Here is a 115,343-nt window from a genome sequence, read left to right as displayed (position 1 = left end):
CAGGGCGGGCTGCCGCCTTCACGGTCGCGTTCGCCACCAGCGCGCTGCTCTGGCGGATCTACTTCTACCGCGCCGGTCTGCTGTTGACGGAGGCGTTCGGCCGGGCGGGTATGCCCGGCCGGCTGGGCGCGTTATCGGAGCGGACGCATCTGTTGATCGTGCTCAGCGTGCTCGTCACGGCGGTCGGCTACGAACTGGTGATCGATCATCCGTTCGGGCAGCCGCGGCCCAGCTGGCTGCTGTTCGTGGTGGGCGGCCCGATGCTCTTCCTCGTCGCCCGTATGCGGCTGGAGTACGAGATCTTCGGTAAGGCCTCCCGACCCCAGATCATCGGCTTGGCCGCCCTGGTGCTGGTCACGCCGGTGTTGACACGTTGGGCGCCGATGGTCGGGCTGAGCGTGGTGGCCGCCGTGCTGGCAGTGGTCGCGCTCCTCGGCGCGCTGCGAAGGCGGGGCCAGTCGCAGGAGGTTCCCGCCTCGCCGATCGGACAAGAGGCGTCCGGAGATCGCGACTCCGAGGCGTGACGCAGCGGGACTCCCGCGTCCCGTCCCGGTGCGACCGAAGCGGACTCGGACCGGTCGATCGCCGCGATCAACCCGTTTCGCCGCGTAACCGCCCAACGAGGCACGCGGCGCGCCGGCTGATGTCCAGCCGGTGCTTCTCACCCGCGTATCGGACCACGATCGCTTGTCGGTAGATAGAACGGTCGGTCTTGACGCTGGGGGTCTGAGCCAGTACGGTTCTCACAGACAGAACGTTCGTTCCACCTGGCACTGGTCAGGTGTGTGGTTGTGCCTGAAGGAGAGCGCCGTGCCCACCAAGATCACCCTTGTCATCGGTAGTCCCGCGAACCCCGACGAGTTCGAGAAGGTCTACGCCGACGTACGCCGGGCCGCGGAGACGTTCCCGAAGCTTCAGCGGGTCGAGTCGGCCAAGGTGTGGCCGAAGGAGGACGGCACGCCCACCCCGGCGTATCGGACGCTCGACCTGTACTTCGCCAGCTACGAGGACGCCTCTGCCGCAGTGGCGACGCCCGCTGCCGGTGCCGTCTTCGGTGGGCTCCAGGGCGCTCAAGTGGAGATCACGGGGCTGTTCTCGAACATCGAGTAGCACCGCCGTCCCGTCCCGGCGGCGGCCCGTATCCCCGCTGGGCGTCCCTTCGCTCCGGAAACACCGAGAGGATGACCATGACCACCGTTGCCGTTCCCGGCATCTCGACGACGGCCGCCGCCCTGCGGCGGCTGTACTTCGGTCGCTTCGCCTTCGCGATCGTCTGGGCTGCCGTGACGTTCCCCCTGGCCAAGCACCTCAACCCCCTCACCGCCGCCCTGCTCGTGATCTACCCCCTGTTCGACGTGGCCGCCGCCATCGTCGATGTCCGCGCGTCGCGGGCCACCGGATCGCCCACCCTGCTGTATGTGAACGTCGCGATCAGCCTGCTCGCCGCGGTGGGCCTGGGCATCGCCGGCGCTTCCGGCATCCCGGCGGTCCTGCGCGTCTGGGGCGCCTGGGCGGTCGTGGCCGGGCTGGTTCAGCTGATCGTGGGCGTCACCCGCCGCAGGATGGGTGGCCAGTGGCCGATGATCATTAGCGGCGGCATCTCCGTCATCGCCGGTGGATCGTTCTTCGCGGCCGCCTCCGCGGACAACCCTGCGCTGACCAACGCGATCGGCTACGCCATCCCCGGCGCCATCTTCTTCCTCATCGCGGCCATCCGCCTCGGCCGCGCAGCGAAGGGAAACTGACGTGCAGAACGCCATGTACGACGTCATCGTCATCGGCGCGGGGCCGGTGGGGGAGAACGTCGCCGACCGCGTCGTGCAGGGCGGCCTGACCGCCGCGATCGTCGAGCGGGAACTGGTGGGTGGTGAGTGCTCGTACTGGGCCTGCATGCCGACCAAGGCGTTGCTGCGCAGCCAGAGCGCGCTCCGGGCGGCTCGTCAGCTGCCCGGAGCCCGCGAGGCGGTGACCGGCGAGTTGGACGCGGCGGCCGTGCTGCGTCGCCGGGACTCCTTCGCTTCGCACTGGAAGGACGACGGGCAGGTGTCCTGGCTGAACTCTGCGGGGATCGCCCTGTATCGGGGCCAGGGGCGGATCGGCTCCGACCGGGTCGTCGAGGTGACCGGCGCGGACGGCGCCACCACCTCGCTCACCGCCCGACACGCGGTGGTCATCGCGACCGGAAGTAGCGCACTGGTGCCGGACGTCGCGGGTCTGCGCGAGGCGGCACCGTGGACCAGCCGTGAGGCAGCCGCCGCGAGCGAGGTGCCCGGCCGGCTCGCCATCATCGGCGGTGGCGTGGTGGCCACAGAGATGGCGACCACGTACGCCGGCCTCGGATCGGCGGTGACGGTGCTCGTGCGCGACGGAGTGCTCACCCAGGCGGAGCCGTTCGTCGGCGAGCGGGTCACGCAGTCTCTGCGGGAAGCTGGTGTGTCGGTCCACCTCGGTGCCGAGGCCGCGTCGGTGAGCCGCGACGGCGACGGCCCTGTGCACGTCACGCTTACCGACGGCGGACAGGTCGAGGCCGACGAGATCCTCGTCGCGATCGGCCGTACGCCGAACACGCACGACGTCGGCCTCGACCGGATCGGCCTGAAGCCGGGCGCCTGGCTCACTGTCGACGACACCCTGCGGGTCATCGACGGTGCCGGTGCGTTGATCGGCGACGGATGGCTGTACGCGGCCGGGGACGTCAACCGGCGTGTGCTCCTGACCCATCAGGGCAAGTACCAGGCTCGCGCGGTGGGCGACGTGATCGTGGCGAGGGCCAGGGGCGAAGCGGCAGACGACCGCCCGTGGGGTCGGCACGTCGCCACCGCTGACGAGCGCGCGGTGCCGCAGGTCGTCTTCACCGATCCGGAGGTCGCGTCGGTGGGGCTGACCGCGGCCGCCGCCGAGGCCGCCGGACTGCGCATCCGGGTCGTCGACTACGACCTGGCCGCCGTCGCCGGGTCCGCGCTGCACGCCGACGGCTACCAGGGGCATGCCCGGATGGTCGTGGACGAGGACCGTCGGGTAATCGTCGGCCTCACCCTCGTCGGCCCGGACGTCGCGGAACTGATCCATGCCGCGACGATCGCCATCGTCGGGGAGGTCCCACTGGAGCGGTTGTGGCACGCCGTGCCCGCGTACCCGACAGTCAGCGAGGTCTGGCTGCGCCTGCTGGAGGCGTACGGCCGCTGACCCGAGCCGTGCGGCCGTCCGCCCCACCCCCGGTCGAGTCCGCTCGTCCGGGGGTGGCCCGGCACGAGGCCCTGCGGGGCGGTCGCGCTGCGGCTAACGGGCCGCCTCAGTCGACTGACGTTCCGAGTTGATCCTGAGAAGTCCTTCGATACCGCGCAGGAAGGTCTCGGACACCAATGTGGGGTCGGAGAGGCATCCGGCCGCCATGGCGCCGTCTCGGAGCATGACGAAGTGGCGCGCCGCGGGATCTGCCGTTCCTTCGTGGACCTGCGCCATGAGCGTGGTGATGGTGTCCAGGAACCATTGTCGGTGGGCCGTGAGTTCCTGGTGCACGGGATGGTTCGTGTCGGGATATTCCGCCGCTGCGTTCAGGAACGCGCATCCGCGGAACCCGGGGGACTGGATGTTCTGAGCGATGGAATTGGCGATGGCCAGGAGCGGATCGACCGGCGAGCGGTTGGCGGCGAGTGCCTCGTCGACCATGCCGCGCTCCAGCCGATGGACCTCACGCAGGTAGGCCAGGATGAGGTCGTCCTTGCTGGGGAAGTGGCGGTAGAAGGTAGCCCTGGTCACCTTCGCCTCGGCGATGATCCGGTCGACGCCGACGGCGTGAATACCCTCCGCATAGAAGATCCTGGTCGCCGTGCGCAGAAGCTTGAGGCGTGCCTCAGAGGGCCGGGCACTACGTTCGTCGCTCGCCATCCCACCATCTTAGCGATAGAACGTTCGGTCTGATTGGTTCCTGTCAGGCATTTCGCTCCGACGTTCGGCGCGGCGCTTCATTCTCGATCTCGCAGACAGTGGCCTGATCAATGCTGGATTCTGGGTGCTGCAAGGTACCGGAGCCGGGATCGCCGGCGGAGCCTCTTGAAAGGACTCCAGATGAGCGCTGCTCCTGACATGTCTGCCCAGGAGGCAGGGATGCCGACAGTTGTGCTGATTCACGGCGCATTCGCCGGCTCGTCGAGTTGGAATGGGGTGATTGCCAACCTCAAGCGTCGGGGTTATCCGGTCATTGCGGTCGCCAACCCGCTGCGCGGTGTGCAGAAGGACGCCGCGTACGTTCGGGCTCTTTTGGACAGCCTGCCCGGACCGGTCGTGATGGCCGCCCATTCCTACGGCGGGCTGGTCATGACCGAGGCCGCGGACGGTGCCAGCAACGTCAAGGCCCTGGTGTACGTCGCCAGCGTGAGCCCGGACGTAGGCGAGAGTGTGATCGAGTTGGTCGGCAGGTACCCCGGAAGTCAGCTCCCCTCCAGCATCAGCATGGTGCCGATCCCCTCCGATGACGGTGGCACGACGATGGATCAGTACCTCCTGCAGGACAAGTTCCCCGAGGTGTTCGCCGCCGATGTCGACCCCGAAACCGCCACAATCATGGCGGCGACGCAGCGACCCGCCTCGGCGAGCGCCCAAGAGGAGGGCGTGACCAAGGCCGCCTGGAAGACGATCCCCTCCTGGACCCTGATCACCACCCAGGACCAGGGCATTCCTCCAGACCTGCAGCGCTTCCTGGCCGACCGGGCGGGGTCCACGGCGGTTGAGATCGCCGCCTCCCACGCTGTGGCGGTCTCGCAACCCGGCCCGGTCGCAGACCTCATCGACACCGCCGCCCGCGCCACCACACGCTCGATGCAGATGTCCAAGAGCCGTCACGCTTGACGAGGGCTTGAGCGTCCGAAGCCTGCGGTGATCCTTCGGTGAGTCGGACAGCCGCCGTCTAATCGAGTGACACCGCGCCGTGTGCTGGCCGGATATGCGCGGTGCCGGATCAGTGCGGGAAGGCGCGGGGGATGCGCGAGCGCAGTTGCTCGTCGCGGAACGCTTGGATGCGTGTGATGACCTGCCGTCTACCGATGGTGTTCTCTATGCGGTCGAGGTAGAGGCATCGGGCCGCGAGTTTGTCGAGATCGACTGTGAAGTAGATCGCCATCAGCGGGTTGACGAACAGATCGCCACTGCCGGTGCGTCGGCTGAATCGGACGTCCCCGAACTCGCCGTTGGTGGCGGCGGCGATCTGTCCCTGAACGATGCTCGGCCGCTGCGGGGTAGCGGCCTGGGCGTCAGCGACGGCAGCGCGGTAGAGCTTCGCCTCCCGGCTGGAACCGGGGATGGACAGGGCGCCGAGGTAACCACCGTCGCGGTCGAGCGCGGCCAGGTTCTCCAGCACCTCGACATGGTTGACGCCGTCGTAGGCGTCGATGCCGAAGCCCAGGCTGGTCACCAGCTTGACCGGTACGTCCAGCGCGGCCACGGCGGCCAGGCTGGTCATGTCCTCCACCGGAGTGCCGAGGTTGCTCTCGTCGCCACGCAGCAGCACATCGGTGCCGCCGTCGACCAGCACCACCGCGTCGATGTCGAGGTCTTCCACCAGATGCCGGTACGCGGTCCGCAACGGCTGGACACCGAGCGGCGGAAACGCGTACACCGTCGACGGCAGTTGCTGAGCCGCCAGCCATCGGGCGAGCGTCCGCTCGGGGAAGTACCAGTCGGGGCTGGTGGTGTCCGGCTGAACCGCTGCGAGGTTCTCCACCACCCACGCGTCCCGGTCGATCAACTCGAGTTCCGAAAAGGAGAGGCTGGCCAGGTGCACCTGCGCGCCGGCGTGCCACAGGGCGATCGCCAGGGGCAGGCCCGCGTAGACGTCGAAACCGCCGCCCGCGCCGGCGATGAGGATGCTCCGCGCCGGAGCCAAGGCGGCGAACAGTGGCGGAACGGCCAACGAGAACGCACCGGAGTCGGCCGGCGCCGCCGCAGGGGTCATCACCGGTCAATGATCACTGAGGCGGGATGACACCGGCGACCGGCGGTGACGTCGTCGTACGGGGGTTCCTGGACGGATCGCACTGACCTCGTCCCAACCTGCGAGGCTGAGCGGGCCTGTCCGGGTCTCACGGGCGCGGCGAATGCTGCGTGAGTGTCAGCTGTCCGAGTTCCTGGGTGCATCGGGTGAGCGCGACATAGAGGCCGTTCCAGCCGCGCGGTTCGGCGGCGATGCCCTGAGGGTCGACGAGGAGCGTCGCGTCCCATTCCAGTCCCTTGGACTGGGTTGCGGTGAGCACTGGCACGTCACTCAGCACGGCTTGGAGTGTGGCGACGCGGTCCGCGGGGGCGATGATGCCGACAGTGCCGCCGTGCCACCGCTGCTGCAACTGCCGCACCGCTTCCACGGCGGCGCCCGCGAGCTCAGCGGGTGTGATCGCGAGCTCCCAGGGGGCGATGCCGGAGGCGCGTACTGCTCGTGGCGGCGTGTTGTGGCTGCCAGCCTTCTTCAGGACCGGCTCGGTGAGGTCCATGACCTCGCGCGGGGTCCGGTAGCAGATGGTGAGTTCCGCGCCGGTCCAGCGGTCTCCGAAGGCAGACTCCACCGCTTGTGCCCACGTCGTGTGCCGGTGGGCTGCCTCGGCCTGGTCGATGTCGCCGACTGCGGTGATGGAGCGACTGGGACAACGTCGGAGAACCATCTGCCACTGCATATCGGACAGTTCCTGCGCCTCATCGACGACCACGTGGCCGTACACCCAGCCGCGCTGACGACGTGCGCGTTCGGCGAGGAACTCGCCCTGCGGTTGCGGGGTGTCGACCTCGCCGAGCAGGTCGGCGAGGGCATCGAGCAGCGGGATGTCGCTTGATGCCCACGGGGTGGGCTCGGCCGCGACGGCGGCGATCTCCTCGGGGGACAGCTGCGGGGCGAACCGGGCCAGCAGGGTGCTGTCGGTCAGGAAGTCACCCAACAGGGTTTCGGGGTCGAGGGTGGGCCACCACGCCTCGATGAACCGGGCGATGGTGGCGTTCTCGGCGATACGACTACGAAGCTGCTCGACTTCCTCCTCGGAGAGCAGACCGTCGATGTCGCTGCCGGTGGACGTCCGGGTGGAGGGGTGGTCCTGCCCCATGCCCCTGTCGACGCGGGCGAGGATGTCCTCGAAGCCCTCCTCCATCTCCTCCATCAGCGCCTCGCGCTGCTCGGCGACGACATCGGCCAGGAGGTGGTGCAGTTGCTCGGCGAACGCCGCCCGGGCGCGGTGGTACGGGCGTCCCTGCACCGCCGAGGCGAGCGCCTGCGCCACAGTTGCGGCCGGGATGACGTAGAAATCGCCCTCCCAGCGCAGCTTCAGCTCGCGCGGCCGGGGGAGCAGCGACGCGACGTAGCCTTCGAGCGCGGGCTGCCAGAGGGCGCGGCCCTTGATCTCGGCGAGAAGCCGGCTCTCGTCGCGGCCCACGTGGGCGTCGGCCAGCAGGGTGTCGCAGGTCGCCGAGACGACGGCGGTCTCACCGAGCGCGGGCAGCACCTGGGCGATGTACTGGAGGAACCGCGGCGAGGGGCCCAGAACCAGGACCGCCTGGTCGGCCAGCTTTCGGTGGGTGAACAGCAGGTACGCGACGCGATGCAGGGCAACCACGGTCTTGCCCGTGCCGGGACCGCCCTGGACGACCAGCGGACCGGTCGCCTCAGCCCGAATGATGTCGTCCTGCTCGCGTTGCAGGGTGGAGATCGCCGTCGACATGTGACCGGTGCGCCGCTGGTCGAGGGCGGCCAGTAGAGCGCCTTCCCCGACGAGTTCCGCAGTTGTGGACCCGTCCAGAGGTTCGTCGTCCACGCCGACGACGGCCGATCCCGTCGTACGGATGTGCCGGCGCCGTGCCTGGCCCTGTGGGTCGACAGCCGTCGCGGTGTAGAAGGGCCGCGCTGCGGGCGCGCGCCAGTCCACCAGCAGTGGCTCAGCGCCCTCGCCCTCGTTACGGAGACCGATACGGCCCACGTGGCGCACTGTGCCATCAAGGCCGTCGAGGCGGCCGAAGACCAACCCTTCCTCTGCTCGCCGCAGCTCGTCGTACTGCTGCCGGAGCATGCGCTGCCGGGCCCGTTCCAACGCGTCCACTGCCTCTGTCGAAAGCTCGACCTGCAGGTGATCGGCCAGCCTGCCGCGCCGGGCCGTGGCCAAATCCAGAAATGCCTGTTCCTCGGCGACCGCGGATCGGCGCGCGGCACCCTCTGCGGTAGCGGCCGGCAGGTGGCCGTCAGGTGCCCCTTCGCCGACGTCAGCAGTGCCGTTGCTCAGAGCAGACTTCCGGTGCATTCGCAAATCCTTGTATCGGGGTAACCCTCGGCTCGGACGAGCCGCAGCGCATTCGGCGGCAAGCATAGAGTTCGTTTCCCTCACCGGCCATAAGATTCGCCGGCAGAGATCGGAATCTCAATGCCTTGCAGTTCCGGGGTTGCTTGTGACCTCGCAATCCCGATTCGCATATTGACAGTTCAGTCTTTCTCTGTTCTGCGGGGGCGTTCCGAGCAGTGCGGGTGCCCTGATGGCTCGGGGCCCGGGTGCGGCACGATGACGGCGTGGCGATGAAACGCGTTGAGGCTCCGGCGGCGCTGCTGACCTGGCTTGCAGACCGTCCTGTTCGGGAGGCGACCACCGGCTACGACGCCGTTGGTTGGCAATCGTCGACCTGGGTTCTTCATGCCATGTACGAGAATCCCGGCCTTGCGGGTCTGGGTACTCACGACGAGCTGCATCGCCACCGGCTCGAATCCGGCGACCTCGCGCCGGAGATCATCGGAGGCATAAACCTCGACGAGGACACCACCGACACCGGTATTCCCCTGGGTTTCGTTGTCCGGCCGGGAAGCCCTTGGCGACGGGCGCTCTGGTCGCAGCATCTCACCGAGGGGCAGGCGTCGAATCGGAGTTACCCGCCATGCCACCGCTGGTTCCCGCACCGCAGTTGGCCGGTCGCCGTCCAGCCACCGCCCGAAGGGTCCCTCGACGAGGAGAGCCTTGACGCCCTACTGGAGACCGTGAGCCGTTTGTCGGTCGACGGCCCCGGGACCGACTGCGTCGCCTTCTACGCGTCCTTGCCGGCCGGTGACTTCGACGACCAGCACGTGTGGCGGGGACCGTTGTCGGCAGTCCCCGAACTGATCGAAGAACGTGGAGGGCCCTACCCGTTCTCACCGACGAATCTGTGGCCCACGGACCGGTCCTGGTTCATCTGGACGGACTGGGACCTGTTCGGCACCAAGGTCAGCGGGTCCGAGCAACTGGTCGAGGCGGTCAAGAGTCACAGCGCTCTCGAGACGGTGGACTGGTCCCCTGCCCAGGTCAGCTCAACGTGAAGGACGTGTCGTCGACGTCGAAGGTCGTGGCGCCGTTGCCGGCCGTCTCGCTGGCGAGGAAGCTGACCGTCGCGGTGCGTTCGGTCGTCGCGGTGCCGCTCGACATGACGTACTGCCGCCACGGCGCCCCGCCGTCGAAGGCCAGCGAGAACCTCGTCTTCGGGGGTATTCCGGTGACCGCCAGTCCGACGTTCAGGTAGTCGCCGCGGCTGGTTTCCGTGGTGGTGGTCCGCACCCAGAAGCGGACCGTCAGGTCGCAGTTGGCCGGCACTGTGACTGTGGTGCGCAGCAGATCGGCGCGGGTCACGTCCAGCCCGGCGAAGGTGGCGTACGCGTGGCCGGTGTGCGCGGCCCGGGTCGCGTCACCGAACACGACGATGCGAGGGCCGGCCGTCCAGCCGGTGGTGCCGCGCTCGAACCCCGGGTTCGGGTGGACCTGCCCGGAGCAGGGCGGGTCGGCCGCCGGCTGCCCGTGGGATGCGCCGCCCGTGGCCAGGAGCAGTAGGGCCGCAGCCGAGACGGTGGTGATGAAGGCCTTCATCGGTTCTCCCCGCGTTCATACATTCGAGATGGTCGATGTCTATCGACCATGCGCGATGGACGCAGGCACGTCAAGCTCTTCCCGCCGTCGGCTCTGCGCCGGCGGCGGTTGACCCGAACCTGCTGGCGCTACCGGCGCCGGCGGGCATCGGCCTCGGTGTCGAGCAGGTCGTTGAGCGTCAGCGCAGAGTTGATCAGTGAGAGATGGCTGAACGCCTGGGGATAGTTGCCGATCTGCTCCCCGGTCGCGGCGATCTCCTCGGCATAGAGGCCGAGGTGGTTGCTGAAGGTGAACATCTTCTCGAACGTGAGTCGGGCGTCGTCGAGACGGCCGGCACGGGCCAGCGCCTCCACGTACCAGAAGGTGCACATGTTGAAGGTGCCCTCGTGGCCGGGGAGACCGTCGGGGGAGTGGACCGGGTCGTACCTGTGGACCAGGCTGTCGGAGACCAGTTCGCGCTCGATCGCCTGCAAGGTGGACTGCCACAGTGGGTCGCTCGGCGTGACGAAGCCGACCGCCGGCATGGCGAGCAGCGCCGCGTCCAGCACGTTCTCGTCGTACGCCTGCACGAAGGTGCCGCGGGCCCGGTCGTATCCGCGCTCCATGACCTGGTTGTAGATGCGGTTGCGTTGCTCGGTCCAGCAGGTCATGTCTCCGGGGCGGCCGGTGCGGGTGGCCAGCCGGATGGCCCGGTCCAGCGCGACCCAGGACATCACCCGACCGAAGGTGTAGTTGCGGGGGTGGTGGCGGCTCTCCCAGATGCCGGCGTCGGGTTGGTCCCAGTTGTGGCAGAGCCAGTCGACGAGGCGGACGGTGCTCTTCCACACCTGGTGCGAGACGCGGATGCCCTGCTCGTCGGCGAGGTGCATGGCGTAGAGCGCCTCGCCGTGGATGTCGAGCTGGAGCTGGTCGGCGGCACCGTTGCCGATCCGTACCGGACGGGAGCCGCGGTAGCCCTCCAGGTGGTCCAGCACCTCCTCGTGCAGGTCGGAGGAGCCGTCCACCCGGTACATGATCTTCAGTGGGTCCTGGTGGTCGCCGGCCTCGCGGATCCGCTCGTCCAGCCAGTTCATGTACCGGCTGACCTCCTCGGTGAAGCCGAGGCCGAGCAGCGCGTGCACCGAGAACGACGTGTCGCGTACCCAGGTGTAGCGGTAGTCCCAGTTGCGCGTCCCGCCGACCAGTTCGGGCAGCGCGGCGGTGGGCGCGGCGATCATCGCGCCGGTCGGCGCGTACGTCATGAGTTTGAGCGTGATGGCCGAGCGCTCGACCATCTCCCGCCAGCGGCCGGTGTAGCGGGAACGTTCGAGCCAGCGCCGCCAGTAGTCCCGGGTCCACTCGAACATGCCCTGGATCTCTTCCGGCGCGAAGATGCGCGGCTCGGTCCCACCCGTCTCCAGGACCACCCCGCCGGTGTCGCCCTCGTTCAGCGTGCCGTACGCGACCAGGTCGCCGCCCTCGAGGTGGACGTCACCCTGTTCGGAGATCAACCGCCGCACCGGGTCGACCGGGTTGAACGTCAGCGCCGCCGACCGGCTACGGAAGACGTAACCGTTGGGGTGGCGCTCCAGCTGATGCTCGTCGCGGGCGTAGTTGAAGCGCGGCCGGCACTCCACCCGGAAGCGCATGCTGCCGCGGACCATGGTGACGGTGCGGACCAGTCGATGCGCGTCGGTGGCCCGCTCGCCGGTGACCGGCATGAAGTCCATCACCTCGGCCACCCCGTCGGCGCTGATGAACCGGGTGATCAGGATGGGTGTGCCGGGGAGGTAGAGCTGCTTGGTCACGTACCGCACGTCGTGCGGTGCGATCTGGAAGTAGCCGCCCTTCTCCTTGTCCAGCAGGGCGGCGAAGATGCTCGGCGAGTCGAACCGCGGCGCGCAGAACCAGTCGACCGTCCCGTCACACGTCACCAGCGCGGCGGTCTGCAGGTCGCCGATGAGCCCGTGATCCTCGATCGCCGGATAGCTGTCCACGTCTCTCCCCGGTTCGGCTGCGTCCTGCGCATCGAACCTAGGGGGAGAATCGCCGACTTAGGTGAGATTCACGTTCCGCCACCCTGTCGCGTGCGCCCACGTGCCACGGCAACAGCCGCGTCCGCGTCGGAGCCGTGGTCGGCACCGGAGGTCAGTGGGGCGGGCGGCAGGAGGATCGGATGACCAGCTCGGTGGGGAGCCGGATGTGGGTGTCGCGCTCGACACCGGCGATCAGGTCGATGAGCAGGCGCAACGCCTCGGCGCCCATCCGTTGCAGCGGCTGCATGATGGTCGTCAGCGGCGGGTTGACCAGCGCCGACTCCGGCACGTTGTCGAAGCCGATCACCGACAGGTCGTCGGGCACCGACAGCCCCATGTCGCGGGCGACTGTCATCGTGGAGATCGCGGAGAGGTCGTTACCCGCGAAGATCGCGCTCGGCCGGTCGGTGAGGGCGAGGAGCTCCGCGGCCGTGCCGGCGGCGCTCTCGATCCGGAACCCACCGACGCGCACGAGCCGCTCGTCCACGGGCACGCCGGCGTCGGCCATCGCACTGCGGAAGCCGGCCTCGCGCAGCTGCGCAGACTTCAGGTCGGTGCGTCCACTGATGTGCCCGATCCGCTTGTGGCCGAGGGACAGCAGGTAGTTGGTCGCCAGCACGGCGCCGGCGAAGTTGTCCGAGTCGACTGTGGGAAGGTCGGACGGCCCGGTGTGTGGGTCGACGGCCACGACGTGGAAGCTGTGTTCGGTCTCGACCACTGTCGGCGTGACGATCACGGCGCCGTCGATGAGAGTGCCGGAGAGCCGGGCGAGTGAGCGCCGCTCCCACCCCACGGCGGCGCCCTCGCCGTCACCGCTGGAGTAGGCCAGCAGCTGGTAACCGCTCCCGGCGACCTCCTGCGACGCGCCCTTGAGCAGTTCGGTCGAGAACGGCTCGAACTCGGCGACCAGGATGCCGAGCACGTTGGTGCGGTGGCTGCGCAGGCTCTGCGCCCCCAGGCTCGCCTCGTAGCCGAGCTCGTGGATGACCTGCTGGACGCGCTCCACGGTTGCCTGGGCCACGCCGTAGCGGCCGTTGACAACCTTCGACACGGTCGCGACCGAGACGCCGGCGGTACGTGCCACATCCGACATCTTGACGCGCTGCTGAAACACCACGTCGATGATGATAGGGCCCCGCCGAGGGTGCGTCGTCGGCGACTCGAAAACGTTATCGATACCGATTGACATCAAGTTACATGACTGTAAAACTTCGCCGCAGGCCGAGTACCGCGACTGACTAGTCGAGGAGACATCGATGGCAACGAAGCGGCGTGCGAGTGCCGTCCTGGCACTGTTAATGACAAGTGTTGTCGTCCTCGCCGGGTGTTCCGGCGGCGGCGAAGAGGCGGCCCCTCAGAGCGAGCTGTACAAGGACCCGGTGACCCTGAGCTGGTGGCACAACGCCTCACAGGACGGGCCCGGCAAGACCTACTGGGAGAAGGTCGCCAAGGACTTCTCCGCACTTCACCCCACTGTCAAGATCGAGATCGAGGCGATCGAGACAAACCAGCTCCAGCGCACCCGGCTCCCTGCCGCGCTGCTGAGCAGCGACCCGCCGGACATCTTCCAGGCCTGGGGCGGCGGCGAGATGAGCGAGCAGGTGGAGGCCGACTACCTCAAGGAGATCACCGACCAGACCAAGGCCGAGGTCGCCGACATCGGCAGCGCCGCGGAGATCTGGCAGGTCAAGGGCAAGCAGTACGGCCTGCCGTTCCGGATGGGCATCGAGGGCATCTGGTACAACAAGGAGATGTTCGCCGCGGCGGGCATCGCGGCTCCGCCGACCACCTTCGAGGAGCTCAACACCGCGGTCACCAAGCTCAAGGCGACCAACGTCATTCCGATCGCCGTGGGCGCCGGTGACAAGTGGCCGGCCGCGCACTGGTGGTACAACATGGCGCTGCGCGCCTGCTCGGTCGACGCCCTCAAGAAGGCGTCGGCGGAGAAGAGCTTCGACGACCCGTGCTTCGTGAAGGCCGGCCAGGACCTGAAGACGTTCATCGACACCAAGCCGTTCCAGCCCAACTTCATCGCCACGCCGGGCCAGAACGACCCGACCAGCGCCAACGGCATGCTCGCCAACGGCAAGGCCGCGATGGAGCTCATGGGTGACTGGAACCGCGGCACGCTGGACACCGTCACCACGGACAAGGCGAAGCTCGCGTCGTTCCTCGGCTGGTTCCCGGTGCCGGCGATCTCCGGCTCCCCGGGCGACCCGAAGGCGGCTCTCGGCGGTGGCGACGGGTTCTCCTGCGCCAAGAACGCCCCGGCCGAGTGCGTCGAGTTCCTCAAGTACATCGTGAGCCCCGAGGTGCAGAAGGGCTACGCCGAGACCGGCACCGGCCTGCCTGTGGCCAAGGGCGCGGCGGACGCCGTGAAGGACCCCGCGCTGAAGTCCATCCTGGAGGCCACCTCCGGGGCGAGCTACGTCCAGCTCTGGCTGGACACGGCGTACGGCAGCACGGTCGGCAACGCGATGAACGACGCGATCGTCGCCATCTTCGCCGGCAACGGGACGCCTGAGAAGGTCGTCTCGGCAATGAAGGCGGCCGCAAGCAAGTGACCTCCGCCAACCAGATCCGTATGCCCGCCGGCGGCGCTTCCGCGTCGCCGGCGGGCCCCCACAGGGCCGGGCGCGATTCCGCCCGCCGAGCCGACAACCGCCGCAAGTGGTACGAGATCATCGGGCTCACCACGCCGGCCGTTCTGATCTACGTGATGTTCGTGCTGGTCCCGATGGGCTTCGCGGTCTACTACAGCCTGTTCCGGTGGCGCGGCGTCGGGCCTCCCACCGAGTTCGTCGGCCTGCGGAACTACACCCTCGCCTTCCAGGACCCGATCTTCCTCGACGCGTTGCGAAACAACGCCATCATCGTGTTCGGGTCGCTGCTGATCCAGGGCCCGATCGCCCTGGGCGTCGCCCTGCTGCTCAACCGTCGCTTCCGTGGGCGGGCCGTGTTCCGCCTGCTGGTGTTCGTGCCGTACGTGCTGGCCGAGGTCACCGTCGGCATCATGTGGAAGCTGCTGCTGACCGGCGACGGCACTGTCGACGCGCTGCTGCGTTCCCTCGGAATGGGCGGCCTGGTGCAGGCCTGGCTGGCGGACCTGGATGTGGTCATCTGGACCCTGCTGGCCGTCCTGACCTGGAAGTACGTCGGCTTCGCCATCATCCTGCTCCTCGCCGGACTGTCCAATGTGCCGGACGAGCTGACCGAGGCGGCCGCCATCGACGGCGCGAGCTGGTGGCAGATCCAACGGCACGTCACGATCCCGCTGCTCGGGCCGACGATCCGGATCTGGATGTTCCTTTCCATGATCGGCTCGCTGCAGATCTTCGACATGATCTGGGTGACCTCGGTGCCCGCGGTGCGGTCTCTCGGCGCATCGGCGACCATGGCGACGTACATGGTCGACAACGGGTTCTTCGCCCGGCTGTGGGGCTACGGCAACGCCGTGGCGGTAATCCTGTTCGTCATCTCCTTCGTGGCGGCGCTGCTGTTCCAGCGGTTCCTGCTCCGCCGCGACATCGAGGGCGCCATCACCGGAAGGGCGAAGTGACGATGGCCGTGAACTCGGTTCTCCCCCCGTCCACCGGGCGCCGTCAGGTTTCCTATGGCACGCCGCTCACCTACGCGCTCGCCCTCGCGATCGCGGCGGTGTCGATCGCCCCGGTCCTCTACGTGGTCATCGGCGGTTTCCGCACCACACCGCAGATCGTCGCGGACCCGGCCGGCCTGCCCGACCCGTTCGTCTGGGACAACTACGCCAGGGTGCTGACCCAGAGCAACTTCTGGCAACAGGCGTTCAACAGCGCGGTCATCGCCCTGGGCACCACGCTGGCAGTGGTCGTGCTCGGACTGGCCGCCGCGTTCGTGCTCGCCCGCTACAGCTTCCGAGGGCGGGAAGGGCTCTACACCTTCTTCACCCTCGGCCTGCTGTTTCCGGCCGGAGCGGCGATCCTGCCGCTCTACCTCATGCTGCGTGACCTGAACCTGATCAACTCCTACTACGCGGTGATCCTGCCGCAGGTCGCCTTCTCACTGCCACTGACGATCGTGATCCTGCGTCCCTTCCTCTCGGCCATCCCGAGAGAGTTGGAGGACGCCGCCGCCATCGACGGTGCCAGTCGGCTCGGCTTCCTCTGGCGCGTCGCGATGCCGCTGTCGCGGCCCGCGCTCGTCACCGTTGGCGTCCTGGCGTTCGTGGCGAGCTGGAACTCGTTCCTGCTGCCGCTGCTCGTGCTCAGCGACGTCAACCTGCACACCCTGCCGCTGGGCGTGCAGAACTTCTCCAGCCAGTACACCACCGACACGGCAGGCGTACTCGCCTTCACCTCGCTGGCGATGCTGCCGGCACTGCTCTTCTTCACGCTCGCGGAGAAGCAGATCGTCGGTGGCCTGCAGGGTGCGGTCAAGGGCTGAGCGGCAGCGGTACGAGCACAACCACAGGAAGGCACAGCATGACTCAGGTCCACACGACAGTGGGCGGGCCGGCGCCGGCTCAGTCAGGTCCGGAGCACGGCCGACCGGACGGGCGCGAAGGCGAGGCCCGCCTGCGCGATCTCCTCGGCCGAATGACGATCGAGGAGAAGATCGCCCAGCTCGTCGGCTTCTGGGAGAAGGAAGACGGCGAGGCGGTCGCACCGCTGCAGGGAGAGTTCGGCGGGAACGCCAAGCTCGAGGAGTTCTCCCGGCACGGGCTCGGTCACCTCACCCGCACCTACGGCACCCGCCCCGTGGACGCGGCCGAACACGCGGCCTGGTTGTGGAAGTTCCAACGGGACCTGATCACCGGGACCCGGCTCGGCATCCCGGCGATCGTCCACGAGGAGTGCCTCACCGGGCTGTCGGCGTGGAAGGCGGCCACCTTCCCCACCCCGCTGGCCTGGGGCGCCGCGTTCGACCCCGACCTGGTTACCGAGATGGCCGCGGCGATCGGCGCCTCGATGCGGGCCCTGGGCGTGCACCAGGGGCTCTCTCCGGTGCTCGACGTGATCCGTGACCCCCGCTGGGGCCGGGTGGACGAGTGCATCGCCGAGGACCCGTACCTGGTCGGCACCATCGGCACGTCGTACGTGCGCGGCCTCCAGTCGCAGGGGGTGCACGCCACCCTCAAGCACTTCGCCGGCTACTCCGCCTCGCGCGCCGGGCGCAACTTCGGTCCGGTGCACATCGGCCGCCGGGAACTGGCCGACGTACTGCTCCCGCCGTTCGAGATGGCGGTCATCGACGGTGACGCTCGCAGTGTCATGCACTCGTACACCGAGATCGACGGGATGCCCGTCGCCGCTGACCCGACCATGCTGACCGGCATCCTGCGGGACCGGTGGGGCTTCGACGGCACTGTGGTGGCCGACTACTACGGGGTGGCGTTCCTGAACCTGCTGCACCACGTGGCGAGCGATCACGCGGACGCGGCCGGGCAGGCGTTGACCGCCGGCCTCGACGTCGAACTGCCGACCGGCGACGCCTATCTGACCCTGGGGGAGTCGGTGCGGGCGGGCAAGCTCGACGAGGCGCTCATCGACCGCGCGGTGCTGCGGGTGCTGCGCCAAAAGCAGGACCTGGGTCTGCTCGACGCGACCTTCAGCGGCGAGCCGCCCCAGACGATCGACCTCGACTCGCCCGAGCACCGCGCGATCGCCCGCCGGCTCGCCGAGGAATCGCTCGTCCTGGTGGCCAACCGGGACGTACTGCCGCTGCCGGCGGAGCGACGGGTGGCCCTCATCGGCCCGAACGCTGACCGGCAGAGTGCGCTCTTCGGGTGCTACTCGTTCCTCAACCACGTCCTCGTCCAGCACCCCGGCGTGGAGACCGGCATCGAGGTGCCGACCGTGCTTGACGCCGTGCGCGCCGAGTTCGGCGGCGATCTCGTCAGCTGGGCACGCGGCTGCGACGTGGACACCGACGACCGTTCCGGCTTCGACGAGGCTGTCGCCACGGCCTCCGACGCGGACGTCGCCGTCCTGGTCGTGGGCGACCACGCCGGCCTCTTCGGACGCGGCACGGTCGGCGAAGGCTGCGACCGGGACGACCTGGAACTGCCCGGCGTCCAGCGCGAACTGGTCGAGGCGGTGCTGGCGACCGGCACCCCTGTCGTCCTCGTGCTGCTCACCGGCCGGCCGTACGCGATCGGCTGGGCGCTCCCACGCTGCGCGGCGGTGGTGCAGGCGTTCTTCCCGGGTGAGGAGGGCGCCGGGGCGATCGCGGGAGTGCTCTCCGGGCGGGTCAACCCGTCGGGTCGGCTGCCGGTCACCCTGCCCGGGTCGGCCGGCGCGCAGCCGTACTCCTACCTGCACCCCACCCTCGGCGCGGGGAACGCGGGGACCAATCTGCTGGCGACGCCCGTGGCGCCGTTCGGGCACGGCCTGTCCTACACGACGTTCGCGTACGGCGATCTCACCGTGCCGACCACGGTGCCCGTCGACGGGTCGGTAGGGGTGACCGTGCGGGTGACGAACACCGGTACGGTCGCTGGCGACGACGTGGTCCAGCTCTACGGTCGCGACGTGGTCGCCTCGGTGACCCGGCCGGTGGCGCAGCTGCTCGGCTACCGGCGAGTCCACCTCGAACCGGGCCAGTCCGTCACTGTCGAGCTGACGGTGCCCACCACCCGCCTGGCCTTCTCCGACCGCACGTTCACCCGCGTCGTGGAGCCCGGCGACGTCGAACTCTGGGTCGGCACCAGCGCGCGGCGGGACGCCCAGGCGGTGACCACGCTGGTCGGTGACACCGTTCCGGTCACCAACGCCTCCCCACGCTGGACCACCACCGACGTGCGCTGAGAGCCGGTCCGCCGACTGTCCCGAACGGACGGTCGGCGGGCCGGCCCCACTCGCGTGCCGCTTCATCGCGGTGCTGCCGATCTCGCCGGGCTGAGGCGATCGGAGCGGTCACGAGCCGACGACGCCAGCGCTACCGAGGTGCTACTCGCGCCCGCGGTCCTGGTGTGGGCCGAGCTGGCTGATCTCGTACCCGTCGGGGTAGCTCTTCGCCGTGATCCCGTCGGCGAACAACGCGGTCGTCCGGGGCGCCCCGAACCACCGCTGCGACCACGAGCGCGTCCGCAGGGCCAGGTGCAACCCCGCCCGGACCGGCCAGGCCGGCGTGCCGACCCGCGTTGCGCGCCGCAGCGGCGCGTCGTACAGGGCGCTGACCAGTGCGTTTCCCAGTGGCGCGAGGACCCGGGGGATCCGGGTGAGCATCAGCATGCGGGTGGCGCGTTCGATGGCCGCCGCGTCGTCGTTGGGCTGAAGGTGAGCTGCGTCGTGCGCGTCGAACCAGGTCTCGAACTCGTGGTACGACCCGGGGATGTCGGTGATGCCCATCCGTCGACCCAGTTCCCGGTAGAACAGGTACGTGGCGTGACGTTCGTGGCAGCAGGGTTGGCGCCAGCCGTACTCCTGCAACCAGCGGGTGGGGATCACGACCAGGCAGCCGAGGACGTAGCGGAAGTCGTCGTTGCTGATGTCGTACGGGCGGTGGATCTGGTTGACGCGCCGCAACGCGTCGCGGCCCCGGGGCTGTTCGAAGCCGTTGAGCACCATCTCGTACATCAGCAGGCCGGTGTCGTCGATCCGTTTCTGGGTGCGTTCGGTCAGCTCGCCCGTGGCGGTGTGCACCGCGGCGATGGCGGGGATGGAGAACGACCTGTTGAAGGCGAGGTTGAGCCCGAGCTTCATGTCCCACGGAAACTCGTAGCGCAGCATCGTCTGGTAGATGTGCAGGTAGTCGCGCTCGGGGTCGAGAGCACGGGTACGGGTCAGGTTGTCGTAGCGGCCTCTCATCGGCGGGCGTCTCCAGCGCTGTGATGTGGGGTGCCCGGGGCGGTGAGTTCTCCGGTCGCGGCGATCGTCCGCGCCACCACCGGCGAGCGGGCGTAGACCTCGGTGACGAGCGTCAGCCAGGCCACCTCACCGGCATAGCCGCCGTCCGGGCGGTGCAGTTGGTCGGCCGGTTGCGGGGCTGTGGCCACCAGGCCGGCGTCGCGGCGACGAAGGGCACAGGCCAGGTGGGCGGCCTCAATGGACGCCTGTCGCTCCTCGGCGGTCAGCCCGGCCTGCTCGGCGAACTGTGCTGCCAGGGCCGTCACACCGATCTCCAGGTACGGGCGCAGCGCCAGCCGGCCGTCCCGGATCTCGGCCACCCGGCGGGTCAGCGCGTAGTCGGTGTCGCGGACGGCCGTGCGGCGTCGGCGCAGGGCGGGTTCGAGTTCGAGTTCGGGGAATGCCGCGACGAGGTCACGCCAGAGTGGTTCGAGCCGCCGGTAGGAGTGGTAGTCCTCCCACCGTCGCGTGATCTTCAGGGTGGGCCCCCACGCCGGCATGGTGAGGCCGATCGTGATGAGCAGAGCGCCGATGGTCACCAGCACCGCGGCGATCTGTCGTTCCCCGGCCGGTTGGTAGCCGGCCCAGTAGGCGACGAGATAGCCGATCTTGTTGGTGCTGTAGAGCAGCGCGAAGGCGGCGCCGACCGCTGTGATGCGCAGGCCACGGCGTAACCAGGGTCGCCCGCAGATCTTCGCGAAGCCCCAGCACAGCCGGGCGATGTCGAAGCAGTAGGCGAAGAAGCCGAGCGACAGGAAGATCAGCAGGTAGGCGGTGACGACGGGGTCCGTCGCGTACTCGACAGTCAGGAGCACCGGGTCGTCGTAGGTGAGGGTGTAGGCGAACAGGCCGACCATGACGAGGAACGCGCAGGCCGTGACCCAGATCCACTTGCGGGCCCGGGCGGTGGCTGTCGCCGGGGGAAGCGCGAAGTGCAGGAGCATGATCTCGGCGTTCGCCGAGATGGTCAGCGCGCCGGCGTGGGCCAGGACCTTGGCCAGGTTGGGTAGCCCCGACATCTGGTCGATCGCGGTCGCGATGGGTGGGATGGCGACCGTGATCCCGGCCGCGAACGCGCCGAGACCGAAGCAGATCGCACGGCGGGCGTGGCTGGGGTGCCGGCGCTGGAGTCGCACCATGTATCCGAGGGCGATCCAGCCGGCCACGGCGCAGACGGCGTAGAGGACGGTGTCCATCGCGCCGCTACCAGTGGGGATGTTCGAGTGAGTGCCGCAGCCGGCCGTACAGCTCGACGTCCTGGCCGGTCAGCGGCGCGTCGTCCCCGTCGCTGCGGCTGCCGCGGACCGGCCGCAGGAGCAGGGAACCGATCATCTCAGCTTCGCGTTCCTCGGCTGCGGCGTAGTTGCTGCGACCGAGACTGCGCTGGACCAGCTGCGGGTCGAGATCCGGTAGCAGCAGCCGGGAGGCGTCCGCGTCCAGCACCTCGGTGGCCTGGTGGCCGGCGAGCAGGTGACCCAACTCGTGGCCGATGATCAGCATCTGGTGCAGCGGCGAGGTGTCCTGCTCGAAGAAGATGGCGTCGAAGTCGCCGGTCGGCACGCACATCCCGCACACGGTGTGGGCCGGCAGCTTGATCGGCACCAGGTGGATGGGTCGGCCGCGCCGCTCGCCGAGGGCGTCGCAGAGCTTCTGGATGTCGAAGGGTTCGGGCACCTCAAGCTCGGCAACCATTTGCTCGCAGCGCCTGCGTAGTCGGTGCATCTTCACGTCAGCGGTCTCCTGCTCGTCGGTGTACTGCCACCGAAGGATCTGCACGGCTAACCGCGATCGACCGACGCGGAACTGGTCGTGCCAGTGCCGGCCGCCACGGCTCGCAATCGGGCCACCATCTGCTCGATGAGCTGCGTGTCCGTCGCGGAGAGCCCGTTGTCGGCGAGCACCTGGCGCAACGCCACCTGCTTGACATCCATCTGGCGTAGCTCGTTGAGCAGCGTGAGCTGGTCCGCTGTTCGTCGTGCTGCCGCGTCGTCGACGAAGTAGCCCGAGTTGACCCCGAAGGCGGCAGCCAGGGCGCGGACGTGTGAGGTACGGGGATCGCTGGCCACACCGCGGCGCAACTCTCCGATGTAGGCGGCGCTGATCGTCACGCCCGTCTCGGCGGCCGCCTCGTTGATCTTGTCGGCGATCTCCCTGTTGGTGTACCTGCGCCCGGGCTCGTCGGAGACGCTGAGTTCGTCGGGCGTCGGGCGGATCTTGTCGAACAGGTACTCCAGCCTCGCGGCCAGCGTGTCGAGGGGTGGCAGCTCCTGCTCTGCGTGCCAATCGTCAACCATGACTCTTCACCCTCCAGCCGCTAAACGACAGTGTCGCAGATGTGCGGTGCGGCAAAACAGATGTTGACATGTGCACGGAACGTGAGCGTATGCTCGCTCCTGTTTGGAGCAACGGGCGTTGAGTGCGACCGCAATCGGCTCAACACCCGTTACGCGCCGGATGAGCCTGTGGTCCGGCCGGCCGAACCCGGGGGGCCATCGGTGGGAGGGGTCAGCTCCGTGGGGAGCACAACGGGGGCTCCTTCCGCGGTTTGGCTCGCGTGTTGGGTCGGTGGCGGCAGACCGCCCCTGCCCGGCCGTCGCTTGTTGGTGGGGGGTCGCTGGGCCGTTCTGGCAGATGACGTTGTCTGCCAGCGGCCCAGCGACAGTGACGGCTCACGGTGTCAGATGTCCCCCGGGCCCCGGCCACCCGTCCAGGTGACGGTGGTCAGCCCGACGCCCAGTAGCCGGCGCGCCCGGGCGACCTGACGCGCGTTCCCATTGACCAGCACGGGCTGCTCGGCGGCGCGAAGGATGGGCAGATCCGACAGCGAGTCGCTGTAGGCCACCCGCCACGGCGGCCTCACCCCCTGGGCGGCGAGCTGCGCCATCTTGGTCACCCCGTGGTTGTGCACGATCAGCCTCGGCCCGCGAATGCGCGAGGCCACGAGCTCGACCCCGGCGAGGCCGATCGCGTCGAGCGCCGCACGGGCCAGGGTGTGCTCGCACGCGGTCACCACGATGACCCGATCGCCCTCGGCAAGGTGGGTACGGATCATCCGCAGACCGGGCGCGATGATCCGCCCCGGCTCTCCACCGAGGTCGGCACCGAAGCGTTCCAGCTCCGCCCGCAACTCGTCCGCGTTCCGGCCCAGCAAGCCGATCCGGCTCACCCACCGCGCCGCCCACGCCCGGCAGGCGGGGATGGTGGCGGCGGGCGCGAGGAGTACGAGCGCGGCGACCGCCAGCGGCAGCCGAGCACCAGTGAAAGCGGTGCGTCGCAGGAACAGCCCGAATGCGTCCCCGCGCAGCAGTACACCGTCGAAATCGAAGATCACGGTGCCTGCGCTCGACGCCCTCATCGGTCTGTCAACCCCGGTGCCACGGGCGGTCCGCCATCAGCCGAGTGTACGGGTGGCCGTGAGTGTCGCGCGGAGTTGATGCGGGGTCGCTGGCAGGCCCCGAACACTCTCATCACGCCGGCAAAAGCGAATACAAATCACATAGGCAAAGGCTTCCTGCGTGAGCGCCATTAATTTGACACATCTACGCGGCGGATTGCGGCGCGATAATCACTACGGTGGCTGGCGGGGGAAGAATGGCGTGACGCCGATGTCGTGACGCCCGGACGGAATGAGGAACCGGTGCGGTCTGCCGAGAACGAAAAAGCCGTGACCGATCTCGCCCGGCTGATGGTGGACCGCGCCACTATGGTCGAGCCGTCTGTCGACGCCGAAAAGGCACTGTTCCCGGTGCTGGCGTCCGCCTTCTTCCGTGACCGACGCCGAGCACTCGCCGGCGCGCGTCCGGGTGGTCCATTGGAGTTCGGGGCGGCCGAGGCGGTGCTGTTGTTGACCCCCCTCATGCTGGAGACGGCGCGGGTGGTGTGGGCGTACCTCGTCGAAGATGCCACTCGCCGGGGGATCAGCTGGTCGGGTGAGGCGGCGCGGCAGATATTCGGCGACCAGGCGGCGTCGCCGAATATGGAGCAGCCAGGCGACTCGACTCCGCTGACACTGACTGTCGGGCAATGGAATCACGTGCATCAGCTCGTCACGCAGGTGCTGACCGGCCCCGGCAAGCTCCCGGCCAGCCGGGCAGTTCTGCTGGCGGACGCGGTAGTGGGTCGGGGCAGACTCGGCGAGGGCCCGCAGGCATGACCACCATCCTCGATCCACCCCAGCGTCGCCACGACGACACCGAACGCGTCCTCGCCGCGCCGTCCGGGACGCACCTGCGGTTCCTGCTGCTCATTACTGCCGCGTTGGCGACCAGCGCGGTCATCCTCGCGATCGTCTACCTGGCGATCCCACCGCACTCGCAATCGCACCGCACCGTGTTGGAGCAGTGCGGGCCGGTCCTCCGCGGCCCGGCCGGCTCGGCGCCCACGACGCTCGTCGACAACCTGGCCCGGGACGAAGCGACCGTCGACGCGTTCGTGGACTGCACCGCGCCGGCCACGCTGGCCCAGGCCACCTGGGTGGGCTGGGCCCTCACGGCGCAGGTCGGGCTCGTCCTGCTGGTCTACGGGCTGCACCCCTGGTGGATACGACGCCGGGGCCGGCTGGAGAGGCTCGACGCGGATGCCGATCCGGTGCTGCGGGACGAACTCGCCGACCTCCTCGACCGGTTTCCGCTGCGGCGACGGCCACAGTGGCTGCTGGCCCCCTACTCGTACGGGCAGAGCGGGCAGGCGTACGGCCTGCCGTGGAGCCCTCGGATCCGGCTCGATGTCGGCCTGCGGGTGCTCCTGGCGACCGACCGGCCACGCTTCCGCGCCGTCGTCCTGCACGAACTGGCGCACCTGCGCAACCGCGACGTCGGCATCACCTACCTGACCATCGCCGTGTGGTGGGTCTTCGTCGGCACGGCTCTGCCGCTGCTCCTGCTGTCCCTGCTCGCGCCCGTGCTGCCGCTGACGATGATCGGTGCGGGGTTGAACAGCGGGTGGCAGTTGGCCGCCGTGCTCGGGTCCGTCGCCCTGCTCACCGCGATGGTCTACCTGGCCCGTAACTCGGTGTTACGCACCCGGGAGCACTACGCCGACGTCGCTGCCGCTGCGGCCGGGAGCCGTTCGGCCGTGCTGGCGGCGATCGACGTGCTACCGCTGCGGCCCCGTCACCGGCTCCTCTGGCACGGCACGCACCCCGCTCCGGGTCTGCGGCGGGCCGCTGTCGTCGATCCGTTGCTGTTGTTGCGGACCGGCGCCACTGACGTCGTGGTCTTCGGTCTCGCCGTGGGCCTCGCGCTGACAAACCTCCTGTACTCGGTGCCCGCCGCTGTGGGCGCGACAGTGGGCTCCGTACTCGTGTGTGCTCTGGTGGCCGCCGCTCTGGCCCTGTTTCTCGCGGCATGCGCGCGGCGTGCCGTCGCACGGGCGCACTCGGCGGTTCCCACCATCGGACACTACTGGGGTGTGCCGGCCCTGCTCGGGCTCAGCGTGAGTGCCGGATCCGCGGTCTCCGCCCTGTCCGCCTTCACCGGCGGCGAGGGAATGGCCGGCGCGGACGGCTCCTTCGCCGCCGCCGCCCTGTTGTGCCTGGGCGCCTGCCTGCTGCACGTCTGGTTCACCTCGGCCCACCGAGCCTCGTGGCGGCCGGACCGGGCCACCCTGTCCACACAGGTCCTGACCGTGCTGTTCGTGCTGATCGGTGCGGTGTTTCTCTTCTTCTGGCTGGTGGGCAGCGAGCAGCTGACAGCCGTCCGGCTCGGCCCTGCGCCCACCTACGGGTCGGACATCGCCTGGTACCGCGACCTGGCCCGGGTGATCTCGACGACCTACCTGCCCGTGGTCTCCCTCAGCAACCTGCCCCTCGGTCTCGCCCTCGTCGCCCTCGCGTGTGCACCACTGCTGGCCGCGCGGGTCGCCCTCGGGTGGCTGCGCCCCACCCTCGTCACCGGAATCGTCGCGGGGGCCGGAGCACTTCTGGTCGCCGTGGCGCTTCCGTTCGCCGCGCAGTGGTCGCTGCCCGATGCCGTCCGGCATCCCACCGAAGACTTCCATCTCGGCGGGTCGGCCTCGTTCACCCTTGTCCTGATCTACAGCTATGGGCTGGCCACCGCCGCGGCGGTGCTGCTGGCGACAGCGACTGTGGCCTTCCGCAGTGAACGCATGCGGCCCGCGCTCGTCACGCTGGCCGCGCTGGTCACGGTGACCACCGCGGCACCCGGTCTCTATCTCCTCAAGACCGAGGCCCGCTGCCTGGACATCTACGCCGACGGGCTCACGTGCGGCGTGAGTGGCGCCCCCATCGAGGACCACACCCTGTACCTGGACACCGTGCTGGCCTGGGCCGGGATCGTGGCGGTGCCGGTCGTGCTGATCGCCGCCGGCGCCGGCGCGGTGTGGCGGGCACGGCGGCCACGACGACCCGCACCGGACGAGGCTGCGCCGCCCGCCGACGGGCCGTCGACCGCCGGGGCACGCGCCCGCAGGCTCGTGGCGGTGCTGGCCGTGCTGATCGTCGGCGCCGTGTTCGCCGTGACTGAGCTACCCCGGCTGAAGGTTCTGCTCCTCCCGGCGGAAACCGACGGCGCGACGTCCGCCGCCGTCGACGGATGCCTGCCCGGCTACTGGGTCGAGCGGTCCAGGCGGCAGCTACAGGCGATCAGCACCACCGACGCTGCCATCTTCGCCAGCTCCGGCGCGGTCTGGTCGTTCACCCGACAGGGCACCGCGACGCTGCATCTCGGCGACAGCACGGCCCGGTCCGAGACCGCGCCGCAGGAGCACATCGCCTATCTCAGCGCCGGCATCATCCGGTGGCGCTTCACCGCAACAAACGGTCAGCTCACCTTCGCTGCCGACAGCGTCTCCGCCACCCTCACCGGCAGCGTCGGCGGCGCGCGGCGCGGCACCATCACGCTGGGCACCGACAACGTCGACGACTACGCCCTGCCCGCGGCCTACAGCTGCACCGGGGACACCCTGACCGCCGCAGCGCCCGGACACGTCGTCACCCTGCATCGGATCGGCCTGACCGACTAGCCGACCGCCGCGTCGACGTAACGGCCGGGTGGGTTCAGGTCGGCTCGGCAGTGGTCGGTAGCACCGCGATCAGGTCGAGCACCTCGACGGCGCGGGCCGGGCCGAAGGCGTCGGTGAGGATGGCCGTGAACGCCTCGTCGCCGAGCCCGGCCCGCAGTTCGCGCAGCGCGTTGAGGTCGAGCGCCGCGTTCGTCGACCCGATCTGCCGGTCGATGCTCAGTGCCTCGACGATCAGCGGGATGCCCTCCGCCGGATGGCCCTGCTCGACGCGCAGCTGCCCGAGCGCCACCTGGTCCAGTGCCACCTCCTCCCAGTTGCCCTGCTCGCGGTCGATCCGCAGGCAGGTCCGGTAGCACCGCTCGGCCAGGGACCGGTCGCCGCGCAGGCCGGCGACCCGGCCCAGGTGGAAGGTGCTGTTGGAGACGCCCGACAGGTTCCCGAGCCGCTTCTTGATCGCGATGGAGCGACGGTAGAACCCGTCCGCGCCGGCGAGATCCTCCTGCTCCTCGCAGACCCGACCGAGCTGGTGCAGGACGATGGCCTGGTTGGTTTCGTGGCGCAGCACGCGGTAGACCTCCAGCGCCTGCTCGTAGCGAGACCGGGCCTCGGCCAACCGGCGGGTCTCCAGGGCCACCCGGCCGAGGTCCTCGTGGCACTTGGCGACCCCCGCCCGGTAGCCGGCGGCGGCGCAGATCGGCAACGCCCGCAGCAGGCACATCCGGGCGGTGCCGTACTCACCCGCCTGGGCGGCGGCGATGGCGAGCAGGACGTACCCACTGCCGAGCGGCGTCGGGTGGGAACCGTCGAACCGGAACCGCAGGTACGCCTCGACCCACTGGGCCCGCTGCGCCGCCTGCCGCCGGTCGAGGTGCCGGGCCAGCAGGGCGGCGAAGGCTTGCGCGCCCAGTTCCAGGCGCTGCACGGCCAGCCACTCCAGGGCCGACTGGAGCGGCGGCTGGTCGTCCCCGCCGATCGCGCTCAGGGTGTGCGGCACCGCCTCGGCGGCCCGGCCGAGGACGGTCCGGACACCGCCGAGCAGTTCGTCGCAGCGGCGCAGCAGCGGGTCCTCGCCGAGGGCCGCGACGATCGTCCGGGCGCGGGCGAAGCAGCTCTCGGCGAATTCGAGGTCGTCGAGGTCGCGGGCAAGGTGACCGAGCAGCAACGTGCACTCGGCGATGTGACCGTTGCTGCCGACCTCCTCGAAGATCTTCAGGGCGGCACGGACCCAGGCCTCGGCGGTCTCGTACGCGAACTGTGCGAGGGCGATCCGAGCGAGCATCACCAGCCCGCTGCCCTGTTGGACCCGGACACCCAACCGTCCGTAGGTGGTGATCGACACCTGGATGCACTGCTCCGCCTTCACGAGGTCCCGGGCCTCGAAGGCGAGTACGCCGATCTGGTGGTGACTCGCCGCGATCCCGTCCAGGTCGTCGAGGTCGCGGGCGATCGCCAGCTCCTCCAGGTAACGCGACATGGCCAGCTCCGCGTCGCCGTTGCCGCGGGCGATGCCGGCGAGCTGGTGCAGCGTTCGGGAGACCGCCGAGCGGTCGTCGAGCCGGCTCAAAATCGTCAACGCCTCCTGGAACAGCCGGTCCGCGGTCGACTGGTCACCGCGGTTGTCGGCGACCAGGCCCAACTGGTGCAGGAGTTTGCCGACCCCGCTGTCGTCGCCGAGATCCCGGTAGACGGCCAGCGCCGCCTCGTAGCGCTGCGTCGCCTGCGGGTACTCGCCCCGGCTCAGGTGCACGTCGCCGAGCCCCTTCAGGAAGCTCGCCGAGCGCGCGGAGCCCGGAGATGCCATCGGCAGCAGCTCCCGCCAGATCTTCTCCTCCCAGGCCCAGTGCCCGGCCGCGTGCAACTCCTGGCAGGCCAGCTCGGAATAGGCGACGACCTCGTCGGTGTCACCGGCGGCCAGGTGGTGGTACCGCGCCTCGACCGCCCGGCGGATGAAGTCGTGCTGGTCGCTGCTGGACCGGGCCCGCCAGCCCCAGTAACGACCCGCCCGGCGATGCGCGTCCACCACCGCGTCACGGCCGGCGATCCGCAGCAGGCTCGCCGCCGTCCACCGGTGCACCAGGTGGCCCCCGGTCACCGGGGCGAGCAGCCCCAGCTGGGACAGCGTCTCGACCGACTCGTCCAGCCCCGTGGGCTCCAGTGGTGGGTCGCCGCCGTCCGCCGGATCGGCGAGCTGCCAGGCGAGACCGGTCCGGTCTACCGGGGTGCGGTACACCGCCACGCCGAGCAGCAACCGACGGGCCGCCGGAACGGCCTCCAGGCGGGCGAGCAGCCGGGGCAGCAGCACATCCTCGGCGGCCAGCGCGCCGGCCTCGGCCAGCGGCGCGCCGACCTCCGCCGGCCCGGCGTCCCGGCCACCGCCGGCAGCGGCCAGCCGGTCGGCCACCTCATCGGATCGGGCGCTGCCACCGCGCAGCAGGCCGTCGAGGTATTCCAGCGCGCGCGGGTGGCCACCCAGTCGGTGCCACATCCGCTGCTGTTCCGCCGGCGCCAACTGGCCGACGCCCGGCAGCCGCCAGAGCAGCTTGCGGGTCTCCTGCCAGGAGAGCGGACCGAGGTGACAGGTTTCGAGACCGACGATGGGGAACGGGTACCGGCTGGTCACGACCAGCTCGTGGCGGGACGCCCAGGCGGCGAGGAACGCAGCCAGGTCCGCGTCGGCCAACCGGTGCTCGGCGTCCAGGGCGTCCTCGGCGTTGTCGAGGACGAGCAGCAGCGGCGGGCCGTCGGCGCCGATCGCGTCCAGCCGTCGCCGCCAGTCCTGGCCCGGCTCGGCGAGGGCGACGAGCCATCGCCGCACCGGGGCCTCCGGGGCCGCCCCCGCGCATCGGCCCTCCACCTGGCGGCGCAGCTCGTCGAGGATCCCGTCGACTGTGGCGTCGCCGTGGGTCGCCACGACGATGCCGCCCGCGTCGCGGAACCGCTGCCCGAGCTCTGCGGCGAGACTCGTCTTGCCGATCCCGCCGATGCCGTGGACGAGCACCCGCAGCTTCCCCCGGGACAGCCGGCGCAGGATCTCCCGGCGGCCCACGAAGTCAGTGGGTGCGCGCACCACGCCATCCCCGACGATCGACTCACCGGGCGGCGCGGCGACGGCAGCGCCGTCCCGCCCGCCGGCCAGTCGCAGCCCCGGGTCGGCCAGGAACAGCGTGGGCATCCACCACTCGGCGGCGGTCGGGGCCAGCTCGCGGCGTACGGCGGAAACCTCCGCCAGCAGCTCCGGCTCGCCGCGGGCGGCCAACCGCTCATAGAGCCGAGCACAGAACTCGATGGTGTATCCGTCGCTGACCGTTCCGTTCATCGCCAGCACCGACGGCGCACCGTGGGCCAGCAGCGCGCCGGCCAGCCCGGGCAGCTCCCGTTGATCCTGCCGGGCTGTGGAGCAGCCGGCCAGCACGATCAACGGCACGGTCCGGCCCGGCGGCAGCACCTCGGCCAGGAACCGCGCGGCGTCCACGCGATCCTCAGTGCCGGTGGGGGTCTCCAGCAGCAGCGCGCCGGGGCGCGCGTGACTGGAGACGTGCAGGACGTGGAACGGCTCCTCGGCGAGGGCGGCCCGGATCGCGGCGGCGCTGCCCCACTCCAGGACACGCACCCGCACCCCGTGCCGGTGCCCGGGTTCCACAGCGCCGAGGATCCGACCGAGTTCCCGTTCGTGGTCCAGCAGCGGCTGGGCGGAGTCGTCCGGGCTCGCGATCGCCGCGAGCATCCGCAGCGGGCCGTCCACCCGGACCGTGGGTGCCGGCGTGTCGGGACCGGTCCGGCAGACGTCGACGTCGGGGCGCAGCGCCAGCGGCAGCTCCTCGCCGGGCAGCACCAGGGTCTCCCAGGGCAGATCGGCCAGGGCCGGGTCGACGACCTCGATGCCGAGCCGGTGCCGGCCGGGCCGGGCCAGCTCAGCGCGCAGGGCCGGGCCGGGGGCGTCGAGGAAGCGGCGGCCGAGCGCGACGCCCACCTCGTACGACAGCTCCACCGAGGGGCCGCCGCGCAGCCGCCAGAGCAGGTCGGCGGTGCGTTGATCGGCCGGACCCACCGGGTGCCGGCGCCGGTCGCCCCGAACGGCCAGGACCACGTCGGTCGCGCTGACGGTCAACCGGATCACGGACGCCCCCTGCGGTCGCCCGGCGGACGACCCGACGCCGGGGCGGATTGCCGGACTGACCGATACTGTATCCATGGCTGACGATCCTGAGGAGCTCGCGCAAGTCAACGCCGTGCGGATCAACGACAGCGGTGAGCTGGAGTTCTTCGACGGCCAACGCTGGGTGCCGTACACCGATCTGCCCGACGACGAGCACGGCCCGCTGGGTGTCGTCTTCCGCGACGACTCCCGATGACCGGGGAGTCGCCGACGAGCGGCGGCGGGCTGGACGCGCTGCCGTCCCCGTTGGACTCGGTAGCGGACAGCCGGGCCGCGGCACGGTGGATCATCTCCTCGGCCGGCGCGGTCGGCGCGCTGCTGCTCGGCGGTGGCCCGCTGATCGCCGCCGCGAAGGTCACCGACTGGGTTCACGCGGCGTGGGCGGGCGGCGGTCTGCTGGTGACGCTGCTCGGCGTGGCCTGGGCGATCTGGCGGACCAGCGAGGTGCTCGTCCCGCCGATGACCACGCCGGCGACGCTGACCAGCCCGGAGCTGCGCGGGCTGCGCGAACGGCTGGAGGCCGAGTCGTGGCATCACTTCGGCGGGTACGCCGGTGACGTCGACGGTCTGCTGCGGCACCGCCGGATCGCCGCCGCCATCACCGGCCGCCTGCTGACGGCTCCACCGCAGGAGCGGGCCGCCCTCCAGGCGGGGCTCGCCACCGCGCGTCGCAACATTGCCCGGACCGACCCGTACCTGCGCTGGCTGCTCGTTACCGCGCACGCCTGGCAGGTCCGGGAGACGTTGCGCCGGGCCCGCCGGCAGACCTTCCTGGCCGCCGCGCTGGTGGTGGTCGGGGCGGTGGTGTTCATCGCCGCGACCGCTGGCGGATAAATCGGCGCGTGAGGTGTCCCGAACAACCTCGCATAGCTCCGAACAGGAAAGTCGAATAGCCCCGAACAAGGAACTCGAATAGGCCCGAACAAGGAACCCGACTGCGACGAGTCTCCTCGATGCTCTAATCGAAATCACGGCAGGTCTGCGCGGCCCTCGAGCGGACGCTGACGTTCCGCATTTGCCGCGGAATCAGCGCTCCCGCGGATCCCAACCTGTCTCGAGGATCGTCAGGAGGAGTCGAATGTTCAGGTTCCTATGGTGCTGAAGTTCCGGCTGTTGGGCCCGTTGCAGGTGTGTGCCGGCGGACGGCAGGTGGATCCCGGGCAGCCTCGCGTCCAACTCGCTCTCGGGGCGTTGTTGGTCGACGCCGGTCGGGTGGTCAGCCATGACACCCTCATAGACAGGGTTTGGGGTCTGACGCCGCCGAAGCGAGCACGCGACGACCTGTACACGCACGTGGCGCGGTCCCGAGCGGTGCTGGCCAGGGCGACAGAGCACTCCGGGGCGCCGGCGGCCATCCTGCGTCGGTCCGGCGGATACGTGTTGGATGTCAGCCCCGAGTCGGTTGACGTGCACCGTTTCCGGCGCTTGGTGGATCGGAGTCGGGCCCCGGATTGCGCTGCTGGGGAACGGGTCGCGGTACTGCGTGAGGCTTTGGCCTTGTGGGGCGGGGAGCCGCTGGCCGGCTTGAGAGGGGAGTGGGTCGCGCGGATGCGCGATGGGTGGCAGCAGCAACGCCTGGCGGCGGCCATCGCCTGGGCCCAAGCCGAACTCCTTGCCGGCGACCCGGCTGTGGTGATCGAGCCGCTACGCGAGATGCTGCAGCAGCATCCGCTGGTCGAGCCGATGACGGAGGTGTTGATGCGGGCGTTACACGCCGTTGGCCAAACCGCGAACGCCCTCGACCACTTTGCCCTAACCCGCGATCGCCTGGTCGAGACGCTCGGCGTCGAGCCCGGAACAGAGCTACGAGAGACTCATCAGGCGATCCTGCGGGGAGAACTTCCTGAGCCGACTCGGAGGACTGAAGCGCGCAGCGTCCGACCCGCGCTGCTTCCCGTGGACGTGCCCGGTTTCGCCGGGCGCACCGACGAACTCGCCTGGCTCGACAAACTGGCTGCCGGCACACAGGGCAGCAGGAATGCGATCGCTGCCGTGTCCGGCATGGCGGGAGTGGGCAAGACCGGCCTGGTGGTGCATTGGGCGCACCGGATGAAGGCCCGGTTTCCCGCCGGTCAGCTGTATGTCAACCTACGAGGGTTCGACCCGTCCGACCCACCGATGCGGGCGGATCAGGCGGTGCGGCTGTTCCTGGACGTGCTTGAGGTGCCGACCGAACGGATCCCGGCAGACCCGGCGGCCCAGGCGGTGCTGTACCGCAGCCTCGTCGGCGGACGGTCACTGTTGATAGTGCTGGACAACGCCCGCGATGCTGAACAGGTCCGCCCGCTGCTTCCCGGTACGCCGGGCTGCGTAGTGGTCGTGACGAGCCGAAACCAACTCGCGGGTCTGGTGGCGGTCGAGGGGGCAGTCCCGCTCGTTCTGGACGTGATTCCGGCACCGGAGGCACGGCAGATGCTAATCAACCGACTCGACTCGGCCCGTACGTCCACCGAACCACATGCGGTTGGCGAGATCGCCGCCAGATGTGCCGGGCTCCCGCTCGCATTGGCCGTCGCAGCCGCACGGGCGCGAATCCATCCCACGTTCCGGCTGGTCGAGTTGGCGAGCGAGTTGCAGGACGACAAGAACTCGTTGGACGCGTTCTCGGGAGACGACGCCGCCAGTGATCTACGCAGGGTGTTCTCGTCCTCATACCAGGCGCTCGGCGCGGCGGCGAGACGACTGTTCCGGCTGTTGGGGCTGCACCCGGGGCCGGACGTCGCCGCCCCGGCTGCGGCCAGCCTCGCCGGCCTCCCGGTCGGTGAAGTCCGGTCGCTGCTGGCCGAGGTGGCCCGAGCACACCTGATCAGGGAGCCCGAGCCCGGTCGGTACGCCCTACACGACCTTGTGCGGAGCTACGCCTCGGAGCTTGTGGTCAAGGTGGAACCCGAACATCGGCGGCGGGCAGCGATTGGCCGGATGAAGGAGCACTACCTGCACAGCACACACGCCGCCGTCAGGGTGCTCTACCCCATGGCGAACCCCATCTCCCTGGACCCGCCGAGCGCGAACGTCACGCCCGAGGCCCACCTCGACGCGGACGACGCGCTTGCGTGGTTGATGAGAGAACGCAAGGTGCTCATGGCCGCCGTCAAGTGAGCTACAGGCCCCGGGGTCAGCGGTCAACCGTTCAGCCAACTCGCCCGGTCGTACCCAGCGCGACTTCGAAGGACTCACCGCGCAGGATCATCCGTTCCACCCGTTGCACAGCGTCGTCAGGATCGAGGCCGTGCTCCTCGCGTAACACCATCCGGAGGTCGCGGCCAGTCGCCAACGCATCGCAGCGGCGGCCGGCCCGGTACAGCGCGACCATCAGCAACTCGCGCATCCGCTCGCGCAGGGGGTGCGCCACCACCAGCGCCTGCAGTTCGGGTATGACCGCTTCAACCGGTCCGCTCGCCAGGCTGGCGCGCAGCCACCCCTCGGTCGCGGTCAGCCGGCGTTCGTCGAGACCGGCCGCCGCGACCTCGACGGAGGGTACGCCAGTCACGTCGGCCAGGGCGGTGGCAGCACGCCACGCCGAGAGCGCCGCCCGCAGACGCTCGGCGGCCTCGGCGTACCGGCCCCCGGCCAGCGCGCGGTGCCCCTCCGCGGCGCACGCGGTGAACTGATCGGCGTCGAGCTCGCCGGGGCCGACCAGCAGCTGGTAACCGGTCGGGCGGGTACGCAGCACGCGCCTGTCCTGCTCGTCGCCGAGCAGCCGCCGTAACCGGCATACATAGTGCTGCACCAGCCGGCGGGCTGCGGCCGGTGAGCTCTGCGGCCAGAGCTGGCGCTCCAGCTCGTCAGTCGGGACGACGCTCCCCGCATTGATCAGCAGCACGGCGAGCAGGGCCCGCCACTTGGCCGGTGCAATGCTCACCCAGGCGTCACCCTGCCGCACCTCGACCGGTCCCAGGATCCGGTAGCGCGCGTTTGTCTCCACACTGTCCCTCCTCGCCGATGTGTATCTCGACGAGAGTCACCCATCCACCTCGCGGAAATCTTGCGATAGTCCTGCGGTCCGATGCGCGACGGGGATCGCTGCTGCGCACCGGCGGCGTTCGCCAGCCACCGGTGCGCAGCGGCGCGGTTACGTCCGGCTGGTCGCCAGCCCGGCCAGCGCCGGCCTCGCACCCGTGCCCGCACCTGTGCCCGCACCCTCCAACAGCAGGACGTTCGGCACCTGGTCCGGCAGTGCGGCGCGAAGCAACCCGTACCCGATGCCGGCCAGGCCCATCATCAGCCCAGGCGTGGTGATGCCCTGCGGCACCCCTGGGCGCGGGGCCCCGGCCAGCACCTGTTCGGCGATCAGCCGGGTGCACTGGAGCGCGGTCGTCGTCAGGTTCCCGTCACCCAGCACGGCGCCCGCGCTCAACAGCGTTTCCACCAGGCCAAGGTCGCCGTGGCAGATGGAGTCGTTGCCGATGCCGACGTACCGGCCGTGCACCATCAGGTCGTCCCGGACCCGGCCGACCGCGATGCCCAGGTCCTCGTGGATGAGGTCGCGCCACGGGGCCATCGTCGGCAGCCGCAGCAGCGCCGCCCTGGCCAATCCGATCCCACCGGCGCCGTGGCACCAGGTGTCCATGAACGCGTCCGCCTCGCTGGTCGAGCGTACGTCCGGCCAGTTTGCCCGCTCCCGCGACAGGTGATGGCGCTCGAAGTGCAGTGCCTGCCCGCACAGCTCGGCCATCCGGTCGTCGCCGGTGACCTCGCCGATCCGCGCCAGGGTGTACCCCATTCCGCTTGCCCCGTGCGAGAAGCCGAGCAGCTCCCGATCTCGCTCCATGCCGATCCGCCAGGCGATCCCCCCGGGCACCTTGACCGCCCGCTCGCTCAGCCTGGCGCCGGCGGCGGCGATGGCCGCCGCGGTGCGGTCGTCCGGATTGCTGCCGTGTAGCGCGAGGATCGCCAACGCCGCGCCGGCAGTACCGCCGATGACATCGAGGGCCTCGTCGTCGGCGAACCGCTCGTAGCACATCGTCGCCGCCAGGTGCGCCGCCTCGGCGAGTGCCGGCTCCCGCCACAGGTCGGCGAGCTGGCTCAGCACGTAGACCAACCCGCCGAGTTCGCCGAAGCCACCAATCGGCAGCCGCTTGTGGTCGTCGCCGGTGGACAGTTGCTGAACCGCGTCGGCGAGTTGCTCGGCGATCTGCTGTGCCGGCTGGCGGAACCGGGTTTCCCCGGTGACCGAGCCGAGCTGGGCGAGGAACAGCGCGACGCCGGGAACCCCGCTGTACAGGTCGATGCCGGCGTGCCCGACCGTCCAGAAACGCTCGGCGACGAAGTTGACCGACAGCCAGGACGGGGCCTCGCCATCACTGGACAGCGCGGCCGTCAACAGCATGTCGGCGACGGACACGGCGGCTCGGACGGCGAGGTCGGTGTCCAGCGGCGTGCTGGGCAACGGTTGCGGCTCGGCCGGTGCCGCGGGCAGCGACCCCACGGTGAGTCCCGACATCGATGCCCGGATGCACCACAGCTGGCGCCGCAGGTCGTCCTCGGAAATCCGGTCGATCCGCCGCCGTACCTCGCTCAGGCCGGTGGAGTCGAGGAACCCGTGCGTCACCACGCCGAGTTCGTCGAACAGGTTGGTCGAGCTGGGCGTGGTGTGGAAGCACGGTACGTCCTGGGCGGCGAGCTGGCGCTGCTCGCTGGCGAGCAACCGATCCCGCTCGGGCAGGTCCGCGAACCAGGACGAGAGCACCTCGGAGAAGATCTCGCGGTCGAGCATGTCGCGTAGCAGGTCCGGGTGGTACGACTCGACCTGCACCCGGGCATAGGTCATCGTCGGTCGGGGGATGAAGCGGACCTCGTCGTCGCGGAACGCGGCGATCACCCCGTCCGGGGCGAGCAGCGCGTCACGGTGGGCCAGGATGAGGCGGTAGCATTCGGCGAAGCCGTCGGCGAGCACCTCGGTGTACAGCAGGGCGCTGATCGGCCGGCCGTCCAGCCGTACCCGATTCTCGGTCTCCCGCATCTCCCGCCGGTCGCGCACGATCCGGATCTCGTCGGTGCCGGAGTCGACGTACGTCTGCAGCCGGGCCGGCGACATCTGCCCGCCGCCGCCGGCCAGCCCGCTCACCTCGGCGTCGTAGATGCCCTCGTCGTCCGCGGTGATGATCCGCTCCGGCAGCAGGCCGATTCGCAGCACCGATTCGTCGATGACCCCGGGGGCCTCGCCGAGAGCGAGACCGGCCGGCCGGTCATCGGCGAAACCCGGGCGGACCTGGAAGATCGCTTCGAGGTCCACGAGCACCGGGTGCTCTCCGGCGGCGATGACGTTCTCCAGGTGCATGTCGGAGCCGCACAGCGCGTAGAACACGGCCAGGTGTGCGCCCTGCCGCCAGAAGAAGCGGCCCACCTGAGCCTCGTCCGTGCACGACGCGACGTCCACATGTTCGACCCAGCCGTACGCACCGCGGTCCAGGACCTGCAACAGCCGGAGTGGATGGCTCAGGCCGTGCCGGTTGAGCCAGTCGAGGAGTTCATTGAAGTGCACCTCGACGGCGAGGCTGCGCGGCTTGTAGACCAGCCGCCGCCCGTCGGTGAACGTGAGGATGGCCACGGCCTGGCCGCCGCGGTGGGTGTCGCCGGCCCCGAAGCTGATGTCGGCGAGGTCACCCAGACCCTGCCACGACGCTCCGAACGTCGCGCGCAGCGAGGGCAGGTCGGCCAGCAACCGCTCGATGATGCGGGCCCGCACGTCGACCGTCGTGCGCAGGTAGGTCACCAGTTCTCGGGCGAGGACCGGATACTCCGCGAGGATGTGCAGTGCCGCCTCCGGGTCGCGGATCTGGGTTATGAACGCCTCCATGCGCTCGCGCGGCGTGGCGCCGGGCAACCTGCCCTCGATCCGGGCGACGTTCACCTCCAAAATCATCACCGAGACGATCATGTGAGTGAGTCGGTCGACCGGCGGGCGGAACAGCGCATGGCCGGGGGGCAGGCGGTCGCCGCCTGCCGGTACGGGCAGCAACGCCTCGACTCGTTCCCGCAGCTCTTCGCGAGCCCAGGCCAGCAGCGGCGCGATGAGAGCGAGGAACATCTCGTTGCCCACCGGCCCGATTTCTCCGTGGTCGGACGCGTGGTCCTGCGCGTCGTGGCGGTGGCCGCGGTGGTCGTCCAGCTCCAGGTCCTCCAGGCGCACAGTGGAGAACCGCTGCCACGCGTCGGTGATCGTCCCCAGCCAGGCGGGCATGGGCAGCCGTCCGGCCAGCGACTCGGCCGGTTCGCCGAGCATCTCGATCACCCGTTCGTCGTTGATCCCCAGCCGATCCCACCGATCCAGGGGAATGTCCTTGCCGCGCAGGATGTGGCCGCCGCGCCAGGCCTCCCGTCGGCGGCGACCGTAGTCGAGTTGCCCGGCGGTGAGGCGCGGCGGGCCGTCGCCCCGTTCCGTGCGGGTGAGGCCGCGCCACCAGTCGGGCGCGTTGAGGATTTCGTCAAACATGACTCCGCCTTCGGTGTGTGGTCTGTGCGCCGGGCAGCGCCCGCGTCGGCCGGGAAGGCCGGGCATCCGGTGGGGCGGGCGCCACGGCGCCCGCCCCGTGATGCGGAACAGCTGAATTGCGATAAGAGGTGCAGTGCGGTCGTCAGCAGCTGCCGCTGGCGCAGCCCGCGGTCATGACCCAGCAGGTGTTCATGCAGCCGATGCTGCCCCACGCGCAGGTGAAGCAGCTGTGGAACGTGAACGGGCGGTGGTCCGCGCCGACCATGTCGGACAGTCCGGAGTCCAGGTCGCCCACCACGCCCGCCGGGCTGTCCGGCAGCGTGGCCAGCGCCTCGTCGCCGAGGCTGACCCGGAACGCCGGGTCCTTCCACGCACGAATGGTGCTGTTCATGTCACTCCTTCTCAGCACTCGCAGGTCCAGCACGTCCGGCACGTCCACGCGTAGCAGGAGAGGCAGGTGCGGAACGTGATCGGCAGGTTCGACGCGCAGCAACCAACGGTCAGGTTGGCCTGGCTGCCGGCGCCCCGGATACCCATGATCATTTCGTCGAACTCGACCGAACCGGCCGGGTGAGCCGGCACTTCCGCGAGCCCGTCATCGCCGAGCGCGGCCCGGAAAACCGGGTCTTTCCACGCCCTCGTGGCGCCACTCATCAATTCTCCAATCGGGTTGTCGTCATAGAGATGCCCACGATTGGCTTATGCCAATTGCCGTGGAGTCGGTGCGCGCTCAGAACAGGCGACGGATTGACAGCAATTCGGCTCGGCCAGGAACCGGCCACCGGACAACGGTGGCGTACCCACATTCGGCCCGCTGGCCAGGACCTGTCAAGGAGGTTCAGAGCCTCCGCTGCTTCCGCGCTACCGGCGATCGACCGCCGCGCTGACACCGATCGGCAGCCGATAAACGGAGGCGGGGCAGGCTGTATTTGCTCGGCCAGAACAGCGACGTACGTCCTCTCGGGAGCGAATGGAGGTGAGAAATTATGGAGCAACAGGATCTGTTGGATGACCCGCTCGGTGATATGGACCTGACCGACCTGGAAAACCAGGAGCACGCCGGTGGAACCGGCGGCGCTTGCTTTGTCACGAGCATCTTGATCACCGTCTGGCTGTCCACAGCGGTCAAGAGCGTTTGCGGCACCTGCGGCGTGGTGAGCACAGGCTGCTGCTAGCCAGCGCTACCGGATGGCCCGCTCGCGTGGGTCGTTCGACGGGTGGGCGGGTGCGCGCGCCCGCCCACCCACTCACCCAGTCCCATTGCCGCAAAAAGTTGATCGGAGCAGTGTGATGGTCCATGGCAACATCGCAACGAGCGTTCCCGCCCGCCCCGCCGCCGATCCACTGGCCAGCTCGGCCTGGTGGGCCGGGCTACCGATGCGGGAGCGGCTACCCCCGCCGGATTCCGGCACCGACGAATCATTGTCCCTAGGGGCGCGCCGGCTGGCCGGCTGGCAGAGCGGTACGGCAGTGACCGGTGGCCTGCGTCCCGATCTGTCGCGGTGGCACGAGGCCGGCGTGGGCGAACAGGAACTGCGGCTGCTGCTCGGCGAGTCTCCCGAAGACCTGCGGAAGCGGATACCACAGCCTCCGGAGTGGTTGAACGCGGTGGCAGTCGCATGGGCGGGGTACGGGGCCGAGCCGTCGCCGATCGATGACGAACTGCTCGCGGGGCTCGGGCCGGCGGGCGGCCTGCTGGCCCTGGTCCATCCGCTCGCCGTGTGGCACCAGCGCAAGCTCCGGGACGAGGTGAACCGGCTCGCCCGGGACTTCGGCCAACAGGACGGCATCTCACCGTCGCACCCGTTGCTCCGGCCGGCGTACGAGCTGCTGCTGGCGATGGTGGCACCGGTCCTCGCGCTCCATCTGCGCCGGGCCGCCGGCACCCTGTCCGGTGACACCCCGGCGGAACGCTTCAGCGCCTTCGCGGCGCGGCTGCGGGAGCCGGGCTTCGCGCTCGGCATCCTCGCGGAGCACCCCACCCTGGCCCGCGAGCTGGTCGACGAGCTGGCCACCTGGCTTGCGGTACGACGTGAACTGGCCGGCCGGCTGCTCGCCGACCTGCCGGCGCTGCGCGCGTCGTTCGGCGTGACAGCGGATTCGCTGCACGACGTGGCGGAGCTCCGTACCGGCGCGGGCGACACGCATCGTGGCGGGCGCAGCGTGGCAATCCTGACGTTCTCTGACGGCGCGAGTGTGGTGTACAAGCCCCGTGGCCTCGCCGTCGAGACGCACTTCTACGAGCTGGTCGACTGGCTCAACGATAAGGGCCTGGCACATCCGCTCCGGCGGCTGTCCATCCTCGAGCGACTCGGCTACGGCTGGGTCGAGTTCGTCACCGCACGCGGCTGCACCGACGAGGCGCAGCTACGTCGCTTCTACTGGCGACACGGCGTCTACCTCAGTCTTCTGTACGCCCTGCGCGCCTCCGACATGCATCTCGAAAACGTGATCGCGGCGGGTGAGCACCCCGCCGTCGTCGACCTGGAGGCCACATTCCAGCAGCCGGTGCCGGCCGTACGCACCCGCCGCGTGGCGGTGCCCCCGGAGGCCATGGACCTGCTGGAAGACTGGGTGTTGTCGGTCGGTCTGCTCCCTCAGCGGTTGATCCGCCAAGACGGCGACGAGGTGCTGACCACCGAGATATCCGGCCTGGCTGGTGGCGACGGGCAACTGACGCCGATGAAGGTACCGCAGTGGCTGGACACCGGCACGGACCGGATGCGGCGGACCCGGGCGAGGGCAGAGCTGCCCGCGGCGCTGAACCTGGCGAAGCTCAACGGCGCTGCCGTGGACCCCGTGGATTACCAGGACGAGCTGCTCGCCGGCTTCCAGGCGTGCTATCGCCTGTTGCTGGCCCACCGCGACGAGTTGGGCGCCGACGCCGGGCCGGTCGCTGCGTTCGCGACCGACGAGACCCGCGTCGTGGTGCTACCGACCGCGGTGTACGGCCGGATCCTCCAGGAGTCCTGGCACCCGGCGGTGCTCGGTGACGCGCTCGACCGGGAGTGCCTCTTCGAGATCATCCGTACCCGCCACCCGGAGCTTGTCGCAAGCGCCCCGATCGCGGCAAGCGAGGCGCGCCAACTGACCCGACGCGACATTCCGTTCTTCTGGACCCGGCCCGATTCTCGGGACCTGCACGACGAGCACGGCGTCATGGTGCCCGACTGTTTCCCGCGCTCCGGTCTCGACCTGGTCCGCGAGCGGATCGCCACGTTGTCCGAAGCCGACCTGGGGCGGCAGAGCTGGGCGGTGTCCGCGTCGCTCGCCGCGCTGCGCCTCGGTGACGGGCAACGGGAAGCACGGCCACGGGTACGACCGCTGCCGACCGAGGAGATCGACCCGGCGCTCGCGGTGCGCGCCGCAACCCGCCTCGGTGACCGGCTGCTGGAGACCGCCATCGACAACCCCGGCCGGCGTCCGCTGTGGCTCACCCTGGCGATGATCACCGATCGTCACTGGGGCGTCATGCCAACCGGCTACGAGAACTTCAGCGGGCTCGCCGGGATCGCCGTCTTCCTGGGCCAGCTCGGCGCGCAGTCCGGCCTGTCGAGGTTCCGGCCTACCGCAGAGGCCGTCGCCGAGATGCTGACCAATCATGTGGACACGCTGCTCGACTGGCCTGAGCGGGACCGGGATCTACTGGGCCTCGGCGGCTTCAGCGAGTTGGGTGGCTACATCCACACGCTGACCCACCTGGGCGCCCTCTGGGACGCGCCGGAGCTGCTGGCACACGCACAACGGCTGGTACCCGAGGTCAGCCGACGCGTGACCACCGACACGCGTCTCGACGTGCTGGTCGGCACGGCGGGTGCGGCGCTCGCTCTGCGCGCCCTGCACGACGTGCAACCCGACGACCGGACGCTCACGGCTCTGCGCGCGGCGGGTGAGCGACTGCTGGCCACCGCCGTGGCGGACGGGCCCGGACTGGCCTGGCGCACCGCGCTCGGTGCCCGGTCACCACTGCTCGGCTTCTCACACGGCGTCTCCGGGATCGCCTACGCGCTTGCCGAAATTGGGCGGGTGACCGGGGAGGCACGGTTCCTCGACGCGGCAGCGCGGGCGGTGCGGTACGAGCACGCGCAGTACGACGCCGCCGCCGGGAACTGGCCCGACCACCGCGACTCCACCCCGGAGGGCACGTTCATGAACGCCTGGTGCCACGGCGCGGCTGGAATCGCGCTGGCCCGAGCCGGGATGCTCGGCGGCATCGACCTCGCAGTGGGGCGCGCCGACCTGGCGGCGGCGGTCGCGGCGGTACGGCGGGACCTGATCGACGGCGACACGCTCACCGGCATCGGCAGCGACTGCCTCTGCCATGGCGACCTCGGCCTGGCCGAGACATTGCTCACCGCCGGGCGGGTCACCGGTGACCGCACGCTTGTCCAATTGGCCGGCCGGGCGGCGCGATCGACCGCCGAGGTCGTTCTCGCCGGCAACGAGCGCTGCGGCGTGCCGCACGGTCTTCACGTACCCGGGCTGCTCATGGGTGCCGCCGGCATCGGCTACGGCCTGCTGCGGGCAGGACAGCCGGATCACACACCGAACCTGCTGCTGCTCCAGGCCACTCCGATCGTCGACAACATTGTTGAGGAGACAACGTGACCCGCGTTCCGGTGATTCTCCAGATGAGCTCGACCGAGTGCGGCCCGAGCTGCCTGGCGATGGTGCTCGGCGGGCTGGGCCAGTCGACGCCGGTGCGGGAGTTGCGTCGGCACTTCGGCATCGGCAGGGACGGCACGAATGCGCAGCGCATCATCGAGGTCGCGCGGGTCTACGGCCTCGCCGCCCGTGGGCTGCGGGTCAGTCCGGACAACCTCGCCGAGGTGCGCCTGCCGGCGATCGCGCACTGGCGCCAGGACCACTTCACGGTGCTGGAAAAGGTCCGACCCGGCCGGATCCGGATGGTGGACCCGGCGAGCGGCCGCCGTTGGCTGAGCCACGAAGAGTTCTATGAGGACTTTTCTGGCACGGTGCTGGAGTTCACCTCCGGCGACTCGACGCCGCGCCGCCGTACGCCACTGCGCGACCGCCTCACACTGCGCTTCCTGCGTGACCTGATCCGCCTCGCACCGCTGTTCATGGTGCTGGCTGTCGCGCTCTCCGCGGTGGTCCAGGTGCTCGGCCTGGCCTCGGCGATGGCCACCAAGTACGGGGTGGACGTCCTCATCGGTCAGGGCGCCGACACACTCATGCTGTTCACCCTGGGCATCGCCGCGTACGTGGTCGTACATGGGCTCGCGTCGCTCTCCCGGGGGCTGGCACTGCTGGTCCTGCAACGGCGGCTGGACGGAGCACTGGGCGAGCGGTTCATGACCCACCTGCTGAGCCTTCCGTACGCGTACTTCCAGATGCGCGGCGCCGGCGACCTGATGGCCCGTCTGGGCAGCAACATGGCTGTCCGGGAGATGCTCACCTCGCAACTCGTCTCGCTGGTTCTCGACACGTTCTTCGTGGCGGGGTACACCGTGCTCCTGGTCGCGGTGAGCCCGGGCCACGCGGCGGTGGTGGCTGTGCTTGCGGCCGCGCAGCTCGCCATCGTGGTCGCCACCGTGCGGCGGATGCACGAGCGGGCGCAGCGCGAGCTGGCCGCCAGCGCGAAGGCACAGAGCAGTGCCATCGATGCGTTGGCCGGTGCGGAGTTCCTGAAGAGCTCCGGGCTGTCCAACTGGGCGCTACGGCGATGGGTGGAGCGGTTCACCGAATCGGTGCAGGCCGGGTACGAACGTCGGCGGCTGGACGTGGTCAACCAGACGGCCATGGGCATGTTCCAGGTGGCCGCGCCGTTGACCCTGCTGGTCTTCGGCATCGTGCAGGTGACCAACGGGCGGATGACCCTGGGCACGATGCTGGGCCTGAACGTCATCGCGGGGCTGCTTCTCGCCCCCGTCGCCCAGATAATGGGCGCGCTGCGTTACCTGCAGACGATCGGCTCGCATCTGGAGCGCATCTACGACGTGTTGAACGAGGAGCCCGAGCCGGCCCGCCCGACGGCCGCACGACCGGCGGAGCTGCGCGGCGAGCTCGAACTCGTGGGCGTGGGCTTCCGGTACGACCTCGGCAGCCCGGCCGTGCTGAACGACATCAACCTGCGCGTGCCCGCGGGCGCCAAGGTGGCTATCGTCGGTGCCACCGGCTCCGGCAAGACCACCCTGGTACGGCTGCTCACCGGGCTGCTAAGACCCACCGACGGCGAGGTGTTGGTGGACGGGCTGCCGCTGGACGAGTACGAACTCGAGCCGCTGCGCCAACGCTTCGGCGTGGTCACGCAGTTCCCGTACGTCTTCGGCGGCTCCATCCGCGACAACCTGACCCTGGGCCGGGCCGGCGTCAGCGACGACGAGCTGCGCGAGGCGCTGCGCAAGGTGCAGTTCCTGGCGGACCTGGAGCGGATGCCGATGGGGCTGAGCACCAACGTCGGTGAGGCCGGCGGCGCCATGTCGGGCGGACAGCGTCAACGGCTGGCCATCGCCCGGGCGCTGCTGTCGCGGACCAACGTGCTGGTACTGGACGAGGCGACCAGCCACCTGGACACGCTGACCGAAGCGGCGATCTCAGCGGAGCTGTCCGCGCTGGGTTGTACCAGGATCGTCATCGCGCACCGAGTGAGCACGATCAGCGACGCCGACGAGATCGTGGTGCTCCGCCTGGGTGACATCGTCGAGCGCGGCAACCACGACGAACTGATGGCGCTCGAGGGGCGATACGCCGAACTGGTGCGGCGCCAGACGCCACGGCTGACCGCCCGCACCACAGCCGGTTGAACGAACTCACCCGAGTGCCCTGATGATTGCCGTCAACTCGGTCAGCCCGGCCCTGATGCCGTACTGGACGCAGACTCCGGTCACGCTGATGACCACCTCGTCCACGCCGACGTCGTGGTAGTCGGCGATCAGGGCGCAGAGATCCTCAGGTGTTCCGCTGAGGAACGCGCCGCAGGCAAGGGCCGCCTTCGCGACGACCTCGGGACTGTCTCCCGTCGCGAAGGCGGCGCCAGCCCGGCGCAACATGTCCAGATAGTGCGGAGCCTGTAGGTGCGCGCGGCTGCCGGCCAGAAGCAACTCCGCCGGTTCCCGGTCGGCGGCGGCCAGCGCCATCGGAACAATGGCGGTGACGCGCGGCATTGGGCGGCCCGCCAGGACCGCTCCTTCGTGAAGCGCGGGCATGATGACCTGCCGCAGGTACGCCGCAGGAGTCAGCCAGGTGATTGCCACGTCGGCCACCTCCCCCGCCAGCCGCGCCATGCCGGGTCGTAATACCCCAAGCCCGACCTCCACAGCCGGTGATGAGACGCCGGCCATCTGCACGAGCCCGCTACCCAGCGCCAGTCGGACGGCTGTGACGTAGTCACGAGCGGCGGTCAACGGGCTGGCATACGCCGCGCCGAGCATGGCTTGCTGGAACGAGCCGGATCCAGGCCCGAACCCCGCCACCACCGACTGGCCTGTCACCAGCGCGAGCGATCGTGCCGCCATCGCCGCCTCGTACGGGTGGCGCAGCGCCATGAGCGAGACGCCGATCCCGGCCGGCACCGGGAAGCCAGCGCCGGCCGCGTACGCGAAGCCCTGGTGCGGTTCTATGGTCAGGCTCTGTCCCTGCCAGAGCCGCTGCGCTGCCGTCCGCTGCACGAGCGCCGCGAACGGCACCAACTGCTTCGGCCGTTGTGGCATGAATGGCAGTAGCAGCGAATAGGTGCCCATTGTCGCTCCCTCTCTCGAATGTCGTCATTGCGGTCGACGTCGGGTAATGACGACGGTCCTGGCAGCGACAGATCAGGAGCAGAACCAGTCCGGGAGCAGGGTCCAGCCCATGCAGCAGCCGAAGCTGAAGAGGCCCAGGGTGGCGGCTGCCCCGGCACCGAAGGCGTCCTCGTCGGACGGCTCGATCAGGCCCGCCGGGTTGTCAGGTAGGTCGGCGCGTTCGGCGTCGCTGAGCCCGGATCGGTAGACCGGGTCTGTCCAGGCACGTACCGCCACACGATTCATCGCTCGTCTCCATCCCTTGGCCGAGACAGGTCGCTCGGTCTCCAGCCATGGTCGGACGAGGTGGTAGAGCCACGGTTTATCGGCGGTTGACCAGCTTCTGCGCCTGATTCTGCGAAGGCCGGCGACCCGACTGAGCGGTCACCATCCGACGCGACCGCCGAGGGAGGAGCGGCCGCGCCGGCTGCCCCGAGCGGTGAGTGGCCAGGCTGAGCCCTTTCACTCACCGCTCTGCTGGGCCTACGAAGGTCGCGGGACGCGGGGCCGGAACGTACGGTGTCTCAGGTCCCTGTCCGAGGTGCCGTGGTCAGTACGGGTATCCGGGGACGTTGAGCCGCACGCTGTAGAGCCCGGAGTCGCCCCACCGACCCGACGTGACAAAGAGGGTCTGCCGGTCGGGGCCGCCGAACGCCACATTTGTCGTGCCGGAGCCGCCGGACCGGATCGTGCCGAGCTGGTTGCCCGTGGGGGAGTAGACGTGGACCAGGGAGTCCCCGCCCGAGGTCCAGTACACGTTGCCGGCGCAGTCGATCGTGCCGCCGTCCGGGCCGCCGATGTAGTTCACGAAGACGCTGCGGGCGCCGATGCTGCCGTCGGGCTGGACCGCGTACTTGTAGATCTTGTTCTCGGAGTAGGCGCCCACGTACAGCGCGGACCCGTCCGGCGAGAGCGAGATGCCGTTGGGCTGGCGCAACCGGTCGTCGACGAGCGACACCTGCCCGTTGGAGACGCGGAAGACGCTGGTACGCCCGCTCATCTGGTCCGGGCGGTTGCCGCGCTGGAAGTTGGGGTCGGTGAAGTAGACGACGCCGTCGGATCGGACCGCGACGTCGTTCGGCGAATTGAACGCCCTGCCCTGGTAGTTCGCCGCTACGGGGCTGCGGGCCCGGTCGCTCAGCCGGTACGCGGACACGCTGCGCTGGTCGTGGGTGGCCGCGACGAGCTGCTGGCCGTCGGCGCTGAGTGCCAGGCCGTTGCTGCCGCCGTTGGCGATGAACGTGTCGAAGGTCGCCGGCGGCGTGAACCGGCGGATCGTCGACGGCTGGACGTTGTACGGCCCGGTGCCGGCGGTCATGTCGGACAGCAGCAGGTAACCGCCGTCGGCGACCCAGACCGGCCCTTCGAGGAAGGTGAACCCGCCCTGGATTCGCGGGGCCGTCACAGTGCTGGCCGGCAGCGGTGAGCCGTAACTGGCCCCTGTCGGGCAGACCCCGGGCGGTGCGCCGGGCGGACCGGCCAGCGCGGCATGAGCGCTGACATGCGCAGCGTAGGCGGCAGCACCGGCGGGCAACGGGGTGGCGCTGACCGCCAGGCACAGGCCGGCCAGTGCGGCAATGGTGGGACGCCAGGTCATCGAATACTCCTATCGGCGTCGAGGGTTGCGATGGCCGGCGTGCGAGGTCGGTGGCTGGCACGGCGTGAGGGCGGGCCGTCGATGTGGACATTCCGGAGCCTAGGTTATGAACCAGTGACCCGCAGCAATCTTTCGCCGTCGAATCCGAAACGGTGCGAGGCCCGAACGAAAAGACGCTGGTCAATGCCAAAGAGCGTCGGGAAATCCTTCCGGTACGACCACAGTGGACATATCAACGGTGGGCCCGGGTCGCCGGGGCGGACGCGGGGAATAGGCTCGGGTCATGACTGGCCTGCTCAGTGGTGCCCCAACCGCCGTCAATCCCCTCCGTCAGCTCACGATCGACCAGCTCCGGCAGCGGACGAGCCTCAAGTGGCGGGAGTACCCCGACGACGTGCTGCCGCTCTGGGTGGCCGAAATGGACGTGCCGCTTGCCGAGCCGGTCGCACGGGCGATCACCGACGCCGTCGCGCGCGGCGACACCGGCTACACCGCCGGCACGGCGTACCCGCGGGCAGTGGCCGAGTTCGCCGCGCGGCGGTGGGGTTGGGACGGGCTGGCCGTCGAGCGCACCGCGCTGGTTCCCGACGTCATGCACGGCGTCGTCGAGGCGCTGCGACTGGTCACCGGACCGGGGGACGCGGTGATCGTCAACTGCCCGGTCTACCCGCCGTTCTACGAGTCCGTGGCGCACGCCGACCGCAGGATCGTGGAGGCGCCGCTCGGCGAGGACCTGCGGATCGACCTCGGCACGCTGGAGGATGCGTTCCGGCGGGTGCGCGCCGGCGGTCGGCCGGCGGCGTACCTGCTCTGCAACCCGCACAACCCGACCGGCGTCGTGCACAGCGCCGCCGAGCTGACAGCCGTCGCCGGTCTGGCCCAGCGGCACGGGGTGCGGGTGGTCGCCGACGAGATCCACGCTCCGGTGGTGGCTGCGGAAGCGCGCTTCGTGCCGTACCTCTCGGTGCCCGGCGCGGAGAACGGCCTGTCGCTGATGTCCGCCTCCAAGGGGTGGAACCTGGCCGGCCTGCGCGGTGGGCTCCTCGTCGCCGGCCCGGCGGCGGCCGAGGACCTCGCCCGCGTCCCGTTCGGGGTCAGCGTCAGCACCAGCCACCTCGGCGTGATCGCCCACACCGCTGCCTTCCGCGACGGCGGCGAGTGGCTCGACGCGGTGTTGACCGGCCTGGACGACAATCGTCGGCTCCTTGCCGCGCTGCTCGCCGAGCACCTGCCGGCCATCCGCTACCAACCTGGTCAGGCCACCTATCTGGCCTGGCTGGACTGCCGCGCCCTGGGCCTCGGCGACGACCCGGCCACAGTGTTCCTCGACCGTGGCCGGGTAGCGGCCAACTCCGGCCTGGCGTTCGGCACCGGCGGCGTCGGGCACGTCCGATTGAACCTGGCCACCGCGCCGGAGATCATCACCGAGGCGGTACGCCGGATGACCAGCGCCGTCGGCTGAGACCGGCACGGGTGTCGGTCGGTGGCTCTACGGTGTGCCCGTGAACGCCGTCCAGACGTACCGATATCTCCAGCCGTCCACTCTGCGTGCCGCCGGTCTCGACCTCCAGACCAGCGGCGGCCCGGCGGCCAATCCGCGCTTCTTCTCCGGGTTTCTCACCACCCCGGCGGCCGCGGCGGCCGGGCTGCTGGCCGTGGCCGAGGTGGCCCGCACCCGTTACCACCAGCCGGTCAGCCCGGCGAGCCTCGATCCGGTGGTGACCGGCAGCCGGGAGCGGCTGCGCTTCGAGTCCTTCTCCGGCTGTTGCGGGGTGTACGCCCGGATGGACGTGGTCCCGGCCGGCTTCGACGGTGAGATCGCCGGGCACGGCACCACAAACGTCGACGTCAACCCACCGCTGCGCGAAGCCCTGGCCCGGGTGGGTGGGATCGAGCCACTGCACCTGGCCGTCGGCCCGGACGACCTCACCGTCTCCACCATGGAGGGCGCTGTGGTGGAGCGGAAGGTCCCGCTGCCGGGGCGTTGGATGCGCGGTTTCGCCGAGGTGCACGTGCTCACCGCCGGGTTCGAGCCCCGCGCCGAGGTGCCCGCCGCCGAGGCCACGGCGTTCCTGCGCCGGCTACCCGGGAGCAGCGACCGCTCGGTGCTGTGGGCGGTGCCGGCCGGTCGTACCCTCCGACTCACCTCGCGCCCGACGCCGGGGGCGGTCTGCCTGGCCGGCGCGGGCCGGCTCGCGGCGCTGCGCGGGCTGCTCCGGCACGCCCGCACCCTGCGGGTGTACGGGCCGGCGGTGCGCGCCGGCTCCCCGGCAGTGCCGAGCACCTGGGAACTGGACACCGGGTCGCTGCGGCTGTCGCTGACCCTCTCACCCGAGCCGTACCGGGGCTTCTCCGGCGAGGGCGCCGCGTTGCTCGCCCTCGCCGGTGACGAGGTGATCGACGACGCGGAACTGGTCGGCGCCCTGCTCTCCTGGGACCCGACCATCGACGTCGCCGCGCTGGCCGACGCGACCGGCCTGTCCGACGACCGGGTCCGCGCGGCCCTGGCCCAGCTCGGCACCGCCGGACGGGTCGGCTACGACGTCGCCGACGCCGGATACTTCCACCGGGTCATGCCGCACGACGCCGGCCGGGCGGAACGGGACAACCCCCGGCTGGTCGGCGCGCGCACGCTGGTCGAGCAGGGCGCGGTCCGCCGCGACGGCGATCACGCCACGGTATGCAGCGACGACGACGAGTACCGCGTTCGCCGGCTCCCCGACGGGAACCTCACCTGCACCTGTCGGTGGTGGGCGAAGTACCGGGGGCAGCGCGGCCCGTGCAAGCATGCCCTCGCGGTGTCCATGCTCGCGGAGGTGACTGTGTGACGGACTTCTTCAGGGCACTGGGCCGTGGTGACGTGACGAGCGTCGGGGCGATGCTGCACACCCTGGACGACCCGGCTCGACGGGCGCTCGGTGACGAACTGACCGCGCACGTCCGTCGGCGGGACGACATGTGGTGGGGCGCCACGGCGACCGCGCTGGCGGTGGCCGCCGTGGGCACGCTGAGCACCGCGACCAAGGCAGCGGCCCTGCTCGGTCGGCGGTCGGTCATGTTGGCGGATGCCGACCCCGAGCCGGTGGTCGCCGCAGCGCGACAGCGGGGCGTTCCCTGGCTGGCCGACCTGGCGTACCGGCTGGCCGAGCGGCTGCCGCGTAGTCGAGCGTGGGACGGCTGGCACTTCATCGCCGAGCTGCTGCTGGCCGAGAAGGTGCCGCCGCCGACCGGGGACGCGTTCGTCGTCGGCTGGGCGCAGTCGATGTGGTGGCAACGGTCGCCCGACGAGCAGCGCCAGACGCCGCTGGTCGACCGGCTACGCGCCGACCCGTTCCTGGACGTGCTGTTGCCGCGCCTGTTCGAGGTCGACGGGGCCGGCGTCGACCTGGGGTTCAGCGGCGGCGGGCGGGCGGTGCCCGCGACGTTGGCAGCGCTGGCGACGGAGGGGCGGCTCGACCGGGCCATGCTGGTGGACGGGGTGCTGGGCCGGCTGCTGCGCGGCGACCGGCCGGGCGCGCTGCGTCCGTTCCTCGCGCTGCACGAAGCGCTTCGACCCGGCCCGGACGAGGTGGCCGCGCGGGCGAGCGGGTACCTGCGGTTGCTGGCCGACGGGCCCGGACCGGTGGCCGGCGTCGCGCAGCGGGCGCTACGCGACGCCGGCGGGCAGGTGGAGTTCGAGTCGTTGCTGGACACCTCACGGGTCGTGCTGGGTCGGCCGGAGAAGGCGCTGGTGCGGGCTCAACTGTCGTGGCTGGACCGACTGGCCCGGCAGCACCCCGAGCGGGCAGCCGACTTCGCCGAGGTCCTCGCCTCGGGCGCCGAGCACCCGGCCGCCGACCTGCGCGACCGCGCGACGGCGTTGGCACAGCGGTACGGCCACCGACCGGTCGCCACGCTCACAGTGAAGGTGACCGGCGACGAGCTGCCCCCGCCGGTGTCGCCCGCGCTCGCCGCACCGCCGATCACCGACGTCGACGAGCTGGTCGAGGAGGTCTTCGGGCTGCTCACCCCGCGCTGGCCCGCGGCGACCCTGGAGCGGGTCCTCGACGGGCTGGTCCGGTTGACCACCACCGAACGGGACCGAGTGGGAGCCGCCCTCCTGCCGGTGCTGCGGCGGGGCCAGGTGGGTTCCTGGGACCACATGTGGTCCCAGTTCAACGTGACGGTCCAACTCAACGGCGTCCTGCTGGCCGCCGCCGCCCCGCCCGAGGCGGCCAGCCGCCGCGACCAGTGGTCCAGCATCCTCAGCCAGTTACTGTCCCGGCCGTTGCGCCCGTTCCGCGGCCGGTCGGCCGTCGACCCGCCCCACCAGTCCGCCCTCACGCTGATCTACAGCGCCCGGCTCGCGGAGATCGGGCAGCGCCTGGACGGGCGGGACGACCCCGGGCTGCTGGCCGCCCCGACCTGCGCCACCGGAGCCCTCGACCCCACAGCGCTCTACGAACGGTTGGCCGCCCTCGGTGACCGCCCGGTGTGGCGATGGGATCTCACCCAGGCCCTGCTGCGACTGCCCGTCGGCGTGGACGAGGCGCTGGCGAGCCGGGCCGCCGCGCTCGGCACCTCCGCCGGCGACGACCTGGCCGGCTGGCTGCGCGGCGACGCCCTACCGGCAACCGTCCACCAGGTGGTCACGATCGACCGGCGCGAGCGCAGGCACACCTACGACTACGGCTACGACCAACTGCCCGTGCGGCGCACCCTCGTCACCACCAGCCCGCCCGAAGGCGTGGCGGACCCGCTCGGGCTACTCACCGTCCGCGCGCAACCCATCGGACGAGGGCCGGGCGACTCGAGCAACCTGTGGCCGGCGCTGCTGCCAGGGCACCGGGGGTTGGTCGCCGCCCACCTGCTGCCCAAGTTCGCCAGCGCGGCGCAGCAGGACCTCCAGGATGGCGCAACGATCCTACCGCTACTCGCCGAATGCGCCGGCGCGGGCGGCCCGGCGCTCGACCTGGCGCTGGCCTACGGTCTGTGCGCCCGGCACGAGGTGGACCGGGTGGCCGCCCTGGACGCCCTGCTGATGCTGGCGGCCGCGGGTGACCTCGATCCTCCGGGCGTTGGCGCTCAGTTGGGCGCGCTGGCGGCTGACGGCCAGGTGACGCTGAGCAGGGTGGTCACACCGCTGCGCGACGCGATCGCCGCCGGGGCCCGACTGAGCGTATGGCGGTTGCTCGCCGCCGCGCTGCCACCGATGCTGGCGGCACCGACCCCGCCTCGCGGCACGCCCGACCTGCTGGCCCTGGGAGCCGAGACAGCCAGGGCCACCGGAGTGCCCATCGAGGTGTTGGGGCTGGCGGACGTGGTGGCCCGTGGCGGCACGAATCGGTTGGCGACCGAAGCTCGCCGACTCGCTACCGCACTGGCCGCCTGACCCGCTGATCCGTTCGCTGACGCGGCCGGGCGGGACCCCCCGGCCCGGCCGCGCAGTAGGGCTTCCCAGCGTTCTTCGACGCGGACGCAACCTGAATGCCGTCCGGTCCCGTCGACCTTGCGGAGGAGGGAGCCTCGATGGTGGATGCCGAGGGTGAGTTCGTGGAGTACGTCTCCGCGCGACTGCCGAGCCTGCATCGGACCGCGTTCCTGATGTGCGGTGACGCCCATCTGGCCGACGACGTGGTGCAGCAGACGGTCACGGCGCTCTACGTGAACTGGCGCCGGGTCAGCCGGGCCGACAACGTCGACGCGTACGTACATCGGATGCTGGTGCACAAGCTCGTCGACGAGAAGCGGTTGAGCTGGGCGAAGGTTCGGCTGCTGGGGTCGGTGCCAGAGCCGGAGCGTTCGCCGGTGACGCCGCACGACGACCTGGCCGAGCGGGACAGCCTGCTCGCCGCGCTCGCCCGCCTCCCGCGCGGCCAGCGCACAGTGCTGGTCCTGCGGTTCCTGTGCGACCTGTCGCTGACCGACACGGCCGCCGCGATGGGCTGCTCCGAAGGCAACGTGAAGTCGCAGACCGCTCGGGCGTTGGCGGCCGTCCGCCAGGTGCTCGACGTCACCGAGATGTCAGTGAGGAGTCCGAGATGACCACGGAAGACGATCAGCGGATCGCCGAGCTGCTGCGGTCGGTGCCGGTACCGGAGTCGCGGGTCGACCTGCGCCGGGCGGTCCGCGACGGCCGGCGACGCCGTCAGCGTCGGCGCGTCGGCGGGATCGCCGCGCTGACGGTGCTGGCCGGGGTCGGTGTCGTTAGTGCCGTCCAGGTAGGCGGGACCGCCAGCCCGCCGGCTCCGACCGTGCCAGCGCTCGCGGTGTCACCGGCCGAAACCGGCTCGGCCGCCCCGCGCCCACCGGTCACCTGCCAGGCGTCGTGGCTGCCGCAGCCGATCGAGGGTCCGGTAGCGGTTGCCAACCGGGTCGACCCCACCGGACGGCACATCGTCGGCGACATCGGCACCGGGCAGGAGGACGGGCGGGTCGTGCTGTGGACCGACGGCACGCCGGTGGTCCTGCCGGCTGCCGCGCGGCAGCCGGCAGCGGTCAACACCCGTGGCTATGTGGTCGGCACCGACGGCGACGGCACCGGCTGGTTGTACCGGAACGGGAAGCTACACGTCCTGGCCACCCCGCCCGGCTACGACGCGGTGCTCGTGCACGCCGTCAATGGCCGGGGCGACATTGTCGGCACCGCCCGCCGGTCCGACGACTCACACCAGGCTGTGCTGTGGTCGACGGACCACCCCGAGAAGTACCGGCTGATCGGCCAGCGGGGGTCGTCCGCCACCGGCATCACCGAGGACGGCACGATCGTCGGCACCATGGGCGAACGGCCCTACCGGTGGTCACCGCAGGGCGTCGCGGCGGCACTGGCGGTGCCCGACGGCTACCCGCGGGCGTCGGTCGAATCGGCACAGGGCGAATGGGCGATCGGTATGGTCCCGGGCGCCCGCACCGGCAGCGCCGTGCAGATGCTGCCGGTGCGGTGGAACCTCACCACCGGGGCGGTGAGCCTGTTGCCCTTCCCGGGGGCGAACGGCATCGCCGGCAATGGTGATGTGCTGGTCGCCGACGGTGCGCCGCTGGTGGTGGCCCCGGACGGCACCTCCCGCCGGTTGCCGGGCCGACCCGAGGTCCGGGCGACCGAGGCGGGCATCTACACGGCCGAGGGGATCAGCGACGACGGTCTGACTGTCGTCGGGGCCGTCTACGAGAAGCAGGCATACCGGCCGCTGGTGTGGCGGTGCACGCGCTGAGGAACGTCACGTGGCTGTGGACGGTCGCGGCGCCCAGGTGCCCGCGGCGCTGGCGACCAGAAGTATCACCGCTGGCAGGAACGCGACACCGATGCCCAGCCCGAGCAGCAGACCCCATCCGGTGAGGACGAGCGCGGCCACCAGATCGGCGACCGTGGTCAGCCGACCGACCCGTTGCGCGAGAACGGGCAGCAGCGCCGCGACGACGGGAACGCCGAGCAGATAGCTGGCCGCTGTGCCCGAGTCGTCCACCGTGAAGGGAGCCAGCACGGCGGCCACCAGCGCGGTGATCGCCAGGGCCGACCATCTGAGCACCGACCGGGTGTTGGCCGGCTTACGGACCAGGACCACGAGACCGACGAGCAGGACACCCACGATTGCGCCGACGGTCGCCAGACCAATCATCTCGTCCTCCTCGACCACCACCTGTGGCGTTCAATCGAAGACGGCGGATCGTCGTCCCCGTGTCTCACGATACGGCTGGTCGGCCAGCTGCACGAGATCCGGCGGCGAACTCCTCGGGCGTGGCTGACCTGGGTCCGGGTGCCTTGAGGACGGCGAGCCGTCCGGCTCTTCGGGACGGCGCACGTGCGTCGGGGGCTACCGATCGGTGGCGCGGCGGATGGCCGCGGCCATCCGCGACGAGTCGTGGCCGGGCTCGACTCCCTCGACGAGAATCACCTCGCCGGTGAGGTGCCTCGTCCGCAGGGGCTTGATCTCCTGATAGGCGCTGGACTGGTACCAGGAGCGGGCCTGGGCCAGATCGGGAAACTCGATGACGACCACGTCGCCGGGCCAGTCGCCCTCCAGGACGTCGATGGCGCCGCCGTGGACGAGGAACCGGCCCGCGAAGGGCGCGAGGGTGGCGTCGATTCGCTCCAGGTACGTCAGCACCTCGGCGTGCACGGGTGCCTTGCGGAGATGTGCGAGTGCGTACGCGGTCATGATTGCCCGTCCTTTGCGTCTGGTCTTCTGCCCGGGGTCGCGTCGGCGGCGGGGGCGTGGGCCACCGCGCCGTGCCGCCGGATCGGTCGTGCCGGAAGAACTATTTCCGCTGTCCTGGTGGGCTGTCGATTACCTCCCAGGTAATGGCCCGGGTTCCGGCGCGGAATTAGGGTCGGTGAGTGATGATCTCGACCCGGCCGGGGCGACCAGTGGGAGAGCTGCTGCGTGACTGGCGCCGAACTCGCGGAATGAGCCAGCTCGACCTGTCGATCGAGGCGGGAGTGTCGACCCGGCATCTGAGCTTCGTCGAGACCGGGCGGTCCCGGCCGAGCCCCGACCTCATCCTGCGGCTGGCCGAACACCTGGAGATGCCGCTGGCCGAGCGCAACACGATGCTGCTGGCCGGTGGCTATGCGCCCGCCTACCCGCGCCACGAGCTGAGCGACCCCGAGCTGGCACCGGTACGTGCCGCCGTACGGCAGATCCTCGACGGTCACCACCCGTACCCCGCGCTGCTCGTGGACCAGCACTGGCACCTCGTCGACGCCAACCCTGCCGTCGCCCTGTTCACCATGGACGCACCGTCGCACCTGCTGACCCCACCGATCAACGTGCTACGCCTCAGCCTGCACCCCGACGGTCTGGCACCGCGCATCGTCAACCTGGCCGAGTGGCGTGCCCACCTGCTGAAACGGCTGCACCAGCAGGCGACGTCAACCAACGACCCGATCCTGTACGACCTGCACGAGGAGCTTCGCGGCTATCCCGGTGGCGACGTCGCCACGACACCGGTCGGCGATGCCCTCTCCCGTGTTCTCGTCCCGCTGCGGTACCGGCGCGGCGACCAGGAGTTGTCCTTCGTCAGCACCACGACCCTCTTCGGTACGCCGCGGGATGTCACAGTCGCCGGGCTGGCCGTCGAGGCGTTCTTTCCTGCTGACCCGGCGACCACGCAAGCCCTCCGAGCCCGCGCCGATCGTGACCCGGCTGCCCGTCACAGTGCGGGAGCGGGCGGCGGCTGACGGAGCGCGTCGTCGATGATGTCGGGCATCCGCCGGGCCACTCCGGCGAGGAGATCCGCGACCTGCACGCGCGGATCGTCGCGGGAGTCGACCATCACCAGCCCCGCCAGGGGCGACACCCCGTTCGGCAACGCCTTGGCCCGGTCGACGCCGGCCGACGGTGGATGGCCGTCGTCGGCCAACACCCGTTGCAGGCGGGTCAGCCGGTCGGCGGTCAGGGCGCTCTGCTCGTCGTGGGTCACCAGCACCTGCCGCTGGCCGCCGCTCCAGGACAGGACCGTCTCCGCCAGCGCCGGCAGCAGCGGTTCCAGCGGGGGAGGGACCGTGCGGTCGTCGACGTCGAGCCGTGCCACCACGGCGCGTACGTGGCTCGGGCCGAGCCCGTCGAGGACGGCGGCGGCCACCGTGCCGAGGCCGTGTCGCCGCAGCGCGTCCCGGGCCTGGAAGAACCGCTGCACGGTCTGCTCGACCGGAAGTCGCCGCTTCATCCGAACCAGGTCGACGAAGGCCGACAGGAAGGCGGCCCAGTCGCCGCCGGCCGAGCGCCCGGCCTCGTAGAGGGCGAGAGCCGCCGGATGGTGCTCGCGGGCCAGGCGGGTGCCCGCCGCGTACGACGGCTCGGTCAGCAGGAAGTCCACGATTCGGGTGACGAGGAAGAACTCCTTGTCGATGAGGTGGACGTGCGCGCGGCCGGCCAGCGCCGCCAGGAACCACGCCAGTGCCTGCTGCGCACCCGAGCCGCGCAGGAACCGGCCGGACTTGAGCTCGTGTGGTGCGAACCGGAAGCCGGACCGCAGGGCGGTGATGAGCGCTACCGCCTCGTCGACGGCCAGGTCGACGCTCGCGTGCGTGATCACCGGGGCGCTCGAGTGCAGCAGGTTCGTACCCGAGAATCCCGACTCGTCGCAGGCGATCTCCACGACGGCCCCGACCACCACAGCGCCGCCGGGCGGTAGCCCACCTTGCAGAGGCGACCTCACCTCCGAGCTCCCGCCATGCCGCCCATGGTCACCCGTGCGCCGGCAGAGAACAACCCGATTGCGGACGGGGGCCGCTGCTCAGTGGTCGCGACAGCCGACCTGGTCGCCGATCTCGGGCGGAATGCCGAACGGGGTGCACTCGAGTGCGCTGCCTTCGGCCAGCTTCTGCCACCTGCCGTCCGAGTGCGTGAACAGCAGCACACCGTCGCCCTGCATGCCGGGGTCGACGGCGAGCACGCCGGCCGTGGCCCACCGCCTCGCGCAGCTGATCTGATCCGGGTCGATCCGGTGGGTGTTGGGCAATCCCGATGCGGCCTGCAGGGTCGCCGCGCTCACCGGACAGGCGGCCGGGGTGGTGCCGGACGACGTGCTGCGGGTCGGTGAGGGGCTGACGGCGGTGGGTGGCATCGCGGGCGAGGCGGGTGCGGCGCTGGCCGGCGGCGTGGTGCTCGGCTGGGCGGCGGGAGTGGGGGACGGGGTGGTGCAGGCCGCCAGGCCGGCCAGCGCGGCGACGGGCAGGAGAGCGCGGAGCGCGGTCAGGTTCATCGTTCCTCCGGTGGAACATCGATCGGGATTTCCCAGTACACGTCCTTGGACCCACCGGGGTTGCGCTGCCGCTTCTGCGCGCATGTCGGAGCTGGTGCGTGGCTGACTCGGCCTTCCGCCCCCGTACATCTGATGTATGTCCATCCGGCTGGGTGATCGTCGGGCTGATTCTGGCGGATCGCCGTGTGGTGCCGGGTCGGTGCGCCGCTGCTCACCCACCCATGCGTCTTGCTGACCGGCCGGTGGGCCGCAGTGCCCACCCATCGATCGACCGTTGCCTATTCTGTGGCCCCGGAGTAACCTTCCCGAAACACATCAGATGTCTGGCGCACCAAGGCCCGACGTCGGCCTGCTCAGGCAGGGTCCCGGTTGGCCCCACCAAGCGGATCCCCATGTCGAGTCCCATAGTTGTCACGCTTCGGGGTGGCCGGACTGGCCACCGTTTGGAGGATCGATGTCAGACCTGACCCGACGGCAGGCCCTCAAGGTCGGCGCGGCCGGCGCGGGTGGTGCTCTCCTGCCGGTGCCGTGGACCGCCGTGGCACGAGCGGACTCGGCGGCGCCGCCGCAGGTGTTGGCCGCCGGGGACCTCGCCCTCTGGTACGACGAAGGGGCCGGGACCGACTGGCTGCGGGCGCTGCCAATCGGCAACGGCCGCCTCGGCGCCATGGTCTTCGGCAACGTGGACACCGAGCGACTTCAGCTCAATGAGGACACCGTCTGGGCCGGTGGCCCGCACGATCCCAGCAACCCCAGGGGCGCGGGTGCGCTCGCGGAGATCCGCCGGCTGGTCAACGCGAACCAGTGGACCCAGGCCCAGGATCTGATCAACCAGACCATGATGGGTAACCCCGGCGGCCAGTTGGCCTACCAGACCGTCGGGAACCTCCGGCTCGCCTTCGGATCCGCCAGCGGAGCCTCGCAGCACAACCGGACGCTCGACCTCACCACCGCCACGGTCACGACGACGTACGTGCTGAACGGCGTCCGTCACCAGCGGGAGGTGTTCGCCAGCGCACCCGACCAGGTAATCGCGATCCGCCTGACCGCCGACCGGACCGGCTCGATCAGTTTCACCGCCACCTTCGACAGCCCGCAGCGCACAACGGTGTCCAGCCCGGACGGCACCACCATCGGCCTCGACGGCGTCTCCGGAAACATGGAGGGCGTCACCGGCGCGGTCCGTTTCCTGGCCCTGGCCAACGCGACAGTCAGCGGCGGAAGCGTGTCCAGCTCCGGCGGCACCCTACGGGTGACGAACGCCAACAGCGTGACCCTGCTGATCTCCATCGGCTCCAGCTACGTCAACTACCGCAACGTCGGCGGCGACTACCAGGGCATCGCCCGGCAGCGTCTCACCGCCGCGCGGGCGAGCAGCTACGACCAGCTGCGCAGCCGGCACGTGGCCGACTACCAGGCGTTGTTCGGCCGGGTCACTCTCGATCTGGGCCGCACGTCCGCGGCCGACCAGACGACGGACGTCCGGATCGCCCAACACAACAGCGTCAACGACCCGCAGTTCTCGGCGTTGCTGTTCCAGTACGGGCGCTACCTGCTGATCTCGTCCTCGCGGCCCGGCACCCAGCCGGCCAACCTCCAGGGCATCTGGAACGACTCGCTGGCCCCCTCCTGGGACTCGAAGTACACGATCAACGCCAACCTGCCGATGAACTACTGGCCGGCCAACACCACCAACCTGGCCGAGTGCCACGGCCCGGTCTTCGACATGGTCAGGGATCTTGCCGTGGCCGGAGCGCGGACCGCCCAGGTGCAGTACGGGGCCGGTGGCTGGGTCACCCACCACAACACCGACGCCTGGCGGGCCACCGCCGTGGTGGACGGCGCGTTCTGGGGCATGTGGCAGACCGGTGGCGCCTGGTTGTCCACGTTGATCTGGGATCACTACCTGTTCAACGGCGACATCGAGTTCCTGCGGACGAACTACCCGGCCATGAAGGGCGCCGCGCAGTTCTTCCTCAACACCCTGGTGACCGAGCCGACCCTCGGTTACCTGGTGACCAACCCGTCGAACTCACCGGAGCTCAGCCACCACTCGAACGCCAGCGTGTGCGCCGGCCCCACGATGGACAACCAGATCCTGCGGGACCTGTTCGACGCGTGCGCCCGGGCCAGCGAGATCCTCGACGTGGACAGCACCTTCCGGGCGCAGGTTCGCGCCACCCGGGACCGGCTCCCACCCATGAAGATCGGTTCACGCGGCAACATCATGGAGTGGCTCTACGACTGGGTGGAGACCGAGCCCAACCACCGGCACATCTCGCACCTGTACGGGCTGGCCCCCAGCAACCAGATCACCAAGCGCGGCACCCCGCAGCTGTTCGAGGCCGCCCGGCGGACCCTGGCGCTGCGCGGTGACGACGGCACGGGCTGGTCACTGGCCTGGAAAATCAACTTCTGGGCGCGGATGGAGGAGGGCAAGCGGGCCCACGACCTGATCCGCTACCTCGCCACCACCGCGCGACTCGCGCCCAACATGTTCGACCTGCACCCGCCGTTCCAGATCGACGGCAACTTCGGCGCCACCGCCGGCATCGCCGAGATGTTGTTGCAGAGCCACACCGGCGAGCTGCACGTCCTGCCCGCGCTGCCGCCGGCCTGGCCCAGCGGGCGGGTGACCGGCCTGCGCGGTCGGGGTGGGCACACGGTCGGCATCACCTGGGCGAGCGGTCTGGCCACCGAGATCCTCATCCGACCGGACCGGGCCGGCACCGTCCGCCTGCGCTCCCGGATCCTGACCGGCACCGTCACTGTCGTCGACACCGCCGACGGTACGGCGGCCCGGACCACCCGGATCGAGTCCGACCTGATCGACGTCACAGTGCAGGCCGGACGCACCTACCGGGTCACCAGTTCCGGCGCCGCCACACCGACGCTGGAGCAGAGCTTCAGCAACGTCGGCATCACCAGCGACAGCAACACCAACGTCGGCAACTTCGACGGCGGCGGGGCCTCGCTCTCCGCGCAGGCCCTGGCGCAGGCCGGTGCGAGCCCGGGCGGCACGGTGAGCCGCAACGGGGTCAACTTCCGCTGGCCCAACGTCAGCTCCGGGGCCGCCGACAACGCCATCGCCTCGGGCCAGACGATCGGTGTGACCGGCACCGGCAGCACGCTCGGCTTCCTGCTGACCGGCACCTACGGCGCGGTGTCGGGGACCGGCACTGTGGTGTACGCCGACGGCACCCGCCAGACGTTCACGTTGAGCACGCCCGACTGGTACGGCGGGCCGCACTCCGGGGGCACCGCGGCCATCGTGTCCGCGTACCAGAACCGGCCCAACAACGGCCGCCAGGCCACCGCCGCCTGCGTCTACTACGTGGGTGTCGCGTTGCAGAGCAAGGCGGTGGCCTCGGTCGTGTTGCCCAACATCAGCGCCCGGCCCGCGACGAACGTGCCGACCATGCACGTCTTCGCCATCGCGATCGGGGGCTGACGGCAGCTGATCCTGCTCGGGGGAGCGTGACCGGGCCCGTCCCACCTGGGGACGGGCCCGGTCGCGGCTGTCGGTGCAATCCATCGAGCCGCACGGTGGCCGGGTCCGGCGTGCCACCGGACCCGGCCACCGTTTCGGTCACAGCACTAGCGGATGCGCTCGCCTCGGCTCTCGATCCGGAAGTAGTCGAAGGCGACGTCGAGGTCGGTGGAGGTGCCGGCCCGGTTGAAGGCCAGTAGCCCGGCCTTCGTCGGCTCGACGTTCAGCGTGTGGGAGCCGAGGTAGCGGTAGACGCTTCCCTCGGTGGAGTAGTAGGCGCGGTAGCTGTCCCCGATCTTGGTCAGTCGCAGCCAGATGGCGCCGTCGGCCCCGACGATCCGCTGGGCGTCGGCACCGGTGATCTCCAGGGTGGACGCGGTGCCGTTCTGCTCGCGCAGGAAGACGATCCGGGTCTTGTTGACGGCGGCGGTCGCGTTGCCCATCTCCCAGGCGAGCTTCACGTAGTTGTTGTCGTCCGCGTACGCGAGCACACCGCCCTGCTCGTTGTTGGATGCGAGTGGGCGGGAGAAGACGATCCTGGACTCGGCCGTCCAGTCGCCGTCGACGTCCTGGAGGGCCAGGTTCCGCGCGGTGTTGGCGTTGCCCTGGAGGTCGCCCTGCTGCGCGGTGACGACCAGGGACCCGTCGGCCAGACGTCGGTTGCTCTCGTCCGGCCGGACCCACTGCCACTGCGGGCCGAGTTGGGTCGAGCCGAACTCGTCGCTGCCGGTGACTGTGGTGTTCAGGTCCACTGTGTAGGTCGACGAGGCTCCGCCGTTGGTGACGGTGACGCGCGCCTGCCCGGTCGGGCCGGTCGCCTGCTCGACTACGACAGTGGCGGCGGGGTCGGCGGCGCTGGCGGTGACCGTCGGCACGGTCGTGGTGCCGGCCGGGGCGAGGGCGTTGTAGCGCAGCACTGTCGGCGTGAAGGACGCCAGGCGCTTGCCGTCGACGCGCAGGGCCGTCAGCGTCGTGTCGGGCACCAGGTTGAAGACGTAGTTCTTCACCAGGGGGCCGAAGAAGCTCTCCGTCGTGACCTTGACGACGGCCTGACCGGGTACGCCGGCGGCCTGGGAGATGATCTCGTAGCGGGCCTTCCGGTCGGCCGTCCGCACCTTGGTGATGGTCGGCGACGCCCCAGCGGGCACCGGAATGGTGTACGAGGTGTCCGACAGGTTGAAGCCGCCGAACCTCTTCCCGTTGACGACGATCGTCGCCGACAGTGGCGCGTCGTCGACCGGGATGTCCCGCCCGCTGAACTCCTTCCAGTAGTTCACCGAGGTGTCCCGCCAGTCGGCGGCGTCCGCCTCGTGCACCGCCAGTTTGGCGCGTACCTCGGCGAACCGGCGTGCGTCGATGTCGGGTTGGAGCGCGTCCCAGGTCTCCCGCATCCAGGTCACGTACTGCACGCCCATCTGGTAGCGGTAGACCAGCTCGTCCCAGAAGGTCCGGCCGCTGTCCATCCGATGGCCCCACGGCACGTGGTGGAACCACATCAGCAGGTTCTCCGGGACCGAGTTGATGTTCCCGTAGCGCTGTTGCAAGCGGGGGAAGTACTGGGCGGCCAGGTTGCTGCCGGTGGGGGAGCGGTCGAAGCCCAGACCGACGCTGTCGGCCTTGTTGTAGTAGATCGGGCTCCAGTCGTCGCGGCCCGCCCAGTCGGCGGGGTCGGGGCGGTAGTGGACGCCCTCGGCGAACTGGTGGCCGATGCCCAGCGGCGTCTGGTAGCTGACCAGCGACTCCCACGACCCCATCATCATCGTGCGGATGGTGTCGACGACGCGCCGGTCGTTGCTCCAGGTCATCCGCGTCCAGTCGGTCGCGATGTCCGTCGAGTCGAGCGTCCAGTCCCACGCCTGGCGTCCGAAGGCGAACAGGTTCGCCTGGGCGAAGTGGTGCCCGGTCAAGTTGTCGGCGTTGCCGAGGTTGGCGACACCCACGATGGCGGTGTCCGGGTGGTGTTGGGCGGTCCCGTCGACGATGTTGCCGACCAGGCGCTTCTTGAGCAGCTTCCCGTTCGCGTCGGTGGCGTACGTGTCGGTCTTGAGGATCTCCTCGTACATCGGGCCGAGGTAGGCCAGCATCCAGTTCTGGCCGGTGTACTCCTGCGTGATCTGGAGTTCCAGGGCCTGGTTGGTGTTCTCCATCCGGCCGAACATCGGGTGGATGGGCTCCCGGGCCTGGAAGTCCAGTGGCCCGTTCTTGGTCTGGAGGAACACGTTGTCGGCGAAGCGTCCCCGGCTGCCGTCCGGCTGGACCTCGTCGTCGATCGGCCCGAACTCCAGGTAGGCCCGCTTGAGCCGGTCGTTGTCGACCTCGGCGTTGTAGACGAACGTCCGCCAGTGCACTGTCATCCCGAGCGGCGCCACAGCGGCGGCGATGGCGTTGGCGCCGTCACCGTGGTCGTACCCGAAGTCCTGTGGCCCCGGCTGTCCCTCGGAGTTGGCCTTGACGGTGAGGCCCATGAAGTCCGGGATCGCGGTCTGGATCTGCTGGGCCCGGCGGTGCCACCAGCCCCGGAAATCGGCGCCGTACGGATCGAGCTGGGCGTTGGTGAGCGTGTCCGGCGCGAACCGGCTGTCGGTGGGCGCTGTGTAGCGGATCGACAGGCCCAGCCTGATGCCGTACGGACGCAGCGCGTCGGCCAGGGCGGCCTCCTGGGCGATGCGGGCGCTCGTCAGGTACGCGTTGTCGGCGTTGACGTTGTTGATGGTGATGCCGTTGATGCCCAGCGACGCCAACGCGCGGGCCATGACGAGGTAGCGGTCGAGGATGACCGGCAGGTTCCGGCCGGCGCTGGCACCGGTCGCGGCGAAGTTGAAGATCGCCCCGCTCTCCCCGTTCAGCCCGCCGATTCCGGAGGGGTTGTTGCCGGCGTAGAGACGCTCGGTCTCCCAGTTGTTCAGCAACCGATGCTTGATCTTCGGTGACTCGGCGACACGGAGGTGGTCGATGGGTTTCTGGGTCTGTAGCAGCCGGAGGAAGGCGAAGGTGCCGTACAGCGCGCCGAGGTCGGTGTTGCCGGCGATGACGGTGAACCGTGACCTGCCCTTCGACACCGAACGGACGAGGTAACCCTCGTCGCCCACGGTGGCCAGGTCGCGGGTCGCGATGGTGCGGCCCACCAGCGGCGAACTCGCCGGCGTGCCCACCACGATCGCGCCGTCGGGGACCGTGCCGCCGTCGACGGTCGCCTCGGGGGTGGGCTGACCGAGCAGCCCGCCCAGGCCGCGGACCAGTTCGTCGCGGGCGGCGCCCAGCGTCGTCTCGACGAGCTTCTCGCTGGAGCCGGGGGCCATGGCGAGGTCCGTCGTGTGCCGGTGGACCTTCGTGGTGTCGGCGTTCTCGACCACGATCGCCGTGGCCGTGCGGCGGTAGTCGCGCAGCAGCTTCGCGTCGTCGACCGGCACGTACCGCAGCCACAGGTCGGAGCCGTTGTAGTCGTCCGGCGACGGGGCCGCGGCGACCGGCGTGGTGGTGGCGACGGTGAGGGTGGCCGCGACGGTGGCCAGTGCCGTGCCCAGCACGATGAGTGTTCGCCGTAGCCGGGGCACCGAAGCTCGGTTCATCGCCATCTCCTCGTTCGTCCGCTGCGGACGCCGTTCGGCCCGTCCGGCGAGCGCAACGACGTTGCTGGATGGATGTGCGTCGATCCTTCCGGGCGTCGCTCCGCCTCGGCAACGAGTTGTCGTTTCTTGTCGCGGGGCCGTGCCGCCCTCACGGCAGGTGGGCCGCCGGGCCGGGAACGGGCCGCTGCCGTACCCACGATGGTCGGGCCCGACCGGGGCTCGGGTTGCGCGCGGCCGTCGAGTCGCGGACCACGAGGCGTACCGGCAGGACCATCGGCCGGCCGGTGTGCCCGGGCGCCCCCTCGATCATCGTGAGCAGGTGCCGGGTAGCGGCCGAGCCCTCCGCGTAGAGCGGTGCCGCGACAGTGGTGAGCCGTGGCGTGACGATGTCGGCGGCGAGGATGTTGTCGAAGCCCACGACGCTGACGTCGCCCGGAACGTTGACGCCCATCCGGCTGAGACCGCGGATGATCCCGATGGCCATCTGGTCGTTGAAGGCCAGGACCGCCGTCGCGGGACGGGCGCACAGTTCCTGTGCGGCCCGCTCACCGCCGGCCATCGTGGGGCTGAACGGCCCGATCTGGCGAACCTTGATCTCCAGCTCCATGCCCGCCTCGAGCAGCGAGCGCCAGCGCACGCCGTTGGGCCAGGACGCTTGCGGCCCCGCGACGTAGGTGATGTGGTCGTGCCCCAGCTCACCCAGGTGCTCGGCGGCCCGTCGCACCCCACGGGGGTCGTCCGTGACGACGCACGGCACGTCGGCGAGAGCGCGGTTGAGGACCACCACCGGCCGCTGCTTGGCGACCATCCGGATGGCCGAGTCGGACATTCGGCTGCTGGCCAGCACGATGCCGTCGACCGTCGACATGGTGCGTTCGACAGCCGCCCGTTCCAACCGGTCGGACTCCTGGGCGTCGATCAGCACCGTGGTGTATTCGCCGTCGGCCGCCACCTCCTGCGCGCCGCGCACGATCTCGGCGTACACCGGGTTGGTGATGTCGGCGATGACCAGGGCGATCATCTGCGTGCGGGACGTGGTGAGCGCGCGAGCGAGGGGGTTGGTCCGGTAGCCCAGCCGGCCGGCGACCTGCCGGATCCGTTCGGCGGTCTCGGAGTTGACGCGACTCGGTCGGGAGAAGGCGCGGGACACGGTGGACGGTGAGACGTCCGCCTCGAGGGCGACGTCGTAGATCGTGACTCGCTGTCCCGGCGGCCTGGTCTGGTCGGGCATCTTCATGCTCCTCCCGGCTACTCGCCGTGATCATGCTATGGCGGCGGTGAATACTCGGCAATGCCCCCGCAACAATCCAGCAGCCCGATCGCATTCGCGCGAGGCAATACATGGCAACCCGTTGCCGCCGCGGCGCGCCGGCTGCCTCAATCAGCAGTGATGACACCTGGCGGAGGGAACGGCTCATGGGTATCTCGCGGCGCGGCGCTCTCCTGGTCACGGCATCGTCGCTCCTGGTGGGCGCGGTCGGGTGTGGGGCACCCGAGGCCCCCGGCGACTCCACTGGCGACAGCACCGGCGAGGTGCCACAGCGGCCCGGTAAGGCCGTCACGCTCAACGTCCTCGACGTGGCGGGCAACCTCCAGCTGACCCAGGGGATGATCGACGAGTTCGTCTCGAAGAACCCCGACGTGATCTCCCGGGTGACCTACTCGAAGGCGCCGGCGCCCGAACTGGCCGGGAAGATCAAGGCCCAGCAGGGGGCGGACCGGGTGGACATCGGTCTCGTGCTGACCGGCGTCGACGGCCTGGCCGCCGGGATCGAGCAGGGGCTGTGGATCGACGTGCTGCCGACCTTCCAGGACCGCCTCGGCGGCATGAGCAACTACCTGGAGCCGGCCGCCGCGATGCAGAAGCTCGCCGGCAACGCGGGCGTCACCGTCACCTACTACCCGTCAGGTCCGCTGCTCGAATATCTGCCGTCCCGCCTGGCGACGCCACCCACCAGCGCGGACGCGCTGCTCGCCTGGGCCAGAGCCAACCCCAGGAAATTCCAGTACGCCCGCCCGGCCAACTCCGGCCCGGGCCGAACGTTCCTGATGGGCCTGCCCTACATCCTGGGTGACACGAACCCCAAGGACCCCACAGCGGGCTGGGACAAGACGTGGGCCTTCCTCAAGGAGTTGGGCCAGTACGTCGACTACTACCCCTCCGGCACCACCGAGACGATGAAGAACCTCGCCAACGGCACCGCGCACCTGATCGTCAGCACGACCGGTTGGGACATCAACCCCCGGGTGCTCGGCACGGTGCCCAAGGAGGCCAGGATCACCCCGATCGACGGCTTCCACTGGGTCACCGACGCGCACTACGCCGTCCTGCCCAAGGGCGTGTCGACAGACACCCAGGCCGCGGTGCTGGCCCTGCTGGCGTTCATGCTCACCCCTGAGCAGCAGGCGAAGGCGTACGACGAGGGGTACTTCTACCCGGGCCCGGCGATCAAGGAGGTCCAGCTCTCGTCGGCGCCGCAGAAGAGCCAGGACGCGATTCGGGAGTTCGGTCGCCCCGAGTACGACGCGCTGATCGCCGGAAACCCGACCGAGGTCCCGCTCGACGCGAAGAGCCTGGTGGCGGCGTTCAGCCGCTGGGACCGCGAGATCGGCGGCGGCAAGGTCAAGCAGGGATGAGCGCCTTCACCCAGCTGCGGCTGGACGGGGTGTCCCGCCGGTTCGGCGGCCAGGCCGCGCTCACCGAGCTGGACCTGACGATCGAGGCGGGGGAGTTCATCGCCCTGCTCGGCCCGTCCGGCTGCGGCAAGTCGACGGCGTTGAACTGCCTGGCCGGGCTGCTGCCGTTGACGGCGGGGAGCATCTGGCAGGACGAGCGTCGCATCGACACGCTGCCACCGGAGCGGCGCGGCTTCGGCATGGTGTTCCAGAGCTACGCCCTCTTTCCGCACCTGACGGTCCGGGCGAACATCGCCTTCGGGCTGCGGATGCGGCGGCTGCCCAAGGAGGAGACGCGCCGGCGTACGGAGGAGGCGGTGCGGCTGGTGCGACTGGAGGACCACGTCGACAAGCTGCCCGGTCAGCTCTCGGGCGGCCAGCAGCAACGCGTCGCCATCGCCCGCGCCGTGGTGTTCGAGCCGTCCCTGGTGTTGATGGACGAGCCGTTGAGCAACCTCGACGCCAAGCTGCGCCTGGAGATGCGGACCGAGATCCGTCGGCTGCACCAGTCGCTGGGGCTCACCACCGTCTACGTGACCCACGACCAGGAGGAGGCGCTGTCCCTGGCCGACCGATTGGTGGTGCTGCGCGAGGGGCGGGTGCAGCAGATCGGCTCGCCGCGTGAGCTGCACACCCGGCCGGCGAACTGGCACGTCGCCGACTTCATGGGCTACCGCAATCTGTGGCGGGGGCGGGTGGAGCAACTGGACGGCGCCCGGGCCACCGTCGAGTCGTCCGGCCATCGCCTGCTCGGCGAGGTGGTGGGGGGCCTCCAGACCCGAGCCGAGGTCGTGGTCGCGGTACGCCCCGAGGACATCCGCGTCGACGGGCCCGGCGAGACCCGCAACGCCATGTCGGCGACGGTCGAGGTGGTGGAGTACCAGGGTCGCGAGTTGGCGGCCGAGGCCCGCACCGACACCGGGCTGCTGCTGCACCTGCGGACCGAGCAGCGGATCGCGCCGGGCGACCAGGTCAAGCTCGCCGTCGACCCGCGGCGGCTGCTCGTCTATCCCGCCGACGCGTCGGCGCAGCCCGACCGCCTCACGGACGCCTCGGCGGCGACGCGGTGAGTGGCCCCGGGCCGGGGAGGCCACTGACGCACTGGCGGCACCGCCTCGCCGAGCGGGGCGTCGATCGTCAGCTCTGGCTGCTGGTCCCGGCCCTGGTGTTCGTCATCGCCCTGTTTCTCTACCCGTTCTTCTACGGGCTGACGCTCTCGTTCCAGCCGACCACTGGCGGGCCGTTCAGCGACTACGTTCGCTTCTTCTCCGACTCCTACGAGCGGGGCACGATCTGGATCACGCTGCGGATCGCGTTGCCCGCCGCTCTCCTGAACGTCCTCGCCGCGGTGCCGATCGCCTACCGGATGCGCGGCCGGTTCCGGGGCAAGCGGCTGGTCACCACGCTGCTGGTCGTGCCGATCACGCTCGGCACGGTCCTCACCGCGCAGGGGTTGCTGAACTTCCTCGGCCCGACCGGCTGGTTCAACCGGATCCTGCTGGCCAGCAACCTCGTCGACGAGCCGGTGCGGCTGACCCACAACTACTGGGGCGTGTTCTTCTCGCTGGTGATCACCGGCTTTCCGTTCGCGTTCCTGCTGGTGCTGTCGTACCTGTCCGGCATCGACCCGACCCTGGAACGGGCGGCCGCGACGCTGGGCGCGGACTGGCGTCGTCGGTTCACCCGGATCACCCTGCCGCTGCTGATGCCCGGTCTCGCCACGACCTTCTGCCTGACGTTCGTCCTGGCGTTCAGCGTGTTCCCGTCGGCGGTTCTGGTCGGCAACCCGGCCGGTGAGACCCGGGTGATCTCCCTCGCCGCCTACCAGGCGGCCTACGAGCAGTACGACTACCCGTACGCGTCGGCGATCGCCATGATCATGGGCTTCGTCGAGCTGGTCATCATCGCTGTGGTGCTGGCCGCTCGTGGCCGCTTCTACACCGGCTCCACCGGAGGCAAGGGCTGATGGCAACGACCACCCACGCCCCACCGGCGCGGCACCCCGCCACCAGCACCGACCGGCGGCGGCGCATCGCCGCGCGGCCGGCCGCCTGGATCGTCTGGGGCGTCGTCGTCTTCTTCTTCCTCAACCTGCTGGGCGTCGTGGCGTCGGTCCTGGTCAGCTCGTTCGGCCGGCGCTGGTTCGACACCTGGCTCCCGGACGGCTACACCACCGACTGGTACGCCCGGGCCTGGGACGAATTCGCGCTCCTCCAGGTCATCGTCGTGACACTGGAGGTCTCCGTCCTCGTCGTGGGCCTCTCGCTGGTGATCGGCGTGCCAGCCGCCTACGCCCTCGCGCGGCGCTCGTTCCCGGGCAAACGGCTGATCTTCCTCGTGTTCCTGCTGCCCATCCTGATGCCCCCGATCACCTACGGCATCCCGCTGGCGACAGTCCTCTACAAGTTCGGCCTGGCCGGGCACATGTCCGGGGTGGTGCTCGCCAACCTCGTGCCGTCGGTGCCCTTCGTCATCCTGACCATGACCCCGTTCATCGAGCAGATCGACCCGAGGATCGAGAGCGCGGCCCGCATGTGCGGCGCGGGCCTGCGCACGGTGTTCCTCCGGGTCCTCACGCCGTTGCTCGTGCCGGGCATCCTCGCCTCCGCGATCCTCGTGCTGGTCCGGACCGTGGGCATGTTCGAGCTGACCTTCCTGACCGCGGGGCCGGACTCGCAGACCCTGGTGGTGGCGCTCTACTACTCGATGTCCGCGTCCGGGATCAGGGCCCAGCAGTCGGTCGACGCCATGGCGGTCATCTACACCTCGATGATGCTGGTCCTGCTCGTCGTCGCGCTGCGCTACGTCAACCCGACCCAGCTCGTGGCGCAGGTCAAGGACGAGCCGGAGCACTGAGGCCGGCGCTGGCCGCCTCGTCGAGGATCTCACCCAGGCGACCCGCGACAGTGAGGAGCGCGGGCAGGCTCGTCCGCAGACCGCGATAGGCCGCGGCGAGAGCCGGGTCGACAGCTACCGGCTCGCCGCCGGCGACCCCGGGATCGAGCTGGGTGACCGCCTCCTGGAGATCGGAGGTGTGGCCGATCGCGAAGAGCCCGAGCGCCGCCGCGCCGAGGGTGACGTGGTCGGCGCCACCCGCGACGCGCACCGGGCAGTCCAGGACCGCCGCCATCACCTCGCGCCACAGCGGAGACCGGAAGGTGCCGCCGGCCAGGCGGACGCTGCCGATCGGCGTCAGCCCGGCCAGACGGTCACGGACACCACCGAGTTGCAGGCAGACGCCCTCCACGGCGGCCCGGACCAGGTGGCCGCGCGAGTGCTCACCGCGCAGTCCCAGGAACGCGCCCGGCGGAGCGCAGCCCTGCGGCGGGGCCTCGTCGGCCCGCAGGTAGGGCAGCATCACGAGACCGTCGCTGCCCGGCGCGATCCGCTCGGCGAGATCCAGCAGCGCGGGCGCGGCACTGTCGTCACCGAGGACACGTCCCGCCCACCGTACGACGTTGCCGCCGTTGCTGACCGCGCCGCCGACAACCCACGCGTCGTCGGTCAACGCGCCGCAGGAGAACGCCTCCGCCGGGTCGGTGAGGGGTGCCTCGACGACAGTCCGCAGGGCCCCGGCGGCGCCGAGCGTCAGCCCACCGACGGCGGGGTCGATCGCCGCTGCGCCCAGACTCCGCAACGGACCGTTCCCCGCGCCGACCACGACCGGTGTGCCGGAGGGCAGGCCCACCGCGCGCCCGGCCGTCGGCGACAACCGCAACACCGCCGTCGTGGGCAGCACCGGGGGAAGCTGACTCGCGGACACCCCGGCGAGATCGAGTACGGCGGGACTCCAGCCCCGACGGTGCACGTCGAACATCCCGGTGCCGGAGGCCGAGGACAACTCGGTCACCAACATTCCGGTGAGCCGATGGACCACATAGTCCTTGAGGCCGATCCACCACCGCGTCGCCGTGCAGAGGTACGGCTCGTGGCGGGCGAACCACAGGAGCTTGCAGAGCGGGTTCATCGGGTGCACGGGTGTGCCCGTCAACCGGTGCAGCTCCCGGCTCTGGCCGGACGACCGCAACTCACGGGCCGCCTCCGACGACCGCGTGTCCCGCCGGGTCAGCAGCGGCGTCACCGGCGTCATGGCCGCGTCCAGCCCGATCAGGCCGTACCTGGCGGAGCTCAGCGCAACGGCGACCACCTCCACCCCGGCGGCGCCGGCCACACACGCGGACATCGCCGCCACTGTGGCCGCCATCAGCACGTCCGGCTCCTGCACCCGCCAGCCGGGCATCGGCTCGAGCAGTGGGTACTCCCGCGTCGCGACGTGTCGTGCGGAGCCGTCCAGAGCGAACGCGACAGCCCGCACGGCGGTGGTGCCCACGTCGACTCCGATGATCACCCGACGCTCCGGCCCCATCCGCACATGGTCGAGCGGCGGTCTGCGGGCCGGCAAGCGGTTGCGCGCAGTTGTCCTGTCGTGGCACGAAGACCGACGCCGGGATCAACCGATGCCAGAGATTGATTACAGTCACCTGAAGACAGGCGGGGCTTCCGTAAGACTTTCTCGTCCCGGGGTGCTCTGCGTTCTGGTCCGAGTTGGCGTCAGTCCTCGTCGGTCGGGCCAGGCCGGTTCTTGGCGATCCAAGCTCGAACGGCCTTGCCATCCCAGACGCGGCCCATGCTCAAGGTGGCGAGCGGATCAGGGAATCCCTTGCGGCCCACGATGATCGTGGCGCGCTGCTTGCTGATCCCGCCAAGCAAGTCGCGGATCTCATCCAGCCCAAGCAACTCCACGTTGTGACGGTAGAAGCCTTGGGGGTTGCACCAGCATGAACTGGGTGAGACAACCCCTTCAGGGGTTGCCCTCGTACAGCTCCCCGTGATGCGATGGGTGAATGACCCGACGCGTCACTTTCGTGGAGTATTTGGCGGCCGTAGCTTTGACCCTGGCTCGTAGGCATAAGCCGGTGTGGTCGTGGATCAAGTGGCGGAACGTCTGCACGTGCGGGAACGAGCTGCCGTGTCGGATCAGACACAAGATCCCGATCAACCGGGGTCACTGGCCGGGTGAGAGCTGATGACCACACACGGGCCGGTGCTTCCACTGTGGCTGTGCGAGGCGTGCGACCGGCCTTGGCCCTGTGCCACACGCCGGGTTGAGCTGCTGGGGGAGTACGCCAAGTCGCCGGGAACCCTTCGGATCTACATGGGGTCGCACCTGGTGGCGGCTACGCAGGACATGTCCTGGGCTCCCGCTGACGCCGTGTACCGCAGATTCCTCGGGTGGCTGGCATGAAGGCGGGCGACGTCGTGCTGATCGGGGCGGCCTGCTCGGTGCAGTTCTCGGGCGATCGGGCCCTGATGCTGCGTCTGGTGTCGATCGGCGAGACCGACCCGTACAACGACTGGATCTGGATCACCGGGTACGTGCTCGACACGAAGGGGCTGGCTACGGCCAAGCGCGAGCTGTACGTCTTGAGGGCCGGGTTGCGTATCCGACGGCGAACCACCCCGGCGAGTGCGCAACCGCGGCGGTCCGGTTCGCGCGTGATGGCCTAATAAGCCAGCCGCACCAAATCCCCCCTCGGCGTGGCCCGGTCGACAACCGCCGGCACCCACGGCGCAAGCGGGCAACACCCACCATCTACATCGGTTAGATTCCTCGCGCGGCGGTTGACACGCGGGGTGTCAACACGGGGCGTCGCGGGTTCGTTGCATGGCGACAAGCCTGTCCGCCCCGGGTCCGCGTGTATGAGCGACCGTTTCACGGCGCGCTCTGAGCGGAAGGCGGAACGGTCACCCATGATCCGAGCACAACGCCTGGTCTCCCTGTCGGCGGCGGCCCTCATGGCGCTGGCGGCCACGGTCTTCGTCGCCGCCGCCCCAGCGTCCGCTGACCCGGCGCCGTCGCGCTACCCCTACAGCAACCGTGACGTCGGCTTCTCCGAGGTCGGCTTCGACTTCAAAACCCCGGGCGGGATTGGCGACCATCTGGACCGCATCCAGGGGTTCGTCCCGGGCCGCACGCCGATCATCAGGGCATGGACCGACTTTCACACGTACGCGTCGAAAGATGACGCCACGGGTGCCATCACCATGGACTTCAGCCACCTCGACAAGTCGGTGATGGAGGCGCACCGCAAAGGCATGCGACCGCTCGTGACCCTGTTCGGCTCGCCCAGCTGGCTCAACGGCGGCCACATCTGGACGGCCAACCCGACCCAGGACCCGCCGGAGACCTGGCTGCCGACGGACAGCGAGGCCTGGAAGACGCTCGTGGACCTGACGGTGCAGCACTACGGGCCGCCGCCGGGTTCGCCGCCCGGCACCCCGCCCATCGTCGACGCCTTCGAGATCTGGAACGAGCCGAACATCGACGGCTTCGGCAAGTACGACGGCGTGTACGGCGACGACGGCGTCATCCGGCCGGGGGACGGGATCTACGACACGGCCGCCGACGCGACCGCGACACTGGCCCGGTACTGGGAGCTGGTCAAGATCGCGTCCACGGAGATCCACACCACGTGCGGCCAATGTTATGTGCTGGCCGGCGGGTCGGCGGGGCTCGGCGCGATTCACGGCGACGCGGCGAGGTCGCCGTCGGCGTGGCTGGACTGGGGGTACGCCCACGGTTACAAGGACACGTTCGATGCGGTCGCCCATCATCCGTACTCCGAGATGAACGAAGCCCCGGACACGCCGAAGTGTGGCGCGCCCTGGGAGAACCTGTTCGGACCGCCGGCCGATGACACGCCCGGGCAGATCTGTGGTGAGCTCGCTGCGCTCCGCGACGTGATGGTGCGAAGGGACGACGCGGGCAAGAAGATCTGGGGCACCGAGTGGGGCTACGGGCTGATCACCCCCAATCCCGCCTGGTGGTGGTCGGAGAAACGGGACCAGTTGGTCAAGGGCGTCCGGATGTGGCAGGCGCAGGACTACACCGGCCCGCTCGTCCTGTTCTCGTACCGCGACTCCGAGAAGAACCCGTACGGCATCGTCGAGGAGAAGGGCTTCGTCAAGAAGGACCTGGCGCTCTACGACGACCTGAGCCTGGCGTTCACCAACCCCGACCTGCGGGTGCCGTACAAGTCGCAGAGCGGGATCGGCGGGTACGACCTGTCCGATCCCCGAGACCGGGTGGTGCCGTTCGACTACGAGCACACCGGCAAGCTCGACCACCTGCTGGTCTACCGGCCGGGCACCGGGATCGTGTACGTGCTGCGGCGAAAGACGACGGTCGGCACCGAGCGGCCCAGCTTCGAGACGGTGTTCAGGTCCACGAACGGGATCGGCGGCTTCGATCTGAGCAACGCCAACGACCAGATCATCAGCTACGACTTCGCGCACACCGGCCGGCAGGACTACCTGGTGCTGTACCGGCCGGGGACGGGCATTGTGCACGTCGTCGGCCACGCGTCGGACGGCAGCTTCTGGCCGGTGTACACCTCGACCAGCGGCATCGGCGGCTACGACCTGGCGTCGACGAAGGACCGGCTCGTGGCCTACGACTACGAGCACACCGGCAAGCTCGACCACCTTGTGGCGTACCGGCCCGGCGACAACGTGCTGTTCATCCTGCAGCACAGCGCCGCGGGGCCGTTCACGACGGTCCTCGGTTCGCATCAGGGCATCGACGGCTTTGCCCTGACCAGCCCGGACGACCAGGTCATCGCCTACGATTATGCGCACACCGGCAAGCAGGACGCCCTGCTGCTGTACCGCCCCGGCGCCCGGCTCGTCACCATCGTCGGGCACGGGGCCGGCAACACCTTCTGGCCGCACCTGATCTCGTCGAGCGGCATCGCCGGCTACGACCTCGCCGACCGGCGGGACCGCATCGTCGCCTTCGACTACGCCCACACCGGCATGGCCGACCACCTCGTCGTCTACCGGCCCGGCACCGGCTACCTGGACGTGGTGCGGCACGATCCCACCGACACGTACTCGGCGGTCCACGTCGCCCACCAGGGCGTCGGCAGCGTCGGCTGGTTCGACCTGCGCAATGCCCAGGACCGGATCGTCGCCTATGACTTCGGGCATACCGGCAGCGCGGACCATCTGCTGCTGTACCGGCCCGGCGGGCGCGCCGTCACCATCGGCACGCGATAGGACATTCCTCAGGACAGACCGGCGGCGGCGGGTCCCGGTGCGACCGGGGCCCACCGCCGACCGAGCGTCAGGCGTTCGGCAGGTGCGGCTCAGCCGGGCCACCGTTCACTGTGCTTGTGGGGGCCATCGGGTGATCCTCGGTCCCGTCGTGTTCGCCCTTGGCGTGGACGATGCACGGTAGCGCCCGAGGGCGCTCAGACCAGGAACTCCTCGCGCATCCGCGCGCCCAGGTTGATCCCGCCGACCGCCCGTGGGCCGGCCGGATCGTGCACGGCGACGGTGTTGTTGCGACGCATCAGCTCCCGGACCGCTGGCGGCAGTCGCGGCGGGTCGTCCATGGCCGCGAGGACCTGCCCGGCACTGACGATCAGTCGATCGGCCAGGGTGGCGGCGTCGGTGTCCACCCGCACCCGGCCGTACTCCCAGCCCGTCGTGGTCAGGTCGAGCACCTCGAACACGCGGGTCACCAGCGGGTTCGGGTCGGTCACCCGGTCGAGCCGGCGCGCCTGGCTGCCGAGCACCGTGACGGCGGCGGCCACCTGCGCGTACGGGTGGAAGCCGCACGGCAGCGCGAACAGCGGCCAGCGAAGGGCCGGGCCCGCCTCCTTCCACAGAGGCCGGTAGTTACGGCGGTGCACCAGGAGCCGCCGGCCCGTCCGTCGGTGGATCTCCTGGGCCTGGGCCTGGAGGTCCACGTGGGCCTCATCGGCGACCTGACTCACGATCCGGCTCGCCACCACCAGGCCGTCGTCACTGTCGAGCGAATCGGTGAGCGCCTCGACCTGCTCGGTGAACCGGATCCGCGCGTGGGGGCCGTACCGGGACTGGACGTCGTGCAGCAGCGCCTGCTGGCGTCCCGGGTCGAGCTGGACTCGCTTACCGCCCAGCAATCGACGGAGCCAACGCATGTCGCCTCGATTCAGCAGAGCCGTCGCGGACGGCGGCAATGCTAGTGCGTCGACCCTCCCTCATGTTCCCAAGGGGGCCGATCGACTCCGCTCCCGCAGACGGCGATCACCGCCGACGGGGCGTGATCAGCCCCGACTCGTACGCCCACACGACCAGCTGGGCCCGGTCGCGGCAGTGCAGCTTCGTCATCGCCCGGTTGACGTGTGTCTTGGCGGTCAGCGGACTGATCACCATGCGGGCGGCGATCTCGTCGTTGGTCAGCCCCCGGGCGACCAGCTCGACGATCTCCTGCTCCCGGGCGGTCAGCACGTCGCGTCCGGCCGTCGGCACGGTCGGCGGTGGGCCGGCCACGAACTCACTGATCAGTGTGCGGGTGACGGTCGGCGCGAGCAGCGCGTCACCGCGTGCGACGACGGTGACGGCGTGCAGCAGGTCGGCGGGGTCGGCGTCCTTGAGGAGGAAGCCGCTGGCGCCCGCGCGGAGGGCGGCGAACACGTAGGAGTCGAGCCCGTAGTTGGTGAGGATGAGAACGCGGATCGCGGCGAGGTCGGGGTCGGCGGCGATGCGCCGGGTGGCCTCGATGCCGTCGAGGCCCGGCATCTGCACGTCCATCAGGACGACGTCCGGGCGCAGACACCGCGACAGGTGGACGGCCGAGGTGCCGTCGGTCGCCTCGCCGACGACCTCCAGGTGGTCCTCGGCGTCGAGCAGTGCCCGGAAGCCGGCTCGCATCAGCGCCTGGTCGTCGGCGAGCAGCACCCGGATCATCGCGGCTCCTCGCCGCGGCGGGCGGTCATCGCGGGCCGTCCAACGGGAAGGTGGCCCGGACGGTGAACCCGTGGTCGTCGTGCGCGGCGGTCCGCAGCGTGCCGCCCAGGGCGCTGACCCGCTCCCGCATGCCGCGCAGGCCCACGCCAGGGGTCAGTGGCTCGGCCGGTGACGCCTGACCGTCGTCGGTGACCGCGACGGTCAGCTCCGCCGGGGCGTACTCCACCTCGATGTGCGCGGTCGCGGGGCCGGCGTGGCGGGCCACGTTGGTGAGTGCCTCCTGGATGACCCGGAACCCGGCCTGGTCGACCTCATCGGGCAGGTCCCAACGTTGGCCGGTGACTGTCACCTGCACCGGTACGCCGACCGCCCGGGTGCGCTCGGCCAGCTCGTCCACCCGGGCCAACCCGACCCGATCGCCGTCGGTGGGTGCGCGCAGGACGTCGAGGGTCGTGCGGAGTTCCCGCATCGCGGCGCCGCTGGCCTCCTGGATCGCCAGCAGAGTGGTCGACGGCTCCTCGCCGTGTTTGCGGGCCAGGTGCACGGCGATCCCCGCCTGCACCTTGATCACGGAGATGCTGTGGGTCAGGGAGTCGTGCAGGTCGCGGGCGATGCGCAGGCGCTCCTCCCCGGCGCGCCGCAACGCCATCTCCTCGCGGGTACGTTCGGCCTCGATCGCCCGCTGCTCGACCTGCTCCAGGTACGCCCGGCGCTGCCGCGCGACGAGGCCGGCGACGTTGGCCGCCACGAACCAGCCGAGCAGCAGTGCCGTCCGCTCGGCGACGAGCTGGCCTGGCCGGTCTGCCGGCGCCATCGAGACGTCGCGGGCCAGGAAGCTACCGAGGAAGGCGAGGCTCGCCACGGCGGCGGCCGACCGGTGTCCCTGCCAGGCGCTGACGTAGACCGCGCAGAGCACCGGGAACGCGGCGGACACCCCCGGGTGCACCCGGACGTGAACGGCCAGCATGGCGACGGTGACCACGCCCAGCGCCACCACCGGATAGCGGCGGCACGCCGCCAGGGCCACCACAGTGGCCAGGACCAGGGCGACGTCGAGCGCCTCGACCGTCGCGGCGTCCGGGGTGAGCACGGCGTTGCCGAGCAGGAGGACGCCGAGGGCGAGACCGCCGAGGGCATACGGGAGGTCACGGCGCATGGTCGCACTGTAGAACGGCGATCGTCGGTGGAGCATCCCGCGCGCGTGGTACCTGCGGCGTACCACGGACGCGGTAGAAGCGGTGGGACAAGTGTCTGCGGCCGCACGACGTTTTCCCAGCCGGGCGCCGCGAGCATCGAGCCCATGACATACCGCTTCTTCGCCCCCGCACCGCCGAGGGCGGCCACCGGCCGCACCGCGGCCGTCTACCAACAGTCGCGCGACGACTTTCTCGGCCCATTGCCGACCTTCCAGGCGCTCTCGGCCGTGCCGGAGGTGCTGGCCGCGACCTGGGCGCTGATGCGGGAGGCGCTACTCGCCGGGGACGCGTCCCGGGTCGACCGCGAACTCGTCGCGGCCACGGTGTCCCGGGCCAACCACTGTCAGTTCTGCGTCGACGCCCACGTGCTGCTGCTGCACGCGCTGGGCGCACCGAAGCTGGCCGAGGCCGTCGTCCGGGGCGAGACGCCCCCCGAGCCGAGGCACGCCCAGCTCGTCCGCTGGGCGCAGGCGAGCCGCAGCCCCAGAGCCGCCGACTGGACCAGCTCCTACGGCCCGGAGATCACCGGCACCCTGCTCGCCTTCCACTTCGTCAACCGGGTCGTCTCCGCGCTGCTCGACCCCGATCTGCTCCCCGCCGGCCTGCAACGCTCCCCACTGGTGCGCTCGGTCGGGGGACGGCTCTACGCCAAGGCGGCCCGGGAGCCGAAGGAGCCCGGCCGAAGCCTCCCGCTCCTGGACGCCGCCGCGACGGCATCACCTCCCGCCTGGGCGGGGGACAGCCCGGTGGGCGTCGCCTACGCGTCGCTGCGGAACGCCGCCACCCGGGGTGGGGAAGCCCTGCTGGGCGACGTGGCGCGCCAGACCGTCACGGCCACCGTGCGGTGGGAGGACGGGCGGTTCCCGGCCCGGCCCGCGGACTGGGCCGTCGACCTGGTCCGCGACGTCCCGGGCACGGACCGCATCGGGACGCGGATCGCGTTGCTGGCGGCGTTCGCGCCGGCCGCGATCAGCCCGGGCGACGTCGCTCTCTGGCGGCTCTCCCACCCCGCCGACGCCGACCTCGTGCGGGTGGTCGCGTACGGGGCGATCACGGCCACCGATCACGTCGCCCAGGCCCTCGCCTCGGCGCACCTCTAGGAGGTAACCCATGCGCAAGGCTCTCGTCGTCGTCAGCGCCCTGCTGCTCGTCGCGTTCGCAGTGCAGTTCGTTCTCGCCGCCGTGGGCGGGTTCACCAGACCCGCCGGCGAGGACGCGTACGCGCTGCACAGCGTCAACGGCATGGCGATCATCCCGATCCTCACACTGCTCACCGCAGTGTTCGCCGCGCTGGCGAAGGCGCCGGGAAAGCTCATCGGACTGGCGATCCTGCCGATCGGCCTCGTCCTGCTTCAGCCGCTCATCGCCATGCTGGCCGAGGCCTCCACTGACGCGTCGGGTGTCAGCACCCCACTGGGCCTGACGATCGGCGGGTTGCACGCGCTCAACGGAATCATCGCGGTGCACGTCGTGGTCGGCGTCCATCGGGCGGCGCGCGAGCTGGCCGACCCGGTTCCCGCCGACGCGGCTCGGCTGGTCACCCGGGAAGGAGAGCCGGCATGACCACCGGGTCGCTGCTCGTGGCCGACCTCGTGATCGCTGTCCTCGCGACCGCAGGCTGGCTGGGCGGCGGTGCTGCGTCCGCCGCCCGCCGCCGCCCGCTCGCACTGGGACTGACGGCCGTCGCGCTGCTCGCCACGCTCGCCCGCGCGATCACGATCACCGCCCTCGCCCGCGCCGGCTGGTGGTTCGCCGCGGAGAAGATCCTCATCGCCGGCCCGCTGTCACTCGCGGCGGTGGGCGTCGCCGGTCCGCGGTTGCTGCGGGCCCCGGGCGACATCCGGGCCGTCGCGCTTCCGCTGCTCTTCGCCGGGTACGCCACGAGCAGCGCCCTGCTCGTGACCATCCTGCACGGCTATCCGGCGTCGGCCGGGGCGGGACTGCTCGCGGTCGCCGGCGTCGTGGCGGCCACGGCGATCTCGGCGCGTGCGCTCGGTGCGCGCCCGTCCCGGACGGTGTCCCGGGTGGCCCTCGTGGTGGCGGTCGCGGCGCTGCTGACCGGAACCGGGCTGACCGTCGCCCCGGGTGCCGCGCCCGCCGTACCGCATGGTCATGGTCCTCCGGCGGCCCGGATCGCCGACGAACCCACCCGGCGGTTCACACTGACCGCCGGGACCGCCACTGTCGACGCGGGCGGGCGGAACGTCGCCGCCTGGGCGTTCAACGGGCAGGTCCCCGGACCGGAGTTGACCGCCACCGTCGGCGACGTCCTGGAGGTGACGCTGCGCAACCGGGACATCGAGCGCGGCGTCACAGTGCACTGGCACGGGTACGACGTGCCCAACGACCAGGACGGGGTACCCGGGGTGACGCAGGCGGCGGTGCGGCCCGGGCAGGAGTTCGTCTACCGGTTCCGCGCCGATCAGGTCGGAACGTACTGGTACCACACGCACTCAGCCTCCGATGTCGGCGTGCGGATGGGCCTGTACGGGGTGTTGGTGGTGCGACCGGGTCCGGCGACCGGCCTCGACGTCACAGTGCCGGTGCACACCCTGGCAGGCCGTCAGTTGCCCGCGCCGCGAGTTGAGCGGGTCGAGCCCGGCGTGCCAGTGCGGTTGCGGTTGATCAACACCGACAGCACGACGCACCGGTACGCAGTGGCCGGCACCCCGTTCCGGGTGGCCGCGATCGACGGCGTCGACCTGCGGGGCCCGACGCCGCTGGTGGACACCGCCGTGCTGATCCCGGCCGGGGGCCGCTACGACATGGTCTTCGACGCTCCGGCGACCCCGGTGGCGCTGTTCGTCGACGGACGGGCGGTCTACTCGACCGGCCCGGTGCCGACGGCAACCGGCGCCTGGCCGGTGCTCGATCCGCTCGACTACGGCGCGACCGCTCCGGTGCCCTGGTCCCGGACCGACAAGACGTTCACACTCGTCCTCGATCGTGGCCTCGACCTGCGCAGACTGCTACCGCGCTACGCCCACACCGTCAACGGCGCGGCCGATCCGGACATCCCACAGCAGGTCGTACGCCTGGGCGACGTCGTACGGTTCACGATCGTCAACCGGTCGCAGGTCGTGCACCCGTGGCACCTGCACGGCCACCACGTCCTGGTGCTGACCCGCGACGGGAAGCCGGCGGCCGGAAGCCCGTTGTGGCTGGACTCGTTCGACGTCCGTCCGGGCGAGGTGTGGGAGGTGGCGTTCCGCGCCGACAACCCGGGAATGTGGGCCAACCACTGCCACAACCTGGCGCACGCCGACGCCGGGATGACGCTGCATCTCATGTACTCGTGATCGGGGATGCCGGTAGTTTTCTGGCATGACTGAGGACACCTTCCGTTCGGTGGCGATCGAGCGCACCAGCCTGGGCAACTACGTCGTGCGAAACTCCCGTGGCGGGTCGGTGTCGATGGGCACGGGCGAGGACGGCAGTTTCACACCGGTGGAGTTGCTGCTGGCCGCCATCGGCGGGTGCACCGCTGTGGACGTGGACCACATCACCAGCCGTCGCGCCGAGCCGACCGAGTTCGCCGTCGCCGTCACCGGTGACAAGATCCGGGACGAGGCCGGCGGAAACCGGATGCGGAACCTGCGGGTCGAGTTCACAGTGACGTTCCCGGAGGGCGCGGACGGCGACGCTGCCCGTGCGGCGCTGCCCCGGTCGTTGCAGCAGTCGCACGACCGGTTGTGCACTGTCTCCCGTACCGTCGAGCTCGGCACCCCCGTCGCGATCGCCGAGGGCCCCGGGCCCACCGGAGACTGATCGTCGCTGAGCACGGCTACTCAGGTTCGGGCGGATCGTTCGGGTGAGGATGACGGCATGCGTCGACTACTGGTGCCACTGCTGATCGTCCTCACCCTGGCGGTGGCGTGCGCCGACCCGAACGCCCAGCCGGGTCGCTCGGACCCGACGGTCGCGCAGGCGGCGCCCACCGAGTTGCTCGCCGACGGCAGCGTGCCCTGGGCCGACCTGAAGATCACCGACGAGGACCTCAACGGCCGCCCTGCTGCGCCGAGAAAGCCGGCCACCGGCAGCGGGCCGTGCCGGGCGGAGCAGTTGACCGGCCGGCTCACCAACTGGACGCGGCCCGGCACCGGCGGTGAGACGCCCCGGGGCTTCGACGCCGCCATCGGCAAGCTCATCGGCGAAGTGGACGTGCGGAACTCGTCGACTGTCGAGTGCACCCTTCAGGGTGAGGTGCCCACGACCATGCTCGCTGGCGGCCGCGAGATTCCGATGCTGTACACCCACGGCATCAACGAGGAGGGCCGCACCCGGGTGGTCGCCGTCCCGGCCGGCGGCCACGCCAGCCTGCGCCTGGACTGGTCTGGGCCGTTCTGTCAGCCAGTGAAGGGGTCGTTGGAGCTCGCGATCGAGCTGCCGCACGACGGCGGCACGTTGCGCGCGGCGGTCACCGCCGACGAGCGTCCCGGCTGTCCGCAGGGGGAGGGGGTCCACCCCCGCGCGCGGGGGACGCTGTCCGCGAGCGGGTTCACCGAGCCGGTCACGGTGTCGAAGCCTCCGTCCTCGCCGCTCGACCAGCTCACCGTCGCTGTCCAGGGGCCGACGACGGCTGTGGCCGGGTCGCGGCTCACCTTCCGGGTGACGCTGGGCAACCCAACCGACGGCCCCCTCGCGCTGGACCCCTGCCCGGGCTACCTGATGGAACTGTTTTCTCTCGGCGACGCGACGAACGACGCGGTGAACTCGGCCCAGCTGTACCGGTTAAACTGCCGCGCGCTTCCGCAGATCCCCGCCGGCGGCAGCGTCGTGTTCGAAATGGTCGCCGAGGTGCCGGCTTCGATGCGGGCCGGGCGCGAGCTGAGCGTGACGTGGAAGCTCTACCTGCCGCACTACGTGCAGCGGAGCAACCAGTTCGGTGTCCTCGCCCTCACCGTCGTCTGAGGAGGGCCGCCGCCGGGCCAGCCTGACCGGGAAAATCGACGTAGGCGAGAAGCAGAGATAGATACTGTTGAGTGCATGGGAGCGCTTCCGTACCATACTTGACGCGGCCTGTTAACGCTCACAATCAGTCACTGAGCAGCGACCACCACCAATGCATGGGCCGCCGTCCCGCGAGGAGGGTGCTATATGACCAGATCCAGAGCCACCAATGTCGGTCTGGTTGCGGCCGGCGTCGGCTTACTCGTGTCGTCGACAGTTGTCGCGGCGCTGCCGGCCGGCGCCGCGGCTCAGGGTTGTTCGGTGAACTACACGGTGTCGTCCCAGTGGCAGGGCGGCTTCGGCGCCAGCGTGGCGGTCACGAACCTGGGTGATCCGCTGAGCAGCTGGACGTTGACCTGGTCATACGGCGCCGGACAAACGGTGACGCAGGCCTGGAACACGTCGCTGACGCAGAGCGGGTCCGCGGTGACGGCGAAGAACGTGAGCTACAACGCCGCGATCCCGACCAACGGCTCGGTGTCGTTCGGGTTCAACGGGTCGTGGACGAGCAGCAATCCAGCGCCGACGAGCTTCGCCCTCAACGGTGTCACCTGCACCGGTGGCACGACGCCGACCGACCCGCCGACCGACCCGCCGACCGATCCGCCGACCGACCCACCGACCGATCCGCCGACGTGCAACCTTCCGTCGACGTACCGGTGGTCCTCCACGGGAGCACTGGCGCAGCCGAAGTCGGGCTGGGTGTCGCTGAAGGACTTCACCGTCGCCCCCTACAACGGCCAGCAACTCGTCTACGCCACCACCCACGACAACGGCACCCGGTGGGGCTCGATGAACTTCGGCCTCTTCACGAACTACTCGCAGATGGCCTCGGCCAGCCAGAACACGATGAACAACGCGACCGTCGCGCCGTCGTTGTTCTTCTTCGCGCCGAAGAACATCTGGGTGCTCACCTACCAGTGGGGTGGGCCCGCGTTCTCGTACCGGACCTCGACCAATCCGACCAACCCGAACGGTTGGTCGGCGGCGCAGACGCTGTTCAGCGGAAGCATCACCGGCTCGGGCACCGGCCCGATCGACCAGGCGGTCATCGGTGACGACCAGAACATGTACCTGTTCTTCGCCGGCGACAACGGCAAGATCTACCGGGCCAGCATGCCGATCGGCAACTTCCCGGGCAGCTTCGGCACCAACTACACGACCATCATGAGCGACTCGACGAACAACCTGTTCGAGGCCGTTCAGGTCTACAAGCTCCAGGGCCAGACCCGCTACCTCATGATCGTCGAGGCGATCGGCTCGCAGGGCCGCTACTTCCGCTCGTTCACGGCCACCAGCCTGGGTGGCTCGTGGACGCCGCAGGCCACCAGCGAGAGCAACCCGTTCGCCGGCAAGGCCAACAGCGGTGCCACCTGGACCAACGACATCAGCCACGGCGAGCTGCTGCGCACCAACGCCGACCAGACGATGACCGTCAACCCCTGCAACCTGCAACTGCTCTACCAGGGTCGTTCCCCCAGCTCCGGCGGCGACTACGGCCTCCTGCCGTACCGGCCGGGTCTGCTGACCCTGCAGCGCCCGGTCTGATCACGCTCGCCTGACCCGCACCACGCCACTCGGGTTCATGGAAGTCGCGGTATCCCGGTCGTCCGGAGGCCGCGACTTCCTTGAACGCGAGTCGATCAAGCAACAAAGAGGGGATACGACACGCATCATCGGGGCCGCCTGCGGCTGACGAGTTTGGGACGATGCGCCGGTCGAACCACCGACATCACCCGACTCGAAGGGATCACCCGCGATGGCAACTGTCATCTCCACGCTGTTCATCTCGGCCGACGGCGTGGCCGAGATCGACCCTGACTGGCACTTCCCGTACTTCGACGAGAACATGGGCCGCGCCGTCACCGAGGACTACGCCGCCGCGGACGTGCTGCTCATCGGCCGCGAGACGTACGACAGCTTCGCCGGGGCCTGGCCCGGCCGGGAGGCCGCGGGTGGCGACGACGCGCCGTTCGCCAAGCAACTCGGCGACATGCGCAAGGTCGTCGTCTCGCGCCAGTCGCCGGAGTTCTCCTGGCGCAACTCCGAGCTGATCGACGGGGACCTCCTCGACGCCGTCGCCGCGCTCAAGGCCGATGCCGGGGTCCGGGGAATCCTCATCCCCGGGTCGATCTCGGTGGTGCAGCAACTGCTCGCCGCGGGCCTGGTCGACGAGCTGCGTCTGCTGGTGCATCCGGTGGCCGCCCGCAAGGGCCGCAAGCTGTTCGACGAGGGCGACGAGGCGTACCACCTGCGACTGGTGGCGTCGGAGGCGTTCCCGACCGGTGTCCTCCGCGTGATCTACGCGCCGGGTACGGCACCGAAGCCGGTCGGCTACGACGAGGTCACGGACCAGGTGCCGGCCGGCAACTAGGGCGCCTCTGGGGGTGGCCGCCGCGCCGGCCGTTCTCGGTCCGAGGCCGTCACAGGCCCATGTGAAGATCTCGTCGTGACTGAGTGGACGTACAACGATCGCCCGGCGGGCGTCAGGTTCCTCACCGATCGGATTCCGGAGCCGGGCCGCACCGCCGTCGAGGACGAGCTGTGGGCCTGGGTCGTGCGGGGTGAGGCCGACGCGGACGAGTTCGTCGACTTCTTCGACGACGCCGACGAGCGCTGCGGCGCCACTGACGACGAGCTCAGGGCGGCGCACGAGACGGCGTTGGCGCTTCGGCGGGAGCAGCAGCGCGAGTGGGGTGAGGTGCGCGGCAACCTCATCCGTGCTTTCGTCGAGCTCAACGAGCTGGGGGTGCTGGCCCGGGAGAACTTCAGCTGCTGTGGCACCTGCGCGAGCGCCGAGATCCACGACGAGCGGGACGACTCTCGGCACTGGCGCGGGTTTCTCTGGTACCACCAGCAGGACACCGAGTCGCTGCTCGCAAGTGAGGACGGTGAGGTCTACCTCGGCTACGGCGTCTATCCCTCGGCCGACTTCGACGAGGTCGCCTACGCGGGGTTGTCGGAGGCCGAGCAGCAGGCCAGCTACCAGGCCGACCTGGAACGACTGCTGGACGAGGTCGCGTTTCCGGTGCTTCGCAAGCACGGCATGGATGTGGAGTGGAACCGCAGGCAGTCCCGCCGGATCCGGGTCACCGGTGCCCGGTGGTATGCGCCGCTCGATTGACCACCACCGATTCATCCCACACTTCGGGCCGGCATTTAGTGAGGTCTATCGATATTGACGGTTGACGTCGGCGGGGACAGGATCTCGGGCACCACCACCCTGATCCCTCCTGGGAGGCGCCATGACCCGTCCCCGCCTGCCCCGCCTGCGGGCAGCCACCCGGTTGGCAGTACTCGCCCTCGCCACCGCCGGCGTGCTGCTCACCGTCGCCACCCCCGCCAGCGCGGCTGTGCCCACCGGCCGCTACGTCGCGCTGGGCGACTCGTACACAGCAGGCCCGCTGATCCCGAGCCAGGTCGACCTCAACTGCCTACGGTCCAACCGCAACTACCCGTCGCTGGTGGCGGCGTCCGCCGGCTCGTCGTCGTTCGCCGACGTGAGCTGCTCCGGCGCCACCACCGACGACATCCTCTACGGCGGTAGCGGCCAACTGGGCATCACGTTGCCGCCGCAGCTCAACGCGGTCACGTCGAACACGTCGCTGGTGACTGTGCAGATCGGCGGCAACGACATCGGCTTCTCCGGCATCATCGGCGACTGTGCGGAGGCGAGCGTCAGCAGCCCGCTCGGATCTCCGTGCAAGAACCGGTACACCGCCGGAGGTGTCGACCAGTTGCAGGCCCGGATCGTCGCCGCCACGCCGAAGGTCACCGCCGTGCTCCAGGCGGTCCGGCAGGCCGCACCGGGCGCGCGGGTCGTGGTGCTCGGCTATCCGGCGATCCTGCCGGACAGCGGCTACGGCTGCTGGCCGGTCGTGCCGATCGCCTACCAGGACGTGCCGTACCTGCGGGGCGTCGAGAAGTCGCTCAACGCGATGCTGGCCAGCGCCGCGAGCGCCAACGGCGCCACCTACGCCGATGTCTACACCCCGTCGATCGGCCGCGACGCGTGCAAGGGCAGCGGCACCCGGTGGATCGAGGGCCTGGTGCCGCAGAACTCGGCCGCGCCGTTCCATCCCAACGCCCGAGGCGAGCAGGGCATGGCCACCGCTCTGATCGCCAGGCTGAACAGCTGACCGGGTCGTAGTCGGCCGAGCCCGCCCCGCCGGCAACGGCGGGGCGGGTCACTCCTGCGGTGCGCCGCGCGGCGATGACCAGCCTCGCCGTGCTTGAGATCGGGGAGTCCGGGGTACCGAAAGCTATGGCGAATGTGGGGCAAGTCGTCGGAGACCGTTACCGCCTGGTCGAAAGCATCGCCAGCGGCGGAATGGGTGACGTGTGGCGGGCGGTCGACGAAACCCTCGACCGTTGCGTGGCGGTCAAGATGCTGCACCCTCGGTTGGTTACCGACGGCGGCTTCGGTGAGCGGTTCCGGCGCGAGGCGCGGGCCATGGCGGCCCTGCGTCACCCAGGTGTCGCCCAGGTCTACGACTACGGTGAGGTGTCCCGACCCGGGGCGCCGGTCCTCGCGTACATCGTGATGGAATGCGTGCAGGGGCAGCCGTTGTCGGAGCGGATCGCCGAGGTCGGCCGACTGGACGTGGCCGAGACGATGTCGATCGCCGCGCAGACCGCCAGTGCCCTGCAAGCCGCGCATGACGCCGGTGTCGTCCACCGTGACGTCAAACCCAGCAATCTGATCATCGAGCCGGACGGGCACGTCGTACTCGTCGATTTTGGTGTTGCGGTGACGCAGGAAGCGGCGAGCCTGACCGGAACGAACCAGATCGTCGGTACCGCCCTGTACATGGCACCCGAGCAGGTCGCGAGAAACGAGACCACACCGGCGATCGACATCTACGCGCTGGGGGCTGTCGTCTACCACTGCCTCGCCGGTCGGCCGCCGCACCAGGGCGAGAACGCCGTCGCGGTGGCGCTGCGGCATCTCGAGGAGGAACCGTCGCCGCTGCCCGAAGACGTTCCGGCGGCGGTCCGGGCTGTGGTCGCCACAGCGATGGCCAAGGAGCCGGCCGACCGCTTCCCGACGGCAGCGGCCATGGCCAGTGCGGCGCAGACAGTCGCGGACCCGTCCGACCACCTGCTGTCCATTGCGAGCGGGGCGACCGGGATCGGGGTGCGGACCGAGGTCACAGCTGCCCGGCGGTCGGCGCCCGGTGGCACGGTGAGCCGGGCGGTCCGTTCTGGGCCCGGAGCGCTCGCGGTGCTTCTCGGATCGTTGGCCGCCGCGGCTTTCGTCCTGCTGCTCGCCGATCCCATCGGGATCATGTCCGGCCGGACCGGGGGACCGTCGACGCCTCCCGGGGTGCCGCCCGCGGTGTCGCCAACGGGGTCGACGCAGCGGGAACCGGGCCCCGGCGTCGGTGGCGGTGAACCAGACACCCGCGGTTCTGCGGGCCTACCGGTCCGAGCGCCCGGCTCCCCGACCCCGACCCCGACGCCCACCCGGGGCGCGGGTGAGGGGACGGTGAACCCTTCGACGCCGTCCGGTGGAAGCACAACTGATGCGCCCGGCCCCACCGCGTCCGAGAGCGCTCCTGCGGAGCCGACACAAGCCCCGACTGCAGCCCCGACGGGCGGTACGACAGCGGCACCGACCGAGGGGACGACGGAAAACCCGGCGGCGGACCCAACCTCGAAACCGTCGGCGGAGGATTCGACGGCCGAAGGAGAGACCGCGGCGACGCCGTCGTGAACGCCGTGGTGGACGGGAGGTGCCCGCACGACGCAGCACTGGCGTGGCGGCCTCGGCCGCCACGCCAGTGCTGCGATGTGTCAGGAGCTGATCGGGGTCAACTGGTGCGGCAGGTGACCGTCGGCCAGTTCCAGTTGCCGTTGGCCATGATCGTTAGGCCGAAGTTGTTGCCGTTGCCGTTGGGCGTCGCGGTGACGGTGCCACTGTTGCCGTTGACGGCGGCGTTCCAACTGTTCTGAACGCTCTGGCCGCCACCGAGGCCGAGGCTGACGACCCAGTTGTTGGTGCCGGTGACCGCGACGTTGAGGTTGAACCGGTCACCCCACTGCTGGCCGGCGGAGATCGTCGCGTTGCAGTTTCCGGTCCCCGGATTGCCGGTGGGGGGCGGGGTGGTCGGGTTGCCGCCGCCGCTGCCCTCCCGGACGGTGATGTCGGAGCTTCCGCTGCTCTGGTAACCCTCGGTGGCCATGACCTGGTAGCTGTGGTTGGTGCCGAGGTTCAGGCCGGCCCGGGCCCAGGCGTCGAAGTGGTTGGCGGTGGTGATGGTGCCACTCGAGCGCTTCTGCTGGCGAACGCTCCAGAACTGGTAGAACGTCTGGTTGCCGTCGATCGACGGGGCGTTGACCCGCTGGCTGCGGAGGATGTCGTAGGTGCCGCCGTCAGTGGTGACTGTGCCCATCCGGGTGGCGCCGCTGCTCGGGTTGTAGCTGCCGAAGTTCTCCACCACGTAGTACTCGATGAGCGGGCTGCGTGTCCATCCGTACAGGGCGAGGTAGGTGTTGTTGTTGCCCGGGTTGTAGCTGCCCGAGTAGGTGACCGTCCGCCGGTTGCCGGTGGCCCAACCCTTGCCGCCGACCCAGTTGTTGGTGCTCCGGTCCCAACTGCTGGTGTATCGGCCGTCGGCGCGCAGCGTCATGCTGGCGTTGCCGCTGTCCTTCCAGAACGAGAAGTAGTACCCGTTGTGCGTGCCGGTGAGGTTCGACGTGAGGGTCCGGTCGGCCTCGGCGTACGCGTTGGTGGCCGTCATCGTGCCGGCGACGGCCACGACGGCGGCGCATGCGGCGCCCAGGAGCAGCCGCATGCGGCCGCGGCCTCTCGGTTTGGTGTGGCTGGTGTCGGTCATGGAACTGTTGCCTCCTCTGACGGCTGGCGGGGGCCAGCGGCGCGGTACGCCTCGGCAGGCTGCCGGTGGTCGGGTAACGGCCACGGCGTCGTACCGCTCGGTGGTGGTGGGACGGTCGTCCTGCACGACGACCGGAGAAGTGGGTCGTGGTGGCTGGTGCTGACGACAATCGAGCGCCGTCGATGGCGACCGTATTAACCCAGCCGTCTCCTTGTCAACAAATTCCGGAAACAACGTGGCAACACCGCTGTCGTTGCCGGAGCGGCATCCATCCAGGTCAGTAGTCGATCAGAGTTCAGGGCGGTCACCGGAGCGTCGCAACAGCCGCACACCGGCCGGGGTGGGGGCCGCCGAAAGTTCCGGAGACTTTCCGGACCAGGTGCCCCGGCCGTCGCCAGCGGCACGGGCGGCGGCTCCCGTTGCCCGATCGGTCAGCGACGACGCAGGGCGTTGAGCCGGGCGGCCTGGCGGGTCAGGTGCTCGCGTTCGGCGAGGTTGGTGGCCTGCTGGGCGGCCTCGGCGTACAGCCGCGCCGCCGTCGCCAGAGCGCCGTCGCGCTCGTGCAGGTACGCGGCCACCGCCGTGTAGCGGGGCAGTGCGTCGTCCACCGCCGCGAGCGCCCTCAGACCGGCGCGGGGACCGTCGGCCTCGCCGACCGCCACCGCGCGGTTGAGTCGGACGATGGGGTTCCCGGTCAGGCGCGCGAGTTCGTCGTACCACTCCACGATCTGCACCCAGTCGGTCTCGGCGGCGGTCGGCGCGTCCGCGTGCAGCGCCGCGATGGCGGCCTGGGCCTGGAACTCGCCCAGTTGGTCGCGGGGCAGGGCCGCCTGGAGAATCTCGACGCCCTCGGCGATCGACCGGGTGTCCCAGCGGCTGCGGTCCTGCTCGGCGAGCGGCACCAGGCTCCCGTCGGGCGCGGTCCGGGCGGCACGTCGGGCGTGGTGCAACAGCATGAGGGCGAGCAGCCCTGCCACCTCGGGGTGGTCGATCGTGACCGCGAGCTGCCGGGTGAGCCGGATGGCCTCGGCGGCGAGGTCCACGTCACCGGAGTAGCCCTCGTTGAAGACCAGGTAGAGGACGCGCAGCACGGTGGCGACGTCACCGGGTCGGTCCAACCGCAGCCCGGAGACGGTGCGCTTGGCCCGGCTGATGCGCTGCGCCATTGTCGCCTCGGGCACCAGGTAGGCGTGGGCGATCTGCCGGGTGGTCAACCCACCGACGGCGCGCAGCGTGAGGGCGACCGCTGACGACGGCGTCAGCGACGGGTGGGCGCACAGGAAGTAGAGCTGGAGCGTGTCGTCCACGGTGGGGGCCGGCCCGGGCTCCGGCTCCTCCTCGACGAGATCCTCGCGCCGACGTCGAGCGGTGTCGGCCCGGGCGGCGTCGAGGAACCGTCGCCACGCCACAGTGGTCAGCCAGCCCAACGGGTCGCGCGGCGGGTCGGCCGGCCAGACCCGGACCGCCTCCACCAGGGCGTCCTGCACGGCGTCCTCGGCCGCCGCGAAGTCGACTCCGCGGCGGACGAGGATCCCGAGGACGCTCGGCGTGAGGCTGCGCAGCAGCGTCTCGTCCATCGCGGCCGTCACTCCGTGATGGTGGGGGGCTCGCTCAGGAACGGGCGCAGCTCCAGCCACTCGTGGATCGACTTCCCGCCTGCCCCGGGCGCGGCCGACAGTTCCCCGGCCAGCTCGACGGCCCGGTCGTGGCTGTCGACGTCGATCACCATCCAGCCGGCGATGAGATCCTTGGTCTCGACGAAGGGGCCGTCGGTGACCGGCGGGCGGCCCTCACCGTCGTACCGGACGAACGTCCCCTCCGGGGCGAGTGCCTGGGCGTCGACGAACTCTCCGGTGCCCTCGAGTCGGGCCGCGAAGTCGCGCATGTACTGGATGTGGGCCGAGATCTCCGCCGGCGTCCACTGGTCCATGGGCACGTCGTTCACAGCGGTCGGGGCGCCCCGGTAGTGCTTGAGCAGCAGGTACTTGGCCATCGTGATGCTCCTCGGTGCTGGCTGCGACCCATCGTGATCGCGTTCACTGCGGGGACGGAGCCGGCCGGGACTTCTCGACATGGCTGTCCGGTTTTTTTCCTCCCGCAGGTTAACCTCGGGTGAATCGTCCGCCGTTGGGGTACCTCGGGCGACGCAAAACTTGATTCGTTCCAAAATAGTGAGCTAATGTTCGTACCCGTGATGTCCGACTTCGAGGCGCAGCTGCGGGCTGTCTCGTTGCGCGTGACCCGGCCCCGGTTGGCGGTGCTCGCGGCGCTGCGCGACCACCCGCACGTCGGCACCGACGCGGTGATCGCGCTGGTCCGCGCGGAGCAACCCACTGTCTCCCACCAGGCGGTGTACGACGTGCTGCGCGTGCTCACCGACGCCGGCCTGGTGCGGCGCATCCAGCCGGCCGGGGCGACCGCCCGCTACGAGTCCCGGATCGCGGACAACCACCACCATGTCGTGTGCCGCTCCTGCGGCGCCATCGCCGACGTCGACTGCGCCGTCGGTCACGCCCCCTGTCTCACCGCCTCGGGCGACCACGGTTTCACGGTCGACGAGGCGGAGGTCGTCTACTGGGGCACCTGCCCCGACTGCGCGACCGCACGCACGCCCCAGAGATCCGCAAGCTCGGAAGGAAGTACATGAGCGACACCCAGGACAACGGCCCCGTCAGTGCGCAGGGCGTGGACCAGAAGGCGGCGGCCGGCTGCCCGGTCGCGCACGACTCGGTGACCGCGCACGGCAGCGAGAGTGAGAACCCGGCGATCGACTCGCCGACCCCGAAGACCGGTGGTCGTCCGCGTACCAACCGGGACTGGTGGCCCAACCAGCTCGACCTCTCGGTGCTGCACGCCCACTCGTCCAAGGGCAACCCGCTGGGCGAGAACTTCAGCTACGCCAAGGAGTTCGCGAAGCTCGACGTCGAGGCGCTCAAGCGCGACATCGTCGAGGTCCTCACCACCTCGCAGGACTGGTGGCCGGCCGACTTCGGCCACTACGGCGGCCTGATGATCCGGATGAGCTGGCACGCCGCCGGCACGTACCGCATCGAGGACGGTCGCGGCGGCGCCGGCGACGGTGGGCAGCGGTTCGCGCCGCTCAACAGCTGGCCGGACAACGCCAACCTGGACAAGGCCCGCCGGCTGCTCTGGCCGGTCAAGCAGAAGTACGGCCAGCAGATCTCCTGGGCCGACCTGCTCGTGCTCGCCGGCAACGTCGCCCTGGAGTCGATGGGCTTCAAGACCTTCGGCTTCGGCTTCGGTCGCGAGGACGTCTGGGAGCCCGAGGAGATCTTCTGGGGTCCGGAGGACACCTGGCTGGGCGACGAGCGCTACGCCTCCGAGAAGGAGATGGCGGCCGGCGTCGGCTCGACCGAGATGGGGCTCATCTACGTCAACCCGGAGGGCCCGCGCGGTAACGCGGACCCGGCCGCGGCGGCGCACTTCATCCGCGAGACCTTCGGCCGGATGGCGATGAACGACGAGGAGACTGTCGCTCTCATCGCTGGTGGTCACACCTTCGGTAAGACCCACGGTGCCGGTGTCGCCGACACCCACGTGGGCCCGGAGCCCGAGGGCGCTCCGCTGGAGGCGCAGGGCCTGGGTTGGCTGAGCACCCACGGCAGCGGCAAGGGCGCCGACACGATCACCAGTGGTCTCGAGGTGACGTGGACCGACGTGCCGACGCAGTGGAGCAACCGCTTCTTCGAGATCCTGTTCGGCTACGAGTGGGAGCTCACCACCAGCCCGGGCGGCGCGAAGCAGTGGGTCGCCAAGGACGCCGAGGCGATCATCCCGGACCCCTTCGACGCGGCGAAGAAGCACCGGCCGACGATGCTCACGACCGACCTGTCGCTGCGCGTCGACCCGGCGTACGAGAAGATCTCCCGCCGCTTCCTGGAGAACCCCGACCAGTTCGCGCTGGCCTTCGCCAAGGCGTGGTACAAGCTGCTGCACCGCGACATGGGCCCGATCGAGCGCTTCCTCGGGCCGTGGGTGGCCGAGCCGCAGCTCTGGCAGGACCCGGTGCCGGCCGTCGACCACGAGCTGGTGGGCGACGCCGACGTCACCGCCCTCAAGGCGAAGGTCCTGGAGTCCGGTCTCACGATCGACCAGCTGGTCTCCACCGCCTGGGCCTCGGCCGCGAGCTTCCGGCACACCGACAAGCGCGGCGGCGCCAACGGGGCGCGCATTCGCCTCGAGCCGCAGCGCAGCTGGGAGGTCAACCAGCCCGAGCAGCTGGCCGCCGTCCTGGCCACCCTTGAGGGCATCCAGCAGGAGTTCAACTCCGCCGGCGGGGCGAGCATCTCGCTCGCCGACCTGATCGTGCTGGCCGGTTCGGCCGCCGTCGAGAAGGCGGCGCGGGACGCCGGCGTCGAGGTGACGGTGCCGTTCCGGCCGGGCCGCACCGACGCGACCCAGGAGCAGACCGACACCGACTCCTTCCGGGTCATGGAGCCGCGCGCCGACGGTTTCCGCAACTACCTGCGCGCCGGCGAGAAGACCCAGCCGGAGGTGCTGCTCATCGACCGTGCCTACATGCTCAACCTGACCGCGCCCGAGATGACCGTCCTCATCGGCGGCCTGCGCTCCCTCGGTGCCAACGTCGGCGGCAGCAAGCACGGTGTGCTCACCGACCGGCCGGGCGTGCTCACCAACGACTTCTTCGCCAACCTGCTCTCCCCGGGCACCCGGTGGAGCGCGTCGAAGTCCGACGAGCACGTGTACGAGATCCGCGACCTGGCCACCGATGAGGTGAAGTGGACCGCCAGCGCGGTCGACCTCATCTTCGGGTCCAACTCGCAGCTGCGCGCCCTCGCCGAGGTCTACGCCAGCCAGGATGCCCGCGACAAGTTCGTGGCCGACTTCGTGGCCGCCTGGACCAAGGTCATGGAGCTCGACCGGTTCGATCTCGCCTGACAGGTACCACCGACGAGCCCCGGCCGATCCCAGTGATCGACCGGGGCTCGTCGCCCTTTGCGTGCCGTTCGACGCGGCACCAGCGCCGTCCACCTCGATGTCACCCCGGTGCCATTCCCTTAGCGACGAATCCCATGGATGATTTTCCTGTCTCATTGATCAGCTGGCGGACGGGCCCATCCATGGCAAGGTGTTGACCCTGCCCGGGCGGCGGGCGCGGACCTAGTCACGCAGGGAGTCAACGTGGCCCATCCCGACCTGCAGGCCGAGGACGTGGACCAGCACGCCGCAAGCCCTGCGATACCCCGGCAGCGGGTGGTCCCCGCCCGGCAGTCCCGAGCGGGCGTCGCCGACACCGGCACCGCCTGGCGTCCGCTGCGGATCGCGATGATCGGCCAGAAGGGGATGCCGGCGACCTACGGCGGGATCGAACGGCACGTGGAGGAGATGGCCAGCCGGCTCGCCAGCTACGGCCACGAGGTCACCGTCTACTGCCGCCGGAGCTACGGTGAGACACCCGCCGACGGCTACCGGGGCGTGCGGCTGCGCCAGACCCACACGATCGCGAGCAAGCACCTCGACGCCATCGTGCACGCGGCGACCTCGACCATCGCGGCGATGACCGCCCGGCCCGACATCGTGCACTACCACGGGCTCGGGCCGGCCCTGGTCGCCCCACTTCCGCGGGCCCTGTCCCGGGCCCGCGTGGTGCTGACCGTGCACGGGCTCGACAACCAGCGGGGCAAGTGGGGGCTCCCCGCGCGGGCGGTGCTGGGCAGCGCCCACTGGTTCAGCGGGTACGTCCCGCACCAGCGGGTGGCGGTCTCCCAGGGGCTCGCCGCCCACTACGGCGCCCGGTTCGGCCGCCCGACGACCTACATCCCGAACGGCGTGAACCCGGCCCGACCGGCGCGGACCCGTCAGATCCAGGACCGGTTCGAGCTGACCCCCGGCGGCTACCTGCTGCTGGTCGGTCGGCTGGTTCCGGAGAAGGCGGCCGACCTGCTGATCCGGGCCTTCCGCCGCACCGAGACCCCGATGCGCCTGGCGATCGTCGGCGGGTCGTCGTTCACCGACGACTTCGTGGACCGGCTGCGCCGGGAAGCCGGGGCGGACGACCGGATCGTCTTCACCGGGTTCGCCTATGGCGACCTGCTCGCCGAGCTGTACACCGGTGCCGCCGGCTTCGTTCAACCGTCCCGGTTGGAGGGACTGCCGTTGACGTTGCTGGAAGCGGCCGCGTACGGGCTGCCGGTGGTCGCGAGCGACATCGCGCCGCACGTGGAGGTGCTCAGGTCCGACACCGCCGGCGGGCGGTTGTTCCGCGACGGCGACGAGGACGACCTGGTCCGGGTGTTGACGTCGCTGCTCGCCGACCTGCCGGCTGAACGGGCCGGCGCCGTGGCGCTGGGCGAGCGGATCACCGGCCGGTACAGCTGGGACACCGCCGCCCGCGAGTTGGAGCAGCTCTATCTCCGGCTGGCTCCGGAGCCCGGCCGACGGGCCAGGGCACGACCGATGGGGGCCGCCGACTGACCGGACGGTCGCCGGGGCAGTGTCGGTTCAGCCCCCCGGGGGACGGCGCAGTCGGTGCAACGGCCCCTTCTGCCGTCGGTGTGACAGGACTAGATTGAACCGATCTTGTGCCGGGAGGACATCGGTGGGCCGCGCCCGGCAGCGGCCGGGCAGCGCCGATTCAGTTCAGTGGGATCAGTGGAACAACACACGCAGCAGGTCACTCCGCTCATGACCAGGCGGCTCGACCCGACCCGCCTGCTCACCGGCGGCGCGGCGCTGGCCGCCGCGGTGGTGGCGGTGGTCGCGGGTATCTCGATGGCGGCCGGTGACCGTAGGGGCATGGTCCTGCCGCTCGCTGCGGTCGCGGGCATCGCGGTGGCCGTCCTCGCACTGACCCGGTTCGCCGGGTACGTGCTGCTGATGCTCGCGGTGCGCTCCTGCGTCGACCTGTTCAAACTGACCGGCCCGAGCGCCGGCCAGACCGACTCCACCGGGACGGCCCGGGCGGTCGACCCCTCCACACTGCTCGCGGTGCTGTTCCTCCTCGCCGCCGGGCTCTGGCTGGCCGCACAGCTGAGCCGACACGGGCGGCTGCGGGGCTCCCCGCTCAGCTGGGCCATGCTGCTCGTCGGCGCCAGCAGCGTGGTCAGCGCCCTCGGTGCCAGCCGGCCGGCGAACAGCCTGTTGGAGGCGCTGCGGATCCTCACCGTGGTGGTGATGTTCGTGGTGCTGGAACAGCTCATGCCGGACACCGCGTCGATCCGTCGGGTCCTGCTCGCCTGCTACGCCTCGCTGGTGCTGGCGCTGGGCTACACAGTCGTGCTGTCGCTGCTCGGCAACCCGCCGGCCGAGGTGAAGGGAGACTTCACCCGGATCAGCGGCACGTTCAGCCAGTCGACAACCTTCGGCCGCTACCTGATGTTCATGGTGATCTTCGGGTTCGCGGTGTACCGCTTCCTGGATCGTCGACTGCGGGCGTCCCTCGCGGTGCTGCTCGCGCTCTCGCTGCTGTTCCTGCTGCTCACCAACACCCGCAGTGCCCTGCTCGGCGCGGCGATCGGCCTGGTGGTGGTCGCCGCGCTGCACCGCAGCAAGCGGATGCTGGTCACCCTCTGCGTGGTGGCGGTCGCCGGGGTGGCACTGGTGCCCGCCGTCGGCGAACGCTTCGCCCAACTCGGTACGTCGCGGGCGGTCGGTGGAGACCCGACCGGAAACACCCTGGCGTGGCGTATCGGCTACTGGACCGAGATCGTCACGCTCGCCGACCGGAACCCGGTGACCGGCATCGGGCCGAACATGACCCAGCGCGAGACCGGCGAGGCGAAGAAGCCGCACAACGACTTCCTGCGGGCGTACGTGGAGACCGGGCTGCTCGGTCTCGGGGCGTACCTGCTGATGCTGTTCGCCTTCCTGCGCACCGCCCGGACCGCGCTGCGGCGCGCGCCTCCGGGCAGCTTCGAGCGTGGCGTCGCGGTCGGGTTCACCGGCTGCGCCGCCGCGTTCGTGGCGGTCAGCGCCGCCTCCAACGTCATTTCCAACGTGGTCACCCTCTGGTACTTCGTCGCGTTCGCCGCGGCTGCCAGTGTGATCGCCCGCCAACCGGCTCCGAACCTGACCGGCGAGCAGCCACGAGGCACGTCCGTCCCGGTTTGACTGAACGACAGCATTGGGGAAAAAGTGGAGATCGTCGACTACCTGCGGGTCGCCCGGCGGCGCCTCTGGGTACTCGTGGGGGTGCCGGTGCTCGCCACCGGGGCCGCGGCCGCCATCGTCCTGTTCGCGCCACAGCAGTTCGGGGGGACCGCGTACGTGGCGGCGCCGGCCCTGGTCGGCGGTGCGGCCGGGACGCAGTACACCGGTACGCAGGCGGCTAACCAGTTCGTCGCGGCGTTCGGCGCGGCGGTCACCTCGCCCCGCGTGCTCGCCGACGTGGCCGCCGACACCGGGGTGGCGCCGGAGCGGCTGCGCGACGGGATCGCCGTCACCCAGGTCGGCGCGAGCAGCCAGTTGGAGGTGACGTACACCGCCGGCGACCGGGCGACTGTCGCCCCGGTGCTGACCGCTACCACCACCCGGGCGCTGGCCTTCCTCTTCTCCTCCCAGGTCGGCATCGCCACCGGCGAGGTCGAGGCGGCCAACGCCGACGTCACAGCAGCGACCAAGGCGATCGGTGAGTGGGAGAAGGCGAACAAGGTCTCCCAGCCGGACCGGATCTACCAGGCGACGCTGGGCGAGCTGACCAGCCTGCGCCAGCAGCAGCTCTCCATGCAGGCGGTCGGCAACGGCCGGGGCGTCGCTGCGGCGACCGCCGCCATCACCGCCGCCCAGAAGAAGCTCGACGAGCTGGGGCCGAAGCTCCCCGACTACCAGGCCCTGCTCGCCCAGCGGGACGCGGCGACCAACGCCCTGTCCCAGGCACGGGAGGGGTTGCAGGCGGCGCGGGCGCAGGCCCAGGCCGCCGATCCCAAGCAGGTGACCAGCATCGGCGAGGCGCACGAGGTGAGCCGGATGACCGAGCTGGTGCGCACCGCCCTGCCGGTGGGCGGCGCCGGTCTGCTGCTCGGGGTGCTGCTGGTGGGCGTACTCGAACTGCTCTCCCGGGGTCGTGCCGCCGCCCGGCCGGCGGCGGCGACCGCCGCGGCCCCCTCGGTGCCGGCGGAGACCGTGACCGCGGCACGGCCGTGACCGTCGGAGAACGGGCCGCCGGATGCGCGAGGTGACCGGCCGGCCGCCGGCCGCGCCGGAGGCCGGCGACCAGCAGGTACGCGGCATGGCCCGCGGTGGTGTGCTGAACCTGGGCAGCGCCGTGCTCAGCCAGGTGGCGCTCTTCCTGGTCATGCTGTTGCTGGCCCGGGCCCTGGGTGTACGCGAACTCGGCCGGTACGCCCAGGTCTACGCCGTGCTGTCGCTGCTGGGGCTGCTCTCGCTCTCCGGTTTCCGGGCCGGGCTGACCCGGTTCGTGGCGGTGCATCTCGCCGACGACGAGCCGGCCGCCCTCCGGGGCGCGATCCGGCTCGGGATCGGCATCTCGGCCGTGGCGTCCACAGTGATCGCCCTCTGTCTGGCGGTCGGCGCGCCGTGGCTCGCCGACGCCCTGCACGACAGGCAGCTCACCACCGGGCTCCGATTGGCGGCGCTGTGTCTGCCCGCCGCGACCGTCTGTGAGGCCGCGCTCGCGGCCACCCGGGGGTGGCGCACGCAACGGGCCTACGCGCTCATCGGCCAGGTCTACGAGCCGGCCGCCCGGCTGGTGCTCACCGCGGTGGCGCTCGCCCTCGGGGCCGGCCTGACCGGCGCGTTCTGGGCACTGGTGGTGGCGAGCTGGAGCGCGGCCGGGCTCGCCCTCGTCGCGCTCGCCCGGATGGTGCGCCGGGTGCCCGCCGCCCGGCCCGCGTACCGGCCGGGCGAACTGTTCCGGTTCTCCACTGTCAGCTGGGTCTCCTCGCTGTCGTCCACCGGGCTGATCTGGGTGGACGCGTTGCTGCTCGGCTTCTTCGACTACGGTCCCGACGCGATCGGCGTCTACCACGTGGCGACCCGGTTGGTGACGATCGCGGTGTTCGTGCTGGCGCCGGTCAACGCCTCGTTCGGTCCGCACCTGGCGCACCTCTACCACCAGGGCCGGCTCGACGAGGTACGCCGGATCTACCGGGTCGCCACCGGCTGGGTGCTCCGGCTGTCGCTGCCGGCCTTCGTGGCGTTGCTGGTCTTCCCGGAGCAGTTGCTGCGCCTGGTCGGCGGGCCGGGTCTGGCCGGCGGCGCGGCGGTGACAGTGGTGCTGGCGCTCGGCCAGCTCGTCAACGCGGCGACCGGGCCCTGCGGGACGCTGCTGAACATGTCCGGCCGGGTCTCGGTCAACATGATGGACAACCTCGCGGCCCTGCTGCTCAACGTCCTGCTCAACCTCTGGCTCATCCCGGCGTACGGCATTCTCGGCGCGGCGGTGGCCTGGGCGGTGTCGTTGGCGGCGGTGAACGTCGCCCGGGTCTGGCAGGTGCGCGCGCAGGTGCACACCGTGCCGGTGACGGTGGGCATGGTCAAGGGCCTGGCCGCCGCGCTGGTCGCGATGGGCATCGGGTTCGGTGTGCGGTGGCTCATCGAGGGCTGGACCGCGCAGCTCGCTGTCGGTCTGGCCGCGATCGTGGTGGCGTACCTCGCCGTGGTGCTCGCCCTCGGGCTCAGTCGGGAGGACGTCATGGTGTTGCGCTCGGTGACCCGCCGAGGTGGTCGACGCGCCGCCGCCGTCCCCGGCCCGACCGCCAGGGTCGGCTCGTGACCGGGGTGGCGCGGCGTCAGGTCACCGACCGGCTGCGCCGGGGCGTACGCGCGGCACGGGCGTGGGGGCGCGCGGCGAACCCGGGCGACAGTGGACCGTTGCCCGACTTCCTGGTGATCGGCGGGCAGCGCTGCGGCACCACCTCGCTCTACCACCACCTCGCCGCGCATCCCCAGGTCCGGGCGGCCAGCGGCAAGGAGTTGCAGTACTTCAGCGTCCACCACCGTCGGGGGGTCCGGTGGTACCGGGGACACTTCCCGCACCTCGCACCGGGCGAGCGCACCTTCGAGGCGAGCCCCTACTACCTGTTCCACCCGAGCGTGCCGGCCCGGGTCGCGGCGACACTGCCGCAGGCTCGATTCGTCGCACTGCTGCGTGACCCGGTGCAGCGGGCCTACTCGCACTACCTGCACACCCGCTCGTACGGCGCCGAGCCGCTCTCCTTCGCCGACGCACTGGACGCGGAGGAGGAGCGGCTGGCCCGGGCGACGCGGGGCGGCCCGGACAGCCCCGCCGCGCACCGGGCGCTGCGCAACTATTCGTACGCGGCCCGGGGCCGCTACGCGGAGCAACTGCAACTGTGGTTCGCGCACGTCCCCCGGGAGCGGATCCACCTGGCCCGCACCGAGGACCTCCAGGCCGACCCGGCCGGCACGTACGCCGACATCCTGCGCTTCCTCGGACTGCCGGCCTTCACTCCCGAGTCGTTCACCCGGCACACCCGTCGCGTCGACCCGGGCTTCTCCGAGCTGACCCCGGCCCTACGGGACCGGCTGGGGGAGCACTTCGCGCCGCACAACGCCCGCCTGGCCGCCCTGCTCGACTGGCCCGAACCCTGGCCCGGCTAGCGGACGGTGGCGAGGATCCGGTCCACCGGCTGGTCGGCGCGGAGCAGGACGGGGACGTCGGTCACCGTGGTGCCGTCGCCGGCCGCGCCCAGCGGGGAACCCACCGCCCCGGTTCGTCCTCCCGGTGCCGCCGGTACGGTCACCGGCGTCTTCGACGCCGACCAGAGCACCAGCGTGCTCGACCCGCCCCGGACGAACGCGACCCCGTTCAGCCGGCCGGCGACCGAGGCGGGCAGCGGCGTGACTGTGGCGTCCCGGGCCGCGTCGGCCAGGGCGGCCATCATCCGGCCGGCGTCCCGTTCGGTGCCGTCCGGGTCGAGCAGGCCGTAGCGGACCTCGCTGCCGGCCGCGTTGTTCGGGTTGTACGCCAACGGCAACCAACTGATCTCGCCGATCCCGCCGGCTACCAGCAGGCTGACCGTCTTGACCATCTCCGCGGCCCGGCTGGCCGGGTCACCGTCGCCGTCGCGCCAGAACTGCCCGACCTCCCACGCCTGGATCGGCATACGCGGCGGTGTGGTGGCGCGCAGATAGTCCAGCAGCGGGGCCACCCCGCTGAAGTGCTCGTAGAAGTGCACCTGCCGGACATCGACGGTGCGGTCGGTCAGCAGCGACTCGGTCACCGCGAGGAAACGCAGGCTGCGTTTGTTGGTCTCGGTGTCGAGCGCCCGGCGCAGTTGCGCCTCCCCGGTCACCGCCGGGATCTGCTGCCCCCGGGTGCCGACCCGACGTTGGAAGTACGCCTGGTACGCGGCGATCGCCTCGGGCATCCGACCGTCGCCCACCAGCCGGTCGGCGACACCCATGCCGTACGCGACGCTGCTGATGCCGGAGTCGACCACCAGCGCCTTCGGGTCGGTCGCGCGGATCGTCTCGGCGGCGGCCCGGACCAGCCGCGCGTAATCCTCGGGACTGCCGGACCAGTAGCTCGGCGCGTTGACCTCGTTCTCGATGGCGTACTCCCGCACCCCGTACGGGCCGTAGCGCTGCACCACCGAGCGGACGAACCGCTGGTACGCGCCGAGGTCGGTGGGCATCGCCGACTCGGTCTTGTTCGCCGCGCCCCGGGTGTAGCGGGCGGTGCCACCGGTCGCCCAGCACACGCCGGTGCGGATCTTCAGGTGCAGTGTGATGCCCAGCTCGCGGCTGCGCGAGGCGATCTCGTCCAGCCCGGCCCAGTCGGCCTGCCCCGAGGTCCGTTCGATCTCGCACCAGGAGATTTCCTCGTACGTCGCCGAACCGGCGAGCCGGCGCAGGTACGGCCCGAACTGCTGGTACCGCGACCAGTCCCAGTGCGCGCCGAACGGGTTGCTCACCCCTTCCACGGTGCTGGTGGCCGAGGGTGCCGCCGTCGCGGAGGGGGTGGCGGCCGGTGGCGGATCGTCGTCGCCGGCGGTGCAGCCGGTGGTGAGCAGGAGCGTGACGGCGACGGCGGTGGCGACCGCGCGCAGCCGGCCGGGGCGGGTCACCGGTAGCCCAGCGCGCGCAGGGTCGGACCGGAGAAGACCCAGACCAGCAGGCGGAGGAACGGGTCGAGTTCGCGGCGGTGGCTGCCCACCCGGGAGCCGTAGATCGCCGCGGTGTCGCCCACCGCCGCGCGTCGCCGCTCCGCCTCGGTGGTGTACTTCTGGGCCACGTCGTGCTGCTTGCTGTCGTAGTCGAGGATGCCGTCCTCCCACTGTTCGCCGAGGAACTCGAACAGGCCCCGCATCGCCTTCTCCGGCTCGCTGACCGCCTGCTCGTACCGCAGCTCGTAGTAACGGTCCGCCGGCAATGTGGCGCCGACGGCCCGCGCGGCGCGGATGTAGCGCGGCCACTTCACCACGCACTTCACAGCGGACCAGTAGCCGAACCGTTTGCGGTGCGAGACCACCACGTCGCGTCCGTCCCGGATGAGGTGCACGATCTGGGCGTCCGGGAAGACCTCGGTGACGAAGTCGAGCGACATGGCGTACAGCGGCGTCTTGTCGGCCCACCGGGTCTTGCCCCGCGCGGTGGCGTAGTCGGCGTGCACGCCGCCGAAGAAGTCCCGGATCCGTCGCAGCCAGTCCTCGCGCGGGAAACCGAAGCGGGCCAGTCGTTCCCAGTCCCGGCCGACGATCCGTCGCAGGTCCGGCAGGAACCGGGTCTCCGGGCCGCAGCTGATCCGCGAGTGCGAGTCCAGGACGAGGCGCATCATCGTGGTGCCCGACCGTTGGCAGCCGACCAGGAAGATCGGCGCGGTACGGGTTTCGGTCTCAGCCACTGTCGACCGCCTTCGTCGTCTCGGATCGGGCGTCGGCCGCGGCGCGATCGAGCCGGTCGGTCAGCTCGTCGCAGCGGGCCCGGACGCGCGGATCGATCGGTAGCCGTCGGTCGCCCGCCGCGCCGTGCGACGCGCGTGGGGCGATGTGCGCGTGCAGCCGGGGATGGTAGGGGAAGTCGAGGAAGGCGCAGAGCCGTCGGAGCTGCGCGGCGGGCTCCGCGACCAGGCTGTCGTAGCGGCAGAGCAGCACGTCGGCCCGCCGGTCCAGGCCGAGCTGGAAGAACAGCGAGTTGCGGACGTACCAGAACAGCGCCGCGCCGCTGTGCGGATCCAACAGCTGCGGGTCGTGGGCCCGGATCAGCTCGATGGTGTCGGCGTCGAGGCGTTGCCCCTGCCACCGTCGGCCGATGCTGCCGTCGGCGATCGCCCGCAGGGCCCGCAGGTTGGCGTCACCGAACTTGGCGACCTCGGAGCGGGCGCGGTCGTCGACGTCGCGGTAGACCCAGAGCGCCCGCCCGGGCGTCAGCCCCGGCAGGGCCAGCAACTCGTCTACGCGGTGGCTCTCGCAGAGCGGCTTGACCAGGACGTACGCGTGCCGGCTGCGGTGGAGGGCGGCGGTCAGCACCGGGTCCGGGCGCAGGTGGAAGCGGTGGAAGAGGGCGCTGTCGTTCTCGTTGCGGACCTCGACCTCCGCGGCGGCGTCCAGGCCCCGGACCAGCATGTTCGTGCCGGAGCGTTGCAGACCGACCAGGTAGACCGGCATCGCCGAGCCGGGCGTCCGGCCGGCCCGCCGTCGCCAGCGTCGCTTCGCCAGGGCCGTGCCGACCCGGTCGACCGGGTTGAGGCGGTCCTCCTCGATCAGCCGTCCGATCCCCTCGGTGCGCGCCCAGCGCAGATGCCGCCGGACCCGGCGCGCGGTGTACGCGAGCGCGGAGACCTCGTCGTCGGCTGCCACGGTCCTCCTCGTCGGGCACCGGCCCGGCCCGAAACCAGAGCGGGTGCGACCGGCGGCAGCCAGGCTATCGGGAGATCACGGCGGGAGGCCAGGCCGCGGACCGCACGGGCAGACGAAGATCACCCGTTCAGCCACATGCCAAACGTGAGCTGGACTCGCCGACCCGCCCTGCATACCGTGGGCCCTGGCCGGGGCGGGCAGACCCCGGTCATCACCTCCGGGCCCGGTTCGCCCGATCGATGTGAGCAGGGCGAGTCGATGCGCGTGCTGCATGTGAACAAGTTCCTCTACCGCCGTGGTGGCGCGGAGGGGTATCTGCTCGATCTCGCCGACCTGCAACGGGTTGCCGGCGACACTGTCGCCTACTTCGGCATGAGCCACGCGGAGAACGAGTCACCGCTGCCGTACGCCGCGCGGTTCCCGTCCGAAGTGGAGTTGGAGCCGGCGCCGAGCGGGGTGCGACCCCGCGCGGTGGCCGTCGGCCGGATGCTGTGGTCGCCGACGAGCCGCCGCGGCCTGGCCCGGGTGATCGACGATTTCCGGCCGGACGTGCTGCACCTGCACAACATCTACCACCAGCTCTCCCCGTCGGTGCTCGCCGCGGCCCGCGCCGCCGGTGTGCCGTGTGTGCTGACCATGCACGACTACAAGCTCGCCTGCCCGAGCTACCAACTGCTGGACCGGGGCCGCCCCTGCCAGGCGTGCGTCACCGGTGGCCCGTTGCAGGCGGCCCGTCGCCGCTGCAAGGACGGATCGCTGTCGCGCAGCGGGCTGCTCGCTGTCGAGTCCTGGTTGCACCGGCGGCTCGACGCGTACGACCCGGTGCAGCTCTTCGTCAGCCCGAGCGTGTTCCTGGCCGACGTGATGCGCCGCGCGGGCGTCTACCCGGACCGGTTGCGGGTGGTCAACCACTTCGTCGACCTGACCGGCGTGACGGCCAAGCAGGCGCCGGGCGGCGGTGTCGTCTTCGCCGGCCGGTTGGCGCCGGAGAAGGGTGTCGACGTGCTGATCGAGGCGGCTGCCGCGCTGCCGGACGGGATCAGCGTGGACGTCGCCGGTGACGGCCCGGCCCGCCCGGAGTTGGAGGCCCTGGCCGCACGGCGGGTGCCCGGCCGGGTCCGGTTCCACGGCCGTCTCGACAAGGCGCGCCTGCACGAGCTGATCCGGTCGGCGGCGGTGGTCGCCGTCCCGTCCCGGTGGCACGAGAACCAACCGATGGCGGTGCTGGAGGCGTTCGCCTGCGGGGTGCCGGTGGTCGCCACCGACCTGGGCGGGCTACCCGAGCTGGTCGAGCCGGAGGTGGACGGCCGCGTCGTCGCCGCGGACGCGCCGACGGCCCTCGGCGACGCGCTCAACGACCTCGTGGGCGACCCGGAGCGGGCGTACCGGATGGGCCGGGCCGGCCGGGCGAAGATCGCCGCCCAGTTCGCCCCGGACCGGCACCTGGACCGCATCCGTGGGCTGTACGCGGAGGCCGCCGAGGCGCTGCCGCCGCGGCGGCGGGCCGGCCGGGCCACCGCCGGTGGGGGAGCGGCCCGGTGAGCCCGGTGCGGGTGCTCTACCTCGCCGGCAGCGGTCGCAGTGGCAGCACTCTGGTCACCACGGTCCTGGGACAGTTGCCGGGCTTCTTCGCGGCGGGCGAGCTGCGATATCTGTGGCGGCGCGGCATCCTGGAGAACCGGCAGTGCGGCTGCGGTTCCCCGGTCGCCGACTGCCTCCTCTGGGCCCGGGTGCGCGCCGACCTGACCGACGCCGACCCGGCCGGGATCGCCGCCCGGTTGGCCCATCGGCTGCGGCTGCGGGGGTTGCCCGCACTGCTGCGCCGCCAGCGTCGGGGGCAGCCGCCGGTCGCGGGCCACCCCGACGACACGCAGCTGGCAAGGCTCTACGCCTCGATCGCCGAGCACGCCCTGGCCGGCCGGTCCGACGGCGTCATCGTCGACTCCTCCAAGCTGCCCCCGTACGGGGCGCTGCTCGGCAGCCTGCCCGGCATCGACCTGTACGTCCTGCACGTGGTGCGCGACCCGCGCGCCACCGCGTACTCCTGGCGTCGCCGACGCCCGCTGGACGACCGCGCCGACGACCAGCTGATGAGCCGTCCACCGGTGGGCAAGGCCGCGCTGCTCTGGCTGGTCTGGAACACCGCGACAGTACGACTGTGGGGCGATCGCCGCCGTGCGCCGGGCCGTTACCTGCGGGTGCGGTACGAGGACTTCGTGGCCGACCCGGCCGGCGTCACCGCCCGGATCGCCGGCTTCGTCGGCACTGTCCCCGACGAGCTTCCGTTTCCGGCACCGGCCACGGTGCGGCTGGCCCCCACCCACTCGGTGGCCGGCAACCCGTCGCGGCACCGCACCGGGCTGGTCGACGTGGTCGCCGACACCGAGTGGCTGACCGGGCTCCCCGCCCGCGCGTACGCAGTGGTGACCGGGCTGACCGCCGTGGCCCTGACCCGGTTCGGCTATCCGTTGCGCCGCCCGAGGGTCACCTCTCCCGCCGCCCGCCTCGCCGCGGACCCGGCCGTCTCCCCGTCACCCGCCACCCGGCAGGAAGGCTGAACGATGCTCTCACTGGTGGTGGGCACCGGTCGGTGCGGTTCGACGCTGGTCCAGGAGCTGCTCTCCCGGCACCCCGCGGTCGGCTTCGTCTCCGGTCTGGACGACAAGCTGGCCCGGCTCAACCCCAAGGGCAGGTTCAACGGCGCGCTCTACCGGCGCTCGGCGCCGCGCCCGGCGGGGATGACCTCGCTGCGGCACAGTCGACGGTTGCTGGAGCGGGGGCGGCTCCGGGTGGCGCCGTCGGAGGCGTACCACCTGCTCGACCGGCAGGTGTTGGCCGGCTTCTCCCGACCGTGCCGGGACCTGGTGGCCGAGGATCTGACCCCGTTCGTGGCCCGGCGGCTGCGGGCCTTCTTCGACGAGCGGATCGCGCGGCAGGGCTGTCAGCAGTTGGCGCAGCACGTCACCGGGTGGCCGCGGACCGGCCTGCTGCGCGCCGCGTACCCGGAGCTGCGGGTGGTCAACGTGGTGCGCGACGGCCGGGCGGTGGCCAACTCGTGGCTCCAGATGGGCTGGTGGGACGGCTGGCGCGGGCCGGACAACTGGATCTACGGGCCGCTCCCGTCCGACCTGCGGGAGGAGTGGATCGAGTCCGGGCGCTCCTTCCAGGTGCTTGCCGCGTTGGGCTGGAAGATGCTGATGGACGCCTTCGCGCAGGCCCGGCTGTGTCACCCGGCCGACCAGTGGCTGGACGTGCGCTACGAGGACCTGGTCGAGCAGCCGCGCGAGCAGGTCGGCCGGATGCTCGACTTCCTCGGGCTGAGTTGGTCGACCGCCTTCGAGAAGGGCTTCTCCCGGTACGACTTCACAGTGGGCCGGGCGGAGGCGTACCGCGACGAACTCAGCCCGGCGCAGCTCACCGCGATCGAGCGGGTGCTGGAGAAGCCGCTGGCCGAGTGGGGCTACCCGGTCTACGGCACGCTGCAGGAGTAGAGGATCGCCGTGAGCATGCCGACAGTTCCGGTGACCTGGGTCGACGTCCAGCCGCCGGGGCCGTTCGCCACCAGGCGGAAGGTGCCGCTTCCGATGCTCAGCAGTCCGCCGGGGATGGTGACCGAGGTGGCGCTGGCACCGAGGGTTCCGCCGCCGGTGAAGCCGCCCGCCAGCGACCAGGTGAAGCCGCTGCGGGTCAGGCCGCCGACCGGCAGGGTCCAGGTGAAGGTCGGCGGGGTGAGCACGCCCGCTGTGCACTGAAGGTTCGTCGGCGGGTTGACAGTGCCGGCCTGGAGGGAACCGCGGCCGTACTCGGTGTCGGTCCAGGCGGCCAGCGTCGACTGTGGCGGTGGGAGCACGACGGCGGTGCCGGCGAGCAGCAGGGCCGCGGCACCCGCGAGCCAGCGTCGCCGGACGTGGGCGGTTCGCTGCCGGGCCGGCAGAGTGGGGATGCGCGTACGCCTCACGACCGCCCCACACTGATCCGGTGCCGGCGCGTGGCGAGCATGAGCAGCAGGCCGGTGAAGAGCGCGCCGCCGCCGGCGAACACCGGTGTCCACAGGTTGGTGCCGGTGCGGGGAAGCGGGCCGACAGTGCCGCCCGCCGACGCGCTGTCGCCGAATCCGGTCGCCGTGACGATCAGGTCCGCCGACCCCGAGGCCACCGAGTTGGCGAGCAGGCTGGCGGTGACGAGTACCCACCGCTGCTGGTCGGCCCGCATCGAACTGATGGTGATCGGGTGTGCGGCCACCCTGGTGGCGGGACCGTCGACGAGGACCTGCTCGCCCTGGCCGGCGGGGCAGGCACCCTGCACCCAGCGGATGGCGCAGATGGCGACCATCACCTGGAGGCCGTCCGGCCGGACGGTGAGGGGGCCCTGCGCCGACAGCGAGATGGTCACCTCGCCGGGCTGCTTCGCGTGTGCCGAGACGCCCACCTGCCAGGGCACGGGCTGGTCCGGCGCCAGGTTCGTCATGCGATCGTTGTCGCCGATCGAGACCAGGGTGAGATATCTGCTCCGAATGACCTCGTCGGTGGTGTCCGCGCGGGCCTGGCCCGGTGCCGCCAGTACCGCGGCGGCGACGCCCGGCAGCACCGCCAGCACGAGCAGCATGCGCCCCAGTGTCGAGTCGCCGCGCGCTCCCGTACCGCTGGGCTGGGTGCCGGCCTCCGGCGCTGCCCCTGCCTCGTCCGGCACCGCCGAACCCGGCCCCCGGCGACGCCACGAGCCGCGTCGCCGGGTCCCCGGCGCGCCCCCGCGCGGCCAGAACGCCCAGGTCACGATCGCGGCGGCCCCGATCGTGATCAAACTCGTGGCGTACACGTTGGAGACGGCTCGCACCGCGTACCCGAGCCTGGGCACCGACCACTCCACGAGCCGGACGTGGCTCACCGCGTGCGGCGCGGCGTCGTTGGACTCGTTCGCGTCCCCCCGCAGCGTGAGCAGGCGAGTCGGCCCGCCGCCGTTGGCGACGTCGACGACGCGGTGGGTGATCGGTGGCAGCGGCGTGCGGTCGACGGTGACGACGTCTCCCACGTGGACCTCGGATGCGGGGATCTCCCGCACCACGGCCAGTGATCCGGCGGGAATGGTCGGACTCATCGACCCGGTCTTGAACAGGATGAGCGAGATGTCGAAGAAGAAGGCCAGCGGGACGAGGACGACGCACGCCGTCCCACCGACGGCGAGCACTGTCAGCACCAGGTCACCGACCCGGGCGAGGGTGCTGTGCCGTCGACGTTCGCGTCCCACCATCTGAAGATCCTTTACGTAGACGTGGCAGTGAATTCCCAGGTGACGACGCCGGTCGTGCCCTGGTACGCGTTGCTGGCGCCGGACTGGACCCGGACCTCGAAGCAGAACCGCAGCTGCGGCGTCGCGCCGCTCGGCACGGTGATGGGGGACGACACCGGCGAGCCGGGTACCGCGGTGATGGCCGAGTAGCTGGGCCCGACGATCCAGGTGGGTGAACCGGAGAAGGCGGCGGCGGCGCACGTGGTGCTGGTGGTGGCGGTCCGCACCGCCCGGTACTCGAGTGCGGGCAGCAGGGCACCGGAGTTGTTCGACGAACTCGTCAGCGCGACAGCGCCACCGACGTTCGTCGTCGAGGTCGTCCGGATGTCGAGGAAGGCGTAGAACGACACCGAAGGGGACATCGCCGTCGCGTTGAACGCCAGCGTCGCGGCGTTCGCCACCGGGGTGTGGCTGGCCCAACTACTGGAGGCGGTCTGCGACTCGGTGCCGAAGACGCTCGCGCCGAACGACCCGGTGCCGTACTCGCTGTCGGTCCACGCGGCGAGCGTGGACGTCGTTCCCAGGCCGAGAACGAGGGCGCCAGCGAGTACGGCACGGGTCCGGCGAAGCCGTGGTGTTCCGGCCGGCGTCCGACGGTTGACCACGGCCACCACCTAGACGGACTCGGCCAGGAGCTGCCAGGTTTCCGTGACCGACGTGCCCTGCACCAGAGTGCCCCCCGCCGTTACGACGAAGCAGAGGTTCACCGGAGCGCCGGGCGTCGTGGGAGGGGTGCCCTGCGTCAGGTTGAACGGCACCGCGCCGGCCACCGAGTTGAGCGGAGTGCCCTGAACCACGATCCAGGTCGGGGTGGTGGGTGTCGCGCTGCAGTCGGCGAAAGCGGGCACGGTCGCGATCCCGTAGGTGAGCCCGACGAAGGCGGGTGGAGCGGGGCTGGCCGACGCCACAGTGACTGTCGCGTCGTACGTCGTGGCCGCGGTCAGCCGGACGGCGAACGGTGCCGCGACCACGTCACCGGGGCTGATGTCGCCGAAGCCGGTGCTGAAGGTCAACGCGGCCGCCGTGCCGGCGGTGGGGTGCTCGGCGTAGGTGGTGCCGTTGGTGCTGCCCTCCATGCTGAACGTGCCCGCCGTGAACGTGCCCGTGGCGTACTCCGAGTCGTTCCAGGCGGCGAGGGTGATCGTCGCGCCGAGGCCGAGGACGATCCCGCCGGCCAGGATGGCCTTCAGCTTGCGGCGGCGGCCTCGACCGCTCGATCTCTGCACTGCCAGCCCTGTCGGTTCACTCAATTTGTCCTCCTCGGTGCAACGCGGTTGGTTGTCGTGGGCCGGTGCCAGCGGCGCAAGGATCACGATAAGCACCAAAACGGCACAAAGCTCCCAAAGCGGTCAACTCGTCACGCGAGGGTGTAGACGGCCAGCGGCCGCACGGATCGGCACTATCGACGGACGTCTCGGGGGCGGCTAATCTTTGGCCCCACACCATCGATGTGAGGAGATGCGATGGCGCGCCGTACCGGCCGACCCTCCTACCAGTTGGACAAGGCCGATGTGGGTCACCGCCGCACAGTGCGCTTCGCGGCCGTCGCGGGCGTGATCGCACTGGTCACCGCGTTGCTGGGTGGGTTGATCGGCTACCAGTTGGGCCGTCCGGACGCGACCGAGGCGACCATCGCGAGCATCAAGCAGGCCGACGCGAAGCGGGACGCTCAGCAGATCGTGGAGCTGATCGAGACGGCCCGAGGCGTCCGCGACCAGGTCGCCCCGGTGCTGGCCGCCATCAAGACGGAGACGGCCGCCGGTCGTGCGCCGGACCCGGCCCGGGCGCGCCAGTGGCAGGGGGTCATGCGCCAGGCGGCGGAGCCGTTCGCCGACCCGCCCTCGGGGACCACCGCCACCAACGTGGCGCGCGGAGGGTTGCGCGGAGCGGTCCAGCAGGCGTCGCTGGCCGTCGACGCCTACGCGCTGGCGGCCGGTGTTCCGGCCGCGCAACGGGCGGCCCTGCTGGACGTCACAGCGCGGCAGGCGGCCGAGGCCGCGACGATCTGGTCGGTCGCGGCGACCCAGCTCGATCAGATCAGCGTCGATTCCGGCCAGGGCCACCAGCACGTGTTCCTGGACACAGACCCCCACGAAGGGGCTCTCACCCCGGACGGGGCGGCCGAGGGAACCGGCGGCTGAGGCACCTTGCGGGGCAAGTGTCGGATTTGCCGGCGGGATTCGCCGGGACGGGTCGGCCGGACGGTCACGGCGTGATCTGGGGGCGACGTGCCGGATCGGGTACGGTCGCTTTCGCAAAGTCTATGAACCAGATTGGCTTTCTATGCAATGGAAGCCGAATCGGAGGGACACAGCCGTGAGGTTCCCAAGCGCCGTCCGTCAGGCCGGCCTCGTCGTGGCCGTCGCCGCCCTCGCGCTGACCGCGGGTTGCGCGAAGAAGGACGACAGCGAGGTCCAGGCGAGCGGCGTCAAGCTGGTCGCGGCGGGCAAGCTGACCGTCTGCACCCACCTGCCGTACCCGCCGTTCCAGTCCAAGGACGCCAGCGGCAAGGTGACCGGCTTCGACGTCGAGATCATGGACCTGGTCGCCAAGGAACTCGGCGTCGAGCAGACGATCATCGACACCCCGTTCGAGGGGATCAAGTCCGGCCAGGACCTCAACACCGGCAAGTGCGACGCGGCCGCCGCCGGCATGACCATCACCGAGGAGCGGCGGAAGGTGATCGACTTCTCCGATCCCTACTTCGACGCCACCCAGGCGATGCTGGTGAAGACCGGCAAGACGTACAAGTCGCTCGACGACCTCAAGGGCAAGAAGCTCGGCGTCCAGGCGGCCACCACGGGTCGTGACTACGCCAAGAAGCTCGAGGCGGAGAAGGGCCTGAAGCTCGTCGAGTTCGAGGACCTCGCCGCCCTCCAGCAGGCCGTCGCCAACGGCCAGGTCGAGGCCGCCATCAACGACCTGCCGGTCTGGACCGAGTACCTGAAGAAGAACCCGGGCGGGTTCGAGGTGGCCGCCGAGTTCGACACCGGCGAGCAGTACGGCTTCCCCGTGAAGAAGGACGCCAACCCGGAGTTGCTCAAGAAGATCAACGAGGTGCTGGCCAAGGCCAAGCAGGACGGCACGTACAACACGATCTACGAGAAGTGGATCGGCAAGCAGCCGAGCGCCTGAGCCGCACAGCGGCCGAGCGCCTGAGCGCCACGCAGTACCGGAGGGCGCGCGTCCCGCGCGCCCTCCGACGTCGGTAACCTCCGGGAAGGCAACGAGCGAACGTGAAGCTGCGACGCCGCCAGCGGGAGCGGCTGTCCCTCGGGCTCCAGTACCTGGTCTTCATCGCCATCATCGCGACGGTGCTCGTCGCCGCGGACTGGGACAGGTTGGCCGACGCGTTCTTCCGCGTCGACATCATCAAGTCGATGTTCCCGACGATCATCACCGTCGCGCTGCGCAACACCGTCCTCTACACGCTGGGCGCGTTCGCCTTCGGTCTCGTGTTCGGCACCATCCTGGCGTTGATGCGACTGTCGCGGGTGGCGCCGTACCGTTGGGTGGCGACGGCGTACATCGAGCTGTTCCGGGGTCTGCCCGCGCTGCTGGTGCTCTTCCTCGTCGGGTACGGCATCCCGATCGCCTTCCCGGAGCGCGAGATTCCGGGCGGGGTGTTCGGTTCGATCGCCATCGGCCTCGGATTGACTGCCGCGGCGTACATGGCGGAGACGATCCGGGCCGGCATCCAGGCCGTGCCGAAGGGGCAGATGGAGGCGGCGCGGACCCTCGGCATGTCGCACTTCACCGCCATGCGCACGATCGTCATCCCGCAGGCGTTCCGGATCGTGATCCCGCCGCTGACGAACGAGCTCATCCTGCTCACCAAGGACTCGTCGCTGGCTTACGTGCTCGGGGTGACGGCGCAGACGATCGAGATCACCAAGTTCGGTCGGGACATGCTCAACGACCGGGTGAACGCGACCCCGCTGCTGGTGGCCGGTCTCGCCTACCTGGTGATCACCCTGCCGCTGTCGCAGGTGGTACGACGCCTCGAACTCCGCTACGCCAAGGCCCGGTGACCCCGATGACGACCACCCCATCCCGCCCCGCCGTGGAGATCCGCGACCTGCACAAGTCCTTCGGGCCGCTCAAGGTGCTCAAGGGCATCGACTTCGAGGTCGGCCAGGGCGAGGTGGTCTGCGTCATCGGGCCGTCCGGCTCCGGCAAGTCGACACTGCTGCGCTGCGTCGACCTGCTGGAGGAGCCGACGGCCGGCAAGATCTGGGTGAACGGGGTCGAGATGACCGACCCGGACGTCGAGATCGACGCGGTCCGTCGCGGCATCGGCATGGTCTTCCAGTCGTTCAACCTGTTTCCGCACCTGACCGTCCTGAACAACCTCACGATCGCCCAGCGCCGGGTGCTCCGCCGAGGCCGGGCCGAGGCCGAGCGGATCGCGCGGGCCAACCTGGAGCGCGTCGGGCTGACCGACAAGGCCGACGCCTTCCCGGCGCAGCTCTCCGGTGGGCAGCAGCAGCGGGCCGCGATCGCCCGGTCGCTGTCGATGGAGCCGAAGCTGATGCTCTTCGACGAGCCGACCTCCGC

At 70.6% G+C, this 115,343-nt stretch carries 95 protein-coding genes (1 of these 95 running past the window's edge); 55 read left to right on the top strand and 40 right to left on the bottom strand.

Features of this window, described 5'->3' with window-relative positions; all coding sequences use genetic code 11:
* The 4 genes from NIE79_RS15400 to NIE79_RS15385 form a co-directional block, all read left to right on the top strand.
* Positions 1–524 carry the 3' end of a low temperature requirement protein A gene (locus NIE79_RS15400; RefSeq protein WP_238679232.1) on the top strand. Its footprint begins 712 nt before the window's first position, so the window shows 524 of its 1,236 coding nt (coding positions 713–1,236); its start codon lies off the left edge, out of view; its stop codon occupies positions 522–524.
* Positions 525–810: 286 nt separating this feature from the next.
* Positions 811–1,110: a hypothetical protein gene (locus NIE79_RS15395; protein WP_238679231.1), complete on the top strand. Its 300-nt coding sequence runs from the start codon at positions 811–813 to the stop codon at positions 1,108–1,110.
* 77 nt (positions 1,111–1,187) lie between these two features.
* A complete protein-coding gene (locus NIE79_RS15390) occupies positions 1,188–1,745 on the top strand; it encodes a hypothetical protein (RefSeq protein ID WP_238679230.1) in 558 nt (185 codons plus the stop codon).
* A gap of 1 nt (position 1,746) precedes the next feature.
* Positions 1,747–3,186, top strand: coding sequence for a dihydrolipoyl dehydrogenase family protein (locus tag NIE79_RS15385; protein ID WP_238679229.1), 1,440 nt, complete (start codon positions 1,747–1,749; stop codon positions 3,184–3,186).
* A 93-nt stretch (positions 3,187–3,279) separates the two neighbouring features.
* On the opposite strand, the gene NIE79_RS15380 is transcribed toward NIE79_RS15385, so the two are convergent.
* Positions 3,280–3,888, bottom strand: a complete 609-nt coding sequence (locus tag NIE79_RS15380; RefSeq protein WP_238679228.1) for a TetR/AcrR family transcriptional regulator — start codon at positions 3,886–3,888, stop codon at positions 3,280–3,282.
* A 180-nt stretch (positions 3,889–4,068) separates the two neighbouring features.
* Between NIE79_RS15380 and NIE79_RS15375 the strand changes: the two genes are divergently transcribed.
* Positions 4,069–4,848: an alpha/beta fold hydrolase gene (locus NIE79_RS15375; RefSeq protein WP_238679227.1), complete on the top strand. Its 780-nt coding sequence runs from the start codon at positions 4,069–4,071 to the stop codon at positions 4,846–4,848.
* Between the two features lie 109 nt (positions 4,849–4,957).
* Here the strand turns inward: NIE79_RS15375 and NIE79_RS15370 are convergent, their stop codons facing one another.
* Positions 4,958–5,950, bottom strand: coding sequence for a DUF1152 domain-containing protein (locus tag NIE79_RS15370; RefSeq protein WP_238679282.1), 993 nt, complete (start codon positions 5,948–5,950; stop codon positions 4,958–4,960).
* A gap of 127 nt (positions 5,951–6,077) precedes the next feature.
* On the bottom strand, positions 6,078–8,267 hold the full coding sequence (locus tag NIE79_RS15365) for a HelD family protein (protein WP_238679226.1): 2,190 nt from the start codon (positions 8,265–8,267) through the stop codon (positions 6,078–6,080).
* Between the two features lie 263 nt (positions 8,268–8,530).
* On the opposite strand from NIE79_RS15365, the gene NIE79_RS15360 reads away from it, so the two are divergent.
* Positions 8,531–9,307, top strand: a complete 777-nt coding sequence (locus NIE79_RS15360) for a hypothetical protein (protein ID WP_238679225.1) — start codon at positions 8,531–8,533, stop codon at positions 9,305–9,307.
* On the opposite strand, the gene NIE79_RS15355 is transcribed toward NIE79_RS15360, so the two are convergent.
* From NIE79_RS15355 to NIE79_RS15345, 3 genes are all read right to left on the bottom strand, one after another.
* Positions 9,294–9,848, bottom strand: a complete 555-nt coding sequence (locus NIE79_RS15355) for a hypothetical protein (RefSeq protein WP_238679224.1) — start codon at positions 9,846–9,848, stop codon at positions 9,294–9,296. The two genes, NIE79_RS15360 and NIE79_RS15355, sit on opposite strands and share 14 nt — an antisense overlap.
* Before the next feature lie 128 nt (positions 9,849–9,976).
* On the bottom strand, positions 9,977–11,824 hold the full coding sequence (locus NIE79_RS15350; RefSeq protein WP_238679223.1) for a glycoside hydrolase family 15 protein: 1,848 nt from the start codon (positions 11,822–11,824) through the stop codon (positions 9,977–9,979).
* Positions 11,825–11,975: 151 nt separating this feature from the next.
* On the bottom strand, positions 11,976–12,980 hold the full coding sequence (locus NIE79_RS15345) for a LacI family DNA-binding transcriptional regulator (RefSeq protein ID WP_238679222.1): 1,005 nt from the start codon (positions 12,978–12,980) through the stop codon (positions 11,976–11,978).
* A gap of 139 nt (positions 12,981–13,119) precedes the next feature.
* Here NIE79_RS15345 and NIE79_RS15340 point away from each other — a divergent pair, with 139 nt between their 5' ends.
* The 4 genes from NIE79_RS15340 to NIE79_RS15325 are packed head-to-tail and all read left to right on the top strand — an operon-like array spanning position 13,120 to position 18,648.
* Positions 13,120–14,427: an ABC transporter substrate-binding protein gene (locus NIE79_RS15340; RefSeq protein ID WP_238679221.1), complete on the top strand. Its 1,308-nt coding sequence runs from the start codon at positions 13,120–13,122 to the stop codon at positions 14,425–14,427.
* Positions 14,424–15,422, top strand: a complete 999-nt coding sequence (locus NIE79_RS15335) for a carbohydrate ABC transporter permease (RefSeq protein WP_238679220.1) — start codon at positions 14,424–14,426, stop codon at positions 15,420–15,422. Before NIE79_RS15340 ends, NIE79_RS15335 begins: the two co-directional genes overlap by 4 nt.
* Complete coding sequence (locus tag NIE79_RS15330; protein WP_238679219.1) at positions 15,419–16,285, top strand: carbohydrate ABC transporter permease; 867 nt, start codon at positions 15,419–15,421, stop codon at positions 16,283–16,285. Before NIE79_RS15335 ends, NIE79_RS15330 begins: the two co-directional genes overlap by 4 nt.
* 38 nt (positions 16,286–16,323) lie before the next feature.
* Positions 16,324–18,648: a beta-xylosidase/alpha-l-arabinosidase gene (locus tag NIE79_RS15325; protein ID WP_504893607.1), complete on the top strand. Its 2,325-nt coding sequence runs from the start codon at positions 16,324–16,326 to the stop codon at positions 18,646–18,648.
* Positions 18,649–18,789: 141 nt separating this feature from the next.
* Here the strand turns inward: NIE79_RS15325 and NIE79_RS15320 are convergent, their stop codons facing one another.
* The 5 genes from NIE79_RS15320 to NIE79_RS15300 form a co-directional block, all read right to left on the bottom strand.
* A complete protein-coding gene (locus NIE79_RS15320; RefSeq protein ID WP_238679217.1) occupies positions 18,790–19,650 on the bottom strand; it encodes an oxygenase MpaB family protein in 861 nt (286 codons plus the stop codon).
* The gene (locus NIE79_RS15315) at positions 19,647–20,885 is read right to left on the bottom strand and encodes an MAB_1171c family putative transporter (RefSeq protein ID WP_238679216.1); all 1,239 of its coding nucleotides are present in this window, start codon (positions 20,883–20,885) and stop codon (positions 19,647–19,649) included. Before NIE79_RS15315 ends, NIE79_RS15320 begins: the two co-directional genes overlap by 4 nt.
* 7 nt (positions 20,886–20,892) lie before the next feature.
* A complete protein-coding gene (locus NIE79_RS15310; RefSeq protein WP_308193180.1) occupies positions 20,893–21,465 on the bottom strand; it encodes an ImmA/IrrE family metallo-endopeptidase in 573 nt (190 codons plus the stop codon).
* Between the two features lie 2 nt (positions 21,466–21,467).
* Complete coding sequence (locus NIE79_RS15305) at positions 21,468–21,983, bottom strand: hypothetical protein (RefSeq protein WP_238679215.1); 516 nt, start codon at positions 21,981–21,983, stop codon at positions 21,468–21,470.
* Positions 21,984–22,366: 383 nt separating this feature from the next.
* Positions 22,367–23,020, bottom strand: coding sequence for a haloacid dehalogenase-like hydrolase (locus NIE79_RS15300; RefSeq protein WP_238679214.1), 654 nt, complete (start codon positions 23,018–23,020; stop codon positions 22,367–22,369).
* Positions 23,021–23,299: 279 nt separating this feature from the next.
* Here NIE79_RS15300 and NIE79_RS15295 point away from each other — a divergent pair, with 279 nt between their 5' ends.
* Both NIE79_RS15295 and NIE79_RS15290 read left to right on the top strand, forming a co-directional pair.
* The gene (locus NIE79_RS15295; protein WP_238679213.1) at positions 23,300–23,842 is read left to right on the top strand and encodes a hypothetical protein; all 543 of its coding nucleotides are present in this window, start codon (positions 23,300–23,302) and stop codon (positions 23,840–23,842) included.
* Positions 23,839–26,670 (top strand): M48 family metalloprotease, encoded by a 2,832-nt coding sequence (locus NIE79_RS15290; RefSeq protein ID WP_238679212.1) that lies wholly within the window; start codon positions 23,839–23,841, stop codon positions 26,668–26,670. The genes NIE79_RS15295 and NIE79_RS15290 overlap by 4 nt, the downstream gene beginning before the upstream one ends.
* Before the next feature lie 34 nt (positions 26,671–26,704).
* Here the strand turns inward: NIE79_RS15290 and NIE79_RS15285 are convergent, their stop codons facing one another.
* The gene (locus NIE79_RS15285) at positions 26,705–30,787 is read right to left on the bottom strand and encodes a tetratricopeptide repeat protein (RefSeq protein ID WP_238679211.1); all 4,083 of its coding nucleotides are present in this window, start codon (positions 30,785–30,787) and stop codon (positions 26,705–26,707) included.
* A 73-nt stretch (positions 30,788–30,860) separates the two neighbouring features.
* Between NIE79_RS15285 and NIE79_RS15280 the strand changes: the two genes are divergently transcribed.
* The 3 genes from NIE79_RS15280 to NIE79_RS15270 all read left to right on the top strand — a co-directional run bounded on the left by NIE79_RS15280 (position 30,861) and on the right by NIE79_RS15270 (position 33,925).
* Positions 30,861–31,022, top strand: coding sequence for a hypothetical protein (locus tag NIE79_RS15280; protein ID WP_238679210.1), 162 nt, complete (start codon positions 30,861–30,863; stop codon positions 31,020–31,022).
* Complete coding sequence (locus NIE79_RS15275) at positions 31,019–31,660, top strand: hypothetical protein (RefSeq protein WP_238679209.1); 642 nt, start codon at positions 31,019–31,021, stop codon at positions 31,658–31,660. Before NIE79_RS15280 ends, NIE79_RS15275 begins: the two co-directional genes overlap by 4 nt.
* A gap of 258 nt (positions 31,661–31,918) precedes the next feature.
* Positions 31,919–33,925: an AfsR/SARP family transcriptional regulator gene (locus tag NIE79_RS15270; RefSeq protein WP_238679208.1), complete on the top strand. Its 2,007-nt coding sequence runs from the start codon at positions 31,919–31,921 to the stop codon at positions 33,923–33,925.
* A gap of 31 nt (positions 33,926–33,956) precedes the next feature.
* Here NIE79_RS15270 and NIE79_RS15265 read toward each other — a convergent pair whose 3' ends face one another.
* From NIE79_RS15265 to NIE79_RS15250, 4 genes are all read right to left on the bottom strand, one after another.
* The gene (locus NIE79_RS15265) at positions 33,957–34,751 is read right to left on the bottom strand and encodes an AfsR/SARP family transcriptional regulator (protein ID WP_238679207.1); all 795 of its coding nucleotides are present in this window, start codon (positions 34,749–34,751) and stop codon (positions 33,957–33,959) included.
* 147 nt (positions 34,752–34,898) lie between these two features.
* Complete coding sequence (locus NIE79_RS15260; RefSeq protein ID WP_238679206.1) at positions 34,899–38,261, bottom strand: type 2 lanthipeptide synthetase LanM family protein; 3,363 nt, start codon at positions 38,259–38,261, stop codon at positions 34,899–34,901.
* Positions 38,262–38,403: 142 nt separating this feature from the next.
* Positions 38,404–38,652, bottom strand: coding sequence for a mersacidin/lichenicidin family type 2 lantibiotic (locus NIE79_RS15255; protein WP_238679205.1), 249 nt, complete (start codon positions 38,650–38,652; stop codon positions 38,404–38,406).
* An 11-nt stretch (positions 38,653–38,663) separates the two neighbouring features.
* Positions 38,664–38,915, bottom strand: coding sequence for a mersacidin/lichenicidin family type 2 lantibiotic (locus NIE79_RS15250; protein WP_238679204.1), 252 nt, complete (start codon positions 38,913–38,915; stop codon positions 38,664–38,666).
* 332 nt (positions 38,916–39,247) lie between these two features.
* Here NIE79_RS15250 and NIE79_RS15245 point away from each other — a divergent pair, with 332 nt between their 5' ends.
* From NIE79_RS15245 to NIE79_RS15235, 3 genes are all read left to right on the top strand, one after another.
* A complete protein-coding gene (locus NIE79_RS15245) occupies positions 39,248–39,436 on the top strand; it encodes a hypothetical protein (RefSeq protein WP_238679203.1) in 189 nt (62 codons plus the stop codon).
* A gap of 115 nt (positions 39,437–39,551) precedes the next feature.
* Positions 39,552–42,869, top strand: a complete 3,318-nt coding sequence (locus tag NIE79_RS15240) for a type 2 lanthipeptide synthetase LanM family protein (protein WP_238679202.1) — start codon at positions 39,552–39,554, stop codon at positions 42,867–42,869.
* The gene (locus tag NIE79_RS15235; RefSeq protein WP_238679201.1) at positions 42,866–45,028 is read left to right on the top strand and encodes a peptidase domain-containing ABC transporter; all 2,163 of its coding nucleotides are present in this window, start codon (positions 42,866–42,868) and stop codon (positions 45,026–45,028) included. Before NIE79_RS15240 ends, NIE79_RS15235 begins: the two co-directional genes overlap by 4 nt.
* A 6-nt stretch (positions 45,029–45,034) precedes the next feature.
* Here the strand turns inward: NIE79_RS15235 and NIE79_RS15230 are convergent, their stop codons facing one another.
* The 3 genes from NIE79_RS15230 to NIE79_RS15220 form a co-directional block, all read right to left on the bottom strand.
* A complete protein-coding gene (locus NIE79_RS15230; RefSeq protein ID WP_238679200.1) occupies positions 45,035–45,964 on the bottom strand; it encodes an LLM class flavin-dependent oxidoreductase in 930 nt (309 codons plus the stop codon).
* Positions 45,965–46,036: 72 nt separating this feature from the next.
* Positions 46,037–46,249: a mersacidin/lichenicidin family type 2 lantibiotic gene (locus NIE79_RS15225; protein ID WP_238679199.1), complete on the bottom strand. Its 213-nt coding sequence runs from the start codon at positions 46,247–46,249 to the stop codon at positions 46,037–46,039.
* A 304-nt stretch (positions 46,250–46,553) separates the two neighbouring features.
* A complete protein-coding gene (locus NIE79_RS15220) occupies positions 46,554–47,600 on the bottom strand; it encodes an SMP-30/gluconolactonase/LRE family protein (protein ID WP_238679198.1) in 1,047 nt (348 codons plus the stop codon).
* A gap of 283 nt (positions 47,601–47,883) precedes the next feature.
* On the opposite strand from NIE79_RS15220, the gene NIE79_RS15215 reads away from it, so the two are divergent.
* The 5 genes from NIE79_RS15215 (at position 47,884) to NIE79_RS15195 (ending at position 54,790) form a co-directional block, all read left to right on the top strand.
* Entirely contained in the window at positions 47,884–49,062 is a 1,179-nt protein-coding gene (locus NIE79_RS15215) for a MalY/PatB family protein (protein WP_238679197.1), read from the top strand.
* Positions 49,063–49,102: 40 nt separating this feature from the next.
* On the top strand, positions 49,103–50,428 hold the full coding sequence (locus NIE79_RS15210; protein WP_238679196.1) for an SWIM zinc finger family protein: 1,326 nt from the start codon (positions 49,103–49,105) through the stop codon (positions 50,426–50,428).
* On the top strand, positions 50,425–52,971 hold the full coding sequence (locus NIE79_RS15205) for a DUF6493 family protein (RefSeq protein WP_238679195.1): 2,547 nt from the start codon (positions 50,425–50,427) through the stop codon (positions 52,969–52,971). Before NIE79_RS15210 ends, NIE79_RS15205 begins: the two co-directional genes overlap by 4 nt.
* A 137-nt stretch (positions 52,972–53,108) precedes the next feature.
* Positions 53,109–53,624, top strand: a complete 516-nt coding sequence (locus NIE79_RS15200; protein WP_124854094.1) for a SigE family RNA polymerase sigma factor — start codon at positions 53,109–53,111, stop codon at positions 53,622–53,624.
* Positions 53,621–54,790, top strand: coding sequence for a hypothetical protein (locus NIE79_RS15195; protein ID WP_238679194.1), 1,170 nt, complete (start codon positions 53,621–53,623; stop codon positions 54,788–54,790). The genes NIE79_RS15200 and NIE79_RS15195 overlap by 4 nt, the downstream gene beginning before the upstream one ends.
* Positions 54,791–54,796: 6 nt before the next feature.
* Here the strand turns inward: NIE79_RS15195 and NIE79_RS15190 are convergent, their stop codons facing one another.
* Positions 54,797–55,195 carry a hypothetical protein gene (locus NIE79_RS15190; RefSeq protein WP_238679193.1) on the bottom strand — a complete coding sequence of 133 codons (399 nt, stop codon included), beginning with the start codon at positions 55,193–55,195 and terminating at the stop codon, positions 54,797–54,799.
* Between the two features lie 195 nt (positions 55,196–55,390).
* Positions 55,391–55,735, bottom strand: a complete 345-nt coding sequence (locus NIE79_RS15185; RefSeq protein WP_238679192.1) for a DUF1330 domain-containing protein — start codon at positions 55,733–55,735, stop codon at positions 55,391–55,393.
* 182 nt (positions 55,736–55,917) lie between these two features.
* Here NIE79_RS15185 and NIE79_RS15180 point away from each other — a divergent pair, with 182 nt between their 5' ends.
* Positions 55,918–56,757 carry a helix-turn-helix domain-containing protein gene (locus tag NIE79_RS15180; RefSeq protein WP_238679280.1) on the top strand — a complete coding sequence of 280 codons (840 nt, stop codon included), beginning with the start codon at positions 55,918–55,920 and terminating at the stop codon, positions 56,755–56,757.
* Here NIE79_RS15180 and NIE79_RS15175 read toward each other — a convergent pair.
* Together NIE79_RS15175 and NIE79_RS15170 are read right to left on the bottom strand one after the other, a co-directional pair.
* On the bottom strand, positions 56,730–57,737 hold the full coding sequence (locus NIE79_RS15175) for a hypothetical protein (protein ID WP_238679191.1): 1,008 nt from the start codon (positions 57,735–57,737) through the stop codon (positions 56,730–56,732). The two genes, NIE79_RS15180 and NIE79_RS15175, sit on opposite strands and share 28 nt — an antisense overlap.
* A gap of 78 nt (positions 57,738–57,815) precedes the next feature.
* Positions 57,816–58,283, bottom strand: coding sequence for a hypothetical protein (locus NIE79_RS15170; protein ID WP_238679190.1), 468 nt, complete (start codon positions 58,281–58,283; stop codon positions 57,816–57,818).
* A 454-nt stretch (positions 58,284–58,737) separates the two neighbouring features.
* Between NIE79_RS15170 and NIE79_RS15165 the strand changes: the two genes are divergently transcribed.
* Positions 58,738–61,734 (top strand): glycoside hydrolase family 95 protein, encoded by a 2,997-nt coding sequence (locus tag NIE79_RS15165; protein ID WP_238679189.1) that lies wholly within the window; start codon positions 58,738–58,740, stop codon positions 61,732–61,734.
* Positions 61,735–61,880: 146 nt separating this feature from the next.
* On the opposite strand, the gene NIE79_RS15160 is transcribed toward NIE79_RS15165, so the two are convergent.
* Together NIE79_RS15160 and NIE79_RS15155 are read right to left on the bottom strand one after the other, a co-directional pair.
* A complete protein-coding gene (locus NIE79_RS15160) occupies positions 61,881–65,342 on the bottom strand; it encodes an alpha-glucuronidase family glycosyl hydrolase (protein WP_238679188.1) in 3,462 nt (1,153 codons plus the stop codon).
* A gap of 148 nt (positions 65,343–65,490) precedes the next feature.
* The gene (locus NIE79_RS15155; protein WP_238679187.1) at positions 65,491–66,573 is read right to left on the bottom strand and encodes a LacI family DNA-binding transcriptional regulator; all 1,083 of its coding nucleotides are present in this window, start codon (positions 66,571–66,573) and stop codon (positions 65,491–65,493) included.
* Positions 66,574–66,758: 185 nt separating this feature from the next.
* Between NIE79_RS15155 and NIE79_RS15150 the strand changes: the two genes are divergently transcribed.
* From NIE79_RS15150 to NIE79_RS15135, 4 genes are read left to right on the top strand one after another with little or no spacing between them, the layout of a single operon-like run.
* Positions 66,759–67,979: an ABC transporter substrate-binding protein gene (locus NIE79_RS15150; RefSeq protein ID WP_238679186.1), complete on the top strand. Its 1,221-nt coding sequence runs from the start codon at positions 66,759–66,761 to the stop codon at positions 67,977–67,979.
* Positions 67,976–69,088, top strand: coding sequence for an ABC transporter ATP-binding protein (locus tag NIE79_RS15145; protein WP_238679185.1), 1,113 nt, complete (start codon positions 67,976–67,978; stop codon positions 69,086–69,088). The genes NIE79_RS15150 and NIE79_RS15145 overlap by 4 nt, the downstream gene beginning before the upstream one ends.
* Entirely contained in the window at positions 69,085–69,984 is a 900-nt protein-coding gene (locus NIE79_RS15140; protein ID WP_238679184.1) for an ABC transporter permease, read from the top strand. The genes NIE79_RS15145 and NIE79_RS15140 overlap by 4 nt, the downstream gene beginning before the upstream one ends.
* The gene (locus NIE79_RS15135) at positions 69,984–70,874 is read left to right on the top strand and encodes an ABC transporter permease (protein ID WP_238679183.1); all 891 of its coding nucleotides are present in this window, start codon (positions 69,984–69,986) and stop codon (positions 70,872–70,874) included. The genes NIE79_RS15140 and NIE79_RS15135 overlap by 1 nt, the downstream gene beginning before the upstream one ends.
* Here NIE79_RS15135 and NIE79_RS15130 read toward each other — a convergent pair.
* Positions 70,852–72,384: a gluconokinase gene (locus NIE79_RS15130; RefSeq protein ID WP_238679182.1), complete on the bottom strand. Its 1,533-nt coding sequence runs from the start codon at positions 72,382–72,384 to the stop codon at positions 70,852–70,854. The two genes, NIE79_RS15135 and NIE79_RS15130, sit on opposite strands and share 23 nt — an antisense overlap.
* 185 nt (positions 72,385–72,569) lie before the next feature.
* Entirely contained in the window at positions 72,570–72,761 is a 192-nt protein-coding gene (locus NIE79_RS15125; RefSeq protein ID WP_238679181.1) for a hypothetical protein, read from the bottom strand.
* Positions 72,762–73,259: 498 nt separating this feature from the next.
* Between NIE79_RS15125 and NIE79_RS15120 the strand changes: the two genes are divergently transcribed.
* On the top strand, positions 73,260–73,526 hold the full coding sequence (locus tag NIE79_RS15120) for a hypothetical protein (protein ID WP_238679180.1): 267 nt from the start codon (positions 73,260–73,262) through the stop codon (positions 73,524–73,526).
* Between the two features lie 192 nt (positions 73,527–73,718).
* Positions 73,719–76,076 carry a glycoside hydrolase family protein gene (locus NIE79_RS15115; RefSeq protein ID WP_238679179.1) on the top strand — a complete coding sequence of 786 codons (2,358 nt, stop codon included), beginning with the start codon at positions 73,719–73,721 and terminating at the stop codon, positions 76,074–76,076.
* Between the two features lie 194 nt (positions 76,077–76,270).
* On the opposite strand, the gene NIE79_RS15110 is transcribed toward NIE79_RS15115, so the two are convergent.
* The 3 genes from NIE79_RS15110 to NIE79_RS15100 all read right to left on the bottom strand — a co-directional run bounded on the left by NIE79_RS15110 (position 76,271) and on the right by NIE79_RS15100 (position 78,909).
* Entirely contained in the window at positions 76,271–76,984 is a 714-nt protein-coding gene (locus NIE79_RS15110) for a hypothetical protein (RefSeq protein ID WP_238679178.1), read from the bottom strand.
* Positions 76,985–77,090: 106 nt separating this feature from the next.
* Positions 77,091–77,753 carry a response regulator gene (locus tag NIE79_RS15105; RefSeq protein WP_238679177.1) on the bottom strand — a complete coding sequence of 221 codons (663 nt, stop codon included), beginning with the start codon at positions 77,751–77,753 and terminating at the stop codon, positions 77,091–77,093.
* A 25-nt stretch (positions 77,754–77,778) separates the two neighbouring features.
* Positions 77,779–78,909: a sensor histidine kinase gene (locus NIE79_RS15100; RefSeq protein ID WP_238679176.1), complete on the bottom strand. Its 1,131-nt coding sequence runs from the start codon at positions 78,907–78,909 to the stop codon at positions 77,779–77,781.
* Between the two features lie 144 nt (positions 78,910–79,053).
* Here NIE79_RS15100 and NIE79_RS15095 point away from each other — a divergent pair, with 144 nt between their 5' ends.
* The 10 genes from NIE79_RS15095 (at position 79,054) to NIE79_RS15050 (ending at position 89,615) form a co-directional block, all read left to right on the top strand.
* The gene (locus NIE79_RS15095; protein ID WP_238679175.1) at positions 79,054–80,049 is read left to right on the top strand and encodes a carboxymuconolactone decarboxylase family protein; all 996 of its coding nucleotides are present in this window, start codon (positions 79,054–79,056) and stop codon (positions 80,047–80,049) included.
* Positions 80,050–80,059: 10 nt separating this feature from the next.
* Positions 80,060–80,512 carry a DUF6220 domain-containing protein gene (locus tag NIE79_RS15090; RefSeq protein WP_238679174.1) on the top strand — a complete coding sequence of 151 codons (453 nt, stop codon included), beginning with the start codon at positions 80,060–80,062 and terminating at the stop codon, positions 80,510–80,512.
* Complete coding sequence (locus NIE79_RS15085) at positions 80,509–82,248, top strand: multicopper oxidase family protein (protein WP_238679173.1); 1,740 nt, start codon at positions 80,509–80,511, stop codon at positions 82,246–82,248. Before NIE79_RS15090 ends, NIE79_RS15085 begins: the two co-directional genes overlap by 4 nt.
* A 25-nt stretch (positions 82,249–82,273) precedes the next feature.
* Entirely contained in the window at positions 82,274–82,717 is a 444-nt protein-coding gene (locus tag NIE79_RS15080) for an OsmC family protein (protein ID WP_238679172.1), read from the top strand.
* Positions 82,718–82,774: 57 nt separating this feature from the next.
* Complete coding sequence (locus NIE79_RS15075; RefSeq protein WP_238679171.1) at positions 82,775–83,860, top strand: hypothetical protein; 1,086 nt, start codon at positions 82,775–82,777, stop codon at positions 83,858–83,860.
* Between the two features lie 186 nt (positions 83,861–84,046).
* Complete coding sequence (locus NIE79_RS15070; protein ID WP_238679170.1) at positions 84,047–85,447, top strand: glycoside hydrolase family 62 protein; 1,401 nt, start codon at positions 84,047–84,049, stop codon at positions 85,445–85,447.
* Between the two features lie 211 nt (positions 85,448–85,658).
* On the top strand, positions 85,659–86,273 hold the full coding sequence (locus NIE79_RS15065) for a dihydrofolate reductase family protein (RefSeq protein ID WP_238679169.1): 615 nt from the start codon (positions 85,659–85,661) through the stop codon (positions 86,271–86,273).
* Positions 86,274–86,348: 75 nt separating this feature from the next.
* A complete protein-coding gene (locus NIE79_RS15060; protein WP_238679168.1) occupies positions 86,349–87,023 on the top strand; it encodes a DUF6891 domain-containing protein in 675 nt (224 codons plus the stop codon).
* A 121-nt stretch (positions 87,024–87,144) separates the two neighbouring features.
* Entirely contained in the window at positions 87,145–88,038 is an 894-nt protein-coding gene (locus tag NIE79_RS15055; protein WP_238679167.1) for an SGNH/GDSL hydrolase family protein, read from the top strand.
* 125 nt (positions 88,039–88,163) lie between these two features.
* Entirely contained in the window at positions 88,164–89,615 is a 1,452-nt protein-coding gene (locus tag NIE79_RS15050) for a serine/threonine-protein kinase (RefSeq protein WP_274524123.1), read from the top strand.
* Positions 89,616–89,712: 97 nt separating this feature from the next.
* On the opposite strand, the gene NIE79_RS15045 is transcribed toward NIE79_RS15050, so the two are convergent.
* The 3 genes from NIE79_RS15045 to NIE79_RS15035 all read right to left on the bottom strand — a co-directional run bounded on the left by NIE79_RS15045 (position 89,713) and on the right by NIE79_RS15035 (position 92,731).
* Positions 89,713–90,738 carry a glycoside hydrolase family 11 protein gene (locus NIE79_RS15045; RefSeq protein ID WP_238679165.1) on the bottom strand — a complete coding sequence of 342 codons (1,026 nt, stop codon included), beginning with the start codon at positions 90,736–90,738 and terminating at the stop codon, positions 89,713–89,715.
* Between the two features lie 431 nt (positions 90,739–91,169).
* Complete coding sequence (locus tag NIE79_RS15040) at positions 91,170–92,315, bottom strand: RNA polymerase sigma factor (protein ID WP_238679279.1); 1,146 nt, start codon at positions 92,313–92,315, stop codon at positions 91,170–91,172.
* Between the two features lie 8 nt (positions 92,316–92,323).
* Positions 92,324–92,731: a YciI family protein gene (locus NIE79_RS15035; RefSeq protein ID WP_238679164.1), complete on the bottom strand. Its 408-nt coding sequence runs from the start codon at positions 92,729–92,731 to the stop codon at positions 92,324–92,326.
* A 198-nt stretch (positions 92,732–92,929) separates the two neighbouring features.
* Between NIE79_RS15035 and NIE79_RS15030 the strand changes: the two genes are divergently transcribed.
* From NIE79_RS15030 to NIE79_RS15000, 7 genes are all read left to right on the top strand, one after another.
* The gene (locus NIE79_RS15030; protein WP_308193182.1) at positions 92,930–93,385 is read left to right on the top strand and encodes a Fur family transcriptional regulator; all 456 of its coding nucleotides are present in this window, start codon (positions 92,930–92,932) and stop codon (positions 93,383–93,385) included.
* Positions 93,382–95,658 carry a catalase/peroxidase HPI gene (katG, locus tag NIE79_RS15025; RefSeq protein WP_238679162.1) on the top strand — a complete coding sequence of 759 codons (2,277 nt, stop codon included), beginning with the start codon at positions 93,382–93,384 and terminating at the stop codon, positions 95,656–95,658. Before NIE79_RS15030 ends, katG begins: the two co-directional genes overlap by 4 nt.
* Before the next feature lie 243 nt (positions 95,659–95,901).
* Positions 95,902–97,194, top strand: a complete 1,293-nt coding sequence (locus NIE79_RS15020; protein WP_238679161.1) for a glycosyltransferase family 4 protein — start codon at positions 95,902–95,904, stop codon at positions 97,192–97,194.
* A gap of 177 nt (positions 97,195–97,371) precedes the next feature.
* Positions 97,372–98,829 (top strand): O-antigen ligase family protein, encoded by a 1,458-nt coding sequence (locus NIE79_RS34020; RefSeq protein ID WP_238679160.1) that lies wholly within the window; start codon positions 97,372–97,374, stop codon positions 98,827–98,829.
* Between the two features lie 24 nt (positions 98,830–98,853).
* Positions 98,854–99,861 (top strand): Wzz/FepE/Etk N-terminal domain-containing protein, encoded by a 1,008-nt coding sequence (locus NIE79_RS15010; protein ID WP_238679159.1) that lies wholly within the window; start codon positions 98,854–98,856, stop codon positions 99,859–99,861.
* Between the two features lie 22 nt (positions 99,862–99,883).
* Positions 99,884–101,452, top strand: a complete 1,569-nt coding sequence (locus NIE79_RS15005) for a flippase (protein WP_238679158.1) — start codon at positions 99,884–99,886, stop codon at positions 101,450–101,452.
* On the top strand, positions 101,449–102,300 hold the full coding sequence (locus NIE79_RS15000) for a sulfotransferase (protein ID WP_238679157.1): 852 nt from the start codon (positions 101,449–101,451) through the stop codon (positions 102,298–102,300). Before NIE79_RS15005 ends, NIE79_RS15000 begins: the two co-directional genes overlap by 4 nt.
* On the opposite strand, the gene NIE79_RS14995 is transcribed toward NIE79_RS15000, so the two are convergent.
* From NIE79_RS14995 to NIE79_RS14985, 3 genes are read right to left on the bottom strand one after another with little or no spacing between them, the layout of a single operon-like run.
* A complete protein-coding gene (locus tag NIE79_RS14995; RefSeq protein ID WP_238679156.1) occupies positions 102,297–103,769 on the bottom strand; it encodes a hypothetical protein in 1,473 nt (490 codons plus the stop codon). The two genes, NIE79_RS15000 and NIE79_RS14995, sit on opposite strands and share 4 nt — an antisense overlap.
* A complete protein-coding gene (locus tag NIE79_RS14990; RefSeq protein WP_238679155.1) occupies positions 103,766–104,545 on the bottom strand; it encodes a sulfotransferase family protein in 780 nt (259 codons plus the stop codon). The genes NIE79_RS14995 and NIE79_RS14990 overlap by 4 nt, the downstream gene beginning before the upstream one ends.
* A complete protein-coding gene (locus tag NIE79_RS14985; RefSeq protein WP_238679154.1) occupies positions 104,538–105,500 on the bottom strand; it encodes a sulfotransferase family protein in 963 nt (320 codons plus the stop codon). The genes NIE79_RS14990 and NIE79_RS14985 overlap by 8 nt, the downstream gene beginning before the upstream one ends.
* A gap of 258 nt (positions 105,501–105,758) precedes the next feature.
* Here NIE79_RS14985 and NIE79_RS14980 point away from each other — a divergent pair, with 258 nt between their 5' ends.
* The 3 genes from NIE79_RS14980 to NIE79_RS14970 are packed head-to-tail and all read left to right on the top strand — an operon-like array spanning position 105,759 to position 108,991.
* Complete coding sequence (locus NIE79_RS14980; protein WP_238679153.1) at positions 105,759–107,042, top strand: glycosyltransferase; 1,284 nt, start codon at positions 105,759–105,761, stop codon at positions 107,040–107,042.
* Positions 107,039–108,058 (top strand): sulfotransferase, encoded by a 1,020-nt coding sequence (locus tag NIE79_RS14975; RefSeq protein ID WP_238679152.1) that lies wholly within the window; start codon positions 107,039–107,041, stop codon positions 108,056–108,058. The genes NIE79_RS14980 and NIE79_RS14975 overlap by 4 nt, the downstream gene beginning before the upstream one ends.
* A gap of 3 nt (positions 108,059–108,061) precedes the next feature.
* Complete coding sequence (locus NIE79_RS14970; RefSeq protein ID WP_238679151.1) at positions 108,062–108,991, top strand: sulfotransferase family protein; 930 nt, start codon at positions 108,062–108,064, stop codon at positions 108,989–108,991.
* Here NIE79_RS14970 and NIE79_RS14965 read toward each other — a convergent pair.
* The 4 genes from NIE79_RS14965 to NIE79_RS14950 are packed head-to-tail and all read right to left on the bottom strand — an operon-like array spanning position 108,970 to position 112,036.
* Entirely contained in the window at positions 108,970–109,458 is a 489-nt protein-coding gene (locus NIE79_RS14965; RefSeq protein WP_238679150.1) for a hypothetical protein, read from the bottom strand. The genes NIE79_RS14970 and NIE79_RS14965 overlap by 22 nt on opposite strands.
* Complete coding sequence (locus tag NIE79_RS14960) at positions 109,455–110,747, bottom strand: signal peptidase I (protein WP_238679149.1); 1,293 nt, start codon at positions 110,745–110,747, stop codon at positions 109,455–109,457. The genes NIE79_RS14965 and NIE79_RS14960 overlap by 4 nt, the downstream gene beginning before the upstream one ends.
* 11 nt (positions 110,748–110,758) lie before the next feature.
* On the bottom strand, positions 110,759–111,391 hold the full coding sequence (locus tag NIE79_RS14955) for a SipW-dependent-type signal peptide-containing protein (RefSeq protein WP_238679148.1): 633 nt from the start codon (positions 111,389–111,391) through the stop codon (positions 110,759–110,761).
* Between the two features lie 9 nt (positions 111,392–111,400).
* Complete coding sequence (locus NIE79_RS14950) at positions 111,401–112,036, bottom strand: SipW-dependent-type signal peptide-containing protein (RefSeq protein WP_238679147.1); 636 nt, start codon at positions 112,034–112,036, stop codon at positions 111,401–111,403.
* A gap of 213 nt (positions 112,037–112,249) precedes the next feature.
* Here NIE79_RS14950 and NIE79_RS14945 point away from each other — a divergent pair, with 213 nt between their 5' ends.
* The 4 genes from NIE79_RS14945 to NIE79_RS14930 all read left to right on the top strand — a co-directional run.
* A complete protein-coding gene (locus NIE79_RS14945; RefSeq protein ID WP_238679146.1) occupies positions 112,250–112,927 on the top strand; it encodes a hypothetical protein in 678 nt (225 codons plus the stop codon).
* A gap of 175 nt (positions 112,928–113,102) precedes the next feature.
* Positions 113,103–113,921 carry a basic amino acid ABC transporter substrate-binding protein gene (locus tag NIE79_RS14940; protein WP_238679145.1) on the top strand — a complete coding sequence of 273 codons (819 nt, stop codon included), beginning with the start codon at positions 113,103–113,105 and terminating at the stop codon, positions 113,919–113,921.
* A 101-nt stretch (positions 113,922–114,022) separates the two neighbouring features.
* Positions 114,023–114,817: an amino acid ABC transporter permease gene (locus tag NIE79_RS14935; protein ID WP_030490316.1), complete on the top strand. Its 795-nt coding sequence runs from the start codon at positions 114,023–114,025 to the stop codon at positions 114,815–114,817.
* 5 nt (positions 114,818–114,822) lie between these two features.
* Positions 114,823–115,343: amino acid ABC transporter ATP-binding protein (locus NIE79_RS14930; RefSeq protein WP_238679144.1), on the top strand; the 521-nt coding region annotated here is incomplete at its 3' end.

Source organism: Micromonospora trifolii (assembly GCF_022229005.1).
Classification (GTDB): Bacteria; Actinomycetota; Actinomycetes; order Mycobacteriales; family Micromonosporaceae; genus Micromonospora; species Micromonospora trifolii.
Note: the sequence above shows the minus strand (reverse complement) of the source record. Positions and strands in the feature narration are given on the sequence as shown.

Bases quoted from the DNA above. Each gene is read 5' to 3' on its own strand.
- NIE79_RS15390 (WP_238679230.1), top strand. From the start codon at position 1,188: ATGACCACCGTTGCCGTTCCCGGCATCTCGACGACGGCCGCCGCCCTG.
- NIE79_RS15380 (WP_238679228.1), bottom strand. From the start codon at position 3,888: ATGGCGAGCGACGAACGTAGTGCCCGGCCCTCTGAGGCACGCCTCAAG.
- NIE79_RS15375 (WP_238679227.1), top strand. From the start codon at position 4,069: ATGAGCGCTGCTCCTGACATGTCTGCCCAGGAGGCAGGGATGCCGACA.
- NIE79_RS15370 (WP_238679282.1), bottom strand. From the start codon at position 5,950: ATGACCCCTGCGGCGGCGCCGGCCGACTCCGGTGCGTTCTCGTTGGCC.
- NIE79_RS15365 (WP_238679226.1), bottom strand. From the start codon at position 8,267: ATGCACCGGAAGTCTGCTCTGAGCAACGGCACTGCTGACGTCGGCGAA.
- NIE79_RS15355 (WP_238679224.1), bottom strand. From the start codon at position 9,848: ATGAAGGCCTTCATCACCACCGTCTCGGCTGCGGCCCTACTGCTCCTG.
- NIE79_RS15340 (WP_238679221.1), top strand. From the start codon at position 13,120: ATGGCAACGAAGCGGCGTGCGAGTGCCGTCCTGGCACTGTTAATGACA.
- NIE79_RS15325 (WP_504893607.1), top strand. From the start codon at position 16,324: ATGACTCAGGTCCACACGACAGTGGGCGGGCCGGCGCCGGCTCAGTCA.
- NIE79_RS15320 (WP_238679217.1), bottom strand. From the start codon at position 19,650: ATGAGAGGCCGCTACGACAACCTGACCCGTACCCGTGCTCTCGACCCC.
- NIE79_RS15315 (WP_238679216.1), bottom strand. From the start codon at position 20,885: ATGGACACCGTCCTCTACGCCGTCTGCGCCGTGGCCGGCTGGATCGCC.
- NIE79_RS15305 (WP_238679215.1), bottom strand. From the start codon at position 21,983: ATGGTTGACGATTGGCACGCAGAGCAGGAGCTGCCACCCCTCGACACG.
- NIE79_RS15290 (WP_238679212.1), top strand. From the start codon at position 23,839: ATGACCACCATCCTCGATCCACCCCAGCGTCGCCACGACGACACCGAA.
- NIE79_RS15280 (WP_238679210.1), top strand. From the start codon at position 30,861: ATGGCTGACGATCCTGAGGAGCTCGCGCAAGTCAACGCCGTGCGGATC.
- NIE79_RS15275 (WP_238679209.1), top strand. From the start codon at position 31,019: ATGACCGGGGAGTCGCCGACGAGCGGCGGCGGGCTGGACGCGCTGCCG.
- NIE79_RS15270 (WP_238679208.1), top strand. From the start codon at position 31,919: ATGGTGCTGAAGTTCCGGCTGTTGGGCCCGTTGCAGGTGTGTGCCGGC.
- NIE79_RS15260 (WP_238679206.1), bottom strand. From the start codon at position 38,261: ATGTTTGACGAAATCCTCAACGCGCCCGACTGGTGGCGCGGCCTCACC.
- NIE79_RS15255 (WP_238679205.1), bottom strand. From the start codon at position 38,652: ATGAACAGCACCATTCGTGCGTGGAAGGACCCGGCGTTCCGGGTCAGC.
- NIE79_RS15250 (WP_238679204.1), bottom strand. From the start codon at position 38,915: ATGAGTGGCGCCACGAGGGCGTGGAAAGACCCGGTTTTCCGGGCCGCG.
- NIE79_RS15245 (WP_238679203.1), top strand. From the start codon at position 39,248: ATGGAGCAACAGGATCTGTTGGATGACCCGCTCGGTGATATGGACCTG.
- NIE79_RS15240 (WP_238679202.1), top strand. From the start codon at position 39,552: ATGGTCCATGGCAACATCGCAACGAGCGTTCCCGCCCGCCCCGCCGCC.
- NIE79_RS15230 (WP_238679200.1), bottom strand. From the start codon at position 45,964: ATGGGCACCTATTCGCTGCTACTGCCATTCATGCCACAACGGCCGAAG.
- NIE79_RS15225 (WP_238679199.1), bottom strand. From the start codon at position 46,249: ATGAATCGTGTGGCGGTACGTGCCTGGACAGACCCGGTCTACCGATCC.
- NIE79_RS15220 (WP_238679198.1), bottom strand. From the start codon at position 47,600: ATGACCTGGCGTCCCACCATTGCCGCACTGGCCGGCCTGTGCCTGGCG.
- NIE79_RS15215 (WP_238679197.1), top strand. From the start codon at position 47,884: ATGACTGGCCTGCTCAGTGGTGCCCCAACCGCCGTCAATCCCCTCCGT.
- NIE79_RS15200 (WP_124854094.1), top strand. From the start codon at position 53,109: ATGGTGGATGCCGAGGGTGAGTTCGTGGAGTACGTCTCCGCGCGACTG.
- NIE79_RS15195 (WP_238679194.1), top strand. From the start codon at position 53,621: ATGACCACGGAAGACGATCAGCGGATCGCCGAGCTGCTGCGGTCGGTG.
- NIE79_RS15190 (WP_238679193.1), bottom strand. From the start codon at position 55,195: ATGATTGGTCTGGCGACCGTCGGCGCAATCGTGGGTGTCCTGCTCGTC.
- NIE79_RS15185 (WP_238679192.1), bottom strand. From the start codon at position 55,735: ATGACCGCGTACGCACTCGCACATCTCCGCAAGGCACCCGTGCACGCC.
- NIE79_RS15180 (WP_238679280.1), top strand. From the start codon at position 55,918: ATGATCTCGACCCGGCCGGGGCGACCAGTGGGAGAGCTGCTGCGTGAC.
- NIE79_RS15170 (WP_238679190.1), bottom strand. From the start codon at position 58,283: ATGAACCTGACCGCGCTCCGCGCTCTCCTGCCCGTCGCCGCGCTGGCC.
- NIE79_RS15165 (WP_238679189.1), top strand. From the start codon at position 58,738: ATGTCAGACCTGACCCGACGGCAGGCCCTCAAGGTCGGCGCGGCCGGC.
- NIE79_RS15160 (WP_238679188.1), bottom strand. From the start codon at position 65,342: ATGAACCGAGCTTCGGTGCCCCGGCTACGGCGAACACTCATCGTGCTG.
- NIE79_RS15155 (WP_238679187.1), bottom strand. From the start codon at position 66,573: ATGCCCGACCAGACCAGGCCGCCGGGACAGCGAGTCACGATCTACGAC.
- NIE79_RS15150 (WP_238679186.1), top strand. From the start codon at position 66,759: ATGGGTATCTCGCGGCGCGGCGCTCTCCTGGTCACGGCATCGTCGCTC.
- NIE79_RS15145 (WP_238679185.1), top strand. From the start codon at position 67,976: ATGAGCGCCTTCACCCAGCTGCGGCTGGACGGGGTGTCCCGCCGGTTC.
- NIE79_RS15135 (WP_238679183.1), top strand. From the start codon at position 69,984: ATGGCAACGACCACCCACGCCCCACCGGCGCGGCACCCCGCCACCAGC.
- NIE79_RS15130 (WP_238679182.1), bottom strand. From the start codon at position 72,384: ATGGGGCCGGAGCGTCGGGTGATCATCGGAGTCGACGTGGGCACCACC.
- NIE79_RS15120 (WP_238679180.1), top strand. From the start codon at position 73,260: ATGAAGGCGGGCGACGTCGTGCTGATCGGGGCGGCCTGCTCGGTGCAG.
- NIE79_RS15115 (WP_238679179.1), top strand. From the start codon at position 73,719: ATGAGCGACCGTTTCACGGCGCGCTCTGAGCGGAAGGCGGAACGGTCA.
- NIE79_RS15110 (WP_238679178.1), bottom strand. From the start codon at position 76,984: ATGCGTTGGCTCCGTCGATTGCTGGGCGGTAAGCGAGTCCAGCTCGAC.
- NIE79_RS15105 (WP_238679177.1), bottom strand. From the start codon at position 77,753: ATGATCCGGGTGCTGCTCGCCGACGACCAGGCGCTGATGCGAGCCGGC.
- NIE79_RS15100 (WP_238679176.1), bottom strand. From the start codon at position 78,909: ATGCGCCGTGACCTCCCGTATGCCCTCGGCGGTCTCGCCCTCGGCGTC.
- NIE79_RS15095 (WP_238679175.1), top strand. From the start codon at position 79,054: ATGACATACCGCTTCTTCGCCCCCGCACCGCCGAGGGCGGCCACCGGC.
- NIE79_RS15090 (WP_238679174.1), top strand. From the start codon at position 80,060: ATGCGCAAGGCTCTCGTCGTCGTCAGCGCCCTGCTGCTCGTCGCGTTC.
- NIE79_RS15085 (WP_238679173.1), top strand. From the start codon at position 80,509: ATGACCACCGGGTCGCTGCTCGTGGCCGACCTCGTGATCGCTGTCCTC.
- NIE79_RS15080 (WP_238679172.1), top strand. From the start codon at position 82,274: ATGACTGAGGACACCTTCCGTTCGGTGGCGATCGAGCGCACCAGCCTG.
- NIE79_RS15075 (WP_238679171.1), top strand. From the start codon at position 82,775: ATGCGTCGACTACTGGTGCCACTGCTGATCGTCCTCACCCTGGCGGTG.
- NIE79_RS15070 (WP_238679170.1), top strand. From the start codon at position 84,047: ATGACCAGATCCAGAGCCACCAATGTCGGTCTGGTTGCGGCCGGCGTC.
- NIE79_RS15065 (WP_238679169.1), top strand. From the start codon at position 85,659: ATGGCAACTGTCATCTCCACGCTGTTCATCTCGGCCGACGGCGTGGCC.
- NIE79_RS15055 (WP_238679167.1), top strand. From the start codon at position 87,145: ATGACCCGTCCCCGCCTGCCCCGCCTGCGGGCAGCCACCCGGTTGGCA.
- NIE79_RS15050 (WP_274524123.1), top strand. From the start codon at position 88,164: ATGGCGAATGTGGGGCAAGTCGTCGGAGACCGTTACCGCCTGGTCGAA.
- NIE79_RS15045 (WP_238679165.1), bottom strand. From the start codon at position 90,738: ATGACCGACACCAGCCACACCAAACCGAGAGGCCGCGGCCGCATGCGG.
- NIE79_RS15040 (WP_238679279.1), bottom strand. From the start codon at position 92,315: ATGGACGAGACGCTGCTGCGCAGCCTCACGCCGAGCGTCCTCGGGATC.
- NIE79_RS15035 (WP_238679164.1), bottom strand. From the start codon at position 92,731: ATGGCCAAGTACCTGCTGCTCAAGCACTACCGGGGCGCCCCGACCGCT.
- katG (WP_238679162.1), top strand. From the start codon at position 93,382: ATGAGCGACACCCAGGACAACGGCCCCGTCAGTGCGCAGGGCGTGGAC.
- NIE79_RS15005 (WP_238679158.1), top strand. From the start codon at position 99,884: ATGCGCGAGGTGACCGGCCGGCCGCCGGCCGCGCCGGAGGCCGGCGAC.
- NIE79_RS14980 (WP_238679153.1), top strand. From the start codon at position 105,759: ATGCGCGTGCTGCATGTGAACAAGTTCCTCTACCGCCGTGGTGGCGCG.
- NIE79_RS14970 (WP_238679151.1), top strand. From the start codon at position 108,062: ATGCTCTCACTGGTGGTGGGCACCGGTCGGTGCGGTTCGACGCTGGTC.
- NIE79_RS14960 (WP_238679149.1), bottom strand. From the start codon at position 110,747: ATGGTGGGACGCGAACGTCGACGGCACAGCACCCTCGCCCGGGTCGGT.
- NIE79_RS14945 (WP_238679146.1), top strand. From the start codon at position 112,250: ATGGCGCGCCGTACCGGCCGACCCTCCTACCAGTTGGACAAGGCCGAT.